General features: G+C 60.0%; 113 protein-coding genes and 4 pseudogenes (1 of these 117 running past the window's edge). 85 read left to right on the forward strand and 32 right to left on the reverse strand.

Features of this window, described 5'->3' with window-relative positions:
• The coding region (locus OKW39_RS20965; protein ID WP_429563518.1) for a tyrosine-type recombinase/integrase at positions 1-1261 on the forward strand (1261 nt) is incomplete at its 5' end.
• A 171-nt stretch (positions 1262-1432) separates the two neighbouring features.
• Here OKW39_RS20965 and OKW39_RS20970 read toward each other — a convergent pair.
• On the reverse strand, positions 1433-2419 hold the full coding sequence (locus OKW39_RS20970; RefSeq protein WP_429563519.1) for a hypothetical protein: 987 nt from the start codon (positions 2417-2419) through the stop codon (positions 1433-1435).
• Positions 2420-3954: 1535 nt separating this feature from the next.
• On the opposite strand from OKW39_RS20970, the gene OKW39_RS20975 reads away from it, so the two are divergent.
• Both OKW39_RS20975 and OKW39_RS20980 read left to right on the forward strand, forming a co-directional pair.
• Positions 3955-4608 (forward strand): AAA family ATPase, encoded by a 654-nt coding sequence (locus OKW39_RS20975; RefSeq protein WP_429563520.1) that lies wholly within the window; start codon positions 3955-3957, stop codon positions 4606-4608.
• A gap of 3 nt (positions 4609-4611) precedes the next feature.
• Entirely contained in the window at positions 4612-5643 is a 1032-nt protein-coding gene (locus tag OKW39_RS20980; RefSeq protein ID WP_429563521.1) for a ParB/RepB/Spo0J family partition protein, read from the forward strand.
• A gap of 158 nt (positions 5644-5801) precedes the next feature.
• Here the strand turns inward: OKW39_RS20980 and OKW39_RS20985 are convergent, their stop codons facing one another.
• Positions 5802-6644 (reverse strand): replication initiation protein, encoded by an 843-nt coding sequence (locus OKW39_RS20985; protein ID WP_429563522.1) that lies wholly within the window; start codon positions 6642-6644, stop codon positions 5802-5804.
• A 1297-nt stretch (positions 6645-7941) separates the two neighbouring features.
• Here OKW39_RS20985 and OKW39_RS20990 point away from each other — a divergent pair.
• The 14 genes from OKW39_RS20990 to OKW39_RS21055 all read left to right on the forward strand — a co-directional run bounded on the left by OKW39_RS20990 (position 7942) and on the right by OKW39_RS21055 (position 22740).
• Complete coding sequence (locus OKW39_RS20990) at positions 7942-8652, forward strand: type IV secretion system protein (protein ID WP_429563523.1); 711 nt, start codon at positions 7942-7944, stop codon at positions 8650-8652.
• 5 nt (positions 8653-8657) lie between these two features.
• Positions 8658-9539: a TrbG/VirB9 family P-type conjugative transfer protein gene (locus OKW39_RS20995; RefSeq protein WP_429563524.1), complete on the forward strand. Its 882-nt coding sequence runs from the start codon at positions 8658-8660 to the stop codon at positions 9537-9539.
• Positions 9540-9541: 2 nt separating this feature from the next.
• On the forward strand, positions 9542-10801 hold the full coding sequence (locus tag OKW39_RS21000; RefSeq protein ID WP_429563525.1) for a TrbI/VirB10 family protein: 1260 nt from the start codon (positions 9542-9544) through the stop codon (positions 10799-10801).
• Positions 10794-11600 carry a transglycosylase SLT domain-containing protein gene (locus tag OKW39_RS21005; RefSeq protein WP_429563526.1) on the forward strand — a complete coding sequence of 269 codons (807 nt, stop codon included), beginning with the start codon at positions 10794-10796 and terminating at the stop codon, positions 11598-11600. Before OKW39_RS21000 ends, OKW39_RS21005 begins: the two co-directional genes overlap by 8 nt.
• Complete coding sequence (locus OKW39_RS21010) at positions 11597-12844, forward strand: TrbG/VirB9 family P-type conjugative transfer protein (RefSeq protein WP_429563527.1); 1248 nt, start codon at positions 11597-11599, stop codon at positions 12842-12844. The genes OKW39_RS21005 and OKW39_RS21010 overlap by 4 nt, the downstream gene beginning before the upstream one ends.
• A complete protein-coding gene (locus OKW39_RS21015; protein WP_429563528.1) occupies positions 12841-13266 on the forward strand; it encodes a lytic transglycosylase domain-containing protein in 426 nt (141 codons plus the stop codon). The genes OKW39_RS21010 and OKW39_RS21015 overlap by 4 nt, the downstream gene beginning before the upstream one ends.
• 5 nt (positions 13267-13271) lie before the next feature.
• Positions 13272-13883: a toxin co-regulated pilus biosynthesis Q family protein gene (locus tag OKW39_RS21020; protein ID WP_429563529.1), complete on the forward strand. Its 612-nt coding sequence runs from the start codon at positions 13272-13274 to the stop codon at positions 13881-13883.
• A gap of 3 nt (positions 13884-13886) precedes the next feature.
• Positions 13887-15503, forward strand: a complete 1617-nt coding sequence (locus tag OKW39_RS21025; RefSeq protein WP_429563530.1) for a type II secretory pathway protein — start codon at positions 13887-13889, stop codon at positions 15501-15503.
• 7 nt (positions 15504-15510) lie between these two features.
• Positions 15511-16791, forward strand: a complete 1281-nt coding sequence (locus OKW39_RS21030) for a hypothetical protein (protein WP_090812788.1) — start codon at positions 15511-15513, stop codon at positions 16789-16791.
• Complete coding sequence (locus OKW39_RS21035) at positions 16778-17356, forward strand: hypothetical protein (RefSeq protein WP_090812789.1); 579 nt, start codon at positions 16778-16780, stop codon at positions 17354-17356. Before OKW39_RS21030 ends, OKW39_RS21035 begins: the two co-directional genes overlap by 14 nt.
• A 2-nt stretch (positions 17357-17358) precedes the next feature.
• A complete protein-coding gene (locus tag OKW39_RS21040; protein ID WP_429563531.1) occupies positions 17359-19761 on the forward strand; it encodes an ATPase, T2SS/T4P/T4SS family in 2403 nt (800 codons plus the stop codon).
• A 14-nt stretch (positions 19762-19775) separates the two neighbouring features.
• Positions 19776-20894 (forward strand): type II secretion system protein, encoded by a 1119-nt coding sequence (locus tag OKW39_RS21045; RefSeq protein ID WP_429563532.1) that lies wholly within the window; start codon positions 19776-19778, stop codon positions 20892-20894.
• Between the two features lie 61 nt (positions 20895-20955).
• Positions 20956-21549: a hypothetical protein gene (locus OKW39_RS21050; RefSeq protein WP_090812792.1), complete on the forward strand. Its 594-nt coding sequence runs from the start codon at positions 20956-20958 to the stop codon at positions 21547-21549.
• Positions 21550-21564: 15 nt separating this feature from the next.
• Positions 21565-22740, forward strand: coding sequence for a hypothetical protein (locus OKW39_RS21055; RefSeq protein WP_090812793.1), 1176 nt, complete (start codon positions 21565-21567; stop codon positions 22738-22740).
• A 913-nt stretch (positions 22741-23653) separates the two neighbouring features.
• Here the strand turns inward: OKW39_RS21055 and OKW39_RS21060 are convergent.
• The 7 genes from OKW39_RS21060 to OKW39_RS21090 all read right to left on the reverse strand — a co-directional run bounded on the left by OKW39_RS21060 (position 23654) and on the right by OKW39_RS21090 (position 29139).
• The gene (locus tag OKW39_RS21060; RefSeq protein WP_429563533.1) at positions 23654-24643 is read right to left on the reverse strand and encodes a CAP domain-containing protein; all 990 of its coding nucleotides are present in this window, start codon (positions 24641-24643) and stop codon (positions 23654-23656) included.
• A 200-nt stretch (positions 24644-24843) separates the two neighbouring features.
• The gene (locus OKW39_RS21065; RefSeq protein ID WP_090812795.1) at positions 24844-25218 is read right to left on the reverse strand and encodes a hypothetical protein; all 375 of its coding nucleotides are present in this window, start codon (positions 25216-25218) and stop codon (positions 24844-24846) included.
• 1 nt (position 25219) lies between these two features.
• Positions 25220-25390 carry a hypothetical protein gene (locus OKW39_RS21070; protein ID WP_167368889.1) on the reverse strand — a complete coding sequence of 57 codons (171 nt, stop codon included), beginning with the start codon at positions 25388-25390 and terminating at the stop codon, positions 25220-25222.
• Positions 25391-25403: 13 nt separating this feature from the next.
• Positions 25404-26588 carry a FlhC family transcriptional regulator gene (locus OKW39_RS21075; protein WP_090812944.1) on the reverse strand — a complete coding sequence of 395 codons (1185 nt, stop codon included), beginning with the start codon at positions 26586-26588 and terminating at the stop codon, positions 25404-25406.
• 67 nt (positions 26589-26655) lie between these two features.
• On the reverse strand, positions 26656-27987 hold the full coding sequence (locus OKW39_RS21080; RefSeq protein ID WP_090812796.1) for a hypothetical protein: 1332 nt from the start codon (positions 27985-27987) through the stop codon (positions 26656-26658).
• Positions 27959-28234, reverse strand: coding sequence for a hypothetical protein (locus OKW39_RS21085; RefSeq protein WP_429563534.1), 276 nt, complete (start codon positions 28232-28234; stop codon positions 27959-27961). Before OKW39_RS21085 ends, OKW39_RS21080 begins: the two co-directional genes overlap by 29 nt.
• A gap of 206 nt (positions 28235-28440) precedes the next feature.
• A complete protein-coding gene (locus OKW39_RS21090) occupies positions 28441-29139 on the reverse strand; it encodes a nuclease-related domain-containing protein (RefSeq protein WP_429563535.1) in 699 nt (232 codons plus the stop codon).
• 397 nt (positions 29140-29536) lie between these two features.
• Here OKW39_RS21090 and OKW39_RS21095 point away from each other — a divergent pair, with 397 nt between their 5' ends.
• The 5 genes from OKW39_RS21095 to OKW39_RS21115 all read left to right on the forward strand — a co-directional run bounded on the left by OKW39_RS21095 (position 29537) and on the right by OKW39_RS21115 (position 32864).
• Positions 29537-29848 carry a hypothetical protein gene (locus OKW39_RS21095; RefSeq protein WP_429563536.1) on the forward strand — a complete coding sequence of 104 codons (312 nt, stop codon included), beginning with the start codon at positions 29537-29539 and terminating at the stop codon, positions 29846-29848.
• A gap of 108 nt (positions 29849-29956) precedes the next feature.
• The gene (locus OKW39_RS21100; RefSeq protein WP_090812798.1) at positions 29957-30391 is read left to right on the forward strand and encodes a hypothetical protein; all 435 of its coding nucleotides are present in this window, start codon (positions 29957-29959) and stop codon (positions 30389-30391) included.
• A 106-nt stretch (positions 30392-30497) separates the two neighbouring features.
• Positions 30498-31181, forward strand: coding sequence for a hypothetical protein (locus OKW39_RS21105; RefSeq protein WP_429563537.1), 684 nt, complete (start codon positions 30498-30500; stop codon positions 31179-31181).
• Between the two features lie 272 nt (positions 31182-31453).
• Positions 31454-32539, forward strand: coding sequence for a DUF7146 domain-containing protein (locus OKW39_RS21110; protein ID WP_429563538.1), 1086 nt, complete (start codon positions 31454-31456; stop codon positions 32537-32539).
• 103 nt (positions 32540-32642) lie between these two features.
• The gene (locus tag OKW39_RS21115) at positions 32643-32864 is read left to right on the forward strand and encodes a hypothetical protein (RefSeq protein WP_090812946.1); all 222 of its coding nucleotides are present in this window, start codon (positions 32643-32645) and stop codon (positions 32862-32864) included.
• Positions 32865-32938: 74 nt separating this feature from the next.
• Here the strand turns inward: OKW39_RS21115 and OKW39_RS21120 are convergent, their stop codons facing one another.
• From OKW39_RS21120 to OKW39_RS21130, 3 genes are all read right to left on the reverse strand, one after another.
• On the reverse strand, positions 32939-33172 hold the full coding sequence (locus OKW39_RS21120; RefSeq protein WP_090812801.1) for a hypothetical protein: 234 nt from the start codon (positions 33170-33172) through the stop codon (positions 32939-32941).
• Between the two features lie 238 nt (positions 33173-33410).
• Complete coding sequence (locus OKW39_RS21125; RefSeq protein WP_090812802.1) at positions 33411-33800, reverse strand: hypothetical protein; 390 nt, start codon at positions 33798-33800, stop codon at positions 33411-33413.
• Positions 33797-34816, reverse strand: coding sequence for a PRTRC system protein D (locus tag OKW39_RS21130; RefSeq protein WP_090812803.1), 1020 nt, complete (start codon positions 34814-34816; stop codon positions 33797-33799). The genes OKW39_RS21125 and OKW39_RS21130 overlap by 4 nt, the downstream gene beginning before the upstream one ends.
• 1173 nt (positions 34817-35989) lie before the next feature.
• Here OKW39_RS21130 and OKW39_RS21135 point away from each other — a divergent pair.
• On the forward strand, positions 35990-37117 hold the full coding sequence (locus OKW39_RS21135) for an integrase domain-containing protein (protein WP_090812804.1): 1128 nt from the start codon (positions 35990-35992) through the stop codon (positions 37115-37117).
• Between the two features lie 172 nt (positions 37118-37289).
• On the opposite strand, the gene OKW39_RS21140 is transcribed toward OKW39_RS21135, so the two are convergent.
• The 9 genes from OKW39_RS21140 to OKW39_RS21180 all read right to left on the reverse strand — a co-directional run bounded on the left by OKW39_RS21140 (position 37290) and on the right by OKW39_RS21180 (position 41825).
• On the reverse strand, positions 37290-37430 hold the full coding sequence (locus OKW39_RS21140; protein ID WP_167368890.1) for a hypothetical protein: 141 nt from the start codon (positions 37428-37430) through the stop codon (positions 37290-37292).
• A gap of 74 nt (positions 37431-37504) precedes the next feature.
• Positions 37505-38173, reverse strand: coding sequence for a Lar family restriction alleviation protein (locus OKW39_RS21145; protein WP_090812805.1), 669 nt, complete (start codon positions 38171-38173; stop codon positions 37505-37507).
• A gap of 98 nt (positions 38174-38271) precedes the next feature.
• Positions 38272-38664: a DUF7682 family zinc-binding protein gene (locus OKW39_RS21150; RefSeq protein ID WP_429563539.1), complete on the reverse strand. Its 393-nt coding sequence runs from the start codon at positions 38662-38664 to the stop codon at positions 38272-38274.
• 59 nt (positions 38665-38723) lie between these two features.
• The gene (locus OKW39_RS21155; RefSeq protein ID WP_244145061.1) at positions 38724-39035 is read right to left on the reverse strand and encodes a hypothetical protein; all 312 of its coding nucleotides are present in this window, start codon (positions 39033-39035) and stop codon (positions 38724-38726) included.
• Between the two features lie 27 nt (positions 39036-39062).
• A complete protein-coding gene (locus tag OKW39_RS21160; protein WP_232064492.1) occupies positions 39063-39557 on the reverse strand; it encodes a hypothetical protein in 495 nt (164 codons plus the stop codon).
• A gap of 56 nt (positions 39558-39613) precedes the next feature.
• On the reverse strand, positions 39614-40828 hold the full coding sequence (locus OKW39_RS21165) for a DUF1173 family protein (protein ID WP_429563540.1): 1215 nt from the start codon (positions 40826-40828) through the stop codon (positions 39614-39616).
• A 3-nt stretch (positions 40829-40831) separates the two neighbouring features.
• Positions 40832-41125 carry a hypothetical protein gene (locus tag OKW39_RS21170; RefSeq protein WP_090812808.1) on the reverse strand — a complete coding sequence of 98 codons (294 nt, stop codon included), beginning with the start codon at positions 41123-41125 and terminating at the stop codon, positions 40832-40834.
• Positions 41122-41400, reverse strand: a complete 279-nt coding sequence (locus tag OKW39_RS21175) for a hypothetical protein (protein ID WP_167368891.1) — start codon at positions 41398-41400, stop codon at positions 41122-41124. The genes OKW39_RS21170 and OKW39_RS21175 overlap by 4 nt, the downstream gene beginning before the upstream one ends.
• Positions 41397-41825: a hypothetical protein gene (locus tag OKW39_RS21180; RefSeq protein WP_429563541.1), complete on the reverse strand. Its 429-nt coding sequence runs from the start codon at positions 41823-41825 to the stop codon at positions 41397-41399. The genes OKW39_RS21175 and OKW39_RS21180 overlap by 4 nt, the downstream gene beginning before the upstream one ends.
• Before the next feature lie 252 nt (positions 41826-42077).
• Between OKW39_RS21180 and OKW39_RS21185 the strand changes: the two genes are divergently transcribed.
• The 14 genes and pseudogenes from OKW39_RS21185 (at position 42078) to OKW39_RS21250 (ending at position 55948) form a co-directional block, all read left to right on the forward strand.
• Entirely contained in the window at positions 42078-43037 is a 960-nt protein-coding gene (locus tag OKW39_RS21185; RefSeq protein WP_429290972.1) for an IS5 family transposase, read from the forward strand.
• 497 nt (positions 43038-43534) lie between these two features.
• The gene (locus OKW39_RS21190) at positions 43535-44329 is read left to right on the forward strand and encodes a hypothetical protein (RefSeq protein WP_090812811.1); all 795 of its coding nucleotides are present in this window, start codon (positions 43535-43537) and stop codon (positions 44327-44329) included.
• A 316-nt stretch (positions 44330-44645) separates the two neighbouring features.
• Positions 44646-47765, forward strand: coding sequence for an SNF2-related protein (locus OKW39_RS21195; RefSeq protein ID WP_429563726.1), 3120 nt, complete (start codon positions 44646-44648; stop codon positions 47763-47765).
• Positions 47762-48007, forward strand: a complete 246-nt coding sequence (locus OKW39_RS21200; RefSeq protein WP_090812813.1) for a hypothetical protein — start codon at positions 47762-47764, stop codon at positions 48005-48007. The genes OKW39_RS21195 and OKW39_RS21200 overlap by 4 nt, the downstream gene beginning before the upstream one ends.
• A gap of 285 nt (positions 48008-48292) precedes the next feature.
• Positions 48293-49964: pseudogene (locus tag OKW39_RS21205) on the forward strand (PRTRC system ParB family protein).
• 99 nt (positions 49965-50063) lie between these two features.
• A complete protein-coding gene (locus OKW39_RS21210) occupies positions 50064-50540 on the forward strand; it encodes a PRTRC system protein E (RefSeq protein ID WP_429563542.1) in 477 nt (158 codons plus the stop codon).
• 12 nt (positions 50541-50552) lie between these two features.
• Positions 50553-50771, forward strand: a complete 219-nt coding sequence (locus OKW39_RS21215) for a PRTRC system protein C (RefSeq protein ID WP_128584721.1) — start codon at positions 50553-50555, stop codon at positions 50769-50771.
• On the forward strand, positions 50764-50979 hold the full coding sequence (locus OKW39_RS21220; protein WP_429563543.1) for a hypothetical protein: 216 nt from the start codon (positions 50764-50766) through the stop codon (positions 50977-50979). Before OKW39_RS21215 ends, OKW39_RS21220 begins: the two co-directional genes overlap by 8 nt.
• A gap of 29 nt (positions 50980-51008) precedes the next feature.
• The gene (locus OKW39_RS21225; protein ID WP_429563544.1) at positions 51009-52013 is read left to right on the forward strand and encodes a PRTRC system protein F; all 1005 of its coding nucleotides are present in this window, start codon (positions 51009-51011) and stop codon (positions 52011-52013) included.
• A gap of 10 nt (positions 52014-52023) precedes the next feature.
• Positions 52024-52752: a PRTRC system protein B gene (locus OKW39_RS21230; RefSeq protein ID WP_090812819.1), complete on the forward strand. Its 729-nt coding sequence runs from the start codon at positions 52024-52026 to the stop codon at positions 52750-52752.
• Positions 52749-53384 carry a PRTRC system protein A gene (locus OKW39_RS21235; RefSeq protein ID WP_429563545.1) on the forward strand — a complete coding sequence of 212 codons (636 nt, stop codon included), beginning with the start codon at positions 52749-52751 and terminating at the stop codon, positions 53382-53384. The genes OKW39_RS21230 and OKW39_RS21235 overlap by 4 nt, the downstream gene beginning before the upstream one ends.
• Positions 53381-54193, forward strand: a complete 813-nt coding sequence (locus OKW39_RS21240) for a PRTRC system ThiF family protein (RefSeq protein WP_090812821.1) — start codon at positions 53381-53383, stop codon at positions 54191-54193. Before OKW39_RS21235 ends, OKW39_RS21240 begins: the two co-directional genes overlap by 4 nt.
• Positions 54194-54285: 92 nt before the next feature.
• Positions 54286-54756, forward strand: a complete 471-nt coding sequence (locus tag OKW39_RS21245) for a hypothetical protein (RefSeq protein WP_429563546.1) — start codon at positions 54286-54288, stop codon at positions 54754-54756.
• A gap of 25 nt (positions 54757-54781) precedes the next feature.
• Positions 54782-55948, forward strand: a complete 1167-nt coding sequence (locus OKW39_RS21250; RefSeq protein WP_429563547.1) for a hypothetical protein — start codon at positions 54782-54784, stop codon at positions 55946-55948.
• Positions 55949-55994: 46 nt separating this feature from the next.
• Here the strand turns inward: OKW39_RS21250 and OKW39_RS21255 are convergent, their stop codons facing one another.
• Positions 55995-56390: a hypothetical protein gene (locus OKW39_RS21255; protein ID WP_090812826.1), complete on the reverse strand. Its 396-nt coding sequence runs from the start codon at positions 56388-56390 to the stop codon at positions 55995-55997.
• A gap of 879 nt (positions 56391-57269) precedes the next feature.
• Between OKW39_RS21255 and OKW39_RS21260 the strand changes: the two genes are divergently transcribed.
• The 26 genes and pseudogenes from OKW39_RS21260 (at position 57270) to OKW39_RS21385 (ending at position 82352) form a co-directional block, all read left to right on the forward strand.
• Positions 57270-57554 (forward strand): hypothetical protein, encoded by a 285-nt coding sequence (locus OKW39_RS21260; protein WP_090812827.1) that lies wholly within the window; start codon positions 57270-57272, stop codon positions 57552-57554.
• Positions 57555-57629: 75 nt separating this feature from the next.
• A complete protein-coding gene (locus tag OKW39_RS21265) occupies positions 57630-58091 on the forward strand; it encodes a hypothetical protein (RefSeq protein ID WP_090812950.1) in 462 nt (153 codons plus the stop codon).
• A 54-nt stretch (positions 58092-58145) separates the two neighbouring features.
• Complete coding sequence (locus tag OKW39_RS21270) at positions 58146-58442, forward strand: hypothetical protein (RefSeq protein ID WP_090812828.1); 297 nt, start codon at positions 58146-58148, stop codon at positions 58440-58442.
• A 283-nt stretch (positions 58443-58725) separates the two neighbouring features.
• On the forward strand, positions 58726-59145 hold the full coding sequence (tnpA, locus tag OKW39_RS21275) for an IS66-like element accessory protein TnpA (protein WP_429563548.1): 420 nt from the start codon (positions 58726-58728) through the stop codon (positions 59143-59145).
• Positions 59142-59486, forward strand: coding sequence for an IS66 family insertion sequence element accessory protein TnpB (gene tnpB, locus OKW39_RS21280; protein ID WP_027803720.1), 345 nt, complete (start codon positions 59142-59144; stop codon positions 59484-59486). The genes tnpA and tnpB overlap by 4 nt, the downstream gene beginning before the upstream one ends.
• Positions 59487-59516: 30 nt before the next feature.
• Positions 59517-61091, forward strand: coding sequence for an IS66 family transposase (gene tnpC / locus OKW39_RS21285; RefSeq protein WP_429563549.1), 1575 nt, complete (start codon positions 59517-59519; stop codon positions 61089-61091).
• Between the two features lie 449 nt (positions 61092-61540).
• Entirely contained in the window at positions 61541-61993 is a 453-nt protein-coding gene (locus tag OKW39_RS21290; RefSeq protein ID WP_429563550.1) for a hypothetical protein, read from the forward strand.
• Between the two features lie 241 nt (positions 61994-62234).
• The gene (locus OKW39_RS21295; RefSeq protein WP_429563551.1) at positions 62235-62726 is read left to right on the forward strand and encodes a hypothetical protein; all 492 of its coding nucleotides are present in this window, start codon (positions 62235-62237) and stop codon (positions 62724-62726) included.
• A gap of 104 nt (positions 62727-62830) precedes the next feature.
• The gene (locus OKW39_RS21300) at positions 62831-64165 is read left to right on the forward strand and encodes a hypothetical protein (protein WP_429563552.1); all 1335 of its coding nucleotides are present in this window, start codon (positions 62831-62833) and stop codon (positions 64163-64165) included.
• Positions 64166-64418: 253 nt separating this feature from the next.
• Positions 64419-65445 (forward strand): annotated as a pseudogene (locus OKW39_RS21305) (ATP-binding protein).
• Positions 65446-65556: 111 nt separating this feature from the next.
• Positions 65557-66471 carry a hypothetical protein gene (locus OKW39_RS21310; RefSeq protein ID WP_090812834.1) on the forward strand — a complete coding sequence of 305 codons (915 nt, stop codon included), beginning with the start codon at positions 65557-65559 and terminating at the stop codon, positions 66469-66471.
• A gap of 9 nt (positions 66472-66480) precedes the next feature.
• Positions 66481-67795, forward strand: a pseudogene (locus tag OKW39_RS21315) (vWA domain-containing protein).
• Between the two features lie 329 nt (positions 67796-68124).
• Positions 68125-69174 (forward strand): CpaF family protein, encoded by a 1050-nt coding sequence (locus tag OKW39_RS21320; protein ID WP_429563553.1) that lies wholly within the window; start codon positions 68125-68127, stop codon positions 69172-69174.
• Positions 69175-69186: 12 nt separating this feature from the next.
• Positions 69187-69540, forward strand: a complete 354-nt coding sequence (locus tag OKW39_RS21325; RefSeq protein WP_090812837.1) for a TrbC/VirB2 family protein — start codon at positions 69187-69189, stop codon at positions 69538-69540.
• A 1-nt stretch (position 69541) separates the two neighbouring features.
• The gene (locus OKW39_RS21330; RefSeq protein WP_143037382.1) at positions 69542-69850 is read left to right on the forward strand and encodes a VirB3 family type IV secretion system protein; all 309 of its coding nucleotides are present in this window, start codon (positions 69542-69544) and stop codon (positions 69848-69850) included.
• The gene (locus OKW39_RS21335) at positions 69844-72306 is read left to right on the forward strand and encodes a VirB4 family type IV secretion system protein (RefSeq protein ID WP_429563554.1); all 2463 of its coding nucleotides are present in this window, start codon (positions 69844-69846) and stop codon (positions 72304-72306) included. The genes OKW39_RS21330 and OKW39_RS21335 overlap by 7 nt, the downstream gene beginning before the upstream one ends.
• A gap of 29 nt (positions 72307-72335) precedes the next feature.
• Complete coding sequence (locus OKW39_RS21340; RefSeq protein WP_090812839.1) at positions 72336-73103, forward strand: type VI secretion protein; 768 nt, start codon at positions 72336-72338, stop codon at positions 73101-73103.
• Between the two features lie 3 nt (positions 73104-73106).
• Positions 73107-74153: a type IV secretion system protein gene (locus OKW39_RS21345; protein ID WP_090812840.1), complete on the forward strand. Its 1047-nt coding sequence runs from the start codon at positions 73107-73109 to the stop codon at positions 74151-74153.
• Positions 74150-75505, forward strand: a complete 1356-nt coding sequence (locus OKW39_RS21350) for a TraI domain-containing protein (RefSeq protein WP_429563555.1) — start codon at positions 74150-74152, stop codon at positions 75503-75505. Before OKW39_RS21345 ends, OKW39_RS21350 begins: the two co-directional genes overlap by 4 nt.
• A complete protein-coding gene (gene traD, locus OKW39_RS21355; RefSeq protein WP_429563556.1) occupies positions 75502-77373 on the forward strand; it encodes a conjugative transfer system coupling protein TraD in 1872 nt (623 codons plus the stop codon). The genes OKW39_RS21350 and traD overlap by 4 nt, the downstream gene beginning before the upstream one ends.
• A 10-nt stretch (positions 77374-77383) precedes the next feature.
• Positions 77384-77902 carry a hypothetical protein gene (locus tag OKW39_RS21360; RefSeq protein WP_090812843.1) on the forward strand — a complete coding sequence of 173 codons (519 nt, stop codon included), beginning with the start codon at positions 77384-77386 and terminating at the stop codon, positions 77900-77902.
• Between the two features lie 7 nt (positions 77903-77909).
• Positions 77910-78110, forward strand: coding sequence for a hypothetical protein (locus OKW39_RS21365; protein ID WP_090812844.1), 201 nt, complete (start codon positions 77910-77912; stop codon positions 78108-78110).
• A complete protein-coding gene (locus OKW39_RS21370) occupies positions 78103-78717 on the forward strand; it encodes a DUF4400 domain-containing protein (RefSeq protein WP_429563557.1) in 615 nt (204 codons plus the stop codon). The genes OKW39_RS21365 and OKW39_RS21370 overlap by 8 nt, the downstream gene beginning before the upstream one ends.
• Positions 78718-79001: 284 nt before the next feature.
• Complete coding sequence (locus OKW39_RS21375; RefSeq protein ID WP_090812846.1) at positions 79002-79871, forward strand: ATPase; 870 nt, start codon at positions 79002-79004, stop codon at positions 79869-79871.
• Between the two features lie 9 nt (positions 79872-79880).
• A complete protein-coding gene (locus tag OKW39_RS21380) occupies positions 79881-81605 on the forward strand; it encodes an ATP-dependent helicase (RefSeq protein ID WP_090812847.1) in 1725 nt (574 codons plus the stop codon).
• An 87-nt stretch (positions 81606-81692) separates the two neighbouring features.
• Positions 81693-82352 carry a hypothetical protein gene (locus OKW39_RS21385; RefSeq protein WP_429563558.1) on the forward strand — a complete coding sequence of 220 codons (660 nt, stop codon included), beginning with the start codon at positions 81693-81695 and terminating at the stop codon, positions 82350-82352.
• A gap of 228 nt (positions 82353-82580) precedes the next feature.
• On the opposite strand, the gene OKW39_RS21390 is transcribed toward OKW39_RS21385, so the two are convergent.
• The 5 genes from OKW39_RS21390 to OKW39_RS21410 all read right to left on the reverse strand — a co-directional run bounded on the left by OKW39_RS21390 (position 82581) and on the right by OKW39_RS21410 (position 85005).
• On the reverse strand, positions 82581-82973 hold the full coding sequence (locus OKW39_RS21390; RefSeq protein ID WP_429563559.1) for a hypothetical protein: 393 nt from the start codon (positions 82971-82973) through the stop codon (positions 82581-82583).
• Between the two features lie 154 nt (positions 82974-83127).
• A complete protein-coding gene (locus OKW39_RS21395) occupies positions 83128-83337 on the reverse strand; it encodes a hypothetical protein (protein WP_429550992.1) in 210 nt (69 codons plus the stop codon).
• Positions 83338-83357: 20 nt separating this feature from the next.
• Positions 83358-83711 (reverse strand): hypothetical protein, encoded by a 354-nt coding sequence (locus OKW39_RS21400; protein WP_143037385.1) that lies wholly within the window; start codon positions 83709-83711, stop codon positions 83358-83360.
• Between the two features lie 112 nt (positions 83712-83823).
• A complete protein-coding gene (locus OKW39_RS21405) occupies positions 83824-84276 on the reverse strand; it encodes a bactofilin family protein (protein ID WP_429550993.1) in 453 nt (150 codons plus the stop codon).
• A gap of 12 nt (positions 84277-84288) precedes the next feature.
• Positions 84289-85005 (reverse strand): hypothetical protein, encoded by a 717-nt coding sequence (locus OKW39_RS21410; protein WP_429563560.1) that lies wholly within the window; start codon positions 85003-85005, stop codon positions 84289-84291.
• Between the two features lie 93 nt (positions 85006-85098).
• Between OKW39_RS21410 and OKW39_RS21415 the strand changes: the two genes are divergently transcribed.
• Positions 85099-85266 carry a hypothetical protein gene (locus OKW39_RS21415; RefSeq protein WP_167368892.1) on the forward strand — a complete coding sequence of 56 codons (168 nt, stop codon included), beginning with the start codon at positions 85099-85101 and terminating at the stop codon, positions 85264-85266.
• Between the two features lie 27 nt (positions 85267-85293).
• Here the strand turns inward: OKW39_RS21415 and OKW39_RS21420 are convergent, their stop codons facing one another.
• Complete coding sequence (locus tag OKW39_RS21420) at positions 85294-85950, reverse strand: DUF1845 domain-containing protein (RefSeq protein ID WP_244145171.1); 657 nt, start codon at positions 85948-85950, stop codon at positions 85294-85296.
• Between the two features lie 607 nt (positions 85951-86557).
• Here OKW39_RS21420 and OKW39_RS21425 point away from each other — a divergent pair.
• The 12 genes from OKW39_RS21425 to OKW39_RS21480 all read left to right on the forward strand — a co-directional run bounded on the left by OKW39_RS21425 (position 86558) and on the right by OKW39_RS21480 (position 100126).
• Positions 86558-86827, forward strand: coding sequence for a DUF7696 family protein (locus tag OKW39_RS21425; RefSeq protein WP_341809961.1), 270 nt, complete (start codon positions 86558-86560; stop codon positions 86825-86827).
• On the forward strand, positions 86824-88152 hold the full coding sequence (locus OKW39_RS21430; protein WP_429563561.1) for a hypothetical protein: 1329 nt from the start codon (positions 86824-86826) through the stop codon (positions 88150-88152). Before OKW39_RS21425 ends, OKW39_RS21430 begins: the two co-directional genes overlap by 4 nt.
• 166 nt (positions 88153-88318) lie before the next feature.
• Positions 88319-88528, forward strand: a complete 210-nt coding sequence (locus tag OKW39_RS21435) for a hypothetical protein (RefSeq protein ID WP_429563562.1) — start codon at positions 88319-88321, stop codon at positions 88526-88528.
• Positions 88529-88539: 11 nt separating this feature from the next.
• Positions 88540-89022 (forward strand): NADAR family protein, encoded by a 483-nt coding sequence (locus OKW39_RS21440; protein WP_090812858.1) that lies wholly within the window; start codon positions 88540-88542, stop codon positions 89020-89022.
• Positions 89023-89101: 79 nt separating this feature from the next.
• Positions 89102-90505, forward strand: coding sequence for a metallophosphoesterase family protein (locus OKW39_RS21445; protein ID WP_429563563.1), 1404 nt, complete (start codon positions 89102-89104; stop codon positions 90503-90505).
• 216 nt (positions 90506-90721) lie between these two features.
• Entirely contained in the window at positions 90722-91255 is a 534-nt protein-coding gene (locus OKW39_RS21450; RefSeq protein WP_429563564.1) for a hypothetical protein, read from the forward strand.
• Positions 91243-93564 carry an SMC family ATPase gene (locus OKW39_RS21455; RefSeq protein WP_429563565.1) on the forward strand — a complete coding sequence of 774 codons (2322 nt, stop codon included), beginning with the start codon at positions 91243-91245 and terminating at the stop codon, positions 93562-93564. Before OKW39_RS21450 ends, OKW39_RS21455 begins: the two co-directional genes overlap by 13 nt.
• Before the next feature lie 564 nt (positions 93565-94128).
• Complete coding sequence (locus OKW39_RS21460; protein ID WP_429563566.1) at positions 94129-94689, forward strand: phospholipase D family protein; 561 nt, start codon at positions 94129-94131, stop codon at positions 94687-94689.
• Between the two features lie 85 nt (positions 94690-94774).
• Positions 94775-95620, forward strand: coding sequence for a hypothetical protein (locus OKW39_RS21465; protein WP_429563567.1), 846 nt, complete (start codon positions 94775-94777; stop codon positions 95618-95620).
• Between the two features lie 311 nt (positions 95621-95931).
• The gene (locus tag OKW39_RS21470; protein WP_429563568.1) at positions 95932-97506 is read left to right on the forward strand and encodes a hypothetical protein; all 1575 of its coding nucleotides are present in this window, start codon (positions 95932-95934) and stop codon (positions 97504-97506) included.
• A 378-nt stretch (positions 97507-97884) separates the two neighbouring features.
• Entirely contained in the window at positions 97885-99015 is a 1131-nt protein-coding gene (locus OKW39_RS21475) for an IS110 family transposase (RefSeq protein WP_090812607.1), read from the forward strand.
• Positions 99016-99313: 298 nt separating this feature from the next.
• On the forward strand, positions 99314-100126 hold the full coding sequence (locus OKW39_RS21480; RefSeq protein ID WP_429349555.1) for an IS5 family transposase: 813 nt from the start codon (positions 99314-99316) through the stop codon (positions 100124-100126).
• 33 nt (positions 100127-100159) lie between these two features.
• Here OKW39_RS21480 and OKW39_RS21485 read toward each other — a convergent pair whose 3' ends face one another.
• Positions 100160-100663, reverse strand: coding sequence for a DUF1993 domain-containing protein (locus OKW39_RS21485; RefSeq protein ID WP_184032773.1), 504 nt, complete (start codon positions 100661-100663; stop codon positions 100160-100162).
• A 133-nt stretch (positions 100664-100796) separates the two neighbouring features.
• Between OKW39_RS21485 and OKW39_RS21490 the strand changes: the two genes are divergently transcribed.
• Complete coding sequence (locus OKW39_RS21490) at positions 100797-101699, forward strand: LysR family transcriptional regulator (protein ID WP_260330533.1); 903 nt, start codon at positions 100797-100799, stop codon at positions 101697-101699.
• 21 nt (positions 101700-101720) lie between these two features.
• On the opposite strand, the gene OKW39_RS21495 is transcribed toward OKW39_RS21490, so the two are convergent.
• Positions 101721-102239, reverse strand: a complete 519-nt coding sequence (locus OKW39_RS21495; RefSeq protein WP_184032769.1) for a winged helix-turn-helix transcriptional regulator — start codon at positions 102237-102239, stop codon at positions 101721-101723.
• A gap of 378 nt (positions 102240-102617) precedes the next feature.
• Between OKW39_RS21495 and OKW39_RS21500 the strand changes: the two genes are divergently transcribed.
• The 5 genes from OKW39_RS21500 to OKW39_RS21520 all read left to right on the forward strand — a co-directional run bounded on the left by OKW39_RS21500 (position 102618) and on the right by OKW39_RS21520 (position 110568).
• Positions 102618-103766, forward strand: coding sequence for an efflux RND transporter periplasmic adaptor subunit (locus OKW39_RS21500; protein WP_429563569.1), 1149 nt, complete (start codon positions 102618-102620; stop codon positions 103764-103766).
• Positions 103763-106951: an efflux RND transporter permease subunit gene (locus OKW39_RS21505; protein WP_184032765.1), complete on the forward strand. Its 3189-nt coding sequence runs from the start codon at positions 103763-103765 to the stop codon at positions 106949-106951. Before OKW39_RS21500 ends, OKW39_RS21505 begins: the two co-directional genes overlap by 4 nt.
• Complete coding sequence (locus OKW39_RS21510) at positions 106948-108426, forward strand: efflux transporter outer membrane subunit (protein WP_184032763.1); 1479 nt, start codon at positions 106948-106950, stop codon at positions 108424-108426. Before OKW39_RS21505 ends, OKW39_RS21510 begins: the two co-directional genes overlap by 4 nt.
• A gap of 125 nt (positions 108427-108551) precedes the next feature.
• Entirely contained in the window at positions 108552-109727 is a 1176-nt protein-coding gene (locus OKW39_RS21515) for an MFS transporter (RefSeq protein WP_106313501.1), read from the forward strand.
• A 28-nt stretch (positions 109728-109755) separates the two neighbouring features.
• A complete protein-coding gene (locus tag OKW39_RS21520; RefSeq protein WP_184032761.1) occupies positions 109756-110568 on the forward strand; it encodes an isocitrate lyase/PEP mutase family protein in 813 nt (270 codons plus the stop codon).
• 373 nt (positions 110569-110941) lie between these two features.
• On the opposite strand, the gene OKW39_RS21525 is transcribed toward OKW39_RS21520, so the two are convergent.
• Complete coding sequence (locus OKW39_RS21525) at positions 110942-112078, reverse strand: IS110 family transposase (RefSeq protein ID WP_429563570.1); 1137 nt, start codon at positions 112076-112078, stop codon at positions 110942-110944.
• A 288-nt stretch (positions 112079-112366) separates the two neighbouring features.
• On the opposite strand from OKW39_RS21525, the gene OKW39_RS21530 reads away from it, so the two are divergent.
• The 3 genes from OKW39_RS21530 (at position 112367) to OKW39_RS21540 (ending at position 114114) form a co-directional block, all read left to right on the forward strand.
• Positions 112367-112666 carry a hypothetical protein gene (locus OKW39_RS21530; RefSeq protein WP_429563571.1) on the forward strand — a complete coding sequence of 100 codons (300 nt, stop codon included), beginning with the start codon at positions 112367-112369 and terminating at the stop codon, positions 112664-112666.
• Between the two features lie 265 nt (positions 112667-112931).
• Entirely contained in the window at positions 112932-113918 is a 987-nt protein-coding gene (locus tag OKW39_RS21535; RefSeq protein WP_184032754.1) for a GlxA family transcriptional regulator, read from the forward strand.
• Between the two features lie 118 nt (positions 113919-114036).
• Entirely contained in the window at positions 114037-114114 is a 78-nt protein-coding gene (locus tag OKW39_RS21540) for a DUF1272 domain-containing protein (RefSeq protein WP_429563727.1), read from the forward strand.
• A gap of 385 nt (positions 114115-114499) precedes the next feature.
• Here OKW39_RS21540 and OKW39_RS21545 read toward each other — a convergent pair.
• Positions 114500-114602 (reverse strand): annotated as a pseudogene (locus OKW39_RS21545) (alcohol dehydrogenase catalytic domain-containing protein); its annotated part runs 179 nt beyond the window's last position; the annotation flags it as partial.

The following is a 114602-nucleotide window of genomic DNA, read 5'->3' on the forward strand; positions in this document are numbered from 1 at the left end:
CGTCGACGCGGACGTGGATCTGGCCGACCCGCTTGCCGCACCGCCGGGCGAATTTGTCACGATCGACGGCGGATCGCGCGCGCTGGTGCCGCTGGAGCGCATGGCCGTAGGTCACGCGCTTTCGGGTGCGCACGGTTCGAACCGGTCCGGCGCCTTCCCGTACATCAGCGCACATCACGATCTCGATGCGGTGCGCGCCTATCTCTATCGATTCCGCCAGCAGCCGAAAACCCTGCGGGCGTACACAAAGGAACTTGAGCGTTTTCTCTTGTGGTCGGTCACCGTCCGCGAGAAACCTCTAAGTTCACTGCTCGCCGACGACTGCGAGGCGTACAAGGATTTTCTGGGGTCGCCCGATCCGGCTTTCGTGGGCCCGAAGGCGCCCCGCGCGAGCGGCCGCTGGAAGCCGTTTGCGTCCGCCGAGCTGGGCGTGGAAAGCCAGAAGTACGCGATCCGCGCGCTGCGCGCCGCTTTCGGATGGCTTGTCGCTGTCCGCTATCTCGCGGGCAATCCATGGGAAGCCGTCACCGACCCTGTCGTTGTCGAACGGATCGACAAGATCAGGGTCGATCGCGCGTTGCCTGCCGCACTGTGGCAGCGCATCCGGAATTTTATTGATATGCAGTGTGATGCTGCCGACGCCTCTTACTGGCGCGCAGTACGCGTCGTGCTGCTATTGGGAGGCGATTCGGGCCTTCGGCGCGAAGAACTGGCGCGGGCCACTCGCGAACGGCTGTCGCCTACATCGTTTGGCGATGCGGAAACGCCGGTATGGCAACTGCTCGTCATCGGAAAACGCAGCAAGGAGCGCGTGGTGCCCGTCAGCCCTGCTACCATCGACGCGCTCCAGATGCACTGGCGCGATCGCGGCCTTGACTTCAGTACGGCCACAAGTGGTCCGTTGCTCGCGCCGATGTTTATTCCGCGAACCCGGTTGGCACAAAAGAAGCATGCGGATGGTACCCCCCTCGCCTATCATCCCGACTCGCTCAATACGATGATTGAGTGGGCCATGAAGCGGCTTATCGCCGGGATGCCGGATTTGACGACGGCTGAAATAAACTTGCTGGCCGGTACGTCCCCTCACGCGTTTCGCCATACCTTCGGCACGCATGCGACGGCTGAAGACGTGCCGCTCGACGTCGTGCAGCGCGTGCTCGGCCATGCCTCGCTGCAGACTACCTCCATTTACGTTCAAGCCGAAAAGCAGCGGATGCTGCGCGAAGTCAACGACTTCTACCGGAAAAACGGTAGCCTGTGAATTCGACGGCGGCCACGTTGTCGCTTGGCCGCTTTACGCCGCACCAGGCCCGGAGGCCGAAGCCTTCCTGAGGCGAGCCGGTGCGTAACACGCTATGCGAGGTGGCCGCTGGTCGGGCGCCCCTCCAGGGCCATCGTCTTGGCAAGCTGGGTTCGGGGTGCGCAGCGGCCTTCACGCCCCGCTGCGTTCGGGTAATTCAGTATATTCATTTTCGAACCGAATACCCTGATGATTGACCTTCACATTTTGGAACGGGTTTGCCACCAAGTACCGATGCGCGATGAGATCGTTAAAGCACTTTTTCACTATGCGGAGAGCTTTTTGGCGACTTTCGTCCGAGAGCGGCCCGCGAAAGGGACGCCACGTCGGCTCGTCGCGTGAGCGTCGCCCTCTCATTACCCACACAGATGATGGCTGTGGGTCCAACGTAAATCGATTGATGTACTCGTTCGCATCGTTCACATCGATGCTCGACAGCGGCTTGCCTTTTGCGAAAAGCGCCCATAACAGCAGCCGCTCCAATTCATTTTGATATCTGTTCTTGGTCGCCGGGCTTGTGTAGTCGGACAGCCAGCGCTCCAGCGCGGCGCGGTCGCCGTCAATCCCTGCGGCTGGCATGGCTGTGTCGCGGTTTGTTCCCGCAGCCCCGGACAGGTGGGGCGGTACCGAAAGACGAGAAAGGGGAGCTGGTCTGTCAAGCCGCTGCTTCTGTGCAAGATATGGTCGAAGCCGTTCATCCCGCGGCACAATGACGGCGCCGCCGACCTTCGAACCGCTTCCAAATTCCACATTCACTAAGCCCACGAGCGTCTCAAGCCTTGATTCGCTTTCCGGATCCGAAGGGTCAAGATATAGCTCGACGAAAAGTCCGCCTGTACGACCATTTTTCTTCTTCCCACGCCGCACCTTGACTTGAACCGGGGAGCAGTCAATTCCTATAAGGCGACTCAACAAGCGTTGAGGGCTGAGTCGTGGGACGATGTTTTGAACTGAGATCGCTTCTTCACAAATGACTTTTTCCCCGCGAAGCGCTACTAAGTCCACAAGGGCGCGACCCGTCTCGAAAGTCAGGCCTCCGGTGGGGAGAGCATTCAGTAACTCCTGCGGCAACGCGGCAATAGCGGACGCCATCGTCAGCCTGGAATGCGAGATACCCATTGCGTCCGCCGCCTGTCGCACTGTTGACCATAGGCCGGAACGACATCCTTGGACATATCGCTCGTTGAGCGCGAGAGGGCTTTCGCCCGTGTACGTCCGCCGATAGCCGGACGTACTACGGGTGTTGCAAACGTGCGCCAAAATCTCGGACCTCGATTTCCCCGCAGGATTGAGACTAGCGGAGCGCGCGATCATGTCAGCTATGCCCTGCTCGTTTCGCGCTCGAATAAGCTCACGAGCTGTTCGGTTCACCATTCCAACGCTGGCGAATAGAGCCAAGATCTCCGTCGGGAACTCGGAGACCGCCACCGCCTGAACTATCCGATTCTTGCTCGCGCGCACCCCGACCGCAGCCATTGCGACGGCCGCCTCCGTCATGCTCTCCCATTTAGAGCCCAAGCCCGCCCTGTATAGCGCGGCCAGCGCCAGCGGGTCGTCACTCATTGGTCTTTCTCGCAATTTTCACTGTCATTGGTCCCTTACTCATTATCCGGCTGATCCCCGGGCCGCCATTAGCCGAAAAGCAAGCTAAAACATGCGCCAATCCGATGCTTTTCCTCCGATGCCTTCCTTCATACTACCGGCGCCGCTCGCCTAAGCAAGAGCACCCGCACTATGCGAGAGGATTTTTCCGCGTTACGCATTATTTTCCTCGCAAACAGGGGCGGGTCTAGTACGGTGCTGGATCTCCGCTCTAGCTAAAAGTCAGGACTCCCGGGCGCCCTCCCCTCCTGTTCGCGCTTTCGGGGCCCCAGAGACAAAATCGGTATATAAGCTACATCACGGTGGTTTTTTGCCCCGCCCGTCCCTGTGCGCTGATCAGCGTCGACTCCCCGGCGCGGGCAACGCAACCCAAGCAGTTTCTACGTAGAAACCGCCGATCCGAGATACTTGGCGAGATGCACCAGAAAATTTATAGATAAACCACGTTTCCGCTGGCGGCTATGGAGCGACTCGCCGAACTAACAGGTGACTGACGGATAACTGTCACTTGCTGCCGGCGTCGGATCTTCAAAGCCTGATCGAGCATTCAGTGCAATGCCCCCCGCGGGCATGCCTGACCAGTTTCTACGTAGAAACTAAGCGCGCTGCGGCTCTCGACCGCATCATCGTCCTGAAAACTGTCCGAGGACGCAAGTCCATTTGGGACCGTATACGACCGGCCCTTCGAGTTGGAACTGCCGAGGTTGAAGTGCCGTCTGTCACCGCATTCCTGCTGTCAGTTTCTACGTAGAAACTGTTCCGTCGAGTCAATCTAGTGGAACGAAAGATCCATCTCTTACCGGAGAAGTGCCGACATACGATCGCGATTTCGCTGATCTGTTTCACGCACCCCACGGGGTAGACGCGAGAGGCGAGAACGATGGTGGCTGTGCGATCGATTTCCGCGAGCAAATTTAGAAAATATACGCCAACAGCGAATTTGGGAAATTTTCCTTGAAAAAAATCCATCTAGTTCCTATCATCCACGCCATCGCAGTTTCTACGTAGAAACTGGTCGAGACGCTGGATTCCCTCTGCGAGGTATCGAATCGATGGCCGCAAAAATAATTACCGTTTTCAATCAAAAAGGTGGTTCCGGTAAGACAACCACCTCGTGCAACTTGGCGGGTGTCTTAGGCCTCCGCGGCTATAAGACACTTTTAGTGGATCTGGATGACCAGGGAACAGCAACGCTGTCTGTCGGCGCTGCGTCAGATGACCGACCGTTCCCGGCAGCACTAAGCAACTTGTCGCGCAGCCCGCGTCCCGACCGCGAAATCGCCAAGTATGTGGATGATTACCAGTTCATCGTCATCGACTGCCCACCGGCCATTCGATCCAGTGCACCCTCCGTTGCGCTGCTGATCTCCGATCTAGGCCTCATCCCAGTGGGGGCGTCAGGTGGAAATCTCTGGGCCGTTCAGGAGGCCAAAAAGCTGGCCCTTACAGCGCGAGTGTCGAACCCTGACCTTAAGCTGTGGTCCGTCGCCAACATGGACCAAAAGGTCACAATTGTTCAGCAGATTTTTGAAGCTGTCGCAAAAGATGAAGACATAAACATGTTGCAGACGCGATTGGGCTTTCGGACTGCATATAAGGAAGCCGAAGTTTCGGGGACCACTGTTTTACAGATCCGCGGCGCGAAGGCTGCTCACAAGGAGATCAACGCTTTCGTCGATGAAGTCCTCGACATCGTGGGGGAGTAGGGTATGGCAAAGAAGAACTTTTCCGCAGCCCTGAATGCGGGTGTAGCAAGAGACCAAAAGCTCCGGGACGAAGTCGTTTCTTCGCGGTTTGATCGTGTGGAGGCGGCGCTCGGCGGTCGGACGACGTTGTTGGACGCATCAACAGATCAGCCGCGTTCCGAAGAACCCGGACCTGCAAACTCGTACGTTGAGACCTTGGAGAAGACCGGCAAGGTCAAGTCGACATACGCCCCTTGGGCCATCGACAAAATTGACGACAACCCTCTGAACAGCCGCACTGTGTATCGCGAAGAGCTTATTTCGGCGCGCGCGGCATCGATGGCAAAGGACGGGCAACTGATCCCTGCGCTAGCAGCACGCCATCCGACCGATCCGGAGCGGGCAATACTTATCGATGGGCACTACCGCAAGCAAGGCGCACTTCGCAATCGCGCGCACACGCTGGACCTGAAGTTGCTTGACGGCCTAGAAGCCATAGACTTCTATCGGCTCGCTCGTGCTGCAAACAACGAGCGCGAACAGGAGACAGTCCTTGACGTTGCGTTGGGCTACAAGAAGCTCTTGGACGAAGGGTATGCCAAGACAAATGACGACTTGGCTCTCCTCGTTGAGGAAGGCAAGACTAAGGTCAGCAAAACGCTAGCGATTCTTGACCTTCCTTCGTCGATTCAAGAGTTCATATCGCTCTATCCTCAGCAACTTGGCATCAACATCTCCTACGAACTCACCCTGTACTTCAAGGTTGCGGGTGAGAGCAGGACACGCGAACTCGTACAGCGGATCGTTGATGAAGGCCTGTCGTTTCTGAAGGTAAAGGCAATCCGAGAAGCGCTCTCTCAAGAACGTGCACCGAGGCGGACGTTCTCGCGGCAGTACAAGGTTTCCGGAGCCGATGGCTCCTCGATCGGCGCCATCAAGGAATGGGGCAATGGCAATATTCAGGTAAGTCTTGCGTTAAACGACGCGGAACGAGCGGAGGCGTACATCGAAGCCCTGAAGAGATTGCTCACCGAGGATGGACACAAGACCAGCTGATCGGAAGATAGTCGCGGCCGGCAGCATTGCTGGCCGCCGCGATCTCAGACTTGTAGCGGTCAGGCGCTCGGGTCGGTTTGCGTCACGCTTGCCGGGGACAAGCGATAGCGCAGAGGCGATAGGTCGGATAATGTCACTTTTGCTCGATCGCTTGCGAACTACGCAGCGTCATCCAGTTCCAGTCGACTTTGCGGATTCTGGACAAATTGGAAGTCGAGAGAATTCACGGCCCGTCCCAGCTTCACAGGTTTCCACGAAATGATCAGATCCGCCTTGCTGTTCAATTCATTGACTGCGGCCTCAATGACGCGTCGCTTGATGTCAGCGAATCTGTAGGTCTCCGGTATTTCGAGAACCGCACGGAAATCGGCCAATGTGATTAACAGTCGGCCACGGTCCTTCTCGCGCATCAACAACTCTAGCAAACGCCAAGAGTAGAGCGACTGAAGGCCCCGCGCGAACTCGAGCTGGTAGGAGACAAATCGCCGCTGCAGCATGAAGATGTGTGGCGTGAGGTCCGGCGAAAACGATATCTCTGCCCATCCCTCGCCTTCGTGATAGACCGCTTTCCAAACCCAGTTAAGGGTTACCTTCTTGGGACCATCCATGTATGTCAGCGTACGCTTCTGGAGGCTCGCGCAACCTTCCTTAAGCCCTTCGTAGGCCGCCGTCGCCTGTTTTTCGCCGGCCCTTGGAGCAAGCGCTGCCAGCGCGGCGAACTCGTCCGCTCGAACTCGGACCGCCACATAGCCATTCCCCCGGCCATGAAGATACGGGGACTTCTTGCTATCGATACAACGCAACGCAGCCATCATTACCCGCTTTTCATTGAGCGAAAGCCCTTGCTGCGAATTCACCAACGCGCGGCTCATAGCTACGGTACCCTTGACGCGTCCCTCCGGATCTAGTGGTGGCTCATCGGTCTCCTCGATGCGAAGGGGCTCGAGATCGAATATCGCGACCGCCGGTTCGTCTTTGCCTGGTTTTTTTGTTCTTGCCACAAAAGTGACCTCGCATCTTGGATGTCACAATTATAAGGTGACATTGCATTAGTGCAAGTCACCGATGTGGATAACGGTCGGACTTTGTCACCACTAGCCCGGAATCTGTCCATCGGGGGTCGGATCATGTCACCGCTGGGTCGCAAAATGTCACCTCTGCGCGAGATTGATCTGGCGGAAAGGCTTGCTGAATAAGGGAGACAGCGAAGCCGAAGAACGTTTACAAAAGGGTTTACGAACTATCTTACTAACTAATTTACAAACGAAAATCTTAGAAAAGTTGCTGCCTAACAAAGACACACCGTCGTGACGCGTCTGAAAGGTGACAAATTCCGGCCTGGAAAGCGGTAAGGGAAGGGGTTTTTTAGCTAGCTCCAGGAGAAGGGTCGCCTGAAAGCCCAACGAATGGTGACAAATCCCGACCCAGCTACGCCACATAAAGTGCCCGCCGAGCACCGACAGGCCTGGACGCGAGCCGAAGGCCTCAAATGCCCGGCTGATTTCATTACGTTCTGGGAAGCAACCATCCGGGTCGCTATCTGTCACTTTTCGCGCGGCAAGAGAGAGAGCGGGGGCTTTAGGTCGGAAAATGTCACATCTCACTGGGTCGGAATTTGTCACCTTCGCCGGTTGACCGCCCTTGTGCGCCTACCGATAGCCGCGATTGGGTGAGTACCCGCTATCTCGGATCAGCGCGAGATGGCGCCCTCGCTTAGTACCAGCCCGGACTTTGTCACCTTTTGCAGTGTGCAGGTCGGATTCTGTCACCGTTCCTTCGGGTCGGATTCTGTCACCGTTCCTTCGGGTCGGAATCTGTCACCTTAGAACCGCGGTATCAGACCACCAGGTCGGAAGACGTCACTTTTAGAGTTAAGACAGGACTGCCATTCCGATCGCTAGGTCGAGCGCCGTTTCAACCTTGCTCTTAAGAGTCAGTGGTTCGGGTAGGGCTGTACACATATAACGCGTTAAAAATGACGGACGGCCCGACTGGTTGTAACCCATTGATGGGAAACGGGAAACAGTGTCAGCCAGGAATCACCAGTTATAGACCAAGGGGATAATTGGTGACTCACGTGTACAACCAATAACACGGGCCACCGTTGGGTGTCCTCGGAAAGATGCGCAAATTGATACCCTTTTCGCGTTTAAACCCGTAACGCGTTACACGAGAGCGTTTGGAAAGGCGTGAAGCGCCAGCAACGCCTTGCTGAAAAGGCAGTTAAATCTCTGTGCCTTTCGCCGCAAAAGCCTGGTTAGAAATTGTTTCAATGGTAGCCATTCATCAAGGGTTGCCATGCGCATTTTCAGGAACAAGCGGCAGGCCGCGCTATCCACGGCCCCCGGCATGTATGCCGAGGAAGATCCATCGAAAGTCATTTTCGAGACGAGCACGCGGCTTAAGGTCGAGAGCAATCGGTGGATGCTCATTGCCTTCGCTTCGGCTGCCGTTGCTGCGGGGGCGGTCTGGACTCGACAGCCTCCGCCGTCGGTTACGCGCGTAGTCGGTGTGTCGGCGGACGTGAGCGGTCATCCCGTAGTCACGGAGCTCATCGCCTACAAGCCAGATTCGCAAGCCGTGCGCACGAGCATGCGAAATATGGCGGTGCGCTGGTTCACGATCGAGCCGGTGCTGACCGACAGCCTGACAACGTCGCGCATGTCGTCAAACATCAACTCGGTGAAGGCCCAGATGATTGGGGCTGCAACCGACCAGTTCAAAACCTGGTTGCGTGACGACGCTCCATTCCAGCAGATCACTGCAAATCCGAAACTGATCCGTGAAGTCAATGTGCGAAACATTGCGCTGCTCGAAGACCAGACCGTCCTCGTTGAATTCACAACGACGACTTCCCAAGCAGGCGCGACTGGCAAGCCGGACGTCAAGTCGTATGCGCTGACCCTGCGCTACCAGATCGTCGCGCCTACCGCTGATGCGGCCCTCACGGCGAATCCCTTTGGCATCTACATCCCGTTTTTCCGCCTCGAGCGGACCGGTGGAGCTTGAACAGCATGACCTCCAGATACCAGCGGCCCACGCGCGGGCTATTCGTGTTGCTCTCGGCAATCATCCTGCCCACGGCAGCGGTGTACGCCAAGCGGCCTGCTGATACCGGCTCCTTCAATGCCGCGATGATCGCCGGGGACCCGATGAGCCCTGTCAATCCGTTTAACGGTGGCTCTGACCCGTTGACGATGCCGGGTGACGCCCGCATCGGCGTGTTTCCCTACAGCCGCGACCAGATTTTTCGTGTGCTGACGGCGCCGCTGAAGCTGACGACCATCGAGCTCGAACCGGGCGAGAAGCTGATCGCCGACCCTGCTATGGGCGATAGCGTGCAGTGGGAAATTGACGACGACAAGATGAATCACGTCTTCATCAAGCCGCACAAGGCGGACCTGGTGAACACGCTGCACCTGACGACAAACCGCCGCGAATACGACTTCACGCTAATCGCGTCGCCGGCCGGTGGCTTTTTCTACCAGACCGTGCGCTTCCAATATCCGCGCGCCCCGATGGCACGGGTAAGCGTGCGAGACGAAGCCGGTGGGACAGGCCCGGGCGCATCCGCCGGAGAACGCGGCGGCGACTCAGGCTCGATCAGCGTGTCGCCGGACAAGCTCAACTGGGACTACTCGGTCGACGGTAACGCGGAATTCAAGCCGGAGGTCGTATTCGACGACGGCCACTCGATCTGGATGCGCATGCCCGCCAAGGCGCAGACGTGGCCCGTGCCCATGTACAAGGATCACGGCGATCGTGTCGTAGGCAACTTCATCCGCCGCGGCGACTTCCTCGTGTTCCAGCGGCTGGCCGACGAGATCGTTCTCGTCTCAGGCAAGGACGAAGTGACGGTGACGCGCGGTCGCCGGCGCTTCTTCGGGGGGTTCTGACCGTGGCAAAAAAAAACGAACAGGCCACGCCCAATGCGGAACAGGCCGCACTCGTCAAAGGCAAGACGCCACGCAATGCCATCATGAGCATTGGCCTGCTGGCCGCGCTGGTGATTGGTGTGCTCGGTTTCTACTACGAGCTGAAGGCAAGCAACCAGGCACAGGAGGAAGAGCGCCTGAAAAAGGCGTCGGCGCTCAAAAGCAGCACAGAAGCGCCCGCAGCCGGTAGCTCCGATATCGACAGGATGATCAGGCAGCAGCAGGAAGCGGCCGCCGCCGAGGCAGCCGCTCGCGCCACGTCGGAAGCATCGGCTGCACAGCATCCGACCGTGAAGCCCATGCTGACTGGCAATGACTTCCAGCGCGAGGTTGGAGCTGACGGCACCGATACGATTGCGCTCGCGGCCAGCAACAAGCTGGATGCCATCTATACCTCGTCGGTCTTCAAGCAGTCCGGCGCCTCCCGCAATGCAAGCCAGCAGGCGTCGGCGGTGCCGGCGGGCGTACCGTCACTGGACGATTTTCGCGCGGCGCGTGCCGCCGCGACATCCGGTGTGCAGAACCCGACCGATGCAATGGCACTGGCGCTCGCTAAACAGGGGCAGGCACCTGAGGACCGCGACAGGGCGTTCCTGAAGGAAACAGCAGGGCGGGGCGGCATCGAGCGGACCACCTTCAATGGCCAGGCAGGCGGTTGCACGCTGACGCCTCCGCACAACATCCACGTCAAGACCGTTGAGGGGCTGAACTCGGACAAGCCCGGCCGCGTCGCGCTCATGGTTGACGAAGATGTGTACGACAGCCTGCGCGGCGACTGCCTGATGATTCCCAAGGGCTCATTCATCAACGGCGCCTACAGCGCCGACATCAAGGTTGGACAGGAGCGTCTTCTCGTTGCCTCGACCAGTCTGCGGCTGCCCAACGGCAAGAGCGTGCCGATGAACGGCATGCAGGGCGCAGACCAGAACGGCTATGCAGGCTTTTCCGGTGACGTGAACAACCATTTCCTCGCAATCTTCGGCGCGGGATTCATCACCGCGGTGCTGCTGAAGACGTTTGACAATACCGCGACTACTTCGACAACCTCCAGCCCGATCGGCGTGACGACTTATGGAAGCACCGCCGGGCAGGTGGCCGCCACCACTGCGCAAGCCGTGCTTCAGCGGAACCAGAACATCCCGCCGACGATCACCGTGCCGCCCGGGGAAAAGTTCCTCGTACAGGTGACGCAGGACATCGTCATGGAGCCATACCGTGACTAGGCGCGCTATCGTCGCGCTCGTGCTGGCAGGGGCCTGTTCGTCGGCGGGAGCGGCAGTGATCGACGCGGTCATCAGCCCGACGCGCTTCGTCGTTGAAGAGAGCGGCGCGCGGTCCGTGCTCGAAATTCCCGGAACTCCCGTCTATGCGTGCGGCCTTCAACGGTTTCTCACCTGGGCGCAACCGCTGAAAGGACAAAGCGTCGCAACGGGCGCGGGCGGCTTTGCGTCGGTGCTCGTTGATGGAACGCCGGAGAGCCTGCAAGCCCTGCTGGTCAGTAACGGCTGGCTGCAACCGGCCGTGCTGGATGACGACGCACAGGCGGCTTTGACGGAGCGCCGTGGCGGCTGGGCGTGCGCATCCGCACAGGCTCCGTTCGAGGTGATGCACACGAGCGTGGACGCGAAGATTCTTGCTGGCGTTGCGCTCAACGAATCGGCGTACAACGGCCGCGCATGGCCGTGGACACTGAACGTTGCGGGGCGTGGGTTCTTTTTCCGGACGCGCGACGACGCCTACAAGGCTATCCGCTTTCTCATCTCAGATGGGCGCTGCGATTTTGACGTAGGCCTGATGCAGGTGAACTGGTGCTATCACCGGCGGCGCTTCGCGTCGCCGTGGGACGCGTTGTCTCCGGCAACGAACATCCACGCGGCCGAAGACATCCTCAACGAGAACTATCGCAAGACGCATTCGGCGGTGAAAGCCGTGGCGTACTACCACAGCGCCAACCCACAGCCAGGCCGCGAGTACCTCGCGCGCTTCATCCAGCATCTTTCCCAAATCGACCGCGGTCTATGAAGCAAACGCTAACCCTTATCGCGCTGTCAGTGCTGTCACTGTCGGCGTCGGCTGCGAGCACCGATCCTCTCGACTTTGACTATCAGGTCAACGGAAACATGACCGAGCGGCCCGCGCTTATTTTCAACGACGGTACGGACACGTATCTCCAGCCGAGAGCCGGCCAGAATCTGAAGGTAGACGGCGGTCACGCTGAGGGCCCATACATCGTTGTGTCAGGCACGCCGGAAGTCATTTCCTATTCGGTGGGTGGTTCGATCGCCACAGCCCGATGGAAAAAAGCGAACACCTTCATCTCCGAGGCCATCAATCGCAGTGGGGACATGCCAGCTGGTTTTGCGGGTTTCTCGAACCGCCTCGCACTGATTGGTCCGCGACCCAGTCTGGAGGCGACCCGTCCGATGAGTGCAACGTTGCCACTTGCGCAGATGGTCAAGTCGCTGGTCCCGCAAGGTTGGAGCGGCTCAGCGCAAAAAGACGTCGACCTGACGAACGCGCAGAGCTTCGCAACGCGAGATGGCGAGAACTGGATGCAGTCCCTGGACCGCCTGCTAGGGGCAGTAAATCTCTATGCTGACGTCGATTTCACTGCGCACCACGTGACGTTGCGTAGGGCACCCGTCAAATCGACGGGAGTGAACTATGTTGCAAACGCCGCGCCTGCGGAGCCTGTAACTCAAACAGCCTCTGCAAGCCTATCGCCCGCGTCGGGGGTAGTAGTCAGCGCGGGCGACAAAGCACAGCCGCAGGACGGTGGCCTCGCGGCCAAGTTCGGCGCGGTAGCGATCCGGGACGGCGACGACACGCACATTCAGATCCGCTTTTCACAAAGGCCTGCAAAAGAGCTCGTCTTTCGGGACATGGAGGGGCACTCCCTCAAGCCAAAATGGGACGACTCAAGCAATGTCGTGACGATTAACCGGGCGGATCGGTTTGTTGTGTCCAACGGCTCCGACAGCGTCGAAGTGGCGCGCGTTGCCGGCCTCGTCTACGGATTTGACGCGAAGAACACTGCGGGCCTCGAAGCCGTGTTCGACAAGGAAGGATCGACGTACTTCAAATTTGCCGACACGGTCGGCAACGTCAAGGTCTCGGATGTCGCGCACATGGGCTCAGGCGAGCAGCAGGGCCGCTATTACAAGTTCAACGGTACCGCGGACCAGTTCATCGTCAATGCCGATGGCAACGTGGTGAATGTGACGCGCAAGCATGACGTCCGTTTTTTCGACCGGACGAAATCATGAGTCTTCGGGCCGTCGCCACATGCGCGGGCGCCCTGCTCTTAGTGCAGCCGGCGCTCGCAGACTGCCTTGATGACGCTGCGCGGTTCCACCACGTCAATGTCGGGCTGGTGCGCGCAATCGCGCAGCAGGAGTCAGGCATGCGCGCCAACGCGCTGAACAGGAACACGGACGGTTCCGAAGACATTGGCCTGATGCAAATCAATTCGTCGTGGCTTCCGAAGCTCAGGCGCTATGGCGTTTCGCGGGAGTCGCTGTTTAACCCGTGTGTCAACGGATACGTCGGCACATGGATTCTCGCGTCAAACATCAGGCAGTTCGGTCCGACGTGGAAGGCGGTGGGTGCATACAACGCCGTCTCAACCAACAAGCAACTGGTGTACGCGAACCACATTTATCGGCGCGTTGTGCGCGCGGCCCACTGAATCTCATGAAGCCAATGATCATCATGCCCACCCGTCGTCGCGCCTCGCTCCTTGCGAGGGTCTTCGCCTTGCTCACGATAACGGGCTTCACGACCGCTGCGTTCTCGCAGTCGCACCTCTCGCCGCCTGCGGGGGATGGGTGGCAGATGCTGTCGGCCAACGCAGCCAGCCCGGCCGCCCCTGGCCCAACGGCTTCGCTCGCGATGGCCAACCCTGCACCGAGTGCGCCTGCGACGTCTCACGCATCGCCGCCGCCGGTACTTGCGCCGTTCCAGGCTGCGGCGCCAACGCTCAGCTCAACCGCCGTCACGCCGGTTGTCCTGCCGGGTGCACAGGCTGCAGCCGGTTTCAGCGCCCTGACGCTCACGATCACCCCGCAGGACATCAATCTGCGGAACGCGCTCGACCGCTGGCTGCAGCAGCAGGGCTGGCAACTGGCCTGGAAAATCGACGATGACCTGCCGCTCGAATTCAATGCGACGTTCAGCGGCGACTTCGATTCAGTGCTGACGCAAGTCATGCGCGCGACCAACCACATGCGCACCCCGACTCGCATCTGCGAGCACAGCAACAACGTTATTCGCGTGGTCGCCCGCGCGGCAAATTGTCAGGACTAAACCATGCGAGCAAACCGCTTCCAGGCCGCTGTATCACTCCTTGCAGCAACCATGCTGACGGGTTGCGTTGTGTCCCAATCGGACGTCAACCGGGCCTATGACGCAGCTACACACGACGCGACGCGCGCGATGGCCGGCATGGGCGATTCGATGCCGCTAGTCGAGCACGTTTCGACCGCGTTTCTCGGCGATCGCCTTGTGCCCGTTGCGTATGAAGCGACGCTGCCTGCCGTATTCCGCGACAAGACAATCACGCTTCCGGCGAATCTTCCAATCACAAAGATCGGTACGTACATCTCGGACGCGTCGGGCTATCCCGTCCATATAAGCCCGGATGTTTTTATCCCGCGCGAAGCTCTCATCGATGCGCCGTCGGGAAATGCAGGCAGGACGGTGATGCAGCCGACCTCAATGGCCGGGGCGGCAAACCTTGAGCCAGTCTACCGGCAACCGGGCAATGCACGGATTGGGCAGTATCTGCATAGCGTGACTGAAGACCTCGGCCTCGCCTGGGACTTCGATGGAGCAACGATCAACATATCGCGCTTCGTAACTCGGACGTTCCAGATTGCTGCCGTTCCGGGCGCAGTGAGCATCAAGTCCTCGATGTCGAAGGGCACAGACACCTCAACGGGTACGCAGTCAACAGGAACGGGGACGACGAGCGCCAACACTGGCTCCTTTGCAGCGGTGACATCGACTGGGCGAGACGGCTCCTTCAATCAGATTGACATGATCACGAAGGAGCTCCAGAGCCTCCAGACACCCCTCGGCAAGATCACGGTCAATCCCCAAAGCCGCCTCGTCATGGTGCGCGACACCAAAGAAGCGGTCGATCGCATGAGCGAGGTGCTAAAACACGAGAACGCCATTTCGACGCGTCAGGTCATGGTCCGGGTGCGCACGTTGCAGATTGCACTTAACGACGGGTCGCAGGCCGGCGCAAACGCGGACATCGTCTTCAACAGGATCTCCGACGGCCTATCGAAATACGCGATCAGCATTACCTCGCCGACGTCGCTAGCGACTGCCGCTGGTTCCGTCGGCCTTTCGATTCTCAACCCGGGCGCGCCGCTCAATGGCACCAACGCGGTACTCAACGCGCTGAACACCTTTGGCAAGACCATCGCTGACAACACGCAGACCAAGATGACGCTCAATGGTCTGCCCATGTCGATCGGTTCGTTCGAAACGAAGGGCTATCTGGCGGCAACGACGCCTGCAACAGGCTCAATCAGTGGTAGTGCTGGGGCGCCTGGACTGACGCCTGGATCGGTAACGGTGGGCGACTTCGTGAACGTCCTCCCATCGGTCAACGACCATAACCAGATCATCCTTTCGTACTGGAGCGATAACTCCAAGCTCAATGGCCCATTCACCACCATCGGTACGGGTTCCGGCGCATCGTCACAGCAGATCCAGTTGCCGGACATCGTGGGCAGTAAGGATGACCAGACGATCGCGTTGTCCGACGGGCAGACGGTGGTCATGTATGGCGCCGTCACCAACAACTACGACGGTACCAGTAACAGCGGGATTCTCAGCTTCAGCGGCGCATGGAACAAGGCCAAGACATTCCAGGTGATCATGCTGACGGCCTCCGTCGTCCCGTCGATGTGAGCAGCGCATGCACTTCGAATCGATTCCCAACGAAAAGAAGGCACGTCTTGTCTTCGGGCTTGACTGGCGCGCATATGCGACCAAGGGCGCGACGGGCGAACGCCGTCGTTACGCTAACGAGCTTGACGCGACGCACTACGTTGAGATCAAGGGCAAGGAAGAAACGGTTGCAGGTTTCTGTGCACCTGAGCCGGCCGAACGCAAGGGTCTAAAGCTGTATTCGGCGGCCGCACGGGTCGCGGGCCTTGATCGCGTGCGCTCGAAGCCCGCGGTGCTCGTTCTGGTTCAGGACGGGCAGCGTGTGCATGTCATTTTCGTTGTCCGCGGCGCGGTGCGCATAGACCAGACGGTAGCGCTCAATGCGCTTGATGCCAGCCTCGATACGGTTGAGGACGAGTGCGCAAAGGACCGTGTCCCCCTGCTCACAATTGGCTACGGCACCGACCTCACGGGCCTGGACGAGCCGTTCACACCAGCCGAGCTGCTGCGAGGCAAAAGCGTTGGTCTGATCAGGAAGGTGCCCGTCAAGGTGCCGACGATCATACCGCTCGCTGTCATTGGCGCCACCGCGATCTATCTGGGGAGCGAAGCGCTCACCTATATCAATCCGCCGCCGCCACCGCCTGCACCGCCGCCGACCTACATGCAGGACTATCAGGCCGCCGTTGCGCGGACCTTCAATGGCGCAGTACCGCTTGCTTCGTCACTTGCGCCCGCGCTGATAGACATGTTCGGCAAGCAGGAAACGAACGTCGCCGGTTGGCAGTTCCTTAAGGCGTCATGTGGCGTGACCGGTTTCTGCTCGATCACCTACAAACGCGAGGGCGGCACCTACAAGGAATTCGATGCGCGGGCACCGGCAGAGATGCGTCCAGTGGTGTTCGATCCCAACGGTTTGCTGTTGCAGGCCAAGGGGCCGGCCGTGCCGCATGTCCAGAAGCTCGCGCTTACTGAACAGAAGCAGTGGCCGACCGCGCAGGCGCTTATCAAGCAGCTTCAGACGGACCCGCAACGGCTGTCGACGAAGCCCGACCAGTTGATGAGTCACGGCTACGTGGTCACGCTGCGCCCGCCCCAGCGTCTGCTCGCCCGCCAGCCGAACGCCGGAGAGATCAACGGACCGATCCTTCAGGCTGGCGACTGGTCGATCGACGGATATATGTGGCAGAGCCGGCTGCTAGAAAAGCTGCCGGCCAACATGGCTCTCGACGCACTTGAACTCGAGCTTAAGGACGACGGAAGCGGCGTTCATTTCACCGCGAAAGGTAAATACTATGTTCTCCAGTAACTCCGGCCGGTTCGCGGCAGCATCGGCTCTTGTGCTCTGTATCGCTGGACTCGCGCACGCTGACGAGAAGCACCTAACGCTCGATGACATCGACGGGCTTGCGCGACAGAACCTGGTCAATTCGATGCGCAAAGCGGACGGCGCACAGCCGCCTGCGGGCGGTGTCGCATTGAGCGCTCCTTTATTGACTGCCCCGGCCCCGGTCGCGACAGCAACCATCGTTGCGAAATCGCCCAAGCGTTCTGATACCCCGGCGCGAAAGGTCATACCCGTTTCATTCGTTGGAGCCTACAGCGATTACGCTGGGCCGCACGTGCTTTACGAGTACCAGGGCGGCGTCTATGCAGCCGGCCGCGGAGAGAAGCTGCTCAACGGTTGGGTCGTGACGCACGTCGATGGGTATCGCGTAACCGTAGCAGAAGGAAAGCGTACGTGGTCGGACGTCATCTCGCAGCCCGCCGGCGCCGGTTCGACGGGAGATGGGCCCGCCATCCAGGCGATCACTGATCTCGGCGGACCTCTTCCGATGGCAACGAACATTGGCGCATTTGGGGGAGGACGGTAAGCATGGGTATTTTTTCAGGCGTTGAGACGGACGACACTCAGGCGAGCGGCGGCTTTCTGAAACGGTTCCGCGGGGTCAGGCCATCGGCATGCGTTGAGGCAGGGCAGGCGGCGCCGCAGCCAGCTGGCCAACCCGGGCAGGAGCCGACCTTCAGGGAGCCGACGCGCGCGATCAATCCGACAGTCTCGTTTCTTGGCCGCCGGCTTTCCGGCGACGATGTAGAGGACGTCGAGTCGTACATAGAATCAGACAAGCCGGTCGCAGCGCCGGCCAGCCCGCCCGAGGCAGTCTACGCGCCTTGCGTGCAACAGCCCGAGCACGTAGGCGTAAATGTCCATGCCCCTTCGGGGGAAGGGGTCGCTGAATCAGGCGCAGACGTAGCCGGCCGCCTGGGCGATGAATATGTAGAAGGCGAGAAGGCGCTGCGTGAGCTGGACGAGCTGATAGCCGCGCAACGGGGATCGCCGAGTCAGACCGCCGCCGGTCATTCTTCAGCCACTGAGACAGCGAGCGTCGCGGCCTTCGGTGCCGAGCCGGTGACCTCTGTGCAGCCTCGAGCGCAACCACACCCGGAACAGCAATTCGCCCCTGGCGCAACGCCTCGGAACGAGCCCCTACCGGCAGTCGCGTCCGTGCCCGTGTCATCGAACCCGCGCTATCCTACGCCGGGAGCGCACGGCGCTACAGCGCCCGGTGAGCACAACGCTGACGACGAAGAGGATGACAATGAAGAGCCGACGAGCGCATTAAACGGCAGACCGGTTCTGGTGTCGGCCGATGCGCTGCCCGACTTCAAACGGATCGTCACTGGCACGGACGGCGACGCAACCCTAAAGCTGTCGACCGCCGCACGAAAGGAATTCGTGGCAGTCGAGATTCAGCCCGGTATCGCTATCGTTGCGGCGACCGCGCGGTTCAGTGAGCGGGCGCAGTTCACAACGTTCGTCAAAGACCTTGCCGCACGCGATCTGCTCGTGCAGGAAGAAATGATCGCGACAGAGGAAGTGATCGCGGCAATTTACGAAGGGAAACGGCGCGAAGTAACCGGGACCGTGGAACGCGAGGCGTCGCGTGCCATCGGCAATTTCCGGGACATCATCGAAGCCGCGCACGCGTACGGCGCAAGCGACATCGCGTTTGAGCCACGGGACTTTCGCGGAGAAGTGGAAGTTCGCTTCCGGGTAAACGGCGATGTGTATACCTATCGGCGTCTGCCAAAAACCATCGTCCGCCGCGCGCTGTCTGCCGCGTATTCCGACCTGGTTCAGAAGAACACTAACTCGGGCAACTCGTTTCAGCCCAGCGCGACGCAGTCCGCAATGATCCCGCTGGTGGCGGGGCGCGACACCATCAATCTGCGCTGGCAGTCCGCGCCGACAGTGGGCGGCTACGACGTCGCCCTGCGTTTGCTCGATGGGAACTTCAAGAATTACTCGGTGTTGATGCCCGGGCAGATGGGCCTCGCGCCGAGCCAGTTGGCCCTGATCGACACGCTCAACTATGTGAGCGGCGGCATTACTGTTCTTACGGGCGAGACGGGTTCGGGAAAGACAACGTTGCTCCGCGCACTGTCGTACATGTTGCCCGACCGCGAGCTAAAGAAGCAGTTCGCCGTTAGCGAGCCGTCCGAATACCCGTTGCCGTGGCTTTCGGAAATCTCGATCATTCGCCGCCCGGACGAAACCGACGACGAGGCGAACCGCAAATACGCGGAAGTGATCCGCACCCTCATGCGGATGGACCCGGACGATGTGACGATTTCAGAAGTGCGCGACCGCGTGGTGATGGGGCTTGTGTCGGAGCTTGCGCTCACCGGACATCCTGTGCGCTTCTCGCTGCACGCGGGCGACATCATTTCTGCGTTCATGCGGATGGCCGGCGGCCGTCTCATGCTGCCCATCGACGAGCTGGCCGCCGAAGGGTTCGTTAATGCCGTCGGCAACCAGAAGCTCATACCTACGCTATGCCCGCACTGCAAGCTCCCTGCTGAAGATGTGATGCAGGAAGCCGATCTCGAACTGCTGCGCTCGAAGTTCGGACTCGACACGTCGCGAATGGCTTGCCGCAACCATGCCGGTTGCCAGCATTGCCGCCTCGACGGTCTCTTTTCGCGTGACGGCAAAGTGGCCGGCGGAACAAAGCGGCCCACGCTGGTTGCAGAACTGTATAGGCCGACCGATGAATTCCGTCAGCGAATTGCGGTTCGCGACTGGACGGGAGCACGCGAGGTATGGCGTCGGGAGCGCAAGACCGCCTTCGATAACGAGGACATGACCGGAAAGACGGTATATGAACACGCTCTTTTCAAGGCTTCCCGTGGCGAAATAGACCCACAATTTATCAACCGTTCGATGCAGTCGTTCGGGCAATACCGCGTGTTTCCAGGCGCGGACGAAAAACTTTAAGAGGCTGACGGGTCATGTTTAGTTCGTTGATTGCGCTCCTCCCCGAAGCGACACAGATGCGTATCGCGCGCTGGCGCTTCCAGAGCGTGCGCGAGACGTTCTACAAGGAAACGCGCCTCGACATCGAGAAGAAGGGCTTGCGCGACGTCGAAACGCTGCGCGAGCGGCTCGAGACGTATGAAAACCGCAACCGGAAGCGCAACCGCATCGTGTGGAAAGTCTTTGCCAAGGTACGGGAGCGGCTGGTGAAGGGCGACTCATTCTCGGCCGCAATCAGGCCGTTCATACCGGGTGACGAGTACACGCTGTTCGATATTGCTGACGAGTCAACGCAGAGGGACGCAGTGGTGCGGGGATTCGAGCTTGCCGAAATGGCGGCGTTCGCCAAGCGCACTCTGTCGTCACAGACCGCGCTACAGGTTGCTTATCCGACGTTTCTGCTGGTCTACCTGTACGGCTTTTGCATGATGTTCGGCGGCATGATCTATCCGCAGGTCGTAGAGATCAAGCCGCTCGAGCAGTGGCCTGATGCCGGGCGGCTGCTGTACCACATCGACACATTCGCCTACGACTACTGGTGGTTATCCACGTCGGTCGTCGTCGGAACCATAGCAGCCTACTTCTACAGCCTGAAGCGCTGGGTCGGGCCGCTGCGCATCCGGTTCGACGGCTTCCCATTGATGTGGCGCAACCGGCGCGACATGCGCGCAGCGCTGTTGATTGTGTCGCTCGCTGGCCTGTTCGATTCAAACTTGACGTTGCGCGCGGCGATCAACCGGGTCGCCCATACGGCCGATCCATGGATGCGGTGGCATCTGACGACGATGAACAAGCGCCTCACGCAGCGACCCGATCAGCCAATGCGTGCCCTTGACACGGGCATCTTCTCGGAAATGATCGTAGACACGATCACCGATGCCGCCGGTCGGGATCAGTTTGAAGCGGCGATCAAATCGCTCGGACGCGATTCGCTTGGCAGAGTCGTCGAAGCGGTGAAGCGCAATGCGCGAATGACTCACTACGTGCTTCTTGGATTTGCTGTAGTCGTTTTCCTGACGATCGGAGTGGGCTCGTACGTCGTCACGGGAGCGGTCAACATGAGTGGTGGCATTCCGGTAGCAGGCGCGCAGTAAGCGCTCAACCAGCAGTCATATCTAGGCACGCTGACAAGGCGTGATCTTCGGGAGAAATCTGATGCAACAAAAAAACACCAACGCTGTCCGTCGTTTGAGTCTTCTTCGGATGGGCCGACGAAAAAAGCAGTCAGGTGAACTGTCGCTGATCGAGGCGGGGGCATACATGGCGGGCGCTGCGCTGCTGGCCATAGCGGTCATTAAAGGCAGCACCTATGTCTACACGCTGATCAAGTCCTCCGAGTTCACCAGCGAAGCGCAGATGTTTCACACCGGCATCCTCAATGCGACGCAGAACGATGCTGACTTTTCTGCTGAGACGCTAACTACGTTGGCGACGAACAGGGCGTTCGACTCGGCCGGAACGCGTCTGGCTAGCGACAAGTCGTCGCTGAAAGGGATCTTCAATCAGGCCGTCACTGTCAGTGTCGGAACACTCAGCACGGCGAACGACTCTCTGATTCTTAACTATCAGGTGCCTGCCGCCGTATGCGCAATGAGCGTTGCCGCGTTGACCAACACGTTCTCGCAGGTCGGTGCGAACGGCACGACGCTCTCGGGGCCGACCACAACGTTCAGCAGCACTACGGCGGGCACTGCGTGCGCATCTGCGGGGGCCTACGCGACGCTTCAGCTTTACACGTCGCGCACGTAACGGGGCGATAGGACCATGGGCAGCTTGCTCGAAATGATGTTCGTCCTTTTGGGCTCAGCGATCCTGACAGTGCAGGGCATCAAGCTAGACATTGAGCATCAGCGCGCGACGATGCTGGCGCTGGAGGGACAGAACGAAGCGACGCTGGTGACTGCCTTTCAAGGCTGGATCACTGATAACTTCGGCACGATCCTGACGCAGTACGCCGCCTCCAATATCGCGACCGTCACGCCTCCGACGATCGCTCAACTTGTGACGGCGGGCAACCTCAAACAGGCACACAAAAGCGGGCCGTATTGGGGTGGTGCGTACGTCACAACGATGACGATGGTGCCGTCAGGCTGTACGCAGACAGCGGGCGACTGCCACGTCGCCTTCACGATGTATCCGAACACGCAACTGCTCAAGGGCGGCAAGCCGGACGTCGCTGGTGCTGCACAGATCGCCCTGGCCGGTTCGAAGCTGGCGGGCACGAGCCAGTTCGGCTATTCGAACGCACAGAGCCCAGCGCAGATCACAGGCATCAACGGGTCATTCACGGCAAGCAACCCGTTAGGATCGAAAGCTGCGTCGATCATGGCGACGAACGGCCCCGACACAGACGGCAACTCGGTGTATATCCGGCGCGATGGCAGCTTGACCTGGACCGGCGATCAGGATGTCAACAACGTCAGCCTTAAAAACGTCAACGACATCAAGGCACAGACGCTTGAGGCAAGCGGTGCGGTGACCGCAGCGAGCGTAGCGGCCACTGGTGCGGTTACGGCCGCGACCATGACTGCAACGGGGGCCATAAAAGGAAATTCCGTCACGTCGACGACCACATTGCAGGCAGGAAACATCGCAGTGCCACGCGCGGCTTGTACGCCTAATGGACTGATCGGAAGCAATAGCGATGGATCGGGACAGCAGCTTACCTGTCAGTACGGTATCTGGCTTCCGACGGGGGGGCAGCTATTGAGAATGGGCTATTTCCCGGTGAATAACGGCTCGACTGTCCCGAAGCCTACTTGCCCAGCAGGGGGGACGCCAATCGTGGAACCCACGCCGTGGAGCTGGTATGTCAACACATCGGCCACTGTGAACTTCAACGCCACCGACTACGGAACCTACTGGTACATCACCATTACCGATGGCGGTGGTGCTGGTATCCAGGGAAGCGGGACGGCCGGAACCTACTGCTCCTACTGACACACAGACATGACTGAGAAAACGGTAATCCCGTCGCTGCGCGCGGCAGTTCTTTGTTCGGCGCTTCTAGCGCACGTTGTGCTGGCCAACCCTGTCGTTTGTTCGCCGGGGTATTGGGACGCTACCTGCAATCCGAGAATCGCGGCAGGCTATCAGGCGCCGCCTACATGCTCGCAGGACCCGGGATGGACGACTGGCTCGGCCGCGCAGTGGCAGGGCTCGCATTTCTCGTCGCCGCAGTGTAATTACCAAGCGCCGCCGAGTTGCCCTGCTGGTTACTCTACGATTTCCGGCCCGTCATGGAACGGTTCATCATGGGTTGGGCTCGCATGTGCGATACCACCGCCACCAAGTCAAGGTACATGTCAGTACGGATTTTTGAGCGGACCCACGTGGACCGGCAGTTCGTGGTCATACACCTGTAACGCACCGCCGCCACCGCCGCCTCCTGTTGGAGACCGTTCAGCGATTTGTTCGGATGCGATTACCGCAGGAATGGCGGCGCTACGTCCCGTGAGATTTGGCACATTCTCTGCACTAGATGCGCAAGGTTATGTCCCGCCTGAGAAGGGGGGCGGATATCAAATGTCCATGTATGGCGGCGACACTCACTATTCTGGAGCTACTGACGGGATTTGGGCATATGACGCAAACAACCCCGGTGGGGCTGGTGGTCCCACTGGAAGCGGTGGCATTGGTTCCTGCATATTTCGGGCGGGAACGTCGAATCTGCTTATGTGGGAATATGACATTGTGGTCAGCTATGACGGCGGTTAAAAACCGATACCGCTGACGGGTTAGGAGCGGAACAACGAAAAGGGGTGCAGTCCGCAAAGGCTGCACCCCTTTCTGTATTGAAGCGTGTCTTGCGGGATAGTGTTAGCCGACGATGTTTCCGGTCGTGAAGGTGAAATTACGCGAAAAAGCCGTGCCGTTGACCGTGCCAGTGACCGAAACGCTGTATGTCGTATTCGCCGTCAAAGGAGTAGCCGGATAAGCCACCGCTGCATACGGCTGCGTGATCTTGTTCGGATCGTTGGCCGAATAGAGCAGTTGCAGGTTGATGACGTTGCCGGACGGGTCGGTCATCGTGCCCGAAGTCAGCACAATCGTATCGGTCGCGTTGCCGATGACAACAACCGGCGTGCCCCACGGACCCGATGTATTCGGCGGCGTAGGCGATTCCGAAACGGCCTTGTACGGAACGCCGGTCGTGCCTTGACACGGAAACGTCATGGGTCCGCTTGTGGTGAGTTGCTGCCATCGACGTGTCTGCGAGAGTCAGTGAACCCCAAGCCACCGGGAAGCCATTCAGTGCCGTCTCGTATTCGCCAACGCCCATCTTCGTAACGGGGGTCAGCAGAATCTGAGAGTGGTACACGGTCGAAATCCACTCATTCACCAGTGTCTGGCCGTACTGCGTTTCCGAGAGTGCCGACGTGGTGTAGTAATTCGCACTTACGCCACCAGTGTATGCGACAGCAGACGGGAATCCGAAATGAACGTCCCGATCAACGTAACTCACGCCGGTAAAGCCTTGCTGACCAGCCGTTTCGTTGTCGGCCACCGTGTTGTTCAATCCTTCCCACATCGCATGCGCTTGCGCAGCTTGATCGAGAATCGTGTTTTGCTGAACTGCCGGGAAACCGCATTGCTGACGGTAGGCGTTGACCTGATTAAACATCGCAAGCGTGGCGCTGTTCGCTGCGTATTGCGGGGTGGGTTGAGTGCCCGTTACCGGAGAGCTGGCCGAACTCGGAGAGCTGGCCGAACCCGGGGCGCTTGCCGGCGTCGCGGCGCCGGTAGAGCTGCTCCCCCCGCCACCGCCACCACCGCATGCGGCGACGAGGATGCTGGCTGCAACCGCAGCCGAAGTCAGTGCGAAAGTGCTTTTGATGGTCATTTTTCTGGCCCTAGTCGTTAGTGCAGTCGCCCCCGCGATCTGCTTACTTTCATCTTATCGAGCGCAATCCAAAGTCAAGGCAGCGTCGGCCGCAACCTTCGGAAAGCGTGAATGCTTACCGCAATTTTCACGTGCGCAGGCATTGTAAAGAGCGGTAAGCACTTGCGGCGAGCCCGTCGTTGTGTAGACGCAACCGTTTGCTACCGTCGCCCGGAGCGGTTCCTTCGCCGGTTTATGCGAATTGCAACGAATAGCGCGGCGAGTAGGATGCCGGCGATCGCTGGCTGTTGTTTTCCAACCGTTGAGAGCAGCAGCGACCCGCCCCACAGAAGCGCGAGGAAGAACACAACACGCTTGAATGTCTTGCTGTCAAGCACGCGCAAGATGCGGCCACCTGACTGCGCGCACCGTTTCGAGTACTGTTCGTTGGATCGTTCAAGGTCGAAGGCTTGCGTGTCCTGCGTCGCCTGCCGCTCGGCTTTGTAATGCCGCTCGTACCGTTGAAACCTTGCGTCGCCACGGCCCCTGAGCCAGGCCGCGACGCTGTCACCGAAGAGATAGGCGAAGTCCTGCATATCAGTGGATGACGTCCGAGCAGAACTCCACCGCGCCAATGACATCCGGAATGCATTGGCCGTCGGCTTCGGCGTGGAACTCGCCAGTCTCAATGTCGCGCCAGCCGAACTGTGCCCGGCCATCGTGAGAGAAAACCACCAACCCAATTTGAACCGCGAAATCCTGATGCATGACGCACTCTCCTTCAGTGTGACTGCTTGCGCTTGCTGACCTGACTCTTTGGAGAGAGAAGGTAGTTGCAACCGGGGCAGCTAAAGTCCTTCGCCAGTTCAATCTTCCCTTCGCCGTTGGACAGGACGTAGTCCGTGCCGCAGCTGCGGCAAGGTGCCATCGTCAGACGGGAGTCAAGCGCCATCGCCCTCGTCAGGTGATTGCCGCGATCGGCCGTAATCACGAGACTTTTGCCGAAGGTCTTGGCCATGATGTCGTTAGCCGCAATGAGCGCTTCGGGAATGTTCCCGCCGTTGTCCAGCGCACTGCGATAGAGCCACACGTATGTCGTCGCCTGAAGCCGATGAACGGATTGCTCGACGTACCAGATCAACGACGTAGGGTTGCATCCGCAAGGCGAACTCACGCCGTGGATGTGCTTGTATGTGGCGCGAGCCTTGCCCGGGTTCAGGCTAAAGAGGTTTGTTGCGGTCGATGCCCGGCAGCCTTGACCCATCATCATGCGTGCGAACACCTCCTTTTCGCTTCGCTCAAGCCGCAGGTCTGTCCACGCGTGCTGATAGGGAAGGGAGGCGGTGCGAACGGGGGAAGTGCGCATCAGATAGTGAGCGACCGTTTCTTCGGTGAGCCACCCAGCGCCGAATTCCATCCAGAAATTCGAGTCGTGGAAACGCCACCGGAAAAGCGGAAACTTGATCGCGCCGATCGCGTTGTCAAGCCGTGCCATCGGGAGCGATTTGAGATACGACGCGAGTTCTTTGGAAATGCCGAGTAGCGGTATGGCCGCGACATTCATGTGCAGCACGTCCTTAAGCAACTGAACGTAAGCCTGGTTGTAATGGTAGATGTCCCGACTGGTGATCTGGTCCACTCGCGGCATCTGTTCGGTCAGCTTCTCGACGTTGGGCGAAAACATGGCGCCGTCGACGAACGTCTCCCAGTCGCGCGGATCGTCGAGGACTGGAGCAAGGGCAACGAACGGGAGGTTCATAAGCGTTGCCTTCGCGGCGGTCTGCTGCCGGAAAGTATCCATGTTGGCGTGTGAAACGCCGAAAATGCTCTCCAGCTCGCTATGGCCGGCAAGGGCGAGAAACATGAAGTCGGTAAGGGAAAAGTTCGCGCGCTGTATTTTCTCGGCCAGCCAGGGCGTGAGCAGTACGTTGCGCGCGTCGGTGCTGAGCGATTTTTCGGTAGACATTATTTGATTTTCTCTCTTGTTAATCACGGCGCCCGGTCTAAGGCGCCATCCACTGAGCATCGGTTTATTACCGCTGCAATGCCGAATCGATTTCGGCGACATATTTGCGCAACTGCGCAGCAAGTGCTTCAAGCGCTGGGTTGTACTGTTTGGGGTCCGGGGATGCGAGGACGGCCAGCTGGAAAGTGCTCATCTTGCCGCTGACGTCTTCCCAGGCCACGGTCAGCGCTTCAAGAGAACTCTGCACTGCCTTCCCCGCATTCAGTTCGGCTTGCTGGCGACTGATTTCCGCCTCAATGTTGGCTTGATCAATCTTAAGCGCCTGCGTTTTGCTCTTTACCTCTTCGAGCTCCTCGTAGGCGTCCATCACGGCCTGCTTGGCGGTCTGATATCCCGCGGGAAGGGTCTCGACGGGAATCTCGACCTTTTCTACTTTTGCCGGTGCGTTCAGGGCCGCCTTGAGTTCCAAGGAAAGTTCCAGTACTTTCTTGTTTTGGACAGCCAGTTCCTGTTCCATCGTCGGATAGCCGGCAGTGCGTTCGGTAAGAGCCTGGCGAAGGTTGGCGATGCTGCTTTCCTTTTCGGAAAGGTGACGCTCGTAAGTCGCAAGTTGCTCTCTCAGATGCTGACTTTCGCGCTCTGTGACATCGAGTTGCGTCTTGTGATCCTCAAGGATCTCGTGGATTTTTTCCAATTCGCGAGCGGCGTCTTCGGCCTCTTCCTCTTTAAGCTGGAGTTCTCGCAAGAGCCTTTCGACGTCGTCCTTGGTCATCTTCTTGCCGTTGGGAAGCTCATTGGCTTCCTTCTTCTTCAGCATGATGGTTTCGATCTGCTCTTCCGTGACGTCTTGCGCGGCCAGCAGATTAAGCTCTCCATAGCTGAAGACTCGGATTGCTTCAGCATTGTCGGCAAACTTCTGATGGCATCGAATGTAGCCGCGCGCGCTGGGCTGTGTGATCCCCATCGCCTTATGGAAAAACGCAAAGCACAGTTGCGCCGCCTTCCTGCGAGCAGGAAACGTATCGCCGACCTTCCCGGTGTGGTGGGTAATGGCCATCTTCACCATCTGCTGAAGGTGACCGCCGAGGATAATGAGTTCTTGTACAACCTTCGAGCGGGACTCGGACACCGACAGCATGTGCTCTACGAGCTTGGCGATGAAGTCGGTGTGTTCCGGCCCGGTGCCAAAAACGTCTCGGGCGGCTGCGGCAATGTTATCGCGGGTTACCGCGTTCGGATCTTGGACGCTAAAAACGAATTCATTGATTGGGTCAAAAGAGACCATATCCGCGGCATTCCCCGCGCTATCGTCGTGTGGCGTGATCCCCGGCAGCAGTCCCGGAACTGGCCCTCGGCTCGACGGCATCAAGTCAGTACTGGACGTCTTGCGATTTTGCATTCTTCTCTCCAGAAGTTAAAAGAAAACGACCACCCTTGTTGTCGTCGTGGAAAAAGAGCATGTGCTCAAGACGGGACTGGGCGAATGTCCCGCTGTCGTTTATTGCGCGGCGTTGTTGGGTCGATCGTGGCTGCGGGCGCCTGTCAACAGCTGCAGAACCGCCAAACCAAACGTGAAGACCCTTGCCGCGCCAGGGTTGTCGCCGAACTTTGATGACAGCGTAGGTCGTCGCTTTCGTCTCGCGCATGTTGTGCCCCGGTCTGGCGTCTATGAGCAGACGCTGAGTAGTAAGAGAGAGTAACGCTGTGTAACTGCGCTCAACCTGCGAAAGGCGGCGTTTTTATACCGGCTTTCCGCCATGGGAACCGCGTCATATTCGTCTGACGAAAGCCTCAAGGTAGGTTTAACGGTTACATTTTTGAAACATTTAGGGAAATCGGTGGAAGATTTGGTCTATCGCTCCTTGTCGGCCACGTAAGAATTACCACTCACGCGTGCGAGATGCGCGTCCATCGCCGCTCGGGTGGTCTGTAGTAAGGGAGCTATCGCGGTGGCAGCCTTCCTGACATCAATTGCGGGTAACCCGCTGAAGCTATCGCGGCGCGCGCGAAGCCAGTGCGGCAGGTCGCCAAGAGAAAGAAGGTCGGAGTGCAGCGCGGGGCTAAGGTGCGCGTCGTCGGAAACAAGCAGCCCTGCGCCGGCGACTGGCCATAGTGTTGGCAGCCGACTGCGAAAAAAGGCGACCTTGGTCCGGTTCTGTTCAAGAGGGGATCGACGGTCCTGAGCACTGCCGTCGCGGTCGGTTCTCGTCAAAAACCCCTGCGCACTCGACGGGCTGATGTGCCCCGACCAGTTCTTTGTCTCGAACACGAAGATGCCGAACGGGGTCACTGCGAGGTGATCGATCTCTGCGGTGGGGAAGTCGGTTCCCGGCGCATGTTCAATGATGATCGGTCCTTCGAAGAGGTGATAGTCAGCGCTGCAAAGCGCGATCAGGGTTTCGCGTAGCCTGGCCTGCGCTTTGGCTTCGCCCGCCGCGCCGAGTGCCGCGCTACGGTCTTTAGGTTTTTGCCGAAGCCATTGGAAGGATGGGCGTTTCTTGCGGGTGAGGAGTTGCCATGCGCCGACGCCTAAAAGGATCTCGAAGAACATCTGTTGCCCCATGCAGTGTGATGTGTAGGACCAGCTTGACACGCTCACATCGAAGTCAAGGAAGCTAAAGACGTCGAATCCACATCGCAAAGGCGAAAGCGCACCTGTTTTCTGAAGCTTTACCGTCGCTCGGTCGCGGTGAGATGCGTAAAGTGGCATTCATCCCCGCGTCTCCGACGCATCGACCCGAGTTACTGGCCTTGTTGGACACGCGGCCGGCCTCTATCCCATCTCCCATCTGTTTGCTTCCGCCGATAGCTGCTTTTGTCACGCCTTGCTGAGCCGCGAGAAAAGCGTCTCTCCGCGCGCCCGTTTTCCCTGCTCGTTTGAGCATCGAAACGGTCCAGTGCCTTCCAGCCTGGACATCCCCTAGTGCGTTATTTTTCTGGAGAGAAAAATGCCGAAACAGTTCGTTATGAAGGCGACCCAATCGCCGTTGTCGTTCCTTGCTGTGTGTTTTGGCCTTTGGTTTGCGGCTCATTCATTTTTCGCTGCTCTTTTCGTCGGTTTCGTTGTCTACCGGTGGATCAAGGCATCGATTCGCAACGCAATGAAAGACGAAAAAGAAGCAAGCGATGCAACAGCAGCAACCTCCGCGACTGCGCAGCCTCAGGCTGAAGCGGTTAAGGCGGCGGCTGTCACTCCTATAAAACGACAGTACGCCAAGTCACCTGTCGTTGTTCCGCTTAAGACAGGCACCGACGAATAGTCGGCCCGCCACTGACCGCAAAGATGCCCTTTCGGGCGTCTTTGCACCTTCACCCCAACGGGAACCAACCCGTTGCGGGCATGGGTTCCCGTTCACCGGAGACTACCCATGGAAACCGAAATCACGGCATGGCAACTCGATATGTTCGGCGGGGATCAGCCAATCCTTGCCAACGCACCTCCCAAGCCTGACCCGCTACCTGATCCGCAGTTCTGGAGCGAAGCGGTGCGCGACAAGATGGTCGACGCGCTGGTGGAGCTTGCTACCGACAGTCGCCGTGGCGACAACATGCCCGAGTCGTTGATGGATTGCTGCACGCTACTGAGCGACCGACTCCGCAACCGGAAAAAGCTCGAGCTTGACGACTACCGCGCAACGCTCGGTTGGGTGATGGAGTTCTGGGACGGCGCCTTGCCGTACCGATACGTTTGCCTCATCAACGGCGTCGATCCTGAGATCCTGCAGGACGTCATCATGAGCAATCCGCTCCTGAAGCGCGACATGGAAGACGTCCGTCGTGGCTGCTTCGGTTCGTTGCTGTAGGAGAGCCGAAATGACGACAACGACATTTAGCAGGCTCCTCGGCGGCCTCTTTGGCGCAGGCGAAAGCAAACAATCAACGCCAGCAGCGCCTCCTGGACCGGTAGTTGTGGGACAAGGAGGGCGCAACGAGCGGCACGTCGTGATAGCGGGCGAGGCACGGCTCTTTCGCGATGAGGGCGACGTCGTCGTCCAGTTCCGTCCGGCGTTCGACTACGAGCTACGCGACACGCCAGTCGGTATGAAACTCGTTCCCTCACTGGAGCCTCATTGGGCCGTAGTCAGCGAACATCAGGGCTCGCTGAGGGACGCGATCGCGGCAGCAATCAGGAGTGCCGCTTCGCCGTTTGCTGTCGAAGCCGACGCCAGAGAGATCCAGCCTCGCACGCGATCGCCCGTCGTATCCGGCCCCGCGACAACTGTCATTGACAACGAAGCGCCTGCCTTGGCGTCGCTTGCAAAGGCACCGACCGCACGCCGGACGGAGCGTTCACACTACGGCGTGGTGAAAGAGTGGGGCGAACGTGAGTTTCCGGACGGCAAGCGCCCGGGCAAGACGTACGAGTCGTTCTGCTTAATGCTCGAACACCGCGGCGAGACCAGCGTGTTGCAGGGGGAGGGTCTGCGCGATGCGATAGCGGAAGCGCACTGCCGCATTGGCGATCGAGTCGAAGTCAGGCGTCTCGGCAAGACGAAGGTCCCCGCAGTCGACAAACGCGGGCAGCCGAAGCTCGATGCCTCCGGCGCGCAAATCCTCTGGGACAAATGGCTGTGGTCCATCACAAAGAAGTAGTGATCGTTCTGCATCACCGTTGATCCCGAAAATACTCACCGTCGATCCTGTATCGGCTCACCTTTCGTTGTTGTGCCCGTCCCCCACGGATGGGCATGGCAACGGAGGTGAGTTTTCTCCTTCCCGGTCCCGGCCGGAACCCCAATAGGCAACGCCTTCCTTGCTGAAAAAAGCCGTATTCCTTCACCGCTGCGTGATGGACGGCTTTTTTGAGCACGGTTTCACCGCCTGTAAAGGCATCGACCTCAACCACACCACTACTGGAGTGACATATGAATGTTAAGGACCTCAGGCTGTCCCCGGAACAGTGGATTGCGTTGCTCCAGAAGTACGGGGTGCCCGCAACGTCATTGACCGGAAAGGGCGCGCCCTGTCCCATTTGCGGCGGTAACGACCGCTTTACCTATGACAACAAGCGCGAGCGCGGCGATTGGGTTTGCCGTAAGTGCAACGACGGAAGCATGAAAGCCGGTGACGGCTTCGAGCTCATCTGCAAGAGCGCGGGAATCACATTCCGTGAATTGATGCTGGAACTGGACGGTGGCATCCCTGCCGCTATGCCCAGCGGGCAGAGTCGATTGGGCAAAGCGCCAGCGGCCAGCCGCAAGGCCGACCCGGCGTGGGCGCGCAAAAGGCTCGAATCAATGTGGGACAGCGCTGTCGTCAACGGTCGCGATGATCTTATAAGCCGCTATCTGCGCGCACGCGTTCCTGGTCTTGAAGTCTCGCCATCGTCGGCGCTACGTCTGGCGATGCTCGAGTACCGGCACGAGAAGAAGGTGATCGGCAAGTGGCCCGGCATTCTCGCGAAATTCACGCTGCCCGACGGCCGCCTCGGGACTCTTCACCGGACGTTTCTTGACCGGACGAAACCTGCAAAGGCCTCGATCATCACTAACGATGGCGAGGTTTTGCCTCCGAAGCTGAACGACGTGACTGTGAACAGGTTGAACGGCGGCGCAGTCCGGCTGATGGAGCCGGTCAATGGCGAGATCGGTGTAGGCGAGGGTCTGGAGACAGTGCTCGGCGCGTACATGCTGTTTGGTTCGCCTGTCTGGTATTGCCTGAACCGCATACTGCTTTCCGACTTCGTTGTCCCGGACGGGCTTGGAATCCGAGTCGTGCACATCTTCGCGGATTTTGATGCGGTCGATCCGAAGACGCGAAAGTCTCCGGGGATGGCTGACGCACTGGCGCTTGCCAGGCGTCTGCGCTCCGACGGCTACACGGCAATCGTCCATCGGCCGAGAATCCGGGGGACTGACTTTGCTGATGAGTGGCTGGCGTCGTGTAAAGAGCCTCGCGGCCCTGCGGTCCCGGTTCGGGCCGGAAGGACGCCCGAGGCACTGCATTTCTGATTAACAGCGGGTTCACCCGCTCGTAGTTTTTCTTAAACCGCCCGGTGGGGATTCGTCCCCGCCGGGGCCGCAATCCGTCTGGGCTTTCCTCATGGAGAGAAGCATGTTCAAGATGATTGTTGGCCGGTTCGAGATTGTCGCTACGTCGGGAGTCAGGAATGGTTCTGTACGGGTCGGAAAGTCGGACGCACAGGCCTACGACGTGATCGATCGACGTCGGATTGGCATCGTGATCCCTGACAAGATCGGGGTGGAGCTTGACGACGCGTGGTCCTATTGCGTTCGCCATCAAGGTCGAGCTCAAGGCATCGCTCTATTGCATTAAACCAACCCCATGACGACAAAACCCGGCCACTGGCCGGGTTTTTTTTCGTCCTGACATTGGGTGGATCAAGGGCGTCACCACGGGGAGGTCTTGATCCGGAACACAATCTTCAACAGGAGCATCATCATTAAGAGGAAAGGACGCAGTATGCCAATCGCCCAAAGGAATCCGATGCCGCACACTAGAAAGACGGCAACAGTGAAATCACATTTTGGCAACAGGACATCGATGCCGATCAACCCGAAAAGTGCTGCGGCGATGACTGCGCGGCGTGCGAGCGGATCCAGATTCCGGAATTTCTCAAGCATGATCGCGGTCCTTGCGAAGCCATGACAGCGCCGCACGGCGCAGATGATATGCCGACTCCCACGCAGCAACGGCCGCTGCCACAAGAAGCCAGAAGCGCGTAGCGCGAGTCCAGTCCGCATTAGCGAGAACGTGTAAAAGGTCCATTGCTTTACTCCTGCTGTTGGGGGCCTGCTATTGCAGACCGATGACCTATCTTCGCAGATGCGGCGCGAAGTGAAGGCCATCGGCCGCAACTAGCTAGAAACCAGCGAACTGGTCGGCAATTGCGTCCGTGTCGAAACGCTTGGCGCCGGTGACCGTCGGATCGACGGCAAACGGTTCTATCGGTTGCACTGCGGCTAACGAGGCGGCACCAGTTGAGAAGGTAGGTGCTGGACCGCTTTCTACTGTAGCTGTTACCTCCGTGACGCGCCGGGGCGTTGGCGCGTCAGTCATGCGCATGAACGGCGCGTCGAACGGGGCGGCGGATGTGCCTCGTCTCGCTTCTCCTCCATTGAGCGCCGCTCGCGCAAGTGCACGGAGGGCGCCGGCGCGCATGCGCTCGTTGTCGAACTGTTTGACGTAGGCGAAGAGATCAGGGTCCGTCGCTTCGTTGAGCGTGACTTTGACCACGGCCTTTCCAATCATGCAGCGACTCCGAGTGCCTTACGTTCGCGGGCAAGGGTTGCTTCGCCGACGATCAGGAACCCTTTGGCGTTGGCATAGCAGGGGGCGTCAAGCACGTCGAGTTGTACGCGTGGGAATGCTGCCCGTATCGCCGGCTCGTACAGAGCTGCGCCGCCTCCGGTGAGAACGATAGAGCGCAAATCCGCGGTGCGGCCGACACGATTCTGCATTTCTTTGACCGTTGAATTGATGATGGCCTGGGATTGGTCCAGATAAGAGATGAGGTCGATGTCCTTGCCGTAGAACAGGAGCGGCTTTTTCTCGCGCAGGCACTTGTCGATGCGCTCGATATCGTCGACCGGCTCTTTTTCGTTCTTTGCGATCAACGACGCAATGCTCTTGTAGACCTGAGACGCCCCGCCCGGAGCGCCGCCGCTGCGGCGGTCATTCATCGTGAAGCCGTGAGCGACCACCCAGTCCGTCGTGAAATATCCCACGTCGATAACCATATGGGCGTTCTCGCGATCAAAGCGGCTGCCACCATATTCCGAGAAGGAGACCAGTGATCCGAGCGGTTGCGGCACAACCTTGACTGAGTGAATCCTGATATCGCCATGGCCGAAGTTGAGCGTACCGGTGAAAGCATCGCGCAGATGCGCCGAGAACTTGTTAATGGTGTGAACAGGGAGCCCTAGCACCATGCGCTCCACCTCAGTCACGCCAGCAAACTGGAGCGAGCCGCCGAGTAGCGCTGCATAGTTCGCCGTGAGGCAGAAGTCCTCCGATAGCGTGCGGCCTGCGTTGCCATAGGCCGACGACAGTTCTACGCCAGGACCGATTTCATAGGTCGCGCCGTCCACTTCAATTGGCAACACCTTGCGAGAGTGCAGCACGCCTTGTCCGTAGCTCGATACTGCGTCGCTCACCGCGATCGGCGCCACCGACGGAAACATCTGTGTGGCGATGTCTGAACCCATACGGAACGCGCTTTTGGTGTTGCCGTAGCCGACGTCGACTGCGAATACTGATACTTTCATTGACTCTCTCCAGAGTTGTTGGACGTTGTCATTTCCGCTGGGGCCAAACAGGGACCAAGTTCGGGCCAATGTCGTTGTCCTTATGACATGCTCTTTCTCTTGGCCCGAGCTTGGGCCAACGTTGGCCCCAAGGCCGGGTGTGACGGTCCAACTCTATCGGCCCGGGAGCAAAGTCAAGGAAGGTAAAGCTCGCAACATTTAGGCAGCTTTAGGAATACCTAACAGCGACGCCGGCGTTTATTCTCTACGTTACCCACCGCGCAACACGCGCATCGACCTCTGAGTTTCACCATTGAAGGGATCGCTTCGCCTGGCGAAAACCCCTCCTGTCACAGGCCGCAAATTGACGCGGCCTTTTTCTGAAACAAATCAAGAGCAACCCGGGGCAATCTGAGGACCCCGGACACGCGATATCCATTGGGTTAGCGGGCGGTTTTGCCCGAATCTGCGATATGAGACGAGTTGCCACCGGACAGTCGGACACTTCCGGCACCAACGGCAATGACTCAAGATCGCATGGACACACCCTTTCAGCACACGGAGCTGGGACCGTTACATGAAGCCCGACACACTGCGGCCGATTGAGCGGACTTGGGGGTGGGGGTATGTGCTCGCTGAGGTGCGAGCACATCCCTGTACGGAAGACGAACGGCGGGCGCAGCCGGAGAAAGAAGGGCGCAAAAGGTATTGCCGGGCAGTTGGCCGTAGTCGTGCGAGTCGAAAGACAGGCGCACACCGCCACGCGAGAGCGTGTCGAGGCCGGCACGGTAGCCGGAGCAGTCGGCACAGCCGGGTTCGCGAAGCGATAAAACGCTCGGGCCCGACCAGCGAAAAGCGGCAAATGCGGTCAACGACGATGGATCCTGCAAAGGCAGGTCCGGTTCGGGGTGCGCGACAGCAGCAGGTTTCGCAGGCAGCGAGTCGCGCGTAAGCGTGGCGGCTGGCAGCAGACAGCAGATGGACGGTCGATGCACGTTTCTTCCACGTGCGGGGCTGATCGAATGGAATCGCTAAAGGACAGGAAGGCAGGGCCCGGCGGGGTACGCAGAGCGCGCCGACAGGAAGTTCAGGGGATAGGCTCCCGGGGCACTGTAGGCGGCGAGGGATTGAAGGCTAAGAGTGCGGCGTGCGGCTCTCGGACGTCGGGCTACATAACGAGCGTGAGGAAAGAGGATGTCTGCGATATTGAACGTGCGCGCGGTGTTACGAGATTACTGGCTACCTGCGGATTTCAAGGGGGCGCTCGAGCAACTATTGCTTGATAACGTGAACCGTGTCCACAGTCGAACGCGCGTTAGCGCTAAGTCGCTGTCAATCAAGACACAGACGGTTAGGACACAGCAGATCTGTCGTTCGTTCGAGGAACTGCGGCAGAACGGCTACGCGTTGCAGTCCCCTTACTCGCTTAAGCCAAAGCATGTGAAATTTCTGGTTGAACTGTGGATCAGGGAGAAGCTGAGCGGCGGCTCCATCGAGAACAAGCTGACCTATCTGCGCGCACTGGCCAGCTGGATAAAAAAGCCGCATCTGGTAGGTACGCTCGCCGATTACGCCGACCGTGAAGCTTGCAACCTGGTTCGCTCCTACGTGGCGCTGAAAGACAAGTCGTGGGAAGGCAACGGGATCGATGCCGTTGCGAAGATTGCGGAGATAGGACTGACGGAGCCGTGCGTCGCGGTGCAACTCAAGCTGCAAGCGGCATTTGGGCTGCGTGTTGAGGAAAGCTTTCTTCTGCGGCCCGGTGAGGCAGTCCGCGATCACGCCCTACTGAGCGTCACGCGAGGCACGAAGGGTGGCCGCGATCGCGTTGTGCCAATCGAGCTCAAGTACGAGGTCTTGGAGGAAGCGGCGAAATTGGCCAATCCGGTGACCGGTTCAACGATCCCCCTTGGAATGACCAAGCAGCAGTGGAAGTGGCGCTACTACAAGGTTCTTGCGAAGCATGGCGTGAAGCAGTCGGGGCTCGGTGTGACAAGCCACGGCCTGCGCCACCAGTTTTTGCAGCAGATGTACGAGCGAATGACCGGAGTACAGGCGCCGATCAAGCAGCCGGTCGAGCGGGTCGACCGATGTACTCATAAGGAAGCGATGCAACGCATTGTCGAAGCTGCAGGACACAGCCGTGCAACGAAGGCGAACGCCTATCTGTCAACGCATAACGCACTGGCTGCGCGCAAGAACCGCTCGTTGACACGCGAAATGGCGCTGGAGGCCGTCGCGAAGGCTGGCGGGATAAAGTCCCACGCGGCCACTGCAATGGGAATTTCCCGTCAGGCGCTTTATAGGCTCTTGGAGGAGTGAACCCGGCGATAAGTTTCTGTACCCGTCTTACCGCACCTGTACACGTGAATCACCAATTATTGCCTTGGTCCATAATTGGTGATTCGGAAAAAACATAAGAATCAAAGGCTTGTATGGCGCGCTCTTTTAACGCGTTATACGTGTACATGGCTGCGGTGCCCTGACAGGCCGCTCACTGAAAAAGCCAATTGAGCGCCGGGCTCGTCAGTGCGTGGTAGGTGACGATGATGCCGAGGGCTAGAAGCGTCATCAATTGCGGCATCAGCTTTTCGCGGTGGCGGTACGCGGCGCGAATGTATTCGACAGGGGACATGTTTTCTCCGGTAGTTTCGCTCACCGATCTGGCGAGAGTTGAGCCCAGTATGGCGCGGCTCCCAGGAAGTCAAGTCACCAGCGGCTGCGATCCGGCAAGTCGTCTACGGCAGCAGAGACGCGAGTCTCAAAAGCGCATTCCTCGTCACCTCCCGTCGCCGGGATCCGCGGGAACTGGACGGACGCTACGCCATCGATATAGACGAAGCGGGCCATTTGCTGGAGCGTGCGATAGCGCGCGGCGTCCTCGAGCACGGGATCTATAGGCCAGAAATCGCGAGTCGTGATCTTTCCGTCGACAACCTTCTGGGCGAGCATTGCAAAGACGGGACCTCGCTTCTCCCACTCTTCGGTGGTGCGCGCCATCAGATCGAGAATGTACGGAGCGTCGATCGGCGAAACCTCTTTGCGCACGAGATCGAGTAGTTCGCCCTCCGTCGCCGCCGGCCGGTTCAATCTTTGATTCCAGATCTTCCCCGCTTCGTCGAGCGCGGCGTTCTTGTCCTGGTCAATCACAATCCATGGCGTTTGCATCCCGCAGTCCTCGCAGACGATGCAGCAAAGGCGCTCCGTCGGCGGTTCGGAGAGCGAGCGTGCTTCCATGTCGTTCATGATCGGCGCACGGCTTGAGCCGATCTGCAGAAATTCGGTAGAAGGCCTCGACCGGCTTCCTGTTACCCGTTGGGACCAGCCGAAAGCCCAGTTGCCGCCGCAGTGTGCGCAAGGGAAGAGTTCATCAGTCATGGCGGCTTTTGTCGGGTCGGTTTGGCTTGACCAATTGTAATGTTGACCGACCGGCGATACGACACATAACGACAGAAAAAAACACTAATTGGGACAAGTCAGACCCTGAAAGTGTCGACGGCGCGGTTATACACCTCGTGGGATAGCAGCCGCAGAGGGCGCAATGAGACGGCGTCAAACATCAGACGATATGTGTGTCCGACCGGTACAGAGAAAAGCTGCCCGTTGGAAGACCGGATCGGCTTACCCTTCAGCGCGCACGGATGGGTTCCGTCGCGGACCTTGGTCAAGACGAGTCGGGCCTCTCTCTGAACAGAGGCAAGATGATCGACGCAGGACAGGTCGATGAGGTCTGAGGCGGCGGCTTCGGCCTTTGACAGCCGTTTTTCTTGCCGCGCGAGACGTTCCTCTTCTTTGGCTTTTTCGGTTGCGTCGCAGGCGTGGCAGTACTTGCCTTTGCCCGAATGACCGCAGGCGAACGTGCGCTTCATGGTGATCCTTCTCGGCTAGATGGTTCACCATTCGACCACGAAGGCACGGCCTGTCAAGTTCAGGTTGACGCGGGTTTTAAGCGCCCTTTTGTCCGTGTCTGGCCGTCAAGTTCGGCTGACAGTTCGAGAATGCGGGAATCCGCGCAGGCAAGCCTGTCCTCAAGCCGCCTTGCATGATTCAGCGCGAGTTCGTACTGTTCAGCGAGCATGGTCAGCGCCCAGAAGGGAGAAAGAGACGCGCCGCAATCGCGACAGGTGACAATGCCGCCTCGCGGGTCGAGCTTGATGTTGTGATGCGCGCATTCACCGGGGCGGTGGGTGCGATTGTCGGTGGTGACGCGCAGGCGCGCGAACGGGATAACACTGCTCATGGCCTGTCGCTCAGCAAGGGGAGTGGTCTATGGGGTGAGGCAACCAGAGTGCAACGCGAACGGGGCCTCAGCCGGGAAAAGGGCGCGCGAGATTGCCTCGTCGCGCCGGTAATGCTGCTCAACCGTGTCGAGGTAACGACGAAACGCTTCGGTGTCGTGCGGCGCAACGCTCGCGCTGCCGCCGGCGAGGCGCACGTCGGTCGGCGCATGCGCATAGCGTTCGATGCTGGCGAGCGCGGCGACGTCTGGCAGCCACCAACGGTTCCAGCGGGTTGTGAAAGCAAGCCAGCCGCGCGTAGCCGCATCCATCTCTGTCCATGCCGCACGGAAATCGAGGATCGCGCCCAACGAACTGAAAAAGGCCATTCGGATTGTCGCGTCATCCGCGGCCGCGACGACAATCTGCTTTCGGCGTTCGTCGACCGGATCGGTCGAGCTCGCCATACAGAGGGCCGGATAACTGACGTGCCAGTCGGCGCCGCGTGCTACGGCGCGCCGCAGAAAAAACGAATTCGATTCCATCTTTGCGATCCTGTTATGAGCTATGCCTGCCCCAACCTATCGGCTCGGGCGGCAAGTCAAGTCGCCGGTGGGAGCATGACAGAGCCGAGCGGGGAAGGCGGGACCCATTCGACACACGGCTCGCTACCCCGCGCATACAGAGCCTGCTTCTCCGTCTTGCGGGCGCGGTAGGCATCGTTCGACTCCATGCCATACACCTCGATAGCGGTGGGTGGCGTCGTATCCATCAGCCGGAAGTCAGGCAGCATTTTATCTGCGTCGTCGCGACGGATCGGTTTCAGGAAGCGTCGGCGCTCTTCCACCAGCCGGTTCGCCATGTCCACCTCGTAGCTCGAGTCACACGGAATGAACGAACGGTTGCACAGTTGCAATGCGAGGTCGATCGCGCGCAGGTTGTCGTCCTTGGTACGCTCAATGATGAGCACGGCGACGATACGTGCCTCGGCCTTGCCAATCATCGGCCACGCATGCCGGAAGGATCTGGCTGCACTTTCGACAAGCTGCTTCGACGCGTAGAACGTTTCGAAGGTCTGGCGCAGGCGAAGGATGAAGCCGTACTTCGAGGGATCGATTGACTTGACCTCGGCGATGACCACGCCGCGATCTGATGCGGCAGGGGTTGTGCGAATCCGGTTGAGGAAGGAATCGAACTCGGCCTTGATGGTCGCCTGTTCGCTTTCCTCATATCGGCGCATCACATGCACGACATCCTGAATTGGCTTGCCGTTGATCTTCCCCTCGCCAAGAACGGCAAGAATCTGTGAACTGCAGGTGCCCCAATTACGCTGAAGCCCGCCGGACCACTGGTTGAGGCCCGCGTCCTGCCATACACGTTGCAGGAAACCGAGCAGGGGCGCCGTGCGGCGAGACGCTGACCGACTGGTGGTTTTCGCCGTGCCGTCTGCCTTAACCGTGCCGACAGTCCGGACGGTCAATGAAACGTCGAGTCTGGCATTCAGCCCAGCAGGCGTACTGCGGATCGCGTCCTGTTCATCGCCAGCGGAAGCGCTGGATTCGGTCGTTTCGGCGAAGAACGAGCAGGTTTTCGAGTTGTGATGGGTGCCTTCCTCCGGCCAGCGAGCGAGATGGAAGAGCGCGCCATACCGGCGAACGACGAGCCGAAGTGGCTTTCCCCCGCTCGCGCTCTGGCAGAGACACTCGGCAAAGCCTGGTGAGCGCTTTGCGCGTTCAAGTCGCGTAGCGAAGCGTGCGGGGTTCTCTTGCACCTCTTCGAGCGAGGTCACCAATCCGTCGAACGTGACGTCTGTCATCGTTTAATCCTTCTGAAACCTGCGATCGCCGACGCCGGCGGTGCCGCGGAACGCGTAAGTGCCGAGCAGCTTGCTTACCTGACGGACACTGCATGCGAACTGGTCGCGATGGTCCCGGGTTGGGAAGCGGGCAACGACGCGTCGGAGAATGCCCGGTGCAATGTAGTCCCGATGCTCGATATATCCGTCGCCAATCAGAGCGTCCATCCAGCAATCGGGCATGCCCAGCGCAGCGAGACCGAAAGGGCCCGACTGACCGCGGCTCGTGTCAAGGAATTCGAAGACGATGGTGATCATGGCTGAACCTCTGAGGTCCTGAGTGCGTCGCCACGCTGGGCCATGCGCCCGAGCGGAACGATGCGCTCGATCGTCGCGACGTCGATCACATGGCGGACGCCGGACGCGTTCTGGAATTCGAGGAAGGTGACGCCCTCGACCACGTGCCTCTGGATAAAGGTCCGTTCAAGCACCGGGCCGGGAAAGTAGCCATTTGACAGTGAGACGGCGCGCGTCTCAATGCAATAGCCCGTTGCGGGTTGCAGTTGTTCTTTGGTCTGCAGCATGCGTTTCAAGACGGTGGGTGTCCGCGCTTTGCGCGATACGCGTCGAAGAGCGAGATCGCGCCGAGTGCAGTGGCGAAAGCGTTGAACAGGGCGAGCGCGATAAGCGAGGCCGAACGCCTGTCGCTGGATGCGAGCTCATTGGCGCGCTGGCGCTCCGCTGTGGCGAGGTTGGCCCTCTGCGCGTTCAGCGACTCATTGAGTGCCTGTTCCGATTGCACCTCGTGCCGCGCAAGAACTCCGGCGCGTAGCGCTACCGGCATATCCCTGATCGCGTCAGAGACGCCGGTCAGTTCGGAGACAATTGCCGTGTCGATCACCACATCGGCTGCTGCGCGTTGATGTCGCAGTTGAAGTCCGGCGACGCCAATGGTCGCAATCGACGTAAGCACGGCGATGGCGAGGATGGAAAGCGTTGCGCGTTGACTGAGTTTCATGATGACCGATGTTGAGCGTGCCCGCGAGCGCGGCGCTGCGCCTATTTTCGGACGAGTCGTCAGGCATGGGCGGGCGCAAAGCTGCGAGAAAAACGGAGCATTAGGATCGTTGGAGAATGCTGGTTCGAAAGGGCGTTGTTGCAAAACCCGAGGCGCTTCGCGAGGGCTTGACGTTTACGCGCAACGATCGGGTTATCCAGGATGTTAACTTCGCATCGAACTGCGTAGATTCTCGATTTTTTCCCCGAGAAGATGCGCAAGGACGAACGCAAAGCAAGTGAGCCCAAAGGGGTGTACCGCGTCAGGAACTGGCGGGAATACAACGCCGGTTTGATCGCGAGAGGTGACGTGACCATGTGGATCGACGAAAGCGTACTGGTTCAGGTTTCCGGGGCTGGCCCGGCCAGGTGCGGTCGGCCGCGTGTCTACAGCGATGCAGTGATCCAGATGCTTCTCGGGCTCAAACAGGTTTTTCATCTGCCGCTGCGCGCTCTGCAAGGCTTCGCGCTCAGTCTGCACAAACTCGCCTACCCGGGCTTGCCGGTGCCGAACTACACGACCCTGAGCCGTCGCGCACAGACCCTGAAGGTCGTACTGCCAACGCAGCGCCCCGATGAACCCTTGCACCTGGTGATCGACAGTACTGGCCTGAAGGTGTACGGCGAGGGTGAGTGGAAAGTGCGCAAGCACGGCTATTCGAAACGCCGGACATGGCGAAAGGTCCATCTTGCGATGGACACGAACACCGGCCAGATCTGTGCTGCGCTGATGACCCATCAGGACGAAGGTGATGGCGAAGTGTTGCCGGATCTGCTCGACCAGATTCCGGCTGATGTGGTGATCGATACCATCGGCGGCGATGGTGCCTACGACACCAGGCCGTGCCACGCGCAGATTGCCGCGCGTAGCGCGACCCCATCGATTCCGCCGCGCGAGGGAGCGAAGCCCTGGCCAGATAGCACGCCCGGCGCCGCCTGGCGCAATGCAGCTATCGACGCTATCGGGAGAAGCAGTAGGCGCGAATGGAAACTGGCGACTGGCTACCACCGACGCTCGCTTGCCGAGACCTTGATGTACCGGCTCAAGGTACTCACGGGTGCCTGCCTGTGGGCTCGTGAAACTGGATCGCAGGCGACCGAAGTATCGATTCGTGCGGGCGTGCTCAACCGCATGACGGCACTCGCGCGCCCGCAGTCCGTCCGCATTGCCTGAGATCGAAGACATGGAAGTCATTTCGTTCTTACGCTATTTATGCAACAAGGCCGTTCGAAAGGGCGGAGTAATGATGTGCCCGGAAAGACATAGCAAAAGCGCAAGCATTCTCCGGGTGGACCTGTAACGCGTTAAACGCTGCCGGTCCGATCGGTCGAATTCAGGGACATCGGACCGGTGAATTCGCCGGGTCGTTCGCTGCGCTTGCAGCGCGCTGACGCGGACCCACGGCGACGGCTTATCCACAGCTTTGCGCACAGAAACTGTTGATAACTTGTGTCGAGCTTTCCGAAGAGACGGGCCCAAAACGCAGCCATTAACCTTGGCCGACACGTCTGCGCGCCGGTATGTTTACGCATCACCCGCGCATCCGCGCATCGACTACCGCGCATCCGCGCAATCATCTGACGGCTGCTTCTCGCGGTCGCTCATTCAACCCAGACGGGAATCATCCCGCTCTGGCGTGGTGTCCCGTCAATTCCATTGAGGGATACACCATGTACACAGCACTTGTTCAGCAGTTCAAGGACGCACAGGCGAAAGCGGCGGCTGCCTATCTCGAAGTAAGCGCAGCAGAGACCGCGCTGTTTCCAGGCGACGGCCAATACTGCTATCGCGCCGCGGAATCCCGGTCCGATTACAAGACCGAACGTGAACTCAGCGACTTCTGCAATCGGCTCTCGCATGTCCTCGTCAGAGAAGCAGTTCGACGGTTCTCGCCCGAGGGCGGACGGCTGGAGATAGATGACCGCAAGGAACTCGACAACGCGTCAATCGACATTTCCGGCGCGCTGCAGGCCGGCAAGTGTCCTGACTTCGACGCGTTCTGGGCTCATCTTGAACGCACGTTCAGCGGCGACGCCGGGAAACGGATCGGCCTGATCCAGGCCGCGAAGCTGATCATCGACGGGTTCTACATTCGCCCGAATTCCGAGATCAAGCGGACGTCCAGCGCGATTGTGCTCGAAGCTCGCATCTGGAGCGAGACCTGTCACCGCTCCAGCGCCCGCAAGCCGACCTATCAGTCGGGCCAGAACGTGGCCAGTCTGACGCGTGGCCTTAGTGCGTTCGCGGCGCATGCTGGCTTCGACGTTCTATCCTTTGACCTCAAGCATGCCCGACTGCCCGACTACGAATTCGACACTCGCGAGAAGGTCGGTTTCCGTGGTCTGGATGTCGTGATGTACAACGAGAAATGGCAGTTCAAGTTCTCGCATGAGGTCGGAGACGCGCTCTCGCTGTTCATCAGCGAGTTTGGCGCCGACTACCTTGCCTCCCGTGACCGTTACTAACACGGGGGCATCATGTCTCGTCAACGCATCTATCTGTTCTCCCGCTACGTCGCCCGGACGTACGCCTTGCCTCTCGAAAATCTCATCACCATCGTGCGCGCGCGTGATTGCTATTCACCCATGTTTCGCGCCGCGGCTCTGCGCCACATCGTGATGCAAGCGCCGCTACACGTAACGGGCGGCCAGCCGTTTGCCGCCCGTCGGCGAGCCGCGCGCAGGTTCTATCAACTGTAGTGATCTTCCCGCTGGTCAGTACGACCGGCGTTCTTCTTTGGCCCGCTTTCACGCGGGCCTTTTCTTTTTTATGGATGCAATCATGCAAAGAGATCTGTTTTCTTTTGCGCCGGATTGGTACGAGCCGTTGCGCTCGTTGCTAAGCCTCGGTTCGCAGGCTGGGCCGGTCGCTCACCAGGGCGAACTGGCGGCCGCTCGCCGTCAGCACCTTGGGCAGTTTTTCACGCCCGATGCGATCGCCGCGTTGATGTGGAGCTTCATCAGCGGCTGGCGGCTGGATCGGCGTATCCGACTGCTCGATAACTCTGTAGGGTCGGGAAGGCTGTTTCAGTATGCCGACCCCGAGCGCTATGCGGTGTATGGCGTCGATGTGCATGCGGACGTGATCACGCAGTGTCAGAAGGTCTTTGAAGAAGCGGGCTTCGATTGCGAATTCAGGCACGCCGGCATGGAGGACATCCAGCCGGCAAACTTCGACGTCGCCATCATCAACCCACCGTTTTCGGTCCATCTGGAGTCGCCGCACCTGAAGCCGTTTGAGTGCACCACATGGGGTAGATACGGTGCCAACACCAGCGCGCTAAGTCACGAGTACGCGGTGCATCAGGCGTTGGACGCGGCCAATATCGTCGTCGCCTTACTCCCGATCACTACGGCGGAAGCCGTGCTGACCGGGGGACTGGGTGATTCGGCGCGACGCCGCGCTGCGAGCCTCTTCGAGCTGCCGCCCGACGCGTTCAGTTCGGAGGGCGCGAATGTACGCACTGCTGTCGTCGTATTCGACCGATACCGATCCAGGCCATCGGACTTCGTGAAAACGAAAGTCGAAAACCTCGCGTTGCCGGGCCCAGACCTCGGTTTGCACTACGAGGATAGAAGCTTTGGCGAGCCGCGACTGCGCTTCCAGAAACTCGATGACAGCGTCCCCGCCATCACGCGGGCTGTGACGGGCAACAAGTCTGTCGTCATCTCGCATGACGGCAGGCGGATCGGTCTTGGTTTTGCCTGCGGTTTCAACGAGGCGATGGTGCTCAACAGTGTCTTCGTTGATCGCATCTATTCGCGCGACGGCCACCGGCTGCCACGCGGCTTCCGTTACGCCGGTCAGGGGCTGCTCGATCTCGAGACGTACCTGATGCAGGATGATCCGCGTGCGGCGCTTGGCAAGCTGCTCGACCGCATCCGCGCCGTTGGTGGTGAGCCGCAGTTCGCGCCCGGTTTCCTCGAGCATCTGGAGCGTCGTGCAAGACGTAGCGTGCGTCAGGCGACACCGCTCCGGCATGTCGCGTGGACCACAGGCGCTGGATCTTCGGATGTTGTCACCGGCAAGGCGCGGGAGACCCATAAGGTCGATTTAACGCGCTGGGCCAGTCCGCTCGTGATGGCGGGAGAGTCTGTCAGCTTCGCACGCGAGGAAGATGGCCGATACCGCTACGCCGTGAAGGGCGCCTACTACCATCTGTCGGTCGACGAGTTGAACGCGCGGTTTGCGGTCGATAACGTTGCCGAAGGCTGGGAAGTGGTGCACGAAGGGCTGACGGTGAGATTTCCACAGCAGGCCGCGGCGCTTCACGCCAGAGTCAAAGCGTTAGGCGTCGATCGCTGGCTGAACTGGGAGTTTCAGACGGAGGATCTTGTCGAAACTCTCATGAAGCCGTCCGGTTGCGTGATTGCGTGGGAGCAGGGTTGCGGCAAGTCGCGCCTCGCGCTCGCGCTCATTCTCGTGTCGGAGGTCAGGCATGGACTCATCGTCGTTGAGTCGCGTCTGATTGACGAGATGATGAAGGAGATCGCGATGCTGCCGATCAATGCGGATGACGTGAAGGTCATCGGTTGTGCGGCGGACCTGAATGATCTGCGCCGGTTCAACCTGATCTCCTACGAGCGGTTGCGTATGCCGGTCGATAGGGAGGCGTCGAAGCGCGTGACCTACGCACACCGCTTGCGGCGGCGCATTGGTCTGCTGGTTGCCGACGAAGGCGAGCGGCTGGCCAATCCGACGAGCGACCAGAGCCGCGCGCTCTGGCAGCTTTCGGCGCGACGTCGTTATGTACTCACCGGCTCGCCGATCCCGAATTATCCGCGTGACGCCTTCGGGCTGATCGCGTTTTCTGGTGGTGATGGAACCGCGGCACAGCCTTACGGTTACCGGCTCGGTTATCTGGAGGAAAACTGGATCAACACCGTCGAGTATGCAATGCGTGGTGTTGACCGGTTCCGGGATGACTTCGTGGTTCTGGAATGGGTCACCTGGCAGTTTGCGGAGAGCCTGCAGGAAGGGGCAAAGCGCGAGGTGCCAAAGATCGGGAACCTGCACGGCTACCGCGCGATGCTTGCGCCGCATATCAAGCGGCGGCTGGTGGCAGAGCCGGAAGTCGCGAAGTACATCCAGATCGAGCCGCCGGAGTTCGAGGTCGAAACCGTGGACTGGGACCGTGGGCATCTTGCTACGTACCTGAGAGCGGCTGATGAGTTTGCAGACTGGTATCGCTCATCACGCGATGACCGCAAGGCATGCAACCTCATTACGATCCTCGCGCGTATTCGGGCCGTGCATTTTGCCGCCAACTATCCGCAGTACGGGATGGAGGGCGTCGAAGTCGTCGGCGGGCTGACGAGCAAGCAGCGCGCGGTGATCTCGCGTATGCGGGAAATTGCGGCCGAGGGCAAGCAGGCTATCGTGTTCGCAGAGAACCCGGGCGTGCTTGATCTTCTGGCACGTGAGCTTGAGTCGCATGGTGTGCAGTCGGTGCCGTTTCATGGCGAGATACCGATCAAGCGCCGCGTGTCCGACAAGGACAAGCGGTTCCTGACGGGGCTGGCTACTGGGCTTCTGGCTACAAAGGCATCGGGGCGTGCGGGCTACAACCTGCCGAATGCCGACTACATCCTTTTTTACGACCGGTCGTGGACGTGGCGCATCGAGTATCAGGCGATGCGGCGCGCGCTGCGCTGGAACCGGAAGGGAATCCTGAAGGTGTTGTATTTCCACTTGCCCGGCAGCATCGACGAGTACCAGGACCAGATGGTTGCGCACAAACGTGACGCAACACAGGCAGGACTGGACTGGGCGACGCCCGAGCTTGAAGATGAAACGTTCCTGCACATGGATTCGTTGCTGGACCGTTTCGTTCATGACCTCGCGCTGAACGCCGATCGCGAGAGCGGCGACATGCGCAAACTGTTGAAGGAGGCTGCATGAAGGAATCCAAGGTGTCGGTGTTGGTGGGAGACGGTGTCGTGACGGTCAAGCGCGAGGGTTCGAACCGCGCGCTGCAGGCGAACATTCTTGGCACCGTCGAAGCCGACGGCGTCCAGGTGTTGTGTCTGGACCGCCTGGTGCATGCAAGCCATGAGCAGCAGTTCGGCGAATGGACGCTGGCCGGCGCGGTTACGACCCTTCTGTCGCGACCGCTGAAGCTGGAGGCGGTTGCGCTGCAATGAGATGAGAGCGGCGCCGATAAGGCGTCGCGCTCGGTACCCTGATCAAACCCGGCTTCGTGCCGGGTTTTTTTTCGTCCGCGAAATGCGCTGGCCTGTTTCGTTTACCGGAAAGGCACTGCGTTTACGCGAGCTTTGCGCGTCGAATGGCCGTAGGCGCGGCGGTATCTTTGCGTTATCACCCGCGTCCCTGACGCATCGACTCGCCGGCTTTGCCCGGTCTATTGTTGTTCAACCCTTCGGGAGCTCACTCCCGGCGGGGCTGGGTTCCCTCTCCGGAGACCCACAATGCAACAGCAACCTACTCTTGCCCTCAAACAGATCACCATCGCTGCCAATCCCCGCACGTACTTCGATGCGGCGGAAATGGAAGAGCTGACGGCTTCGGTCCGTGAGAAGGGCGTCATCCAGCCTGTCATCGTTCGCACGCTTGCTGATGGCGGATTCGCTCTTGTCGCCGGTGGCCGCAGATACAGAGCTGCCATGACGGCGCATGGCGAGGATTACGAGATACCCGTCGTCGTGAAGGAGATCGATGAAGTCGAAGCGAAACAGCTTGCGATCATCGAAAACATTCAACGCGCGGATATGTCGCCTGCCGAGGAAGCCATTGCAGCAGCCGAGCAGGTCGGGCTGTGCAAGGGCGATCGCGACGAAGTCGCGCGCATCTTCGGATGGTCGCGTGCCACGCTCGATAAGCGCCTGGCGCTCATGAACTGCAGTGCTGCCGTTCTCGAGGCGCTCAACACCCGGCAGATCCTTCTGGGTCACGCGGAACTGCTGGCGGCGCTTCCGAAGGAAACGCAGGACAAGCTGCTGCCCGTGATCATTCAGGAGGGCAAGCCGGTCGCCGAGTTGAAGAAGAAAATTGAACAGGTCGCCTGTTCGTTGTCTGCTGCAATTTTCGACAAGACCGACTGCGCAAGCTGCCCGCACAACTCGTCCACGCAGGGTGAGATGTTCGGCGAGTCCATAGCCACTGGCAACTGTACGAACCGTCCCTGTTTCAACGAGAAAACGGAGAAACAGCTTGAGGCGGTGGCAACGGGCCTTCGCGATGATTTCCCCGTCGTGCGCATCGTGCGCGCGGGCGACAACCACACCCGCATACAGCTTGCTGTGGAGGGTGCAAAGGGCGTCGGCGAGGAACAGGCGAAAGCCTGCCACGCGTGCCAGAACTACGGCGCGGCGGTGAGCGGCCTTCCGGACTCAGTCGGCAAGGTCTACAAGGGCCAGTGCTTCGACACCGTCTGTAACATGAAGATGGTGGCCAAGCGCCTGCAGGCCGAAAAAGCTGCTGTCGCGCCGAAGCCTGAAGCGAAGGTCGATGGCACCGGCACGGCGAAGGCTGCAGCCAAAGCCTCCGGCACCGCACCGTCGACGACGAGCAATCCGCCGGCGACAGTCGTTGCTGAATCGGACCGTATCAAGACGTATCGCGTGGCGTTGTGGCGCAAGGCTTTGCGTCGCGAGGTTGGCCAGAATGCCGCGCTAGCCACAGCGATACCTTGTCTCGATCGCTCTCGCCGGACAGGCCCGCTGTGTCGATGACTCGACCATGAAGGGCATCTGGGAGAAGCTGACCGAAGAAAAGATCGCGGTGTCGGATGTGGCCAAGGCCGCAACGTCCGTGGCCGCCGCTGACGACGACAAGCTCGCGCTTGCTGTCACCGGCGTGACGGTCGCCGCGATCCAGGGTCTCGACGTTCACCATCTGACGAGTCTGTGCCGTCATCATCAACTCGACCTCAATCAGCACTGGAAGCTCTGTAAGGAGTTTCTGGAACTGATCACGAAGTCGGAAATGATGGTGGTGGCCGACGAGCTTGGCATCCGTGCCGCGCTCGGCGACGAGTTCAAGAAGGTGTTCAGCAAATCGAAGGCGGAAGTCATCGATGCGCTGCTCAACGTCAAGGGCTTCGACTACACCGGAAAGATTCCGAAGGTTCTGAAGTATTAACGCACCCTCCGGCGCATCGACCGAAGCGGGCATTCCGTGTCCGCTTCTCTTCTCTTATGGGCTGCCCACGGGCGGTCCTTTTTTCTTTCAGGAGTTTTTATGTTCGTTGAAATTGAACCGCTGTTGAAGTCGTGCGGCGCGCTGAAGTTGGTCATCAAGATGAAGGGAGATGCAATGGTCGTGTTCGTCATGCCGGAAGGCGAGGCGAAAGACACGGCGCTGCGTCAACCGCTCGTGATGACGGCTACGGCCGCCGAACTCGATGCTGGCTTTGCGGAGCACGTCGCGACCTACACCGGCGCTCATGCGTCGCTGGCGGAACAGGTGGCGGCTACCACCGCAATCCTCGGTGAAGCGCAGAAGGCCCAGGTCACGAAAGCGACCAAAGCTCTCTCGGGCAAGGCTGGCAGAAGTTCGCCAGCCGCGGCGAAAGCGTCACCAGACGAGGACGCTGAGGATGACGACAATGAATCGTCGGAGTCGGACGCACCGGCCGCCGCGAACGAAGGCAAAGGGGACGCTCCGGCGCCTGCTGAGCCTGCTTCGAGCGGCACCGACCTCGCTTCGCTCTTTTAAGGAGGCAGGGTCATGTCGATTTCGATCACCGCGCTCGTTCGCCAGTTCTCTTACAACGGCGTTGCCTTTGCCGATCCCGGCCCGGCGTTCTCGCCCGAGGACGTTCGCGATCTCTACTCGGCGCAGTATCCCGAGCTGACGACTGCGTCCGTCGATGGGCCCGAATTCGCGGGCGATGTCGCAACCTACAAGTTTGTCCGCGCGGCAGGCGCCAAGGGTTCGTATGCGTAAGCAGACGCTTCTCAAGGCTCTAGCCGACCCGGCCAACGGGTTCAACCAGGAACCGCCCGGAAGGGCGGTTTTTTTATATGACGACGAGGTTCGCCAATGCTGTTCGATCCTTCATTCACTGATAGAGCGGTCGATGGGGGCGCCGGTGCGTCCTGGCAACCGCCAGTCGCTGCCGTTGCCCGACATCGATCTGCCGATTGTGTTCTGACGCTGCCGGATGTTGCTGAAGATGTTCCTATGCGCGCATCGCTGAAATGGCGCGAGGACACGTCGGTTGATGCGGTCGTGCTTGAGCAGTTCAGGCACGGGCCGCTTCTCGCGGCTGACGTAGAGGCGCCTGTCAGTCCGGTCGACGCGTTCCAGCAGGCTTTCTTTGCGTGGGCGCGTCGGCAACTGCCAGCGCCGCTTCGTCACATGTCGTTCGGACTGGATCTGTGTGACACCAACGCGGTCACCGATGCCATTCAGCATCAGTACGACCACGATGAGTTCAAGCCACGCACGCCATTGCATCTCGGCGTGAAGTGCTCCGACGAATGGGTGCACCAGGTCGGCGATCTTGCCGAACCGCTCCGACGCGCTCATCCACTGCTGCTGCACACGATCTTCGAAACGGTAGATCGCGTGTCCGGCAAGACAGTTTTGATTCGTACGCCCGGCTGGTTCCTTTGCGAGGCGTCATGCATGCACTGGGAGGGCGACGAAAGCGCGACCGACGAGGACGTGCGTGAGTGGCTGCAGGAGATGAATGGCGACGACGCCGACGTTATTAATCGGTATCTCCCGTCCGTACTTCGGCCGCTACTCTGTCCTGACGAAATCCGCGTTCCGGCAAAAGTCGAGGGACGCCGCTCACGGTCTTCAACGCTTTCGGATAACGAGTTGCGGGAGTTGCGCAAGGCGTCTCCCGCGATGGTGGCAAGGGTGTGCGTGGAACTGCTCGCCCTGAAGCACCTGTTACGCAAGGCAGGCAAGTCCGGGTGCCTTTCTGATGGCTATGACGCGCAACCGATCTATTCGGGCTGCACGCTGCTCCTCGCGCACAACGAGCGAACTGGCGAATTGCTTGACGACCACATGGAGAACGCATTCCAGGCGGGCGAAGCGACCGAGTACAGCCGCTTCATCACTTTTTCCAACACACGACAGGGCATCCGCGAGCAGTACACGCAATGGAGCCTTGGCTTGCGCATGCTTCATCACCTCGATCGCCTTCTGGCGCTGGTGGTGGATCCTAACTAGGAGTTTTCCAATGAAAAATGTTTCGATTGGCCAGACGGGTCACGACGTTGCGTTGTCGTCAGCCCTGCTGCTTTATACCGCTCAGAATGGTTCGCACTATGCAACGGTGCATCCTGTCGCTGCGGAACGCGAAACCGGGCGCCCGATTATCGGTGCCGGTCGGCCGCTCGATCGGAAGGCCCTGATCGATGCACTGATGCAGCTGGATCGCAATGCCGCGCCCAAAGCCGATTTTCTCCCCGCGACTGTGCTTGGGGTGACGTCGGCGGCAGTGACGTGGTGGTGCCCGCCGGCTCCGCGACGCGTGTTTTTCAGGTGTGAGGAGCTGGGTGAGCGCAGTGCGATCGTGCCTCATCCGGGACTGGTCTTTCAGGCCAGCACCAATGGCTTCAGTGTCTTCGCGCTGAAAGGCGACAGCAGACCTGAACCATCCACACCGCTTTTTGAGCCTCCGTACTTCAACACGTGGGACAGGGGCAAGATTTGCATCGGTTCGGCCAACGTCCCGCGTCGCATTGAGGTCGCGGCGATCGGTGGATGGGAAGAGGGCTTTTTTACTTCGGCCTTCACTCACCCGAACCACGGCGGCAAGCGTGTCGAGTACAAGAACGGCTTCTACGCGTTCTGGAAAGACATGCTCGACGGCAGCTTCGAGGCGTTTCCGCTCGATGCGCTGGTGCCGATGAAAGACGCAACTGTGGGCAAGCTCGTCGCCGGAAAGATCGGAGGTCAGCAATGAATCCGGTCGATCAGGTGTTGCAGGGTTCGTTCCCGTCCGTCATGGTGCCGGCGCGCGAACCGGTTGTCCCGATGTCCGCGTCTGGCGAGCGACTGCTCATCGCGTCCAATGGCGTGTTCCTTGAAATCAACCGGCCGTGGATACGGCTTGTCCGGCTGCTGGGCTCGTATGGCTGGCGCACGCCGGTGCCGTATGGCGAGGCGGCCGATGCCACAGAAGTCCGCTGCGGTGCTGTCCCCGGAGAGATGGTTGCCGGGTTCGCAGGGATGGCGCATGCGGCTTTGCCCAACGAGGTTGGGGCGTGGATCACCTGGAACGCGTCGACTGGCGCGTTCCGGTTGGTGCCGCTTCCTTCGTTGTCGCACAGCCCGGATCACCTCCATTACGAGCGTCCGCAACTGGAAGCTGGCGAATGGCTGGTGGTTGACTGCCATTCGCATGGTCACGGCAAGGCGTTCTTTTCATCGACCGATGATCGTGACGATCAGCACGATGTGAAGCTGGCGCTTGTGCTTGGCCACTGCCATCAGACGCCGTCCGTTGCGCTGCGGTTGTGCGCAAAGGGCCGGTTTGAGGTCCAGCGCGCTATACCAGAGCGCTGGCAGGCTGCGTTGGCCCGGGAGGTCCTATGACGCTACTCCATACGACACCTGCGCACATGCTGAGCGGGCCGTGGAAGGTGGTGGTCGTGGGCGCTGGCGGGACTGGCAGCGCCTTGCTTCCTTCACTTGCACGGCTGCATCACGCGATGGTCGAGCTCGGGCATCCGGGCGGGATCGAATGTGTGGTCTATGACGATGACACGGTCAGCGAGTTCAACGTTGGCAGGCAGGGCTTCTATCCAAACGACGTCGGCCAGTACAAGGCGACGCTGCTGGTAAACCGCCTGAACCTGCTGATGGGAACGAACTGGACGGCCGAGCCGCGCCGCGTCGATTCGAAGCTGAATCTGTATGCGGACATGGTGATTGGCTGCGTCGATTCGAGGCGTGCGCGTCATGCGATCGCGCAGGCTGCGAAGCGGGGCAAGGTTCGCTATTACCTCGACTGCGGCAACGAGACGGATCGTGGCCAGGTGATTCTCGGCGAGTTCGGCAAGGCACGGCATGACAGGCTACCTCACGTGGGCGACCTGTTTCCCGACCTGCTGAATCCGAAAAATGACAAGGGCGACGATGCGCCGTCCTGTTCGATGGCCGATGCACTGCGCAAGCAGTCGCTTGTCATCAATCAGGCGATCTCGGTGCAGGCGTTCAATCTGTTGTGGTCACTTTTCCGCAACGGTGGCCTCACCTTCTCGGGCGTATTCGTGAACCTCGCAACGGGGCGAACGAATCCGGTTCCCATCGATCCGGCGGCATGGTCGCGATTTGGCTATGACGCGCCAAAGCCGCCTGTGAAAAAGACCAGAAAGCCCGCGAAGGCCAAGGTCTCCGTCTGAGTCGCACCCGTTCAGGGTGCGGCGCTATACCTCTCTGATGACCCCGCTTCCGCGGGGCATCGAATTCCCTATCTCAAACTGGAGGAGTCTCAATGACCCAACCAAAACCGTCGACCCCGGTCGGCAAGATGCTCATTCGCTGTGCCCAGTCCGCGGCGGCTGGAGCCGCTGTTTCGTATGCGGCCAACCACTACGCGGTAGTGCCGGTGCTCCAATCGCTCGCGCAGGCGGTCCTGCATCACGAGGAGCTTGTCAGCCCTGACGTCGGGAAGCGGCTGCTCATGGTGCTCGCGGTTGCTGCTTTGTTGTTCGCGGCGTCAATTGCGACTGAGCGGCGTCGCAATGCATTTCTCGATGCCGTCGCTTCGCGCGGCCGGCGCCTCGCAGGCTGGCTGATGGCCGGTGCTGCGGCGAAGGTCTGTTTCGTCTGCGGCGCGCTGGCGGGTTTCGGCGGTCAAGGCCTGCTCGCAGGCCTGCTGACGCTCGTGATGTACGGCGTTGTTCTCCTGTGCGTTTGGCATCTGGTGATGTCTGCGCGGATGCCTCGCCGTTCCCGGTCGTAACCGACCCTCTTTCTCTGCCGCCCTCGTGGCGGCTTTTTTCTTTTCCCTCAGCGGGTTTGCAGCCCGTTGGGGGCTGCTCCGCATTTACATATCGGAGCTTCAAATGAGTGCAACTATATTGACTGGCAAGAAGGCTGGCGCTTTCCAGGCGGCGGATGGCGAATGGATGTTCGCGTTGTTCGAGCGGACGTACGAGAAGAACTGTTATCCCCACATCGACCAGTGGTCAGCGATGGCATTTGGGCGATATGCCGACGTGATGCGAAGGGTGTTCAGACACGCTTCATCGTGCGAAGGCGGCATGCTGCAAAGCCGCGCGGGCTACATCAGGCCAGAAAATTACATTGCGACCTGGCGGTCGTTGCTCGCGAAGCCATTCCGGCTTCCTGACCAGACAATCCGGCTGGACGTTTCAACGTCCTTCCGGGCGGCGATTCCCGAAGCGTCGCTCGATGACGTTCGCAGCAGTCTGACCGCTGCGGGATTCGCTGAGCGCGTGGACGAAGTGGTAGGCGGGCAAGCGGACGTCTCGTTGCACGGCGACGCTGCGCTGCTGGAGGCCATTTACGGCGAAAGCGGCGCGCTCAGCGCATGGCGAGTGCTGCGGGAGCATGACTGCTCAAGTGTGCCCGTCGCCGCGGACCTCAAGCTGCCGTCTCGTGCCTCGTCGGCGCTTGACCGGATGCCGGCGGTGCGATGCTACAAGATCGATGATGAAAACCGCTTGGTGTCGTTCGACGGGCAACCGTGGGAAAACGCGGGCTGGCAGTATTCGGCGATCGGTAGCTTCATCACGGACGTTGCCTATCCGATTGAAATGGAAGCCGCCGGCTTCGCGAAGGCTGCGATTCCGGTGTATCGCGAGTTGATGCGGAACGCTGCCCCGTTGCCGGGCGAGACAGTCATCGAAATCACCCGGTTGCCACAGGGTCTAGAGGACTATTGCGCGCGTGTTGCCGACGAGCTCGCAGGCTACCTCGGGCTTGCTGACGGCGAGGGCCATGCGCCTGAACGGTTCAGTTTCCGGTTTGGCAATGTGCCGGTCGAGCCGCGCGGCTCCGCGATGTACAAACTGTGCAATCTGCGCAGCCAGCAGGTGACGTGGACCGTACCGGAAGACGCAGCGTCGACGCAGGCGGTCCATACGACGCCATGCACGGACCTCGCCCAGCTGATTCTCGAACTTGCCTAATCTCTGACGACAAGCGCCGCACCCGAAAGGGGCGGCGCTTTTCTTCTTACCAGTAACGTCGACGACGGCGCAGGTAGATCGCCAGGGCGAGTAGCCCAACAAACAGGGCCTCGACTCCCCATTTCAGCCAGTCACTGCTGACGAGCGGTTCGCTCATTGGATGGAAGAACGTATCGGCGTCACGCCTCCCGCTCGCGATGCTATCGAGCACCGGCCAGACCGCGGGCCAACTGACCACGAGAAAACCCGCAAGCAGTGGGAAGCCGAAATCGTCAAGGAAGCGCCACGCGAGAAGCGCTATGACGGCGCAGAAGAGGACCGGCATGGCCGCAGTGCATACGGACGAAAAACTGGCGCCAAGACTGCGCGAGAGCCAGAGTAAAAATGCGAGGACGCCCAGAATGCAGAGAGCGATGAGTGACGTGGTTGCGTCGTTGCGCATGGAGGATTACCCCTTTTGGTTCGTTGGAAAATGAGTGGGGCGGCGATAACCGCCCACGGTCGTCAGAAAGCAAAGGCCGCCAGGAGCGGCAACTCACGCGCACCTTGCGTCGCGCCGCGAGCGGCGCTCTCGGCAAGCAGCGCGTCGTAGCGCGGAAGAACCGACTCCGCTGAAGTGTGTTCGACGTCGATGCCAACAAGCGCGCCGAAGCGCGTTCACTTCTGCGGTGCTGGCGACGGTTCGCTGGACACGCGTGGCCCGGCTGGTGAGGCGTTCGCGGAGCGACGAGAGGTCGATGATCTGGAGGGACATGGCGCGCAGTGGAAGTGATCGTGGTTCATCTTCGCAGTTGCAGCGCAAAGTCAAGGTGTCGCCAGTGCCCATTCCGGCGAAAGCGAATCGGCCCCGAATGAGGCGTCTTTTCGGAGGGTTGGCGCTCGGTCACGTCGATACAATGAAGTCTCTCTCTTGTTCGTAATGACCACCCTCGGAAAGACGAACTCTTCAGGCCAGCCTTTGGGCTGGCCTTTTTTTCGACCGTTGTGTGACGCGGCCAGCGAGAGACGGGTGGAAATCTGGAGCATTGCGGGCGTGGCCCGTGCCTTGTGCCGATAGACTGGCTTCATTCCCTGCGCTACTGCGCATCGACCTCGACACGATCCTCTCCAGGACCGTTCATTTTTCTCTCCACGCCGTTCACCTGAACGGTCTATCGAAAAGGCTGACGTTCGCGTCGGCCTTTTTCCCTTCGCGATGGGCTTTCCCACCGTTCGTTGCAAGCCGTAGCTGACGGCGGATCTCTCGTCCGTCTTATTTCATGTACCCATCTGGGAGCCTCCTCCCTAATGGGAACGGCTCCCTGTTTTCAGGAGCCGCACCATGACACAGCAAGTCATCATTTCCGAAGCGCTCGCACGAGTTCTGGCAGTTTCCGCAGGCCCTGTCAGGGTCTCGGAAAAGTGGGGCTTTCGCGAAAACCAGCGTGTTCTCGCGCAAGCTGTCGCGACTTTGCCTATCAGGACGTTCAGTGGCTCCATTCTCTATCTCTGGAGCGACGGGACGGCAACAGTGAAGTTTGACTACGACTTCGCGTTCGACGCTGAGCGCGAGCTCGTCAGCAATGGTCGGGTCGATCTGCATTACCTCACCCGTCTTGCGTCATAACTGATCCACGTTTTCTTTCCCCGTCAGGGCAACCTCCCTGACGGGATGGTCGCCCTTCATCTCGTTGAGGCAATCATGTTCAAGCTCATTATTAGCGTCGTTCTTCTCTCATTTCTGACCGCTTGCGCGAGTGCGGATTTCGGCTCGCCGAATACGTACCAGCGTTACGACGTGCAGCACATCGGCCAGATGGAGGAGGCGACCATCGTCCGCGTCCGCCAGATCACGATCGAGTCCAGTTCAGATTCGTCAGGGCTGACCTCGATTGTCAGTTCTGCGGCGAGCGCGTTTCTTGGCTCGCAGATCATCGGCAACGGGCGCGGCCGCTATATCTCGGGGGCGCTCTCTGGCGCTGCTGCAGGCTTCATCTCGCAACACGTCAGCGCTGCGATGTCACGCCACAGTGGCATCGAGGTCTTCCTGCGTCGCGCAAACGGCCAGACCGTTGTCGTGTCGCAGGTTGACGACCAGCAGTTTGCCCCCGGCCAACACGTTTATCTGATCTCCAGCGGATCCGGTTACCGGATAACGCACTGAAGCTTTTATCTGCCGCTTGAACCCCTTCTTTCTCTGAATCCTCCAGGAGTTGTTATGAATGGCTATGAACTGATTACCCACGGTCGGACTTCGGGTTGGAACCCGGAGACCGACGCGGTCAACGCAGTGAATTTTTACGGAATGCGTCCGGTGGAAGTTGCCGCACAGGCTGGCGACGTTCGCGAGTTCGCAGCGATCGTCGCGCATCCCGACTTCGACCCGACCGGCGCGCGCCCGCATTATTTTGCGGATGTGGGACGTCTTAGTGACGGCGACGGTGACGCGAGATTCGCTCGCCTCAGACCTGAGCTTGACGCCTACAAGTCGCGCTTCGTCAGCAGGCCACGTTAGCGAGACGATGTAGCAGTCGAAATCATTTGTCCGCGTCCGAACTGGACGCGTTTTTCCCTTGCGGGGCAGCCCCCGCAAGGGAGCTGTCTCGCCTTCCGAGACTCAACCATGAAATTTCCCAGGCTGTTTTATGCGGATCGCCGATCCGCCGGCGCTGGCACCAATGCTGCACTACAGCAGCAGGCTACGCGCGTCCTTCGTAAGCGACTCGGCACGACCGTTTCTCAGTGCTGAATATTTCGACGCATGATGGGCGCGTTCAGCTTGACGGAGACAGTCAGCCATGTCGAACGCAGCGGGCCGTACGCATCCCCATCGCACGTATGCGCAAGCATTCAAGCAGCAGGTGATCAGGGAGACATTGGAACCCGGCATGTCGGTGTCGATTGTTGCGCGACGGCACGACATCAACGCCAATGTGGTGTTCGCATGGCGCAAGCAATACCGTGAAGGCAAGCTGGTCATACCTGCACTCGAAGCTGCGCCGAGCGTGCCCAGCACGAAGCTACTGAGCGTCGACGTGATCGACTCGGCATTGGTACTGCGGCCGCCTGAGCCGGCAGTGGCGTCGGAAGCGACGAGCGGCGTACCGATGCCGGCGCCCGCGTGCGAAATCGAGGTGGAGATCGGCAAACGACGTGTGAGGATTCGCGGCCTGTCTGCCGAGCGCGCTGAAGCGTTCCTGCAGGAATGCCTGAAGTGATCGCGCTGCCGGCAGGTACGCGCGTTTGGCTCGTGGCCGGCGTGACAGATATGCGCTGTGGCTTCCAGGGGTTGGCCGCGAAAGTGCAGACAGCGCTCGAAGAGAATCCGCTGGGTGGCAACGTATTCATCTTCCGCGGCCGCCGCGGCGATCTCGTGAAGCTGCTTTGGGCGACCGACGATGGGCTCTGGTTGCTCGCAAAACGATTGGAGCGAGGCCGGTTTATCTGGCCCCAGGCCGACGGTGGAAAGATCCATCTGACGAGCGCACAGCTATCGATGCTCCTCGAAGGCATCGACTGGCGACACCCGCAACGCACCGCTGCTCTGTCGATGTTGTAAACCACATCGAAGGCTCGTAAACTGCGACGCATGTCCCAATCTGCGCCGCTTCCCACCACCGTCGCGGAGCTCCAGGCTCTGGTGCTCGAGCAGCAGGCGTCGATCGAGAACATGGTGCGGGAGATCGCCGCACGGGACGACGAAATCGAACGCCTGAAGGCGCAGATCGACAAGCTCAGGCGGATGTACTTCGGGAGCAAGTCCGAGAAACTGGCCCGGCAGATCGATAAACTCGAGGCGCAGCTGGAAGACCTGACGGCCGGTCAGGGCGCTGCCGAGACGCGAGGGCACCGAGACAAGACGTCAACGGCGCCGCCCGGTCGAGCGCCCACGCGAGAGCCGCTGCCGCAGCACTTGCCACGCGATGAAATCGAACTTACACCGAAGCCGGCTTGCCCCAAGTGTGCGACAACGATGCAGCGACTCGGCGAGGATGTCTCCGAGCAGCTCGCGCGCGTAGCGGCTGCGTTCAAAGTGATCCGCACGATCCGTCACAAGCTGTGCTGTCCTGACTGCGGCCACATCGAACAGCCCGCGATGCCCAGCCTGCCCATCGAGCACAGCATCGCGCATCCGAGCCTGCTGGCCGACATTGCGGTATCGAAGTTCGCCGATCACCAACCGCTGTACCGCCAATCGGAGATTGCGGCACGCGACGGCGTGACGCTGGATCGCGCCAGCATGGGCCGCTGGATCGGGCAGATCGCCGAGCTCTGCGGGCCGCTTGTTGAAGCAATCCAGCGCTACGTGCTAGTCCCCGGCAAGGTACACGTCGACGACACACCGGTTGCGGTGCTCGCGCCAGGCAACGGAAAGACGGTGACCGGTCGCTTCTGGGTCTACGTGCGTGACGATCACCGCTCGGGCTCGACTGAGCCGGCTGCGGTATGGTTCGACTTCTCCTCGAATCGCAAAGGCGTCCATCCTCAGACCCGGCTCGCCGCATTCCGCGGCATCCTGCAGGCCGATGCTTACGCCGGTTTCGATCAACTGTATGCGAGCGGCGAGATCCACGAAGCGGCATGCTGGGATCACGCGAGGAGGTACATCTACGATGTTCACGCGCGCACACCGACTCCAGATACCCAGCAACTGCTCGAGATGATCGGCGAACTCTACAGCATCGAAGCCGACATCCGCGGCAAGGCGCCTGACGAGCGTCTGCGCCTCAGGCAGGAAAAGAGCAAGCCGTTGCTCGCGAAGCTCGAAGCGACGATCAGGGTGAAACTCGCGACGCTATCGACGAAGTCCGCGCTCGCAAAAGCAATCAACTACTCGCTGAACCACTGGGCGGCGCTCGTGTTCTACTGCGAGGACGGTCGAGTCGAGATCAGCAACGTGCTTGCCGAGAACGCGCTGCGCTGTGTCGCGCTCGGACGCAAAAACTATCTGTTCGTCGGCTCTGACAGCGGGGGCGAGCGAGCCGCCGCGATGTATAGCTTGATCGGGTCGGCAAAGCTCAACGGGATCAACCCGCGCGCCTATCTGGAATACGTCCTGACCCATATCGCTGATCACAAGATCTCACGCATTGACGAATTGCTGCCCTGGAACGTGGCCGACAAACTGAAGCCGGCCACTCCGCCTACACCCTTAACCGGGTAGATCTGGATAGATTTGCGTGGATCGTGTCCACGATCAGCCGATCATGGACACGATCCCCCGTGATCTATACGAATTCCACCACGACAGCACCATCATGCCTCACGCGCGCGCGAATGAGGAACTGGCCCAGCCGAGTCGCTTACCGTCCTTCGACGTGTTGCGCAGGATCTTCGTCTTCGCGCCCATGAAATTGTTGTTCAACCCGCGCGCCGCAATTTTCCGGGCCGCGTGTCTCTTCGCACCGAGACGTTATTTGTCGACGTGCTGGACCGTCCTTGCCAGAAGCCGGTGGCGCTAAGCTTTCGTACGCGCCGCGGTTGCTCAGACCTCACTGGTGGCGGTGAGAACCATGTGCCGCTCGAGCAGATCGAGACGACAATTGGTTATGAGTCGTTTCTCGATGGGCTGCGTCTCGCCGGGGGCATCGACACCTCTTCAGGAGGTCGCCGATGAAACTCGCGAAGGTCAAGGTCGAGTACACGGGCGGCACGACGATTACGGAACGGGTGACACTCGATCCGGAAACGGGGCAGGTGCATCTGCCGCCGCGTCTTCATGCACTTATGCAGACGATGGACGAAAACGAGTGCTCGCCATCGTTTGTACTGGAATACAACGGTTCGAGGCTGCCGGTCACGATGGATTCAAGCGGATTGCGGAAAGTCGTCATCCCCCTGGAACCACGATCAGGCTTCCGGCAAGTGTTAGACCCGACGAAGGACCAGCGGCAGCAGAATGCGCGCTACCTGCATACGCTCTCAGCTGCGTCCGTTGGCGGATTGGTCGGATATGTCCATGCAGCATCCAGTCTGGACTTCACAACGGCGGCCGGCACAGGGATTCTGGCCGTAGTTGCGATACTATTGTGGTACGTTGGCTTCGTTGGAATGAAAGGAGATTGAAATGGTTGCAAACCTCATCACTCTCGTTGTGGGCGTGTCCATTGCAGCATTCTTTCTCTGGACAAATAACAACGGCATCAAGCGCGATCGTGAGCGCGCGTGGGGCAAACGTGATTGACGACGTGGCGTAAGGCCGCGTCCCAGAAGTAGGAGCCGTACCCTTATGGGTGCGGTTTTTTTTCGCCTTTTTTAGACCACTGAGCGCGCCTTCGGGCGCGTTTTTTCTTTTGTGAGACCAGAAATGAATCATGCATTTGTGAAGCCGGCCGGTTTTCAGGAGCCCGTTGCAATCGCCTCAGGCGTTGTCGAGGGCTTCGTCGCTTCGGTCGCTGCTGGAAATGGAAACATCCCGCGCCGCGAGCGACTTGATGTGGAAGGCAAGACCGTTGGAGAAGTCTGTTCGATGCTCTGCAAGGTGTTGCGCAGTACGGAGCTTGAGCCGGAGTGGCTCGTGACTGCAAACATGCTGGACGATGCCAACGAAGCGACCAGCGGTGCGCGGATGGACAGAGTCTGGCCTGCACACAGCGTCTGGAATCGCGTGGCCGTCTCGGTTGACATCGGCAAATCCGAAGGCTGGATTGTTCATGTCGACTGGATCAGCCGCACGGAAATACCGGACGTTGTCGGCCGCGGATATGCCGTGATGCCGCTCCTGCGCGCAAAGGTGTTCGTTGCAGATCAGGCGTGGGAGCTGGCGCGCTTTATTGCACGCGCGATCGACGTCGCGTAACCCCGACTTTTTCGCGTCGTAAGGCGCAACCATCAATTCAACCCTCTGCGGGCACTCGACCCGACAAGGGAACGATTGCCCGCTTCTTTTTGCCCGGAGCAATCGTGTATCAACTTTCCTTCGCTGGTCTTTCCCTATCCATCGGTACGCTGCTTGAAGTGCTGGCAGTCTTCAGAACCGACACTCGCCTTCTCTCCGTTGAATCCTCTGACATCGTGCTTATGCATGGCGGTCAGCCCGTTGCCGTCACCCGTTACAACGGGACATTGACGGTGCGCCGACCGGGCGCCGCCCAGGACCTGTTCCTCTCGATGATTGACGAGATCGACGGTGCATACTTCCGTCCGAACGGCGTTGTGCAGGCAGCATGGCAGATCCGTCGCTCGCACTGGAAGCTGCTGTATGACGCTTTCGACCTCACGTCGCATCCCCGGCTCATCTTTTCGTCGGAGCAGATCGACGCGGCGGCCGATGGGCGAGGCCACCTTGGTTTGCATGAGCTGCTGCAGTACGAGTGCGAGCGCCGGTTCGGGTTTCGTTACGCGGGCCCGGAGTATGGCCGCACCCGGCATCTCAACGGCCGGCATGAAGTGCATGTAGCGTATGCGCTTGTTGAAGGGTGGCCAGTTCCTGAGGCGGTGCTCGCGGAATATCGTGAGCTGCCCGACAGGTTCACGACCGATGTGACGTGGGGCCGGGCACTGATAGACGTCCCCGAGCTACGAGGCGCGATGTCTCCTGACAAGGCTCGAGTGTTAGTGAGCGTGATGTCGCGCGAGAAAGGCGGCATTCATTTGGGCAATGCAGCGCTGCTCGCGATGGTCATGCGGCTGGCTCCGAACAAGCCGACGTACGCAGAAGTCGATGATCTGCTGTTCCGCCACGGTCTCGTTGAGGCGTACAGCCTGCCTGAGCGGTACGCGACGCCGCAGCCGCTTGGAGCGCCTGTCTCGAAGTTCGCCGAGGTGTATCGAACGAACATGGCGGACAAGCGGCGGGATACCGAGATGGCACGCCTTCGCAGGGAGCGCGAGGCGGGCCGGATGTCGCAACGGACGTTCGATCTCCAGATGCAGATCGCGCAGTTGGAGCATGGACGCGAGACCTTCGCTTTCGGAAACGAAATTTCCAGGGCGATTGACGGCGGCGATGTGCGGTACCTGCTGGACATCATGGACTGCCCGGACGAACGTAATCGCGTCTCAAAGCAGACGGTGCGCGAAGTGTTCGGCGCCAAGCTGCTCGGCGTGCGTGCTGCCGCGCGGCGACGCGCGATTTTTGCGTTGGCGGGCTTCGATGAAGCCGGTCAGGCTGAGTGGGAAGCGGCCGGCTCCCAGCAGGCTCGCGAGCGGGTTGTGGAAGCGCATCAAGCGGCGCGTGCGGCCGCAAGCATCCATCCGACTGTCTACGCGCGGGCGAATGTGGCGCACCACGTCTAATAAGCGTTCTTTTCGACAACCCGGCCTCGTGCCGGGTTTTTTTTCGCCTGCTGCCGGGGCGGCGAAGCTAAGGCCATATAAAAAAGCGACGATTCGGGGGGCGGGCCGGTTGGTCGCTCCCTACACTGAGGACTTCACCCGCGTCATTGACGCATCGACCCGCCGACACGTCGGCATCTATTTATCGCCCCTGAGGGACCACGTCCCTTCGGGCGTAGTCTTTCCGGGGCTTTCTCTTTTCTGGAAAGCCATCATGAAAGTTACGCCCGCACAACTGACCGAACTGCTCTCGCTGTATGTACCGAAGCGTCTGCCGGTGCTCATTACCGGTCGCCGCGGGTATCGGCAAGAGCGACATCGTCGAGCAGACCGCTCGCGACACCAATCACGACCTGCTCATCAGCCATCCCGTCGTTGAAGATCCGACCGACTCGAAAGGGTTGCCGTTTCCTTCTGCCGATGGGGCGACTGCGAAGTTCCTTCCGTTCGGTGACCTGGAACGCGCGATGACGGCAAGACGCCCGCTCATCTGGTTCCTGGACGATCTGGGGCAGGCCTCGCCCGCAGTTCAGGCAGCGAAGATGCAGCTGCTGCTGGCGCGCCGCGTCGGTGAGCACGTTCTGCCATCCCACGTCACGTTTCTCGCGGCCTCCAACCGCCGCACCGACAACGCCGGGGTGACGGGAATTCTTGATCCCGTGATTTCGCGCTTTGCCACGGTTGTAGAGCTGGAGCCAACCATCGACGACTGGTCCGCCTGGGCCAATCGAGCAGACGTGCCGCCGGAGCTGATTGCGTTCCTGCGCTTTCGTCAGGATCTGCTGTCGGTGCAGAAGACGTCGCGTGACATCGAAAACGTGCCGAGTCCCCGAAGCTGGGGATTCGTCGCCAAGACGATGGGCGTGGTGCCAAAGCATCTTGAGCATATCTCCTACGCGGGATCGGTCGGCGAAGGCGCTGCAACGGAGCTTGTCAGCTTCCTGCAGATCTATCGCGAACTGCCGAATCCGGACGCCATCCTGGCGACGCCGGACTCAGCCCCGATCCCTGAAAAGACGTCGGCGCTCTATGCCATTTCGACGGCGCTGGCGGCTCGCGCAACCGAGGGAAACTTCGATCGCGTGGTGACGTACACCGAGCGGATGATCGAAGCGGGACACCGCGAGTTCGCTGCTCTGCTCGTGCGTGACTCGCTGCAACGCTCGCCGGCTGTCGCCAACTCCCACGCCTTTATCCGGGCGCAGGGCGGTGAGATCGGCAAGATCATCAAAGGCGATTAAGCCACCAATTTTTTCCCTAAGCTGTTCAACCCCTTGGCCCTGAAGCGTCTTCCGACGCCCAGGGCCTTTTTCTTTGCCTCATCCATTCCATTTCTCTACCGGAGTTTTCTCATGAACATCTCTAACATCCAGTCGAAAGTCATGCTGTGCTCGGTCACGATCTCCACGTGGGTTGCCCGTCGATTCGACGGCAAGGCTACCGAAGAGGTCGAAAACCGACACCATGCGAAGGGCATCGGCAGATTCAACAAGCGCCTCCTGCCTGAGCATGCGCCAAGCTACAAGGAAGTGCTGACGATCGCCAGCCGCATCCGCGGCTACTTCTACGATCACTCGCTGAAGTACGACCAGCTTGGAGTTCGCCTGCTCCCGACGATGGTGTACATGGAGTTCGCCGACAAGATGCGCTCGTTGAAAGACGAGTTCGATCTGGCGGTATCCGTGTTCCTCACCGACTACCTGAACCTGAAGGAGCTCGCCCGCGCGGAACTCAATGGGCTGTTCAACGAGGCGGACTACCCGACCCTCGCGGAACTGCACACGAAGTTTGGCGTGAAGATGGCCGTGCTGCCGTTTCCGGACGCGAGCCAGTTTGGCGTCGATCTGCCGGAAAACGTGCTGACGACGCTGAAAAGCGAACTCGACCAGCATGTGCTCGCCTCGATCACCACGGCGAACGAGGATTTGGTGGAGCGCCTGTACGAGGCGGTATCGCAGATGGCTTCCCGGCTGTATGCGACCGGCAATGTGCGGCTCGACGTGGCCAACAACGTGCGCGATCTGTGCGCGTTGCTGCCGAAGCTGAACTTCGCCAACGATCCGAAGCTCACGCACATCCTTGAACAGGCAAAGACACATCTTGCCGTTCACACGGGTGCGGACCTGAAAGAGTCGCGCGTCCTGCGTTCCCAGGTGGCCAGCAAGGCACAGGAGATCGAAGGGCTCATGGCCGCTTTCATGGGCATCGCCCCGGAAACGGAGATCGAGCGGGCCGAGACGGGCAACCAGTTGCGGCTCGTCGCTTAAGGGGGCTGTATGGATCGCACTGTGACGTTACAGGGCAATGGCGCGGTCCATCCGCGCATTTCCAGACAGCGGACGGAGCTAGTCCTGTCGCAGCCCTTCTTTGGTGCGCTGGCGCTACGCCTCAGAATGGTCGAAGACCGCTCTGCGAAGACGTGCTGGGTGGACGGGGAGTCGTTTGGTTACAACCCCGTCTACATCGATTCGTTGACCGACCTCGAACTGCGCGGTGTGCTTGCGCATGAGGTGCTGCACGTGGCCAACGGTCATTGCTGGCGTCGGGGGCCGCGCGAGGATCGTCGCTGGAATGAGGCCTGCGACTACGCGATCAATCCGATCGTGCTGTCGTCTGGGTTTGTTTTGCCAAAGGGCATGCTCAACGCTGCGCGCTTCAACGGAAAGTCCGCCGAGGAGATCTACGGCGTGCTGACCCAGGAGGCGAAGCAGAAGCAGCCAAAGCCTGACTCGCAACCGCAGCCGCAACCTGATGGCCAGTCGTCGGGGCCCGACGGGAAGGGGCAGGGTGACAAGCCGGGCGACAAGGCCGGAGAGAAGCCAGGGAAGCAGCCGGACGGCAACGGTGGCGGGTCACAGCCACCGTCGCGGTTGGGCGGGCCCAACGACCCGGTAACCGAACCGGGTTCGTCCTGCGGCGAGGTCCGGCAGTACCAGGGCGCGGACAAACCGGTGAAGGAAGCCGAGTGGAAAGTCGCCGTCGTGCAGGCCGCCAAGGCTGCGCAGATGCGCGGCAAGCTGCCCGGTGACCTTCAGGCAATGGCAGGCGATGCGGTACGGCCGGTAGTTGACTGGCGCGCGGTGCTTCACCGCTTCGCGCAGCAGTCATCGCCAACCGATTACAGCTTCGCCACGCCGAACCGCCGGTATCTGCATCTTGGGTTCTACCTGCCCTCGCTGCATACGCCAGCAGTTGGCGACGCGGTTTTCGTGAGGGACTCCAGCGGCTCAGTGTTTGACGAGACGCAGGCCCAGTTCGATGCGGAGATCCTGTCGGTGTTCCACACGCTCAAGCCCCGCCCGGTTGATCGTGATGGACTGCGATACGCGGGTCACACAGGTGCAGGTCTTCGAGCGTGGCGACTCGCCGGAGATCAAACCCGTGCGCGGTGGAGGCGGAACAGCGTTCACCGATCCGTTTAACCGCGTGGCGGCCGATGGTCTGAACCCGGCGTTTCTCGTCTATCTGACGGACATGGTCGGATCGTTTCCGGCGACCTCGCCGCATTACCCGGTGCTGTGGGCGTCGACCACGCCGCTCACGCGGGCACGCCGGGCGCCATTCGGCGAAACCGTCGAGGTCATCTGTTGATCGCTTTAGATCTTCTTCAACCCAACCCGGCCTTGTGCCGGGTTTTTTTTCGTCCACTGCGCCGCAGGAATCGCGAAAGTCAGTCACCGTGCGGCGGAAAGCTATACCTTTTTTGGGGTCTTTCTTCGGATAGACCCGTAACGCGTTATACGGCGCCGTCGCGAACGGCTGTGCGCAACCAGATCCGGTGCTACCACCACGACCAGACCATGACCGGTTGCGATTGGCGCACACCGGGAAAGCCGTGTGATTTTGTGGCCCTTTTGAAGCCCGTCCAGCGGGGCCAGCGAGAACAATAGTCGCATGTCAGACCGTCCACAAAGCCTCGCATGCACGACCTTGACGACAACCCGTTACTGAAGCTTCAACCGCTGAAGGCGGAGGCCGTCGCGATGTTTTTCGAGGCGCTGAACCCGCTCAAAGAACTGCTCGATGCGCCCGACCTCGCGGAAATTATGGTCAATGATCACCGCAACGTATGGATCGAGCACCGGGGTGTGATGTCGCGCGTGAACGTGGATCTGCGGCCCGAGCATCTGGAAGGGGCAATCCATTCGCTGGCGTCGTCGGTAGACAAGTCGGCGCACGCCGGCAGCGACAGGGGAATCATCAACGCGGGCCACAAGAATCTGCGTATCGCGGCCGTGATGAATCCCACCGCCATCGACGGGCACGCGCTGAGCATCCGTAAGCATCGCGAGACGAAGATGACGCTCGAGGACTACGTGAGCATGGGCGCGTTCTCTGCGGCAAATGCGCGCCCGGAAGAGGCCGAAGCAATCACTTTCGAGGAAGGCATTCAGGACGAGGCGCTTATGCGGGCGCTCAAGGCGCTGGTGCACTCGCGTAAGAACGTTCTCGTCGCCGGCGGCACCTCGGCGGGCAAGACGACGTTTCTCAACGCGCTGGTTGGGGCAATCCCCGAAGACCAGCGCGTGATCACGATCGAGGACACGATGGAACTGAAGGTTCAGGTTCCAAACCGCGTCCGCCTGTTGTCCAACGCCGATACGAACGTCACGACACAACTTCTCGTTGCGCTGTGCCTGCGTTTTCGTCCTGACCGCATCATCGTTGGTGAAGTCCGTGGTGGCGAAGGCTACGACCTTCTCCAGGCGCTCAACACTGGCCACGACGGTGGCCTTGCCTCTCTTCACTCGAACAACGCGCGCACGGCACTCAGCCGTCTCGAAAGCCTCGCGATGCTTGGTATCCCGCCCGGTTCCCGCTGGGAGCTGGACGACATGCGCAAAAACATCGCCGACTGTTTCAACTATGTGGTGCATTTCAAACGCACGCGCGAGATGCGCCATGTCTCCGAAATCCTCGAAATCCGGGGCTTTCGCAACAACGACTATGACCTACGACGGGTTTTTTAACGGGAGCAGGAAATGAAGCAAGGAAAGTTTTTCAGCACAGCCGCAACGGTCGCGAAGAAGCTGCGACCGGGCAAGCCACTCATTGTCGGCGCGCTGCTGAGCGTGGCGTCCGCCGCAGCAATGGCCGCTGGCGACTACTCGTCGCTCACCGGCCTGACGGACATCATCTGCACGATCAGCAACCTGATCAGCGGCCCCTATCTGTACGGCATCGGCATCGTGCTGATCACGCTCGGTGGCGTTGCGGTGGCGAACTCGGAAAGCAATATCGCGAAGACGTTTTCGGTGGTGCTGATCGGGCTCGGTATCGCATCGGTCGCCGTGCCGATCATGCGCGATCACTTCCACATGACCGCAGCCTGCTGATATGCGCCAGCACAAGGTCAGCCGCGGGCTCTCGCTGCCCCGCCAGATGGGCGGGGCGGACCGGATGCTGGCGATTCTGAACGGCACCCTGACGGCATTGCTCACCTACACGAGCTGGACGCCATCGTTCCTTGCGCTCGGCGTCATCGTCCACTTTTACCTTCGCTGGCGTAGCTCGAAAGATCCGTGGTGGCGAATGGTGATGCTCATCTATAACCGCTACCCCGACGTGTATGCGCCTGAGCCTCACGGCAAGTTCAGTGCGCGCTTCAGACGCCCCTACGGTTTCGATCAGGACCTTTCATGCTGAAAATGCCGTTCACCAAGCGCGCGGTGCAGGAAATTGCGCCGTGGATGACACTCGTCACGCCCGAGCTAGTGCTCGACAAAGACGGCTCGCTCGTCACCGTGTTCGAGTTCGATGGCATCGACGCAGACACACCGAATCCGGGCGACATCACGGCCGCGCGCGACAACCTCGATCACGCGTGCCGCAATTTCGACCACCGTGTCACCGCGTGGTGGCGGGTATCGCACCGGCGCATCCGGGGCGGCATCGACGGTGAGTTCGGCAACGAGGCGGATGCGAGAGTCGATGCGGTGAACCAGGCGAACATCGGTAGCGGGAAGTACTTCCGCAACTCGCATTCGCTCGCACTCGCGTTCACGCCAGAAACAGGCCTCTCGCGTGTTTTCGACAAGATCGGTTACCACATGACCGTTGGCGGCAAGAATGTAGCCGTCGCGATGTTTGAGGCCGCCAAGGACATGGTGCTTGCCCGGAGCGCCTTTGTGTTTGACCTCACCAAGCTGCAAAACGAGATCAAGCGCTTCGAAGCGGTCATCGACGGCTTCACGGGCGGTGTGACCCGCCTGAAAATGAAGCGGCTACAACTGCAGAACGCCCTTTCGTTCCTGCATCAGCGTGCAAATCCGAGCACGCCGAAGCGTCGCATGCGCTACCCGGTCACGATGCTGGACACACACCTGACGGAAACGCAGGTCACCATCGGCGCCGAGCAGCTGATGTTTGAGTCGGCTCACGGCAAGGTGTATGCGCGAATCATCGGTGTGAAGGAATGGATGGGTTTCCAGGAGGCGGCGCTCGATGTGCTGTCGCAGGTCGATGCGGAACTCGACGTTTGTGTGATGTTCCGCTTCCTCGACACCTCGCGCGCGAGCGCGTACATCCGCAAGATCCGCGGTTTCTACAAGGCTGCCGCCTTCAACCCGGTCGCGATCATCAAGCAGTGGGCCACGAAGGAAGAGCAGAAAAACGACGAAGGCCGGGAGCAACTGGCGAAGGAGGCGAGCGAGGCGCTCGCCAAGCTGGAGGCAGAAGGCCAGCAGTACGGTTTCGCAAATATCTCGATCATCGTCTACGGCAGCACCCCCGAAGAATGTGAAGACGCGACGCGCCAGGTCGTCGGTGTCATTGGCAATGCCGGCTTCGGCGTCATTGCCGAGAAAGATAACCTTTTCGCGGCTTGGAGTTCGACGTTGCCAGGGCGCTGGGACCAGCAGAAGCGCCTGCAATTCGTTGAAACGCCCGCCGTCTCGGATATTGCCCCGTTGTGCAGCGTAGGCGAGGGCTCAACCATCAATGAGTGGCTGACACAACAGTCCGGCCGAAAGACGGGGCCGCTCACGTGTCTGCCCACTCGTCATCGCACGTTGCAAAACGTTGACCTGCATCACCCGGGCGGCAAGGCTCATTTGCTCGTAGTTGGCCCGATTGGCGCGGGTAAATCCGTGCTGCTGAACTACCTGATGTCGCAGACTGGGCGACATGGCGCGCGCCGCATCCGGTTCGACAAGGACCGCTCGACGCGCATCCCGACGCTGCTCGGTGGCGGACGGTTCATCGACGCGACGGGCCGCTTCGAGGCGGCAACGTCAGTCAATCCGCTCTCCCTGATCGGTGAGGAGAAACACTGGTCGTACGTCGCCGAGTGGGTCAAGCTCGTGATCGAGGGCGAGGATTACACCTGCACGCCCCAGCAGGAAACAATTATCTTCGAGCGCATCCGTACCCTTGCGAAAGCCTATGGGCGCGAGAAGTGGCGGCTGACTGGCCTGATTACCCTGCTGCCAGACGATCTCCGCGAGCGGCTGGCCGTCTGGACCGAAGGGCAGAAAAACGGCAGGTTCTTCGACCATGTCGACGACGGCTTCGCGTTGTCCGACGACCTCTCGATCGAGATGGGCGATCTGTTCCAGAACTTCCCGGTGGCCGCGGCTCTGTTCATGGATTACGCGTTCTATCGGATCGCGCAGATTCTCGACGGCAAGCGCTACACCGTGATCGAAATCGAAGAGGCCGGGTTCTTCTTCACTTACCCGAAGTTCTATGCTCGGCTCGAAATTTGGGCGGTGACCATCCGTAAGCTGAACGCCGCGTTGCTAATGGCGACGCAGTCGCTCGGTCAGCTAGCGCGCGTGGCCAACTTCGAGATCATGAAGGAGAACATCCCGAACATCATCTACCTGCCCAACAGCGACGCGATCAACAACCAGACGCTGTATCGGGACATTTTCGGTCTGACCGAGCACCAGATCAGGATGATCTCGAACGCGGTGCCCAATCGAGACTACCTGTGGGTGACGTCGACGCAGACGCGCATGCTGCAGGCGAGCTTCCCGAAGGAATCGCTTGCCTATCTGCGCTCAGATGGTCGCGCGCAGGCCATTCTCGACAAGCACGTGAAGTCGGGCGTCGACAACTGGCAGGACGCGTATGTGCGCGACGTCCTCGCAAACGCATAACGTCAGTCTTACTCCCGGAAATTCTCACCATGATCAAAACACTGCTCCGCACTGCGACGGCGACGGCCGCGCTGACCTTCGGTCTCATGCAACAGGTCCACGCCCAGCTTGCCGTTATCGATCCCACCAACCTGGTCCAGAACACAATGACTGCGCTCGGCGCGGTCAAGGGCGAGGTGTATCAGGACACCAACCTGGTCTATCAGTATCAGATGATGTTGAACCAATTGAAGCAGGCGACCAACCTGAATCCCGCCGCGATGCTCGCGCAGGCTACCTCGATCACGAACGACATCAGTAGCCTGACTAAGTACACCGACACACTGAAGTCCCTGTATGGCGGTCTGCAATCCAACGCTGAATACGCCACAAAGGTTCAGGCGCTCATCACGCAGTCCGGCAAGACACCGGCGCAGTGGTTTTCTGACCAGAGCACGCTCATCAGCAACAACGACCAGACGGCCAAGCAGATGTTCCAGATGGGCAACGACGTCATTTCACACGTGAGCACCCTTGCCAAGCGCCGTCAGGAAATCCAGGACCAGCTGAACATGTCGCCGACTGCGGAAGCGACAGCGCAACTCACGACACACCTGCTGGACATTGTCGCGAGCCAGAACAGCGACATGTTGCAGATGATGGCGTCAAAGCAGGCGGCAGATAGTGTGACTAAGGCGCAAACAGCGTCGAGCGACCAGGCAAACAACACTGCCAAGGCGGCATTGCAGGCTCAACTGGATCAACAGCGCGCGACCTACAACGCGACGATAGGTTCGTCCAAAGTACTGGGGCAGTGAACCGTGGCCATTTTTTCTCTCAAGCGGCTGCGCTGGCTGTTGCTCACGGTCTGCCTGCTTGTCACCACACTGGCAGCGCCCGCTGCGTTCGCAGACGACAACATGACCCTTCCGGACGGCTCGACGCTGTCGACCGGTTCCCCAGCTACGGGATCGTCGACGAGCGCGAAGCCTCTGACAAGCGCCGACGGGGACTTCGGGAAAGGCTCGACCGACGCGGTCAGCCAGATTCAGGGCCTGCTCGGAGGCATCATTCCCGCTGCTGTAGCAGCTAGCGCAAGCGTGATGGACGAGGCGAACAAGTTTGCGTGGGGGCTGGGCGTCATCTCGCTTGTCCTCGTGGGCGTCCGCTTCTCTGGAACGCATCATCCGATTTCGGCATGGGTCAACCTGTTCGAAGAAGTGGCGGTGCTGGGCATCTTCGTCGCGCTGTATCTGGGCTATTCCACGTCAGCAGCCGGGTTCTGGACGTGGTTCGAGCAGCTTGCGACGCACGTATCGGGCGGGTCCAGTAACAGCATTCCGACACAGTTGGCGACCCTGGCTGGCACGATGTTCGATGCGGTGAAGACCCGCTTCGTCAGTATCAAGCTCCTTACGGATCTGACTGGTACCGTGGTTGATGGTATCGGACTATTCCTGGCGTTCGTCGTCGTACTCATCGCCTCGATCGTCTTTGCCTACTACAGCGCTGTTGGCCAGATTCAGGCGGCAGTGGGGATCGTTCTCGGGCCGATCGCGATCGCGCTTGGATTTTCGAGCTACACACGAAACTACTTCATGAAATGGCTTGACTGGATGATCCATTCTGGCATGTACGTTGTCATGGTCGCGGTCCTGATCAGGCTGCTCGGTTCCAATATTGCGACGGCGGTCCAGAAGGCCACGAATGTCAGCGGCGCGACGACGACCGGCGCGTACGCATTCGATCTTGCAGTTTTCATCCTGCTGCTTTCGTTTGAGATCCCGAAGCTCGCCGGCATGTTCGGCAGTGGCGCTGGCGCGACGGGTACCGGAGCCCTCAAGCTCGCCCGGAGCTTCATCCCATGACCGCCTCCCATCGCCCAGCTTTAGCGAGCGACTTGCTGATTACGCATGCCAAGCGTATCGAGCTCATACGCCAGTGCGCCAACGAGAGCACAGAAGCCGACTTTGAGCGGAAATGGCTTTCAGTGCTTCGCCGATGCGCCGTCTGGTTCTCGTCCATGCCGCTTACGCCTGAATTGCATGCGGAGCCGGGTGGCGCCTTCCGCGCGACTATCGAGGCGACGTTCTACGCCATGCGCCTCGCGGGTGGCCAGAAGTTTGCCGCCGACATGACGTCGGATAAACGCCGACGGCTGGAGCCGCAATACATCTATGCGGTATTCCTCGCTGCGGCCTGTTCGTCGCTCGACGAGCCGTGCAGGCACTTCGAGATGGTCCGTATTGCGGATCACACCCCGTGGAGTCCGGCGGCCCATGGCGCTTTCGGCAACTGGATCGGCGACGGCGACTACGCGGTCCACCGTCGACCGGCTCCGCTGAAAAGCGAGCGCATGCGTACGGCAATGTTCGCGCAGACTGTCATCACGCCCGAACTGCTGTCCGGGCTTGATAACGCTGTACTGGCTGATCTCTTCGGCGCGATCAACCCCGAAAGAAGTCCGCAGGGCTTCGAGGCGCTGGTGCACAAGGTGGTGCGCCAGGCGATGGACGTTGCCGTCGAGTTCGAGCGCAAGGCGCAGCGTGGTGTCTTCGCCCCGGTAAAGTTCGACGTGCCGTCCGCCGTGCACGTCGCGCTTGAACTTCAGCCACAGGTCGCGCCGGCCGCGCCCGCACAGGACAAGGGTGCCACAGCGGTGACACCGTCGGCGTCGGCGGCAGAGGTAGCCGCTTCTCCTGTCGCACAGGCGGCGGCGTCACCGCCAGCACCGGCCGCTGCTCCCATACCAGGCGCGGTGCCGGGCGGCCCACAGCTTTCCCAGTCGTTGCTCGATGCGTTGGAGCGGAGCGAAGCACAGGCCGCCACGGCGGCCGCGACTGGACCCGTTGAACCTGCCGTCACAGCCGCGCCTGCGGTTGACCCGTCGCGGATGGCGGGGGGAACCCCGTCAGCCGCCCGGCAAACGCGTACCGGACCGACCGAGGAGGAGCTAACGGAGATCCTGGGCCCGGGGTCGGCGATGCTCAGGGAGTTCTTCCGCGCGCTCGCCGGCGACGTTGCAGCAGGGAAGGCCAAAGTGACGTGGGAAGAAAAGGGGTTGGCCGTGCAGAAGCGTCTGATTGGCGGCTACGGGATAACGAGTGACACGCTCGTTGAGCAGTTGAGGAAGCGCACCCTCCTGTTGCGTGCAGCGGGCAACGACATCTGCATCGTAGAACGTGCAGGCCGTCTCATCATGGAGCGGCCTGCGGCATGAACTACATCAACCATTTCCGCCCGATCTACGAATTTCGCCCGCTCATTGTCTGGCCGCTTGCGATCGTTGGCATTTTCGCGTCCGGCATGCCCTATGGATGGGCGTTTGCGCTGGCCTGCCTCGCGATGCTGGCCGTTCGCGCGGTTCAGGTGTGGCGGGCGCTCAGCTTCCGCATGGCGATCTCAACGAAGTGGCTTAGCAAGATCCACATCAGCAAGCTGCTGGATCTGCAGCGCAGGATGCGCGAGCGCGACGACTCGATGTATCTGGGGACGGGCTTTGAGTGGACCCAGAAGCACACACAGATCGCACACGACATCCTTCGGATGCCCGTGACGGACATCCCGTCGTTGCCGAAGTGGCTGAACAAGACGGAACTGGGTCGAAAGACCGAAGCGCGTATCGAACGTCTTTTCGCACCGGGCGACAGTATCCGCGATCGCATGCCGCAGGGTTCCTCGTGGATTCACGGCATGGAGCCGAAAAAGGTCCGCGTGCCGTTTCACTACAAGGCGATGGGCGGCCATACGCTCGTTGGCGGCACGACCGGCGCGGGCAAGACCCGCACGTATGAGGTGATCTCAACGCAGGTTATCCACAACCCCAAAGACGTGCTCATCATCGTCGACCCCAAAAACGACGACGAGTGGAAAAAGCGTGTCGAGAAGGAGTGCGCACGCGCCGGTCGCAAATTCCTGTACTTCAATCAGGCTAAGCCGCATGAGTCGATCCGCCTGAACCCGCTTGAGAACTGGTCGCAGCCGTCGGAAATCCCGTCGCGCATCGCTCAGTTGATGGAAGAGGGGCCGTTCCGCGACTTCGCGTTCCTGTTCATTGACCGCGCGGTGAAGGGCGAACTGTACGTGGGCGACAAGCCGAATCTGCGCTCGATCCTGAAATACGCGCAGTCTGGCATCGGCACGTTGCTGGATCGCTCGCTGCGCCGCTTCTTTCTCGAAAACGGACTGTCGAACTGGGAGGAGTTGACGGTCGCCCAGACGGTCAAGGACTCCGTTCGAAAGAACGACGTTTCGCTCGTCGATGGAATGGCCAAGCTCTACATGGACCGCTTTGCGGCGCAGGATCGCGGACACGAAACCATCGACGGGCTGATTGCTACACACACGCACGACCGCGAGCACTACATGCGGATCATCGCGTCTGCGCTCCCGCTGCTACAGATGCTTGCCACGGGTGAGACGGGGCTGATGCTCGCGCCAAAGGCGGACGATTTCGAGGACGAGCGCGAGATCTGGGACATCGACAAGATCATCAAGCAGAAGGCCGTGCTGTACATGGGCCTCGACTCGCTCTCGAACAACATCGTCCAGAAAGCGATTGCCTCGATGGCGCTGTCGGACGTCGCGGCGGTCTGCGGCTCAATCTACAACTTCTACGCGGAAAAGCCCGATGTCGTTCTGATCATTGACGAGATTGCCGAAGCGATCAACGAACAGGTGATCCAGATCCTGAACAAGGGACGGGGCGCGGGGTTCAAGGCGTTTGTCGCATTCCAGGCGCGTGCCGACCTCGAAGCCAAACTCGGAAACGCCGCCAAAATGCTGCAGGTTTTGGGCAACCTGAACAACCAGGTCATCCTTAGACTTGAAGATAGCGATACCGCCAAGTGGTTCTCGGACAAGGTGGGGGAGACAGCGATTCGGGTGGTGAACATCTCGAATAGCACGAACACCACGACCGAGTCGCATGCAATGGAATTCAGTGGATCCCAGTCACGCACGCTTCAGCTTGAGAAGGTGCCACTGATTCCCATGCCGCTGATTCATCGTTTGCCGAACCTGCAATATTTCATGCGCATCTCCGGCGGTGCCGTCTACCAGGGCCGAATTCCTATTATCGAAGGCTGAACTACACAATATGTCCGCTGTTTTCAAAAACATCATTCGCGATCACAAGCTCTCGCACAAGCTGATTCCCGTGTTCAACGTTGCGCCGGATCTGGAGCTTGCGTGCTCGCGGGTTGCCGATTTCATTGGCGAGCGCTTCGTTGGAGACTCAGGGCCGCTTGCGGCAGAAATGATTGAGTCGGCGCTGGCAAGTTTCAAGCGGGCTAAGCGCACGGGGGATCAGCACGTGGCTTTCATGCAGGGACTGTTTGAGCCGGCCAAGTCGCTCTATGCGCGTCGTTATGTGGCCCGCCGGGGTGACAAGGTCAGCGTCTGGTCGCCCATGCTCGAGCCTATTCCGGCATTTGAAGAGCGGCATCAGAACAGCGAGCTGGAAATGGTCGATGAGCGCTGCCCGGAACACATCACCGAGCGCACCGCAGCTTTCCAACTGGCGTCGCGCGTGCTGCAGGGCGAGGCGTTCCGTCGCTACTTTGAGGAATACGATGTCGCTCACCGTTACGATAATAGCGAAGTTGTCGCGGGTTGATTCGGACATGGCCCGGCGCGCGCTCAACACTGCCAGCGCGTTTGACGAGCCGGACGCGACCCCGCCAGAAGAATTCACCTGGGGCGCGGGAGCCCGCTGCTACGCGCTCGCCTCAATCGTCGTGAACCGCCCCCATCTGTTTTGGGGTGGATTGCTGGCGATTACCTCGATCCCGCTTCTCGTCGTCGCGAGGCTGATCCATGGCTAGCCGGTTCGGATCGCACCTGAAAGTCTGGTTCCTGCTTGTGCCCGTCCTGTCGATCGCTGTAATGCCCGCGATACCGGACAGGAAACTGTTCGAGGTGCCGGACGTCGAGACTGAGTCGCTTGTCGCGTCGGTCGGACAGGACAGAGCAGACGCCGCGGTGCGCTCGGCTAACGAACTGTTCAAGCGGTCGTTCGTGGACAACGGCCTCCTTCACCGCACGCTGGCGGCGTCGGGCAATGTCGGCGGTCTCAACGACGGCGGCATGTCAACCTTCGCCCACACGTGGACCGAAAACTTCTGGCTGCTCGCGTACAGGGCGATGTTCCGTGCGATGTTGATGAAGATGTGGATCGGGGGCACACTGTGCTTCGCGCTCGGCATGTTCATCGACGGTACTGCGCGCAGGAAGATCAAGGCCGCCGCGGCCGGCTTCGTTAGCCCGCTTTCTTTCCATCTCGCAGGCCACGGACTGCTGATCGTTACGGGCACGCTGTTCGGCGTGCTGCTCGCGCCGGTACCGGTGCTTGCCGGCTACTGGCTTGTGGTTGCGGCGCTGCTTGGCGCACTGCTCTGGAAGGCCGCCGAGTCGTTCCAGTCGGCACGATAAATTCTCCGAGAAGCAGGTTGGGGTTTCCGACCTGCTTTCACCGTTTTCCCTCCCATTTCAGCGTGCATTCCGCTCGACTGCTAATCCGCTAGCAGGCGGATGTCTCCTGTCGCCTGTTGTCTGTGGCCGAAAGCTGGGCTTCGCCTTAAAAGCCGTCTGAAATAACGCGTGTTTCGGGAGTTTCGCGCCCCGCCACGCCGCAACAATTGTGCTGTGGGGACGCGTGGCGCGCACCCAATTACCAACGATCAAACGGACACTGGTCCGACCTGGGAGAAACGCGCATGAGCACTGTGGCAGAAACCGAACTCGACAAAGCTGAAACGGCAGGCGCTCTGGCAGCGTCCGATGCGAGCGTACTCGCGCAAGCTTCACATGCCGACCACGAGCCAAGGCTTGATGGCGCCGAAGAAGGCGAAGGCGAGATCGAGCGTGAACTGAGTCAGATGGAAGCGGACGCCGACCGTCTGCAGAAAGAGGGTGTCATCTCGCCCGACGACGCCAACATGAAGCGCGCCGAAGTAGCGAAGACCCGCAAGGCGTTCCGCGATCTTCCTGCGAGCGAGCGTATCTCCATCATCAAGCGTCGCCGTGAGATCGGCCGGCAGTTGATGGAGCGTCAGCTTTCCGGCGCGGCAGTAGTGCCCGCGCAGGTGCGCCTGAATCACACACGCCTGAAGCCGCTGTTTGAGCAATGGTGGCCGTACCTTAACCGCATGAGCGTGAACATGCAGCGTTTCGGCGACTCGACATTCGGCGAGAGTGACAAGAACTCGGTCAACAGCTTCTTTGAAAAGCAGATCAAGTCGATCGAGGAGTATGTCGACGAGGCGTTGCGCGTGGCCGTGGGCTTTCGCGAGAAGAAGGAGGCCGAGCTTCGCGAGGGCGGCGAGTTCGTGTTCGAGCCGTCGATCCCGATGCCGGCGCTGGACATGACCGTCGAGGTGTATTCGCGTTTCTCGATGCGCGTTCTGTCGGCGATCATGAAGTTCGACAAGGTGATGGATCAGTTTGATTTCATGGTCTGGAACGGCATTCGTGACCAGTCTGACGTCGATGACGAAACGGTGCACTTCCTGAAGAAGGTGAACCCGCTGGGCGTTCGCGGTTACATGACGCACCTGCGGCTGATGACCACGGTCCGCGGCCTGTAAGGGGGCGACATGCTGGACGAACTCAATCCGCAGCAGCGGGAAGTCGCCCAGTTGCGCCAGAACTGCGTGGCGATTGCATGCCCCGGCGCGGGCAAGACAAAGACGATCGCCACCAAGGCCGCGCTACTCCTGCAGGAAGGGGCGGCGGTCGTTGGCGCGGTGACGTTCTCGAAGGATGCAGCGGTCGAGTTGCGTGAACGGATTCTGACGGTGGCAGGCAAGGCGGTGAAAAAGCGCCTGATCGCAGGCACTTTCCATTCACTCGCGTACAAGCAGCTTCAGCGTCCCGGCGGCCGCTCGCTCGACATTGCGAGCGATGGCGACAGACTGGGACTGCTGATCCGCGTCATGCAGGACCTTGGGCTTGAAGGAAAGGCCGAGGACGTCATCCCGACGATCGAGAAGATCAAGACGAATTTCGGCCGGTGCGATGTCAACAGCGCCGACGGCCAGTTGTACAGCGCCTATCAGGAAGCGCTGGCGCGCAACGGCAAGATCGATTTTCAGGACATGCTGCGGCTCGCCGTTGAGGGCATGCAGAACGGCACGATCCTGCCGTACCCGTTCGCCTACCTGCTGGTCGACGAGTTTCAGGACACTGACCCGCTGCAGTACCGCTGGATCGAGCTTCACGCAAAAGCCGGATCGGTCGTGACGGTCGTGGGCGACGACGATCAGAGCATCTACGCGTTCCGCGAGGCACTCGGCTATCGCGGCATGGAATCCTTCATCAAGGAATTCGAGGCGAAGCCGGTCGTGCTTGGGAGCAACTATCGGTGCCGCGCCGAGATCCTCGCGGCGGCTGACAGGGTGATTCGCAACAATCCTGACCGCATCCCCAAGGTCCTGCGGGCGGAAAAAGGCCTGGGCGGCCGGGTCGAGGCTTCGCGCCACGCCGACGAATACGTGGAAGCCGAGGCCGCCATCGAGGCGCTGGCGCCGCTGCTGCGCAATGGAAAAACCTGCGCGGTGCTCGCGCGCACTAACCGTATCCTTGACCCGCTCGAGGCGGTCTGCCGCTCGTATGGCGTCAAGTATCACCGCGCGTCAGGCGCATCGGTCCTCAATCGTCCTGAAGGCGCGCTGCTGTGCAATCTGCTGGAGATCATTGAGGGCGTGAAGGCGACCGGTCTTGACGCTGTACTGGCGCACTCTGGCCTTCATGCGGACCATCTTCGAGCGCTGCACGCAAGCATGGGCGCGGAACTCGTCCAGAAGCCGCGGGCGGAGCTCGTTGAACTCGGCATGCCAGAAGACGTAGCGACGAACTACCGCGAATTCATGAAGCGGCTTGCCGAGTGGCGCGGGCTCTGCGAGCGGAAGTTCTATTCGTTGGTGCTGTCAGGCGTGAACGAGTGGCTGCTCAAGTACACGAAAAAGGAAAACGGCATCCGCACCATTCAGGCGACCTATGACGTGCTCTCACGACTGAACGGCACCTTCGCCGAGCGGTTGCTGTTCCTGCGGCAGGACAACAACGAGCCCGCACCGGACGCGCTGGTCCTCACGACGATGCACAGTTCGAAGGGGCTTGAGTGGGATCACGTCTGGATCGCGCGGTCCGAAGACACCATCGTCCCCGACGCCAAATCCACCGAACCCGAAGAGCGGCGGCTGTTCTACGTCGCGATGACTCGCGCGCGCGAGACGCTGATGCTTTCCGGTACGGCTAAAAACTTCGCCTCACGATTTGTCGCTGAGGCGCAGATCGAGCAGCCCGCGCAAGCTGCCTGAAGGCGGCAACGCTCAACGGCGCGAAAGCACGTGCTACACCCATCCACCGTGGCCACGCCACCGATTTCGGAAGAAAGAGAAACAGCAATGATCAGAAAGTTTGCCACTCCCGCTGCCATGTCCATCGTCGTCGCGCTCGCAGCCTGCGGCTCTGCAAAGGATGCGAACAATGGCAATTTCGAGAAGGCGCTCAACGCCCACTTTGCAAGAGAGTGCATTCCGGTACAGCCGTTTGTGATGGCCGAAAACAACCGGCAGTACCCGCTGGTCGTCGCCCTGCAGCCAAAGCCGACGATCGCGAGCCTTGAGGTCGGAGTCGAGCAGAACAACGCGTCAGCGACCCGTCCGCTGGACGTGCTGGTCCATGCGGGCCTGCTGTCGGTCTCCGATGGGACAGCGAAGAAACGCGGCTGGCTCGGGGGCGAGTACACCGCGCCGACAAAGACTTATTCACTGACTGACGCCGGGAAAAAGGCGCTGGTGAGCCCCGACGAACTTACGATGTGCGCGGGCCACTACAAGGTCGACGAGGTAGCGCGCTTCTCCGAACCCAGCAATGCGCTTGGGCATACCATTTCCGAAGTCTCGTTCACGTTCAGTCCGGTCGACGTGCCGGCGTGGGCGAAAGACGACGGCGTCCGGAAGGTCTATGGGCTCAACGCGCGGATGGCTGACCACGCCAAGGGAACCCGGACTCTCGTGCTGGCCAGTGATGGCTGGATCGACTCAGCGGACTTCAGCAAGTGAGCTTCGGCGGCCGCGCGGTGCCGCGGCGACGCGCAAAGAAAAAGGCCCGCGCGAGGCGGACCTGAATCCATGATGGAGGACATGGAGGAGACGGCGTCAGTATAAACCCCAACCCAGTTTTTCTGCATGCGGGCGCTACGCTAGTCTGCAACGGGGTGAGAAGTCGGAGAAACGGCAAGACAGCCGAAAAAAGGGAGCCAGCGGTTCCTTTTCCTTTTCCCGCTTCGCTCAAATCGCTTCGCGGTGAAGGCTAAGCACGAGGCGGTAATGCGGATCCTTCATCGGCACTTCGACTGTCTGCGTCCCGTTTAACTCGACGGGTATGTCCGACGCAGCGTAGCCGTGTGTATCGACGACCTCTGATGCGCAGTCTGCATTCCCGGTCTTGCGCTTGCCGTCGAACGCGGTGTCGATCGCGGACACTGAGAGTTGAAGCTTATCGAGGTGAATGAGGACCGGCTTGATAAGCAGCGAGCGGCCAACGAAAACGCTTGATGGAACAAGCTCCTTACCTTCCGCTGTCGTTTGGCACGTCACGTAACCAACTTCTTGCCCGCTGCGGTGCAGGTAGGTCGAGACTCCGGCCCCATCGGCTACGATGTGTCGACCGCCGTCGATCACTTTTCCGTCTTTCTACCAGGTTACGTCGAGCGTCTGCGCGATCGGCGCCGCGTGTGCGCCGGCGATGAGGCCTGCAGCGATAGCCGTTGCGAAAAGTGCCTTGCGCATCAATTGCATCGTGGTTCTCCGTTTCAATGTGAGATAGGGCTGACCGTCATGTCCGCGAGGCATGCGGCTCCGGAATCGTTGAAGCAATGTGCTGCTCGAAAAAATCAGAGGCCAGCGTGAAGCGGCTCCGGTGCGGCGTGTTGTCGGACATTGCCTGCCGGTTGATGAAGCGGCCGTCGCTGAGCATGCAGAAGCAGAGCCCGTCGAAGGCGGCTTCCTGTGCTGCGGCTTCCCAGTCGCGGGTGTGGTAACTCACGCTGGTTTTTGGAATGAGCGTTACGCCGCAGCGGCGGAACCGCCCGCGCGTTTGCGTGGCAACACGATAGCCAGCGTCACTGCGAGCCAGCTGCTAATCGCTACGCAAAAGAAACCGATTGCTGTGTTGCGCCAGACGCGGCGCGCTGTGTTTTCCAGGTCCGCGTGGGTCTGCGCAAAGGTGGTTTGCGCGAGCTTGATCCTGTCCTGCAAAGCTTCGGACGAACTCAGGCCGTGTCTGGCCAGCAAAGCCGATGCATCCGTAGGTGGAAGGATACGGATGTCCCCAGCGAGCTGGGCGAGCCGCACGACATCAATTTCGATGAGCGAGGCTCTAACCATGGCCGAGCCGTTATCGACATAGGCCGAAACCATACTTACCACCGTTAGGGGCATAGCTATCGAAACGGCTACCGCAGCCCACTTTATTAAATCGCGCAACTTCATTGGTTTTTACCTTTATGCAGCCTGGAAAGTGTCGTCGGTTTTAGGCCTTCGCGCGCGAGAATTCGGTCACGTTCGATTCCGCGCGCTCTGGCGCGGCCGCAGCCCGGTCTGTGGCAGTAAGCTCCGGATTCGCGCTCTCGCTGGTTGCCGGTTCCACCGTCAGCATGCGCGCCACGCGCTTGAGCGTGCCGTTGAGCGCTGCTCGGGGTCCGAGACGGATCGTGCCGCAGTACATGATGTCGCCCGAGACGTGTCCGTTGATTTCCAGCGTGCCGCGAGCATGGACGTTGCCGTCGACGCGTCCGTCGATGCGCACGTGGTCGCCCTGGACATTGCCTTTGATCAGGCCACCGTCGCCGACGTGCAGCAGGCCTTGCGTGGAAATGAGACCTCCGTCGAGCAGGCCGAAATAGCTGATGCCGTGATCGACGATCAGGTCGCCGCTGATTGTGCAGCCGGCGGATACGAGGGTGATCGAAAGTTCGTTTTTCATGTCATGGCTTCCCTAGAACATCTTCACTTCGGCAGGCGCGGCGCGGCTTTCGGCGGCCGGTCTGGCGTCTGAACCGGACTCTGCGTTCTGCTCCACGCGAGGGCGCGAGATATGGCGGTGCGCAGCGCGGGCCGGTTTGGCTGCTTCGGCGGGCTGTACCGGCTGTACCGGCTGCGCCGGTTGTGCCGCTTGCGCCACCGGAGCGGGGGCTTGCGCCGCAGCCGCCGGCGGTTGCGTGACTTGTGCGGCCTGTGCGGACTGCGCTTTGGTCTGAGCCGCTGGTGCAGGTTTGGCAACGACAACAGCCTGAGCAGGCGCCGGCTCCGCCCGCGGCGTCGGCTGCGTTGCTGCGGCAGCCGTTTCACGGCTCGCGCCCACGCGATGGATCGGTGAAACGGCCGCGAGCTGTGCTTCGCTCGACAGCGCGGGCGCCGACGGCGACGTCACAGGCTGACCGGCGCGCGCCGGGGACTTCAGGGAGTTCCTGAACTGGTCGGCGGTGAGGCCGAGCGAACCGGCGGAAGCAAAGTCGCTGGCGCTCAGTGTGGGCGCGGCGCTGACCGGATGAGCGGGCGTGGCGTCGACTTCCTGAAACGCCGGCTTCTCTGTCGTTTGGGGCGACGCGTCCGACTTCTGTTCGGTCGCTGTTGAGACCGTCGACGCCGGGTGGTGACCCGCCTGAAAATTCCTGTAAAGCGACGCTGCGCCCATTCCGGCCATGGCGACCATGGCGGCAATGGCAAGTCCGATGGCAGCTTGTCTCGCACGTGGCGCCACGCCTGCCATGCGAGCATGAATCGCGCGCGATGGGTCGGATTCAGAATGATCGCCCGGCGCTGGCAATGCAGCGATCTGGCGGGGAAGGTCGATGACCATCGAATCTGGGGCGAACTGGGCGTGCAGTCGCTGGATCTCGCGAATGTCCATGAAGATGCCTCTTCTCGTTGTCTGGATTACAGCCTGCCCGATACCGCCCGATGTCAAGGATGAGCTCTACCGGCGGCGAACCAGCGGGGTTCAGTGGGTGTCGTCGTGGTCGGGAAGCAGTACGCCTTCCGGTGTGTACCGGTCGTTGTCCGGCATGCACAGGATGGGGATCTGCTTGATGCGCGCGGCTGCGGCGTCAAGCGCCGACTTGCGATCGTGTGCCATCACTGAGCGGCCAACGAGAGCTTCCATGGTCTTGCGGAAGAGCTGGTCGTAAATCGTGAGCAGTCGCACGAGGCGTCCCGACATCGGGTGTTTGATTTCGAGCGTCACGCGCTCCGGCTCAAGGCCGGTGCTGCGACCGTGCAGCTTGTTGGCCCAGACGAGTGCCTTGCGGAAAAACGTTTCTGCCGTGTGAAATTCCGCCTCCAGCGCGAGAAGCTTGCCGCCGCGCGCAACGGTCATCTTTGCCGCGCAGAAGTTGTAATCGGATCTCACGAAGGTGCGCGCGAAGTCCGAGTAGTACAGCAACTCGGTTTTGGCCAGCGTCTCGGGATGAATTCGCGCAAGGCGGTCATCGCTCGTCAGACGCTTGATGGGTCGCAGACCGCCCGCGCCCGTTTGGGCAGCAGGGGAAGGGGCAATCAGTCGTTCTGGGTCAGCCGCCTCGGGCTTTTCCGTTTCGAAGCCAGACATAACGTGTTCTCGGTGTATGTGTTCTCTCTCACATAAATTCTCACTGAACACTTAACCGTCAAGCAGGCAAAAGCTATATCAATTTCGTGAGCTTTAAGATGCTCCCTCGGGCAATTTGCCCGGATACTTCAATCCATTCCCCGCGTCTCTGACGCATCGACCTCGACTCCAAGCCCGGAGTCCATCTTCTTTCTCCAAGTCGTGCTCCTGAGCATGCTCCGACCGGATAGCTACCGGTGTGGAAATCTTCTTGTGCTGAGTCTGCCCGCTACAGACTCCCCAATTTCAGCTGTGATACTCGTACCTGGCCCGCATTCTTTGCGCCGGTACATCGTTCGAACCCAGGTTTTCGGGTGTTCTCTCTCCAGAGCCTGATCTGGGTAGAACGATCGAAGTTGGCTGATCCGTGATTCCTGCGGCGGAATGTATTTTCCGAAAAGGGCTGTTGCGCGGCGTGACCATGCTGCGCGAGGACGACTTTACGTCCTCTGACAGAGCGCACCGGTTTCCGGTGCCGCTCCCTGCTCGCCACGTCCCCAGAAGGGACGTGGCGCGTAGGTCACATCTATCCTGATTTCACGAAGCTCGCTCCCTTACCGGAGCGGGCTTTTTTTTCGTCCATCGATTCCTGGTGGGCTTTTCTCAACTGGAGGTGCTTATGTTGTTGCACGACCGCCTCAACGAACGCATTGCCGAGGCCATCAAGCTTCAGCTCGACAACGAGCGTAGCGCTTTGGACACCACGTCCGACGCATGGCGCAGCCGCTGTGAGGTCGCGAAGGTCGCGATGTTCAGCGATGCCGAGCGCTCCGTCTTTATCCACCATGTCAGCGAACGTCGCGGCAATGTCGCTGCCCGGGAGATGGAATCCCAGGCCAGCACGTTGCGTACGAACGCCATTTTTTTTCTCGCAAGGAAACCTTCATGAACGCAGTCGTCCAGATGTTCGACAACGCGCCTCGCAGTCTGGTCGAAGAGCGCGCAATCCGCCCGCCGGTCATCGGTAAGATCAGGCCTGGCATCAAGGTGCTTACGCGCGCTGCGCAGGGCAACCCGCAGGCCGTTGAGCTGTACAACGCGATGGTGGCCGCCGGCGACTCATATGAGACGATCGGAAAGGTCATTGAGACAAAACTCAAGCTGCGCAATGCGCTCATCCCGAGAAACGTCGCGCATTTCACTTGCAGACGATCCGACTTCTCAAACCCCGACACGGCCGACGAAATTCTTCGCCTCTATGGTGAGGATCGTGGCGATGGCGTCAAGCTACATCGTTTCCCAGTGATGTTTGCCTTTGACGACTGGCTGCGCAACGTGCCCAACCAGATGGCCGCTTACACAACGACCGGCCGCCAGTACTTCTCGGAATATGGTCGCGACGGCAAGCGCTACTGCAAGACCTATGCACCGGTCGAGCGCGACGAGCGTGCAAAACGGGTGCGGCGGTCTTTCGGTGGACGTCTTGTCATCCAGCGGCAGGACGACGACATTCCCGACGGCCTCTGCGATCCGCATGTGTGCCCGCAGTATCAGGACCGCAAATGCAATCTGAGCGCGAACTTCGTGTTCGCGATTCCCGATGTCAAGGGGCTTGGGCTGATCGAACTTCCGACGAATTCGATTTACGTCCTGCAGAAAGCGTATTCCGCCATGCAGACCGTCTCGCTCGCGCGAGGCAGGTTGACCGGCACGCGATTCTGGTTGTCAAAGAAGGAATTCGACATCACCCGCATTGACGACAACGGCCAGGCCGTACGTCAGAAGCAGATGTTGACCGTGCTCGATGCCGATATCGATCTCGGCGCGTTACTGGATGCAGGCGACGAGCCGCAACCGGCGCTTGATGCGGCGAACCGGGCGGTTGCCCTGATCGAAGCAGCAGGTAACGTCGAAGTGCTGCCGCAGACGTTTGGGGAAGCCGACGTTGGTGAACCTGAAACGGGCGGGCCGATGCATGGTGAAACTGACAGCGCCGGTGGTGCGGACGGTGAGGGTGGCGGCATGGCCGGGCACCCGGAGCCGGATGAAACCCTTGAAGACAAGCGTCACCGCATGTCGGATCTGCTGAACCGGCTCGGTATGAGTCAGCCGGATCGTCAGCAGGATTTCCGCAGATACGCGCACGTCACATTCGGGCGCGGCTGGGCGGAAAGATTGGCAGACGTCGATCAGATGAACGCCCGCCTTACAGCGGCGCTCGATGATCCCGTTGCGTTCGACGATGACATCAAACAGGCAAATAGCTACGTCTAACCCTGACCGGCCCCTTCGGGGCTGGTCATCCTTTTTCTTTCCTCGCGTACGAGAGCCCTTCAGCAAGCGGACTTGCTAAAGCGTTTTCGACCGCGCACATCTGCGCATCGAATTCTTCCGCCGCAACCGGCGGATCACTATCCTTTCTTGATGGAGCATCGATTTTATGTCGAAGAAGCTGGGTGCCCTCACGGGTTTGCAGCAGATGCGGTGCGGCGGATGTGGTGGTGACCTGTTCAAGGTCTTCACTGCCGATCGAACGCAGCGGATCGTTGTCCAGTGCCAGCAGTGCATGAGCACGTCGTTTATCGAACCCGAACCTGCGAAGCTGCAGATCGGTTGGGGCGAAGGCGACGGGTGCATGACCGTCTTCTAGGAGCTTTTACGATGCGCAGAATCGCGAACTTCACGCTGTTCTTCGGCGCTGACGACGCGTTTAGCAACTGGCACCCGTGCCGGTTCGCTTATCACGGTGTTGAGTTTTCGTCGGTAGAGCAGTTCATGATGTTTTCAAAGGCGAAGCTGTTTGGCGACGAGAAAGCATCTGCAGAAATTCTCAACGCGCGCTACCCGAAAGATCAGAAAGCGATCGGACGGACCGTCAAGGGTTTTGACCTTGCCACGTGGGAAGCGAAGCGCGAGGCGATTGTCTATGTCGGATGCCGGGAGAAGTTTGCCCAGAATCCGGGATTGCGCTCGCTGCTTCTGGCGACCGCGCCAACCGAGCTTGTTGAGGCCAGTCCTTACGACCGTATCTGGGGCGTAGGGCTGGGCGAGCGGGACCCGCTGATTCTTGATAAGGCGAACTGGCGTGGCACGAACCTGCTTGGCGTGACGCTGATGAAGGTTCGGGACACGCTGTCTCGCTGACCGCTTTTCGACCGCGCCGCATGGCGCGCTATCCATTGAGGCTGCCCCTGGGCGGCCTTTTTTCTTTTGAGGAGGCGACGTGAAAATCGCTCACATGTCTGACCTGCATTACTCGCCGGAAAACCTCGACGAGGCGGACCGTTGTTTCTCCTACGCTGTCGATGACGCGCTCAATCGTTGTATGGACGTTGCTGTCATCTCGGGTGACTCGACCGATCATCGGCTCGATGCTCACGCCCCGGCGCTCAACCTGTTAGCGAGAAACATCAACCGTCTGACGCTCGGTATGCCGGTTCTCATGCTGCAAGGCACGTTCTCGCACGAGCCGCCTGGCACGCTTCGCAACTTCGCGCTGATGGGAACCACTCACCCGGTTTTCATTGCCGAGCGCGTGCAGCAGGTCAGCCTGTTCGAGGGACGTTTCTTCGAATCGGCGGGCCCTGTCTTCAACGAAGAGGAACTGGCGAGCGTGCTCAAGCTTGGCGCCGATGTCGTGTTCACCTGTCTGCCCACGATCAACAAGGGGCAGCTGGCGGCCGCGGTCGGTGCGAAGAATGCCGCGACGGGGCTGGAAGCAGTACTCGGTGACTATCTGGCAGCAGCGGGGCGCATTAACAGGCAGCTTCGCGCGGCCGGCATCCGGACAGTCGGCGTTTCCCACGGCACGGTCAACGGTTGTACGACCGAACACCGCGTAACGATGGCGGGGTTCGATCACGAGTTCTCGTTGGGTGCGCTTTTCGAGGCCGAATGTGACGCGTTCATGCTGGGTCATATCCACAAGTCGCAGCAGTGGGACCGCGGCGGCCGCGTCGTAGCTTACGCAGGCTCGCCGGGGCGGTTTCACTACGGCGAGGAAGGCGATAAGGGCTATCTGGCATGGGACGTTGAGACGGGCGACGCGAGAGCGGTGCTTGTTCCAACGCCGGCGCGCCAGACGACCTGTATCGATTTCGACGGGCCTCCCGACATGGAGCGCCTTGCGGCCATGGCAGCAGATTCGAGCGACAAGTTCGTTCGCGTTCGTTGGCAGGTCGACGAGGAGCATCGGCAGTCGGTGGACCGCGAAGCGATCGAAGCGCTGTTTTCAGGTGCTGCGGGTCTGAAGGTCGAAGCGCGAATCCTGTCTGTGACGCGTTCACGATCGCAAGGCATCAGTCTTGAAGTTACCGTCGATCGAAAGATCGAGCGGTGGGCTGAGCATGCAAACGTGGAGGCGGCTCCAATCGTTGCGCGATTCCAGATGCTGGAGTCCGGCTACGCGGAGGCGATCGCTGCTGCCGTTCTCGCGGGGCTGACTGCTGACGAAAGTGAGAGCGCGATGTTGCTGCCACCGAAGCAGGCGACGGCACCTGGGGCCAGTGCGGTCGTGGATGTTGAAGTCCTCACGCAGGCTGTCGAGCCAACGCTGCCTGATGCGACGGTGGAAGTTGCGCCCGCATCACAGGTGTCGTGGCTCGAGGATGATCTTTTCGCAGCGTAGTTTGCTGCTCATATGCGGGGGAGGCCGGTAAGGCTCTCCCGCAGTGGAACAGAGCCCTGTTCCGATAGCGCCGCAGCTATCGAAACGAGGTTTCACCGCGTCTCAGACGCATCGATGTAGTCGTTGCTTCACCTTTCTCAGCAGTTCAATTCTTTCACCCTGGCGGGGAGCGATCCCTACCGGGCGCACTCCGCCTGTCAACTACGGAGTGCAATCATGTTTGGTCTTTACCCTGCCGGTTCGGAGTGGGTTCGCGTGTTCGTGATGGATGATCAGGACGTGCGCGATATCCAGAAGTCGCTCGTTGAGTACGCTGGTTTCACGGCGGCAATCCTTCATCAACCCTTCGGCAAGGACCGGGGGGCTGTTCTGGCGCAAGCCGGTCAGATGCTTGTCCTCGGCGCAACCACGCCGGGAGCGAGCCAGATGGTCGTCACCCCTGCGGTCGAGATGCAGCACCTGTTGTGGTCGCATCACACGGGCATGGCAACGCAGTGGTCCCCGATGGAGATTCGTACCCTCACCGGCTATGCCGGGTGGGACGAGTTGCTGACGAGTGCGCGGCGGGAGTTCAGCCGAACATGCGAAAAAGTCGAGGCTGCCATCGCCGGGAAACTTCAGGCGCCGGGCGTTGTGGTCGCGAGAGTCGTCCCGATGACCGAGCCGTTTCCAGATGATGACGACATCGCGTTCTATTCCCGGCTGGCTTCCATGGCAGAAGGGATGGAGGTGTCGCCATGCGCCCACTGAAGCTGACTCTCGAAGGCTTTTACGGTGTGCGCGACGGTATGAAACGCGACAGCATCACGCTTGATCTGGAGTCGCTGCCGGATGGCCTGATTGCGCTAGTCGGTCCCAACGGGGCTGGCAAAACGACGATCATGGACAACCTGCACCCGTATCCGATCATGCCGTCTCACGCGTCGTCGCTATCGGTCGATGCCTTTTCGTACTGGGACCACATCTGCGGGACCAGTGCGCTGAAGGAGCTGGAATGGCAACACGACGGTATCCGCTACCGCTCGACGTTCACATTCAGAAAGCCGGGAAAGACAGGCAAGGCGGAGTACTACCTTGCGTGGCGTGGATCTGATGACGCGTGGCGCCCCGTCACCTTGCCCGATGGCACGGTGTCGGACGGCAAGGCGGTGACCTATAACCGCTGCGTCGAAGCCATCAACGGCTCGCTTCAGACGTTCTTTACCAGTGTCTTTTCCGCGCAGAACCGGCGGCCGCTCGCCTCCTACGGAGCGGGAGAAATAAAGACGTTGCTCGCGGAAATGCTCGGCATTGAACACCTCAAGGCGCTGTCGGCAAAAGCTGGCGATGTCGCGAAGATTCTTGGCCGGGCGCTTGAGGAGATTCAGTCGGACCTGACGGCGCTTGTGGGCAAACGGCAAAGGAAAGCGGAGGTTGAGCGATCGGTGCTGGCGCAGGGCGATGTCCTGCGTGAGACCCGGGCGCAACGCGATCTGAAGCTTGAGGAAGCCACAAAGCTGACTCAGGAGCGCGCAACGTTGGCGGCAAAGGCAGGCGAATCGTCAACGGCTGAAGCGAGGCTTCGTGAATTGTCGGTGCGCGCTGGCGAACTGGTGAAGGGCGTACAGGCGCTGGATGGTGACGAGCGGGCGGCATCCGTTCGGAGCCAGCAGCGTGTGAATGCGCTGAAGCAGACCGTGACCAGTCACCAGACGACGCTCGCCCGCAAGGAAGCGATTCTGGGTGCGGCGGCCAGGCGTGACGAAGCCCAACTGCTGATTGCTCGTGAGGAGGTAAAGCTGGAGCCTCTGCAACGGGTTATCGCGGAGCTTGAAGCAAAGCAGGTCAGTCATGCCACGCTTCAGAGCTCGCTTTCGGGTCTCATGACGCAGGGTCAGACTAAAGCCGCCCACTTCGAGACATTGACGAAGCAGGCTGCGGTAGTCGACCAGGTGCCGTGTGTGGGGCATGCGATGCATGCCACGTGTCCGCTGCTCAGTCAGGCGTTGCAGGCGAAGTCGCAGGCAGAGGAGCAACGGGTGTCGGTCGCCGAACTTCGCGCGCAGTATCGCGAGAAGAAAGCACAGGCCGATGCGCTTGCTCCAGTCGTTGCGGAGCTTGCTGCAAAGCGCAGTGAGCGTGATGCGCTCACCGCGATTCTGACCGAAGCCCGGTGCAACCTGCAGGCGGCGACTGAGCTTGCCGCCAGCAAGCCGCTTCTCGATGCTGCTGCAACGGGCCTTGAGACCGCTAACGCGGAGTTGAGGCAGGTTGCTGACGAGGTCGCTGCGCGCTCAGCCCGATACGAGTCCGAAAAGGCGCGTATGACGGCTGAGATGACCAGAATCCATGCGGAATCGAAGCAGCTTGCAGCCGTCGATGTGACGGCCGCGATTGCGGAGACTGACCGGAAGCTGGCCACCAATCGCGAGGCTGTCGCAGAACTTGAGGGCCGGATTGAAGGCGCGATCCGTGCCCAGACAGTGCTGCAGGCCGAAGCAAATGGGCTTGCTATTGAGCTCGACGGGTTCTCGGCGACGCAACTGCGGGCCGACCGGCTCTCCGATGAGATTTCCCAATGGAAGCTGCTCGCGAAAGGCCTTGGCAACGACGGCGTTATAGCGTTGACGATCGACGACGCGGGACCTGCACTGACCGACACCGTCAACAGGCTGTTGCTGGCCTGTTACGGCATGCGGTTCACAGTGGAGATCCGCACGCAGCGCGCGCTTGCAAACGGCGATCTGCGTGAGGGTTTCGAAATCCTTGTGCACGACGCGGACGCCGACAGCACGAAGTCGGTGTCGGTGATGTCCGGTGGCCAGAAGGTCTGGATCAACGAATGCCTCACACGAGGTATTGCGCTGTACCAGGCCCAGAACGCCGGGCAGCCGTACCAAACGCTCTTTAGCGACGAGTCCGATGGTCCGCTCGACCCGCAGCGCAAGCTGCAGTTCATGCGGATGAAGCGGGAGGTGCTGAAGCAGGGAGGGTATGAGCGGGAGTTTTTCATCTCGCAAACGCCTGATCTGGTGAGTGAGGCCGATGCCGTGATCGACGTTCAGGCGCTGGCCGCGTGACGTGTCATTTCTTTTTAAACCTGTGGGGAACGTCCCCACAGGGCGTTTCCTCGCTTATTTCCAACGAGGAACGTCGATGTCCACTTTTCAAAATCTCCAGAAACGCACTGAAGCGGTAACGCTGTCAGTTCGTCACTGTTCCCCGCGTTCGGGCACCACTCACAGCTATGTCCTGAACGGCTCGCTCCTGCGTGACGTCCTGGTCGAGGGCAAGTGGGTGACGATCCACGCGAGCGATCCCGCTAATTCACGCACCGCTTAGGCGGCGCACACCCTTTATTCGAGATATCCAGATGGAAACTTTCCTCATGCTGCTGTTTGCGGCAGGCACGTCATCGCTGTGTGCCTGCACTGCTGCGCCGCAAACCCACGTCGCAACTGCGCGGCCCGTGATTGTGGTCCACGCGCCGAGAGGCGAACCGGGTGACTTCCGGGTGTGCCCGGATGGCAGGGTAATCACATACCCGCTGAGTCATCCAAAAACCTGTTCCTGAGTCAAACCGTGCAACGCCTCGGCACCCTTTCGGGAGCCGAGGCTTTTCCGGTAAACGTACGGAGGTGTTTATGAGAAAACAGATCGTCATTGCGACGGTGGCTGGCGCCCTCGTTGCGGGTGCGGGCATGTTGTGGGCGCAACCGGCGCTCAGCGCAACCAGCGACGTACAGGTGGCGTTTTCACCTGACGGTGGCGCGGAACAGCTAGTCCTTCAAACCATCCGTAGTGCGAGGCAGTCAATTCGCGTGATGGCCTACTCGTTCACCGCGCCGGCAGTCGTAAGAGCGCTGCTTGATGCAAAGCGACGTGGCGTCGACGTGGAAGTAACCGTCGATTACCACAACAACGTCGAAGAGGATCGCAGCGGGAAGGCTGCGGCTGCGATGGGCTCGCTCGTGTATGCGGGCGTGCCTGTCGTCGTGGTGCGCGCGTATCCGATCCAGCACAGCAAGTTCGCGGTAGTTGCCAACGCAACGATCGAGACGGGTTCGTATAACTACAGTCAGGCCGCCGCGCGTGTGAATTCCGAAAACGTGCTGGTGCTGTGGAACCATCCGGAGATCGCGAAAGCGTATCTCGATGACTGGAAGATCGTGACGGCGCAAGGCGAGGCGTATCGGGCCCGCTGACCGCCAACTCCTTCTACTCGTACTTTCTGACCCCGCGGGAAAGCGATCCCGCCGGGGTCGCTCCGCATTCACTTGTGGAGTTTTCATGGTTAATGCAGCAACACCGTGCGCGGCGGGTGCAGTGCCTTGCTGGCTGGCGCCGTATGCGAGTGGCGAGAAACAGGGGTGGGCGCAGGCTGTCATGGCCTACGCCGACTACTACTGCGTCGATGGCAGCGCCGACGATGATCCTGCCGTTGAGGAGCGTCTGATCATGCGCCGCCCTGCGATGGTGGCCTATGCCAGCCGGACCGGTACACGGCGCAATCCCGAAGCGCTTGCGCATGCTGGCTGGCGTCTTCTTGTCTCCGCTAAAGGCGAGCACCGCACCGAAGGCATGCGCTACGCCATCGACAACGGTGCGTGGACCGCATATCAGCGTGGCGAGCCGTTTGACGAAGCCGCGTTTCTTGCTGTCGTCGACAAGCTCGGCGAGCGTGCTGACTGGATCGTCCTGCCGGACATCGTCCAGGGCGGTCTGGCATCGCTCGAGTTCTCATTGCGCTGGATGGAGCGTCTGCGAGGCATGCCCTCACAGCTCCTCATCGCTGTACAGAACGGCATGCAACTCGAAGATGTCGCGCCGTACCTCTCGCCCGTCGTTGGTATTTTCATCGGCGGGTCAACGGACTGGAAGGAATCGACTGCCGAAGCGTGGGGACTACTTGCGCGCCGACGCAACTGCCATCTGCATGTTGGTCGCGTGAACTCGGCGCGCCGCATTCGCATCTGTGCGGCCGCCGGCGCTGACAGTTTCGACGGCAGCGGGCCAAGTCGTTTCTCCAATGCGTTGCCGCGCCTCGATCGGGCAACCCGGCAGCCGGATCTTTTCGCCGCGGCCGACCAGTCGCTCGAAGAGGCTCAAGCCGCAAGTTTCGGCATGACCTTGTAGTGAACTCATGACTTTTTAACCCTTTCGGGAGCCGATCCCGAAAGGGACGCTCCCATCCCTTTACGGAGCGAACAGATGGGCCGTGATATTCATACCCTGATGGAAACCGCCATTGCATCGATGCAGTCGTACGTCGAGCAGGGCTATGTACTGGCCGCAGGTGTAAGCGGTGGCAAGGACAGCACGTGCGCGATGGTGCTCATGCTCGAAGCAGTCAGGCGGGCGAGGCATGCAGCCCCGGCGTCAGGCACTACATTACGTCGTCGGATACCACGATCGAAAACCCGAGCACCGCGAACTTTCTGCACGCGATGCTCGATGAGGTCGCACTGTTCGTGGAGGACAGTGGTCTGCCGATCGAGATACACGTCACGCAGCCGTCGCTGGCCTCGCAGTTCGTTGTTTCAACGATCGGGCGAGGCACGCTCGTACGAACTCCAGAAAATGGCGTGCGTAACGGCAAACGCATACGCGCCTGCGCCGATGCCTGGAAATTGCAGCCACAGGGCAGGCTTCGGGCGCGGCTTGAAAAGGAGGCGTCATCGGCCCGCGTGAAGGAAGTCATCAGCGTCGTAGGCACCAGACTGGACGAGTCGGCGGTACGGCGCGCAGCCATGACTGAGCGCAACGAGCAGGCCGACGTGGCAACACGGCAGGCGTCTGCCTCACTGTCGCTTTCGCCTTTGAAGGACTGGACGTCTGACGATGTCTGGACCATGCTTGGCTGTATGGTTGATCCAGGGTCACTCCGGTTCTCGAGTCCGCTCGCGCCGGCGACCATCGCCAGACTCTCGGATATCTACCGCGCTGGCAATGGCGGTGTCTGCGGTGTCATTGCCGGGGAAAGCGGCGCTCGCGCAGCTTGCGGAAGCAGGTTCGGTTGCGCACTATGCGCTGTCACAGGTGCTCGTGACAAGTCGATGGAGTTCATGGTTCAGGAGCCGGAACACGCGCACCTGAAGCCGTTGAACGAGTTCCGTAACTATCTTCTGGCGATCCAGTGGGATCTGTCTCGGCGTGAGCTCGTTGGACGCACGATCAGTGATGCGGGGTACACGCGAATCCAGGCGGATACCTACGGCTTCTGGGAGCGCATGCGGATGCTGCGTATGCTGCTTTCGATCGACGCAGAGGAACGCGACCGCGCAGAACGGCATTCGGGCGAGTTGGCGTCGGGCCGCATAGCCGATACCGAACACAACCGCATGTTGTGCGATCCCCAGTTCGAATTCGTCACGCCACAGCAGCTTGTGGCCATCGATTTCTTTCTGTCGATGCACCACTACGCGCCGCATGCGTTCCCCGCGCTCACTGCGTGGCATGACGTCAACGTGCTTGGCCGCAGATATGCGGTTCCTCACGTCGAGCCGAAGCCGAAGGCAGAGATTGTTCTGCATGGCTGGTACCCGGTGGATCGGTATGACCGTGAGGCGCCTACGGTCGGCCTCCGCGATTTCGATGCGGAACAGTGGAATCGCTACAGGCATCCTGAGCGTGCAGGGTGGTACGCGCGTACGTCGGCCGGCGAGCAAACGGTGTATTTTGAGGAGGCCTCGCAGTTTGAGGTCGATGCCGAGGCAGCATGCGAGTTCGTGACCTGCACGTACGACACCGCGTACATGTTGAGGACGCAGCACCATGATGCGATGGAGTCAGCGCGGTTCTGGCTGAACGAAGGCATTGTGAAGCTGCCGGTCGGCATGGCGCAGCGTTATCAGGAGATGGCAAAGCGAGGGCAGTACTTCGGCAGGCTCGCCCAGCGTTTAAATCTGACGCCCGACGAGCTGGACACGCACCTGATTGCGAATAGCGTGAGTGACGCGCAGCACGCGGCGATGCTGAAGCCGGCGGCGCCGCAGTTTGATCTTTTCGCCGCAGCAGCCTGATCGGCGTGCGGCAGTTTCTTTCGACAATCCCCGGGGCTTACACCCTGGGGATTTTTTTGGTTGAGCGGGCGTTCGGGGAAGGGCTCTGGTCGACCCGTTGCTGACGGTCGTTTTCCGCGAGCCAATGTCTGCTCTCGATCGCGAGGCGGTCGCTCATCGTAATGCATCGCCAACAGTCGTGCTCGACGAGACTTCAGCTGTCTCCGGTTCGCCCTTAGACGGTGTTAGGAACTTCCGGTCAAAACCTGGTAGGCAGTATGACTTCCTGCGGGACAGAGGCTGGCCTGCCGCAACGGAATCAAACGCGGGTTAGCATTGCTGTCAGAGCCGCACGGTGCGGACGTGCCGCACCCGGCGATTTCCGACGCGGAGGCCAGCATGGAGCACGATAGCACTCTTTACGTGGGTCTTGATGTTCATAAGGATTCGATCACGGTCGCCTATGCCATTGGTTCGGGCGAGGTTGAACTGCTCGGCAAGATCGGTACTACGCAGGCCGACGTGGAACGGTTGTGCAAGAGACTGCAATCTAAAGCGCGATGCGTCAGCATCGTCTACGAAGCCGGTCCGTGCGGATATGGGCTTTACCGGCAGCTTGTCCAGAAAGAATTCCAGTGCATGGTCTGCGCGCCCTCGCTGATTCCCCGCAAGCCAGGTGAGCACATCAAGACTGACAGACGTGATGCCGTCAAGCTCGTCCGATCGCTGCGTGCCGGCGACCTGTCGGCCGTATACGTCCCCAGCATCGACGATGAAGCATTCCGGGATCTGGCCCGCGCATGGGTGATTGCCAAGGACGACCTCAAGCGTGCACGGCAACGGGTAAAAGCCTTTCTGCTGTCGCACGGCGTGCGCTACACCGGCTCTGCCGACTGGGGGCCGGCGCACCGACGCTGGCTGAGCGCATACAGCTTCGACAGTGCGTGGCAGCAGTTTGCGTTTGAAGAGCTACGTCGCGCGATCGAAGACCGGCTCGCCCAATGTGACCGGCTGGAGTCCGCGCTGCGTGAGGCAGTCGTCAACTGGCGCTTCTATCCCGCCGTCCTGGGCCTGCAGGCAATGCGCGGTGTCCAGTTCACCACGGCAGTGGGCATGCTCGCCGAGCTGGGCGATCTCTCACGCTTCGTGCACCCACGCCAGTTGATGGCGTGGCTCGGGGTGACGCCGTCCGAGCACTCATCGGGCGGCAAGCGTCGTCAGGGCAGCATCACTAAAAGCGGCAACAGTTATGCAAGAAAGCTGCTAGTTGAAGCTGCATGGAGCTATCGCCACCCTGCGCGTGTGAGCCCCGATATTCAGCGTCGTCACGAAGGTCTGCCTAAACCGATTGTAGATCGAGCCTGGGACGCACAGGTGCGCTTGTGCCGACGCTATCGCAAACTCGTCGCGCGCGGCAAGCAGAAGAATATCGCCGTAGTCGCAGTTGCCCGTGAACTCAGCGGATTCATCTGGGACATCTGCCGGCTCTCCTTGTCGCTGGCCATACCGCGCGAGACACAGATGCCATGATGTACAGCAATGCCCTGCGTCTGCATCCACCGTAACGACACGTGCAGGAGTTTCCTGAAGGCGGCGTAGCCCGGCACACGAGTAACCCGCGACCAGGGTAGGCAACGGATCTCATCCGAATTGCGGTGGTAGGTAGCGGAAGGCTCATTGGGCGGACATCTGTAATGCGGTAGCCAATCCGCGGATATCAGCTTGATCCACCGTCGAGATTTACTGCTACGTCGCCCTCAGGAAATTCAAACATCGAAAACACAGAACCGATCATATTGACACGAGAAGTCATATCACCCCTGGAGGGATGACAAGAGAGAAACGTAAAGCGTACCCGACAGACGTGTCAGACGAAGAATGGAGCTTCGTAGCAGCGTATCTGACGTTGATGGATGAGAGTGCACCACAGCGTAAATACGAGTTGCGCGAGATGTTCAATGCGTTGCGCTGGATGGCTCGCGCTGGGGCTGCGTGGCGAATGCTGCCGACCAACTTTCCGCCGTGGGAACTCGTGTACCAGCAGACGCAACGATGGCTGGCGGCCGGCTGTTTCGAGTGCATGGTGAGTGATCTTCGTTCGATTATCCGTGTCGCGCAGGGGCGGCGGGGGCAGCCCAGCGCGGTGATCCTTGATGGCCGTACGATGCAATCGACATGTGAGAGCGGTCCACGCGCAGGCTATGACGGCTACAAGCGCAAGCGTGGCAGCAAGGTGCATATGGCGGTCGACACGCTGGGTCAGTTGCTCGCCGTACACGTGACGCCGGCCAACGAGCAGGAGCGCGCACAGGTGGCAGAGCTGGCGCGCCAGGTGCAGCAGGCAACGGGAGAAACCGTGAAAGTGGCCTTTGCCGATCAGGGTTACACGGGCGAAGCTCCTGCGCAGGCCGCGCGCGCTCAGGGAATTGATCTCCAGGTGGTCAAGCTCGATGAAGCGAAAAAGGGTTTCGTGCTGTTGCCACGTCGATGGGTAGTCGAGCGCAGCTTCGGATGGCTCAACCGCTTTCGACGCCTCGCTCGTGACTACGAACGCTTGCCCGAAACACTCGCAGGTCTGCATTTTGTCGTCTTCGCCATGCTTATGCTTGTCCATGCAATCCCAGTACTTCGAAGTTCCTAACACCGTCTAGCAACGACTCGGGCTGCCCACGAATCAGGCATCGAAGGCATTGACCGGGCCAACGAAATCCAACTTCTTGAGATCGACGCCATTCGTGCGCATAATCGCGTAAGCCATGGCTACGTGGAAGTAGATGTTCGGGATCACGATCTGCAGCAAATAGTTTTCGCCAGTCAGCTTACCCGGCACCCAGGATACTTTTACGATCTGACTGGCGGCGTCAGCGTACCGGTCTACCGCCACGCTTTCAGCAAAGTCGATCGCCTTGCGGATGCGCGCACGTGCTTCATCAAGCGTCTGCTCATTGTCTTCATGCCGCGGCGGCTGCTGTCCTGAAAGCCAGGCGGCTCCGCCTTTCAGATAGTCGCAAGCGCTTTGTATCTGATAGAGCAGCCCGCCCATGTCGGGAGCGAGACGGGTCGACAACAGCACGGCAACATCGAACTTCTTTGCATTCGCGTGGCGCTCAGCCTTGTCGAGATAAGTCTCGATTGTCTTTACTGCTTGCACGCATTGCGCAATAGCCTCTGCATACATCGGATTCTCCAGGGAGATGTTTTTCGCCAACTCATGCTTTGATACGACCGTTTCAGCTTGTGCGTGGAAACTTCACATACAATACTGCGACCTTATCCCCACGTGAGCGAACGCGTTGGACCGACTAGAAGCCATGGAAATGCTGCTGACCGCCGTGGACAGAGGAAGCCTGTCGGCAGCAGCGCGCGAACTCAAGATTCCTGTCAGCACACTCACTCGTAAGGTCGCCGATCTTGAGGAGTTGCTCGGAACTCGGCTGCTGATACGAACCACGCGAAAACTCACATTGACCGACGCGGGCATGTCATACGTCGCGGCGGCACGGCGCATTCTCGACCTCGTGCGTGAACAGGAGCACGAGGCCACGGGCGAGTTCGCGACCGCGAAAGGCGAGTTGGTAGTGACTGCGCCCATGCAACTTGGCCGTCTGCATGTCTTGCCCGTCATCAATCAGTTCCTCGCGCAGTATCCGGACATCACCGTTCGGCTCCTTCTCTCCGATCGAAACATCGATCTCATTGATTCGCACGCCGACCTCGCCTTGCGGATCGGAGAACTTGCGGATAGCAGCATGATCGCCACGCGCATCGGCTCATTGCGCCCGATCGTCTGCGCGAGTCCCGCCTTCCTTGCCAACCATACGCCGCCGCGCGAACCCGACGATCTCGTGAAGTACTCGTGCGTCGTGTTCAATAGCCCGTATCTGTCGCCCTGGCGCTTCCGCCTTCCCGCGACGAGCAAGATCTATGTCCTCGGCGTGAAACCCCGGCTCGAGGTCACGACACCCGACGCTGCCGTCAGCGCCGCCGTGGACAACGCAGGCATCACCTACGTCTTCGAGCACGATGCCGATGAAGCGCTCCGTAACGGGCAGCTCGAGATACTCCTGCCACAGTTCGAGATCGAGCCCGTGCCGGTCCATCTGGTTCATGTGTCCAGAAATCTGATGGCCATCAAACTGCGGCATTTCATCGACTTCGCGGCACCCAAACTTAGGCAATCGCTCTCCCGATTCGGCAAGCAGAAGCGGCACTAGCGATCTCTCGATTCCCTTCGTTCACGACTCGTCGCTCTCGTCACCGAGTACCCGATCATTCCGGTTCTCGATAACGCCCCGCGTCGCCTTCGTTGCACCCGGACCGGCAGCGAACCGCACGTCCCGGTATGTCAGCGCCTGCCCGCCCGTCGCGCGTACTTCGACGGCCTCCACGGGACTCCCGCTTGCATGCTCCACCAAGGTGATCGGCGGCTTTCCATTTGGCCTTAGCCACTTGTCTCCCCATTGCATGAGCGCGACCAGCACCGGGTATAAATCCGCCCCTTTCGAGGTCAAACGGTAACCAAACGTGTTCGCGCGTTCCGCGACCGGGAAACGTTCAAGGATATCCAGTTCGATCAAACGTTCCAGCCGGGCCGTGAGGACATTGCGGGCGATACCGAGCCCGCTCTGAAATTCGTCGAAGCGCCTGCTGCCTTGCGTACACTCGCGAACGATCAGCAGCGTCCACCACTCGCCCACCTCGTCAAGGGCGCGAGCAATCGAACAGTCCATTCCATCGAAGCGTTTTCTATACATGATGGAGCATATCCTAGCGCAAGTTTCGTCACGCAACTTAACCGGATTGTGGGGAACAGCTTCCCGGTTTCGCCCAGTAGTGTGACGCAACGGCGTTGCCTATAGTTGCGTCACGAAACTTAGCCGGCAGTCGTTCACGGAGAAGCCTCCCAGGAACGCGGCCAGATTCTGGACTACGCGGCTTTCTTCATACGAGAGAGCAAAGATTGATCATCTGACGGGCGAGTTGGGCCACAACCCTATGTTGTATAGCCTGCTCCCATAATTAGGAATGCGATGAATACTGAAATTGATCAGGCCGAGACGAGCGTTACGACTCCCGCCAACCCGGCGCCCTCCGGCCCGCTTCGATGGGTCGGCAAAGGTGTCGCAGCCGCGGTGATCGTCGCGATCGCGGCCACGGCAGCTCACATGCACTGGTCGAGTGCAGCGCCCGTTGCCGCACCGCCGCCTCCGTCGGTTGCTGTCAGCGCACCGTTGCAGCGTGATATCGAAGGGCGGCTCGGCTTTCTCGGCCAGTTCTCGGCCGTCAATCGAGTCGACTTGCGCGCGCAGGTCGGCGGCACGCTCGTGCAGATCAATTTCAAGGACGGCGACATCGTGCATAAAGGCGACGTCCTGTTCGAGATCGATCCTGAGCCGTATCAGATCAAGCTGAGCCAGGCGACGGCCGGACTCGAATCCGCGAATGCGCGGCTGGCGCTCGCCACGCGCGAGCTTGCCCGCGCGCAGGAACTGCAGCGTTCTGAGGCGGGCACGGTCGAGAACGTCGATCAGAAAGTCGCTGAACAACGTGCCGCTCAAGCGGCTGTCGACAACGCCAATGCACTCGTTCGCGACGCCCGGTTCGACCTGGATCGCTGCAAGATCACGGCACCGTTTACCGGGCGCATCGGCACACACCTCGTCTCGACGGGCAATCTGGTATCCGGCAGCCGCGCCGGCGGCGGCCCCACGACGCTGCTCGCGACCATCGTTTCGCTGGACCCGATCTACCTGGATTTCGACATTAGCGAAAACGACTACGCCGCCTTCCAGCGTTCTCGTGGAAACCAGAAAGGACCACTCGCAGACGCAGTGAAGATTTCGCCGACAGGCGACAGCGACTATGCGCGCACCGGCACCCTCAACTTTATCGACAACACGCTCGATCGTTCGAGCGGAACGATTCATGCCCGCGCAACGATTCCCAATAGCGACCTGTCGTTGACACCCGGTGGCTTCGCACGCCTGCGGCTGGCGACGACTGCACCGCAACCGGCATTGCTCGTCCCCGATGCCGCCGTACTCCAGGATCAAACGGACCACATGGTCTACGTCGTCGGAGACGATAACGTGGCCTCGCCCCGAAAAGTCGAGATCGGCGACCTTCGAGGTGGCCTGCGCGTCATCCGATCCGGACTTGCCGCGACCGACCGGGTCGTAATCGACGGCATTCCTTCTGTTCGTCCCGGCGCGAAGATTTCTCCCCGCGCGGGAGCGATTCAGTTCTCGGCGGAGCACGGTGGCCAAGGAGCCGAATCATGAAACTGACTCACTTCTTTATCGAGCACCCGCGCTTTGCGGCGGTGCTCAACATATTCGCGGTGTTGATCGGTCTGGCAACCATGGTGAAGCTGCCCGTCGCTCAATATCCGAACATCGTTCCCACGACCATTCAGATCACGACTTCGTACCCCGGTGCATCGGCCGACACGATTGCACGCACGGTCGCCACGCCGCTCGAGCAGTCCGTCAATGGCGTCGAGAACATGGATTACATTTCGAGCCAGTCGACCAGCAACGGTCAGTTGACGATCACGGTGATCTTCAAGGTCGGAACCGATCCGAATACCGCGCTTTTGCTGACACGTAGCCGCGTCGAAGACACGCTGTCGCGCCTGCCTGCCGAAGTGCAGTTGCAGGGCGTCCAGGTGAAAAAGACTATCCAGGCGCTGCTGCTCGGCGTTCACGTGTATTCACCCGACGGCTCGCGCAGCCCTGAATACTTGTCGAATTACATGCTCAAGGTCCGCGATCAGATCGCGCGTCTGCCGGGCGTGTCGGACTTTCAGTTGTTCGGCGAACGGCAGTACGCGATGCGCATCTGGATCGATCCGGACAAGGCAGCCTCGTACAACATCAGCGCGAATGAAATACTGGCAGCGCTTCGCGCGCAGAACGCCGCCGTCTCGGCAGGTGTGCTCAACCAGCCGCCTGTATCGAACAATGGCACAGGTGCCTATCAGATCAATATCGACGCGCTTGGCCGTCTGACGACACCCGAACAGTTTGGCGACGTCGTCGTCAAGTCCGATACGCAGGGACGTCTGACGCGCATTCGCGATATCGGCCGTGTGGAGCTCGGCTCGGTGGACTACGGCTCCAAAGCTTACGCTGACAGGTATGCCGCCACGCCGTGGTTCGTCATTGCCACGCCCGATGCAAACGTGGTGCAGGTCGAGCACGACGTGTGGGCCAAAATGGCCGAGCTGAAGAAGAGCTTCCCGCCCGGCGTCGACTACATCAAGATCTACGACCCGACTACCTTCGTATCCCAATCGATCGAAGAGGTCGCGAAAACCATCGGCATTGCGATTCTGCTGGTGGTTGGTGTGGTGTATCTGTTCCTGCAGAACTGGCGCGCCACGATCATCCCGGTTGTCGCGATTCCGGTGTCTCTGGTCGGTACGTTCGCGATCCTTTCGCTGTTCGGCGCGTCCATCAATAACCTTTCGTTGTTCGGACTCGTTCTGGCCGTCGGGATTGTCGTGGACGATGCGATCGTCGTGGTCGAGAACGTCGAACGGAACATGGCGCTCGGCATGTCGCCGAAAGAAGCCGCTCATCGAACGATGAACGAGGTTTCGACGGCCATTATCGCCATCGCCCTCACATTGTGTGCGGTGTTCGGCCCCACTGCGCTGATGTCCGGCATCTCGGGGCTGTTCTTCAAGCAGTTCGCGATTACGATCGCCGCGTCCACCGTCATCTCGTGCTTCGTCTCGCTTACGCTGAGCCCGGCTCTGTGTGCGGTGCTTCTCAAGCCGCACGAGATGGAAAAGTCCCGCGGCGGATCGACCGCGATGGGGCGCCTCCATCACGCGATTTTCGGCCGGTTCAATGCGTCGTTCGAATGGCTGTCGTCGCGCTACGGAAGGATGACGGGCCGCGCCGTGCGTGCGACCACCGTGATGCTGATCGTCTACGTGGGCCTGATTGGGGCAACTGCGTTGCAGATGTCGAGAATGCCGACCGGCTTCATTCCGGAACAGGACATCGGCTATCAGGCGGTAATTGCGTTCCTTCCTCCGGGCGCCAGTCTCGAACGCACCGACAAGGTGATTCGCGAAATCAACGACATCGTGCTCGATACGCCCGGACTCAAGGGCGTAACACACACGTCGCCTGTGTCGGGCCTCGACGTCACGACGGGCACGATTGCGCCCAACGTCGGCACGCTTTTCTACGGGCTGCCTTCGCTGTATGGCAAGCATGTCCCCGGCGTCAATGCGGCGTCGATGCTGGTCGAACTCCGCAAGCGTGTCGCGGGTGTCAAGGATGCGGTGGTCATCGTGATCAATCCGCCGCCCGTGCAAGGGCTGGGCGCGGCAGGCGGCTTCAAGCTGATGCTGGAAGACCGTGGCGGACTCGGCCCGCAAGCGCTCGCCGACGCGTCACGTGCGCTCGTGGCTGCAGCCAACAAGGACAAGGTATTCGGTGGTGTCTTCACGCTTTACAACGCGGGCGCGCCATCAGTCTATGCGGACATTGACCGCCTGAAGGCGGAAAAGATCGGGCTCACGCCCACCGATGTGTTCTCCACGATGGATCTATACCTTGGCTCGCAGTACGTGAACGACTTCAACTTCATGGGCCGCACGTACCAGGTACGCGTTCAGGGCGATGAAGCATTCCGCCGGACACCCGAAGACATCGGACGGCTCAAGGTGCGCAACTCGACTGGCGATATGGTGCCGATCAGCAGCGTAGCGACGTTCAAAAACACGACCCAGCCGTATCGCGTGCCGCGCTACAACATGTATCCCGCAGCGGAAATCATGGGTGCAGCCGGTCCCGGATATTCGTCGGGCGACGCCATCCAGCACATGGAACAGCTCGCAGCGCAGGTGCTTCCGAACGGCATCACATACGAATGGACCGATCTCGCTCACCAGCAGAAAGAGCAGACCATGTCGCCGCTCGTGATCTTTGCTGCCTCGGCACTGTTCGTGTTCCTCGTGCTTGCTGCGCAGTATGAAAGCTGGAAGACGCCTCTCGCGATCGTGCTGATCGTGCCGATGTGTCTGCTCGCCGCAGCGATCGGTCTGAACGTGCGCGGCATGCCGATCGACATTCTTGCGCAGATCGGCTTCGTGGTGCTCGTCGGACTGGCCGCGAAGAACGCCATTCTCATCGTCGAGTTCGCCAGACAGCGCCAGGAGGAAGACGGTGTCGACGCGGAGGACGCCGCCACCCATGCGGCACATGTGCGGTTGCGTCCTATCCTGATGACGTCGTTTGCGTTTATCGCGGGCGTGGCACCGCTCGCCATTGCCAGCGGCGCCGGCTCGGAAATGCGGCAATCGCTCGGCACAACGGTGTTCTTCGGCATGCTCGGCGTGACGCTCTTCGGGCTCGCATTCACCCCTGCGTTTTACGCCTTCGTTCGCAAACTCGGCATCAAGAGCGCGCCTGTTTTGCGGAAACTCGGTAGTGGAGAAGTGGAATGAACGGCTTCGTATCCAGAACTTCGAAAGCGATCACCGGCAGTCTGATTGTCAGCGCAATGCTTGCGGGCTGTGCGGTCGGGCCCGACTACGTTGCGCCTCACACCGAGATGGCGCCGTTTCACAACGCGAAGGTCGTCGCCGACCGGCAAACGACGTTGCCCGCCCCGAACCTCGATAGCTGGTGGAAGGGCTTCAATGATCCCGAACTGGTCAAGGTGGTGCAACGGGCGCTGGATCAAAACCTGAGCCTCCAGGCTGCGATCGCACGCGTCGCGCAATCACGCGCCGCGGCTCAGGCGGCCGGCGCCCGCCTGCTTCCGACAGTCGATGCCAATGGGTCGTACACGGCATTACACCAGAGCACACAAAGTCCGCTTGGCACGATTGCGAGCGCGTTTCCCAACTACAGCCGCGACCAGAAGGAGTATGTCGCCGGTGCAACGGCAAGCTGGGAAATCGATCTGGCGGGCGGCCTGCGGCGCGCGCATGCGGCGGCCACCGACGAAGAGCAGGCCGCCGAGGCCTCTCAACTCGGCACGCGCGTGACGGTTGCCGCCGACGCAGCCGACGCTTACCTGCAAATCAGAGCGCTGCAGGCGCAACTGGCCGTCACCCAGGACCAGGTCGATACCGATGCGCGTCTGCTGGAACTCGTGAAAGCGCGTAAACAGGCGGGCGCATCGGATGAACGCGAGGTGGCGCAGGCTGAAGCCCTGTTGCTTCAGGCACGTGCCACCGTTCCGAGCTTGCGCGTGTCGCTCGAAGCGCAATTGAACCGGCTCGATGTGCTGATGGGCGCCCAGCCGGGGACCTTTGCGGCAGAACTCGGCACGAACGCGGGTGTGATTCCGGACGTGCCCGCCATCGGCAGCGCGGATCAACCCGTCGACGTGCTGCGGCGGCGCCCGGACATCATCGCTGCCGAACGCCACCTGGCGGCTTCCAACGAAGCGATCGGCGCAGCAATTGCCGATTACTACCCGAAGATTTCGCTCTCGGGCGCCCTGGGATTCGACAGCATTTCAGCCAGTCACTTTCTTAGCGCGAAGTCGTTCCAGCCAATCGGCACGGGTGCGCTGCAGTGGCGTCTGTTCGATTTCGGCAAGGTGGACGCCGAGGTCAAGAATGCGCGCGGCGCTTATGCGGAAGCGTTGGCGGAGTATCGGGAGGCCGCCCTCAAGGCAACCGAAGACGTCGAAGACGCGTTGATGACGCTTTCGCAAACAGAGATTCGCGCGCAGGAAATTGAACAGGAAGTCGCCGCGTTGACGAAGGCGCGCGATCTGTCGGAGAAAGCGTATCGCGCGGGTTCGATCACGCTCACCGATGTGCTCGACGCCGACCGGCAACTGCTCGATGCGCGCGACGATCTCGATGCGACGAAGGCAGACGCTGCCCGCGCCGCGGTGAGAACGTTCCGCTCGCTCGGTGGCGGATGGGACGCCTCGCATCAGCACCTCGCGCAGACGAAGTGACCCGGCGCACGACTTAACCGGTTTATGGGGAACAGCTTCCTGCTTTCGGCTCGTAGTGCGATGCAGTCGGTTTCCCTATAGTTTCATCACGAGACTTAATTCGTAATCTTTCTGGAGAAGCCGACATGGATCGCCGCCTTCTAACACTCTCACTCGGTATGTTTGCGCTGGGCACCGACAGCTTTGTTTTCGCTGGCATCCTGCCTGAAATCGCGCACTCGTTTGGCGTCAGCATCGGCGCTGCTGGCCAACTGATCAGCGTCTACGCGCTGAGCTATGCCCTGCTCGGTCCGACCATAGCAGCGCTTGCTGCGAACGTTCCACGCAAGCGTCTGCTGCTCAGCGGCATCGGATTGTTCGTCATCGCCAATCTCGGCACTATCGTGGCGCCGAATCTCGGCATCGCATTGGCCACGCGCGCTTTCGCAGGCCTTGGTGCAGCGATGTTCTCGCCGACTGCCAGCGGAACGGGCGCGTCACTGGTGCCGCCGGAGCGTCGCGGGTACGCGTTGTCCATCATCGTGGCGGGACTGACGACCGCTACCGCGCTGGGTTCGCCCATAGGTGCCGTGATCGGCGGGCTCGCGAGCTGGCACTGGACGCTGGTGCTCGTTGCCGCGCTCGGTGCAGCCGCGTTCGCCGGTATCGTGGCATTCCTGCCTGACGTGCCGTTGCCGCCGGCCATCTCGCTGCGTGAGCGCCTGTCTCCCCTGACGGACTCGCGCGTCGGACTCACGCTCACGACGACTGTGCTTGCACAGATCGGCACCTTCATCATCTTTAGCTACTTCTCCGTTGTGTTCGATCGTGCGGTCGGCCACAGCGCCCTGGTGCTGGGTGGATTGCTTGTCCTCTGGGGACTGGCAGGAACCTTCTCGAATCTGCTGACAGGACGGATACTAGACAAGATCGGTTCGCACAAAGTCGTGCTGATCAAGCTCTCCATCGTCGCAATCGTCATCCTCACCATGCCGATCACCGGCGCACATCTTTGGAGTGCAGCGATTGCGGTGACGATATGGGGCGCTTGTGCATGGGGTGTGCTGGTACCGCAACAGTTCCGTCTCGCAAGCCTGAATCCGCCGATGACGGCTGTGCTCGTCGGTCTCAACACTTCTGCGACTTATGTAGGTGTGTCAATCGCTGGGGCGCTCGGTGCTGCTGTGATCCCGGTCATCGGCAGCCATAACCTCGGCTACCTCTCCAGCATTCCCGTGGTCATCGCGATCCTTGTCTCCGGGCTCGCGACGCGCCGCATCGCATCGTTTGCAAAAACAGCAAAAGACGCTGTAGCGGCTTGAGTTTCCATTTCCGTTCAAGGAAAAAGCAATGTCTAACGTAAATACATTCCGTCAGTTGCACGATAATTCGGTCCCGCTCCGCTTGCCGAACGCGTGGGATGCCGGAAGTGCACGTCTCATTGAATCGCTGGGTGCACCCGCCATTGCCACGACAAGCGCCGGCTTTGCGTGGGCATTGGGTTATCCGGACGGCCGCCTACTTCCTTTCGATGAGGTCGTTGCTTCTGTTCGGCGTATCGTCCGCGTGCTGAACGTGCCCTTGTCGGTCGATGTCGAGAATGGCTATTCGGACGATCCAAAGACCGTTGCGGACCATGTCATGCGACTGGTGGATCTCGGCATCGCCGGCATCAATATCGAAGATGGCTTAGATCCGGCATCGCTTCTCGCCTTGAAGATCGAGGCGATCAAGGATGCGCTTGTGATGTCGGGTTCGGATCTCTTCGTCAACGCACGCTCCGACGTCTTTCTTGCGGGCCTCGCTGAAAAATCCAAACAAGCCGAAGAGTCGATTGCTCGCGGCAATCTATATGCATCGGCCGGCGCGGATGGACTTTTCCTGCCGGCCCTCGTGCAGTCATCCGATATCGAAACGATTGCGGGCGCGACGCGTTTGCCTCTTAACGTCATGGCCGTGCCAGGACTCGCCGATGCAGTGGCGCTCGGCAAGCTCGGCGTGCGCCGGTTGAGCGCGGGCAGCGGCATCTCGCAGGTCGTGCTCGGCAAGGCGAAGGCCCTCGCGCAGGACTTTCTGAACGACGGTCGTTCCGAAACGCTCGCTAGCAATCCCTTGCCGTACTCCGAAATCCAGAACCTTTTCGCCGGACTGATCAAGCGATGAGCGAGAGACGTATCGCGAAGGTTCGATCGTCGACGTCCGCTCGAACTTCTTTCACTACTGAACACACAGGCAACTGGTTGCTGATATGACTCCGTGTGTCAATCGGGATTGTTTTTTCAGTTTCCAAATGGCAGGTTATGCGGAATTTTCTGAGGGCGACGTAGCAGTACGTCTCGACGGTGGATCACGCTGATATCCGCGGGTTGGGTACCGCATTACAGAGGTCCGCCCAATGAGCCTGCCGCTATCTAGTTCCGCAAGTCGGATGAGATCCGTTGCGTAGCAACCTCGCGGGTTACTCGTGTGCCGGGCTACGCCGCCTTCAGGAAACTCCTTCTGGTGGTCAAGGGGTAAGGGTGTCTCAGGTGTCGCGTCACGCCGTGAGTACTTTGTTCGGCGTAGGTATGGCAAGCGACATCGCGAGCTGGCTGATGTCCCAGATGAACCCGCTAAGTTCGCGGGCGACCGCGATCACCGCGATGTTCCGGTCCTTGCCACGCGCGACGAGCTTCCGGTAGCGTCGGCACAGCCGCACCTGCGCGTCCCAGGCACGATCAACAATGGGTTTCGGGATGCCTTCGTGCCGGCGCTGGATCTCGGGACTCACGCGGGCGAGGTGCCGATAACTCCAGGCCGCTTCGACAAGCAATTTTCTCGCATAGCTGTTGCCGTTCTTGGTGATGCTGCCCTGGCGTCGTTTGTTACCGGATGAGTGTTCGGAGGGCGTAACGCCAAGCCATGCCATCAGCTGCCGTGGGTGTTCAAAGCGCGAAAGATCCCCGAGTTCGGCGATCACGCTCACCGCAGTGGTGAACTGGATGCCGCGCATCGCCTGCAAGCCGAGTATGGCTGGATAGAAGCGCCAGTTGACTGCGGCCTCACGCAGCGCTTTCTCGAGACGTTCGCATTGCGTTAGCCGGTCTTCGATCGTGCGTCGATGTTCTTCGAACGCAAACTGCTGCCATTCGTTTGCAAATGAATGCGTACTCAACCAGCGTTGATGAGCCGGTCCCCAGTTGGCGCTGCCGGTATAGCGCACACCGTGCAGTAGCAGAAATGACTTCAGCCGCTGCCGGGCCTGCTTCAGGTCGTCTTTGGCAGCAGCCCACGCACGGGCCAGGTCCCTGAATGCTTCATCTTCGACGCCAGGAACATACACGGCCGACAGGTCACCCGCCCGTAACGCTCGTACCAGCTTGATCGCGTCACGCCGATCCGTCTTGACACGCTCGCCTGGTTTCTTCGGGATCAGTGACGGTGCACAGACCATGCAGTCGAACCCTTTTTCTGTCAGTTGCCGGTAAAGCCCGTAACCGCATGGCCCTGCTTCGTAGACTACGCATACGCGTCGCGCTTTCGATTGAAGACGCTTGCACAGGCGATCGATATCCGTCTTCGTCGTACCAATCTTGCCGAGCAGTTCAACCTCACCCGTGCCGAGCGCATAGGCCACCGTGATCGAGTCCTTGTGAACGTCGAGCCCTACGTACAGTGTGCTATCGTTTTCCATGCTGGCCTCCGTGGTGGAAGTTGCCGGATGTGGCACTGTCCACATCGTGCGGCTCTGGCAGAGATGCTAACCCGCGTTTGATTCACCCGCAGGCCAGCCACCACCTCACGGAGTCATACTGACTAGTTTCGTGGCTGTGCGGCATTGCCGGATACCGGCGGCATTCACGAACCTGCGAAGCAGGATAAATAGTTGCGGTAAATGGCGGCTATTGGGTTGTTCAATTGGATATTCCCATCAGGAATGTGAATGGATGTGACGTGACTATTCTAGCGCTCTGCGCCATTGATGAACTGCGTGACCCTGCTATGGCGCTCAGCAGTAGTGGCGCAGATTGATCATCGTATAGGCTCGCGTCTTGAAGGCGTAGTGCACGTCACTGATGCGTTCGAAGCGCAGCAGCAGACGGTGAAATTTATCTTCCCAGGCGAACACGCGCTCAATGGTGCGAAAGCGCTCTTCAAAGATCGCCGGATCGAAGCGTCGCTTACGACCGCCTTTGAGCTTTTGCGTCCACGCGGCTTCTCGGGAATGTTGGGAACCATGCCGCGATTGATAATTGCCTTGCGGTTGGCCCGGCAGTCGTAGACGCCGTCCAGACTAACGATCGCGCCTTGCAGGTCCATGCCGATGCCGCGCGCTATCTGGCTGAGCTGGGGCAGCGCCTCGCGCAGCAGGGGCGATTCGCTGCGCCCTGCAAGGCTAAAGGCATTCACCGCTTATCTGAAAGATCTGTCGCCCAAGAAGCGGCCTGTCATTGAGGCTTCAGATCCTGTGCCCTACTACACCCCGAAAGTTAAAAAACCGCGACGCGCTATGCATGAAGCTATGCGCGCTGGTTTGAGGTAACGCTATGCCCACTCGCACGAAGGTAGTCGCATTTCTGGTTGGATCGCCCGCTGATCTGATCAACTTGATTTCCATTTCTACGGTCTTCTCCTACCCGCGAGTTGATGGGAAGTCTGTGTACGCGACCAAGATCCTCTCGACTCAGCCGACCCAAGTCGTCCACGGTTCGGGTGGAATCACGCTTGCTGACTGCATCCCCTACTCCGAGTACACAGGTCCAATTGACACACTTGTGGTCGTCGGAGGTATCAGTGCATTTGCTGAGGTTTCGCCGGACTTGATTCAATGGGTGCGTAGACGTGCATCCCAAACACGCCGTCTCGTTTCTGTCTGTACCGGGGCGTTTGTTTTGGCTCCCACAGGCCTACTTGACGGGAAGCGTGTAACTACCCATTGGCATCACGCAGCAAAGCTTGCCCAGCTCTTCCCGAAACTGAAAGTCGATAAGGACAAGATTTTTCACAAAGACGGGAAAGTCTACTCCACGGCCGGCGTAACGGCAGGGATAGATCTGGCACTCTCTATCGTTGAAGAAGATCTCGGACACCAACAGGTTGCTGCAATCGCTCATACGATGGTTCTCTACGTCCGTCGCCCTAGTCATGAATCGCAGTACAGCACGCTTCTTGCCCAACAGGCTGACGTCAGCGGTACACGCCTTCGCGACCTGCCCGCATGGGCACAATCACGCCTAACGCAAAAGCTGGATGTCAACACGATGGCAAAGGCGGTCGCCATGACACCACGAACGTTCGCTCGTCAGTTTGAGTTGCACTTCAAGACGACTCCGGCACGTTGGGTTCAGAAGATTCGAGTGGAGGCAGCTTGTGTGTACCTTACGACCGACGATCTGCCAGTGAAGGCGATCGCAAGACTGACCGGCTTCCGCGACGAACTGTCACTTCGCAGAGCATTCAGTCAACAACTCACGATGACGCCGAAAGACTATCGTCGAAGGTTTGGCATGGCTCGGCATGTTTCAATCAGCTGAATTGCAAAACGTCGCAGCTTCATAGAAAGACGCTCAATGACGAGGTTCATAGCGATACTCGGTTTCATGATTCAGACGGTACGGTGTGCTTTGAGGATAGGAGTGGTCTATGTTGCAAATGAAGAGTTCGTGTGAACGCTGCGGAACCGACCTAGAGAAAGAGACGACGCAAGCACGGACTTGCTCTTACGAATGACATAAGTCCAGAGAGAGGGGTTTCTACGAGAATAAAGAACGCAATCAATGTGCCTACTGCGATTCCAGTGAAGCGGATCAGTCGGGGAGAGCCGACGAAAATCAAGATTGCGATCATGAGGAGAAACGAAATCGCTAGTTCCGCGATGAAAGCGGTCAAAACACCTGCGGCCCCTGGAATTGTGACGGCATAGAGTACCGGCGGCTCTGTGAAGAGCTTCCCGGCTGGAGATCACCCAATCACCAGCTTTCAACGTCTTGAACTCAGTCAGGATCAGAAAGGCAGTAATGGGGTTCATACCGACTTGAGCCATCTGGCCAAGATCACCTTCGGGCAGAGCCCGCTGCCACGTCTCGTTGGTCTTGATGCGGGTTGACCAGGTTGTGTTCTGAAGCATGGGCGCGATGACTCGATCGCCCACCTTGACGTGTGTAACGCAGCTTCCTACTGCGGACACGCGCCCGACGCCCTCGCATCCTAAACCGTGA

This window comes from Paraburkholderia sp. MM6662-R1, assembly GCF_050436245.1.
Taxonomy (GTDB): Bacteria; Pseudomonadota; Gammaproteobacteria; order Burkholderiales; family Burkholderiaceae; genus Paraburkholderia; species Paraburkholderia tuberum.

Coding starts and splice junctions, on each gene's coding strand:
- OKW39_RS21540 (WP_429563727.1), top strand. CDS start 114,037: ATGAAGAGTTCGTGTGAACGCTGCGGAACCGACCTAGAGAAAGAGACG.
- OKW39_RS21375 (WP_090812846.1), top strand. CDS start 79,002: ATGAGCACTGTGGCAGAAACCGAACTCGACAAAGCTGAAACGGCAGGC.
- OKW39_RS21065 (WP_090812795.1), bottom strand. CDS start 25,218: ATGCAGGACTTCGCCTATCTCTTCGGTGACAGCGTCGCGGCCTGGCTC.
- OKW39_RS21220 (WP_429563543.1), top strand. CDS start 50,764: ATGCGTAAGCAGACGCTTCTCAAGGCTCTAGCCGACCCGGCCAACGGG.
- OKW39_RS21165 (WP_429563540.1), bottom strand. CDS start 40,828: ATGACAGACGTCACGTTCGACGGATTGGTGACCTCGCTCGAAGAGGTG.
- OKW39_RS21120 (WP_090812801.1), bottom strand. CDS start 33,172: ATGCTTGAGAAATTCCGGAATCTGGATCCGCTCGCACGCCGCGCAGTC.
- OKW39_RS21100 (WP_090812798.1), top strand. CDS start 29,957: ATGGAAACCGAAATCACGGCATGGCAACTCGATATGTTCGGCGGGGAT.
- OKW39_RS21505 (WP_184032765.1), top strand. CDS start 103,763: ATGAAACTGACTCACTTCTTTATCGAGCACCCGCGCTTTGCGGCGGTG.
- traD (WP_429563556.1), top strand. CDS start 75,502: ATGAACTACATCAACCATTTCCGCCCGATCTACGAATTTCGCCCGCTC.
- OKW39_RS21325 (WP_090812837.1), top strand. CDS start 69,187: ATGAAGCAAGGAAAGTTTTTCAGCACAGCCGCAACGGTCGCGAAGAAG.
- OKW39_RS20990 (WP_429563523.1), top strand. CDS start 7,942: ATGCGCATTTTCAGGAACAAGCGGCAGGCCGCGCTATCCACGGCCCCC.
- OKW39_RS21270 (WP_090812828.1), top strand. CDS start 58,146: ATGAATGGCTATGAACTGATTACCCACGGTCGGACTTCGGGTTGGAAC.
- OKW39_RS21525 (WP_429563570.1), bottom strand. CDS start 112,078: ATGGAAAACGATAGCACACTGTACGTAGGGCTCGACGTTCACAAGGAC.
- OKW39_RS21260 (WP_090812827.1), top strand. CDS start 57,270: ATGACACAGCAAGTCATCATTTCCGAAGCGCTCGCACGAGTTCTGGCA.
- OKW39_RS21225 (WP_429563544.1), top strand. CDS start 51,009: ATGCGCGCATCGCTGAAATGGCGCGAGGACACGTCGGTTGATGCGGTC.
- OKW39_RS21180 (WP_429563541.1), bottom strand. CDS start 41,825: ATGAAACTCAGTCAACGCGCAACGCTTTCCATCCTCGCCATCGCCGTG.
- OKW39_RS21530 (WP_429563571.1), top strand. CDS start 112,367: ATGAACTGCGTGACCCTGCTATGGCGCTCAGCAGTAGTGGCGCAGATT.
- OKW39_RS21310 (WP_090812834.1), top strand. CDS start 65,557: ATGAACATCTCTAACATCCAGTCGAAAGTCATGCTGTGCTCGGTCACG.
- OKW39_RS21520 (WP_184032761.1), top strand. CDS start 109,756: ATGTCTAACGTAAATACATTCCGTCAGTTGCACGATAATTCGGTCCCG.
- OKW39_RS21110 (WP_429563538.1), top strand. CDS start 31,454: ATGAATGTTAAGGACCTCAGGCTGTCCCCGGAACAGTGGATTGCGTTG.
- OKW39_RS21465 (WP_429563567.1), top strand. CDS start 94,775: ATGGTTAATGCAGCAACACCGTGCGCGGCGGGTGCAGTGCCTTGCTGG.
- OKW39_RS21045 (WP_429563532.1), top strand. CDS start 19,776: ATGTTTAGTTCGTTGATTGCGCTCCTCCCCGAAGCGACACAGATGCGT.
- OKW39_RS21185 (WP_429290972.1), top strand. CDS start 42,078: ATGCGCAAGGACGAACGCAAAGCAAGTGAGCCCAAAGGGGTGTACCGC.
- OKW39_RS21230 (WP_090812819.1), top strand. CDS start 52,024: ATGAAAAATGTTTCGATTGGCCAGACGGGTCACGACGTTGCGTTGTCG.
- OKW39_RS21475 (WP_090812607.1), top strand. CDS start 97,885: ATGGAGCACGATAGCACTCTTTACGTGGGTCTTGATGTTCATAAGGAT.
- OKW39_RS21440 (WP_090812858.1), top strand. CDS start 88,540: ATGCGCAGAATCGCGAACTTCACGCTGTTCTTCGGCGCTGACGACGCG.
- OKW39_RS21115 (WP_090812946.1), top strand. CDS start 32,643: ATGTTCAAGATGATTGTTGGCCGGTTCGAGATTGTCGCTACGTCGGGA.
- OKW39_RS21495 (WP_184032769.1), bottom strand. CDS start 102,239: ATGTATAGAAAACGCTTCGATGGAATGGACTGTTCGATTGCTCGCGCC.
- OKW39_RS21090 (WP_429563535.1), bottom strand. CDS start 29,139: ATGTTCTTCGAGATCCTTTTAGGCGTCGGCGCATGGCAACTCCTCACC.
- OKW39_RS21365 (WP_090812844.1), top strand. CDS start 77,910: ATGGCCCGGCGCGCGCTCAACACTGCCAGCGCGTTTGACGAGCCGGAC.
- OKW39_RS21490 (WP_260330533.1), top strand. CDS start 100,797: ATGGAAATGCTGCTGACCGCCGTGGACAGAGGAAGCCTGTCGGCAGCA.
- OKW39_RS21415 (WP_167368892.1), top strand. CDS start 85,099: ATGATCGCCCGGCGCTGGCAATGCAGCGATCTGGCGGGGAAGGTCGAT.
- OKW39_RS21330 (WP_143037382.1), top strand. CDS start 69,542: ATGCGCCAGCACAAGGTCAGCCGCGGGCTCTCGCTGCCCCGCCAGATG.
- OKW39_RS21140 (WP_167368890.1), bottom strand. CDS start 37,430: ATGTCCCCTGTCGAATACATTCGCGCCGCGTACCGCCACCGCGAAAAG.
- OKW39_RS21410 (WP_429563560.1), bottom strand. CDS start 85,005: ATGGTCGCCATGGCCGGAATGGGCGCAGCGTCGCTTTACAGGAATTTT.
- OKW39_RS21195 (WP_429563726.1), top strand. CDS start 44,646: ATGCAAAGAGATCTGTTTTCTTTTGCGCCGGATTGGTACGAGCCGTTG.
- OKW39_RS21400 (WP_143037385.1), bottom strand. CDS start 83,711: ATGGTTTCGGCCTATGTCGATAACGGCTCGGCCATGGTTAGAGCCTCG.
- OKW39_RS21035 (WP_090812789.1), top strand. CDS start 16,778: ATGTTCTCCAGTAACTCCGGCCGGTTCGCGGCAGCATCGGCTCTTGTG.
- OKW39_RS21360 (WP_090812843.1), top strand. CDS start 77,384: ATGTCCGCTGTTTTCAAAAACATCATTCGCGATCACAAGCTCTCGCAC.
- OKW39_RS21130 (WP_090812803.1), bottom strand. CDS start 34,816: ATGAAAGTATCAGTATTCGCAGTCGACGTCGGCTACGGCAACACCAAA.
- OKW39_RS21480 (WP_429349555.1), top strand. CDS start 99,314: ATGACAAGAGAGAAACGTAAAGCGTACCCGACAGACGTGTCAGACGAA.
- tnpA (WP_429563548.1), top strand. CDS start 58,726: ATGTCGAACGCAGCGGGCCGTACGCATCCCCATCGCACGTATGCGCAA.
- OKW39_RS21515 (WP_106313501.1), top strand. CDS start 108,552: ATGGATCGCCGCCTTCTAACACTCTCACTCGGTATGTTTGCGCTGGGC.
- OKW39_RS21030 (WP_090812788.1), top strand. CDS start 15,511: ATGCACTTCGAATCGATTCCCAACGAAAAGAAGGCACGTCTTGTCTTC.
- OKW39_RS21050 (WP_090812792.1), top strand. CDS start 20,956: ATGCAACAAAAAAACACCAACGCTGTCCGTCGTTTGAGTCTTCTTCGG.
- OKW39_RS20970 (WP_429563519.1), bottom strand. CDS start 2,419: ATGGGTATCTCGCATTCCAGGCTGACGATGGCGTCCGCTATTGCCGCG.
- OKW39_RS21295 (WP_429563551.1), top strand. CDS start 62,235: ATGAATCATGCATTTGTGAAGCCGGCCGGTTTTCAGGAGCCCGTTGCA.
- OKW39_RS21215 (WP_128584721.1), top strand. CDS start 50,553: ATGTCGATTTCGATCACCGCGCTCGTTCGCCAGTTCTCTTACAACGGC.
- OKW39_RS21075 (WP_090812944.1), bottom strand. CDS start 26,588: ATGTCTACCGAAAAATCGCTCAGCACCGACGCGCGCAACGTACTGCTC.
- OKW39_RS21145 (WP_090812805.1), bottom strand. CDS start 38,173: ATGACTGATGAACTCTTCCCTTGCGCACACTGCGGCGGCAACTGGGCT.
- OKW39_RS21155 (WP_244145061.1), bottom strand. CDS start 39,035: ATGAGCAGTGTTATCCCGTTCGCGCGCCTGCGCGTCACCACCGACAAT.
- OKW39_RS21240 (WP_090812821.1), top strand. CDS start 53,381: ATGACGCTACTCCATACGACACCTGCGCACATGCTGAGCGGGCCGTGG.
- OKW39_RS21385 (WP_429563558.1), top strand. CDS start 81,693: ATGATCAGAAAGTTTGCCACTCCCGCTGCCATGTCCATCGTCGTCGCG.
- OKW39_RS21135 (WP_090812804.1), top strand. CDS start 35,990: ATGTCTGCGATATTGAACGTGCGCGCGGTGTTACGAGATTACTGGCTA.
- OKW39_RS21020 (WP_429563529.1), top strand. CDS start 13,272: ATGAAGCCAATGATCATCATGCCCACCCGTCGTCGCGCCTCGCTCCTT.
- OKW39_RS21350 (WP_429563555.1), top strand. CDS start 74,150: ATGACCGCCTCCCATCGCCCAGCTTTAGCGAGCGACTTGCTGATTACG.
- OKW39_RS21405 (WP_429550993.1), bottom strand. CDS start 84,276: ATGAAAAACGAACTTTCGATCACCCTCGTATCCGCCGGCTGCACAATC.
- OKW39_RS21470 (WP_429563568.1), top strand. CDS start 95,932: ATGCTCGATGAGGTCGCACTGTTCGTGGAGGACAGTGGTCTGCCGATC.
- OKW39_RS21450 (WP_429563564.1), top strand. CDS start 90,722: ATGTTTGGTCTTTACCCTGCCGGTTCGGAGTGGGTTCGCGTGTTCGTG.
- OKW39_RS21080 (WP_090812796.1), bottom strand. CDS start 27,987: ATGCAAAATCGCAAGACGTCCAGTACTGACTTGATGCCGTCGAGCCGA.
- OKW39_RS21265 (WP_090812950.1), top strand. CDS start 57,630: ATGTTCAAGCTCATTATTAGCGTCGTTCTTCTCTCATTTCTGACCGCT.
- OKW39_RS21425 (WP_341809961.1), top strand. CDS start 86,558: ATGTTGTTGCACGACCGCCTCAACGAACGCATTGCCGAGGCCATCAAG.
- OKW39_RS21160 (WP_232064492.1), bottom strand. CDS start 39,557: ATGGAATCGAATTCGTTTTTTCTGCGGCGCGCCGTAGCACGCGGCGCC.
- OKW39_RS21055 (WP_090812793.1), top strand. CDS start 21,565: ATGGGCAGCTTGCTCGAAATGATGTTCGTCCTTTTGGGCTCAGCGATC.
- OKW39_RS21485 (WP_184032773.1), bottom strand. CDS start 100,663: ATGTATGCAGAGGCTATTGCGCAATGCGTGCAAGCAGTAAAGACAATC.
- OKW39_RS21335 (WP_429563554.1), top strand. CDS start 69,844: ATGCTGAAAATGCCGTTCACCAAGCGCGCGGTGCAGGAAATTGCGCCG.
- OKW39_RS20995 (WP_429563524.1), top strand. CDS start 8,658: ATGACCTCCAGATACCAGCGGCCCACGCGCGGGCTATTCGTGTTGCTC.
- OKW39_RS20980 (WP_429563521.1), top strand. CDS start 4,612: ATGGCAAAGAAGAACTTTTCCGCAGCCCTGAATGCGGGTGTAGCAAGA.
- OKW39_RS21245 (WP_429563546.1), top strand. CDS start 54,286: ATGACCCAACCAAAACCGTCGACCCCGGTCGGCAAGATGCTCATTCGC.
- OKW39_RS21150 (WP_429563539.1), bottom strand. CDS start 38,664: ATGAAGCGCACGTTCGCCTGCGGTCATTCGGGCAAAGGCAAGTACTGC.
- OKW39_RS21060 (WP_429563533.1), bottom strand. CDS start 24,643: ATGACCATCAAAAGCACTTTCGCACTGACTTCGGCTGCGGTTGCAGCC.
- OKW39_RS21340 (WP_090812839.1), top strand. CDS start 72,336: ATGATCAAAACACTGCTCCGCACTGCGACGGCGACGGCCGCGCTGACC.
- OKW39_RS21200 (WP_090812813.1), top strand. CDS start 47,762: ATGAAGGAATCCAAGGTGTCGGTGTTGGTGGGAGACGGTGTCGTGACG.
- OKW39_RS21435 (WP_429563562.1), top strand. CDS start 88,319: ATGTCGAAGAAGCTGGGTGCCCTCACGGGTTTGCAGCAGATGCGGTGC.
- OKW39_RS21125 (WP_090812802.1), bottom strand. CDS start 33,800: ATGATTGGAAAGGCCGTGGTCAAAGTCACGCTCAACGAAGCGACGGAC.
- OKW39_RS21255 (WP_090812826.1), bottom strand. CDS start 56,390: ATGCGCAACGACGCAACCACGTCACTCATCGCTCTCTGCATTCTGGGC.
- OKW39_RS21170 (WP_090812808.1), bottom strand. CDS start 41,125: ATGATCACCATCGTCTTCGAATTCCTTGACACGAGCCGCGGTCAGTCG.
- OKW39_RS21370 (WP_429563557.1), top strand. CDS start 78,103: ATGGCTAGCCGGTTCGGATCGCACCTGAAAGTCTGGTTCCTGCTTGTG.
- OKW39_RS21015 (WP_429563528.1), top strand. CDS start 12,841: ATGAGTCTTCGGGCCGTCGCCACATGCGCGGGCGCCCTGCTCTTAGTG.
- OKW39_RS21320 (WP_429563553.1), top strand. CDS start 68,125: ATGCACGACCTTGACGACAACCCGTTACTGAAGCTTCAACCGCTGAAG.
- OKW39_RS21535 (WP_184032754.1), top strand. CDS start 112,932: ATGCCCACTCGCACGAAGGTAGTCGCATTTCTGGTTGGATCGCCCGCT.
- tnpC (WP_429563549.1), top strand. CDS start 59,517: ATGTCCCAATCTGCGCCGCTTCCCACCACCGTCGCGGAGCTCCAGGCT.
- OKW39_RS21430 (WP_429563561.1), top strand. CDS start 86,824: ATGAACGCAGTCGTCCAGATGTTCGACAACGCGCCTCGCAGTCTGGTC.
- OKW39_RS21010 (WP_429563527.1), top strand. CDS start 11,597: ATGAAGCAAACGCTAACCCTTATCGCGCTGTCAGTGCTGTCACTGTCG.
- OKW39_RS21025 (WP_429563530.1), top strand. CDS start 13,887: ATGCGAGCAAACCGCTTCCAGGCCGCTGTATCACTCCTTGCAGCAACC.
- OKW39_RS21070 (WP_167368889.1), bottom strand. CDS start 25,390: ATGCATCAGGATTTCGCGGTTCAAATTGGGTTGGTGGTTTTCTCTCAC.
- OKW39_RS21455 (WP_429563565.1), top strand. CDS start 91,243: ATGCGCCCACTGAAGCTGACTCTCGAAGGCTTTTACGGTGTGCGCGAC.
- OKW39_RS21190 (WP_090812811.1), top strand. CDS start 43,535: ATGTACACAGCACTTGTTCAGCAGTTCAAGGACGCACAGGCGAAAGCG.
- OKW39_RS21510 (WP_184032763.1), top strand. CDS start 106,948: ATGAACGGCTTCGTATCCAGAACTTCGAAAGCGATCACCGGCAGTCTG.
- OKW39_RS21210 (WP_429563542.1), top strand. CDS start 50,064: ATGTTCGTTGAAATTGAACCGCTGTTGAAGTCGTGCGGCGCGCTGAAG.
- OKW39_RS21380 (WP_090812847.1), top strand. CDS start 79,881: ATGCTGGACGAACTCAATCCGCAGCAGCGGGAAGTCGCCCAGTTGCGC.
- OKW39_RS20975 (WP_429563520.1), top strand. CDS start 3,955: ATGGCCGCAAAAATAATTACCGTTTTCAATCAAAAAGGTGGTTCCGGT.
- OKW39_RS21095 (WP_429563536.1), top strand. CDS start 29,537: ATGCCGAAACAGTTCGTTATGAAGGCGACCCAATCGCCGTTGTCGTTC.
- OKW39_RS21085 (WP_429563534.1), bottom strand. CDS start 28,234: ATGCGCGAGACGAAAGCGACGACCTACGCTGTCATCAAAGTTCGGCGA.
- OKW39_RS21460 (WP_429563566.1), top strand. CDS start 94,129: ATGAGAAAACAGATCGTCATTGCGACGGTGGCTGGCGCCCTCGTTGCG.
- OKW39_RS21040 (WP_429563531.1), top strand. CDS start 17,359: ATGGGTATTTTTTCAGGCGTTGAGACGGACGACACTCAGGCGAGCGGC.
- OKW39_RS21235 (WP_429563545.1), top strand. CDS start 52,749: ATGAATCCGGTCGATCAGGTGTTGCAGGGTTCGTTCCCGTCCGTCATG.
- OKW39_RS21290 (WP_429563550.1), top strand. CDS start 61,541: ATGAAACTCGCGAAGGTCAAGGTCGAGTACACGGGCGGCACGACGATT.